Annotated in this window: 104 protein-coding genes, 2 tRNA genes, 1 pseudogene and 1 riboswitch (2 of these 108 cut by a window edge); of the genes and pseudogenes, 78 read left to right on the top strand and 29 right to left on the bottom strand. The window is 70.0% G+C overall.

Features of this window, described 5'->3' with window-relative positions; genetic code table 11:
* Window positions 1-654, top strand: the 3' portion of a protein-coding gene (locus QQX02_RS04730) for a phosphatase PAP2 family protein (protein WP_301141584.1). 54 nt of this gene lie to the left of the window's left edge; only the last 654 of its 708 coding nucleotides appear in the window; its start codon lies off the left edge, out of view; it ends in the stop codon at window positions 652-654.
* 6 nt (window positions 655-660) lie between these two features.
* Here QQX02_RS04730 and QQX02_RS04725 read toward each other — a convergent pair whose 3' ends face one another.
* Window positions 661-1,107, bottom strand: coding sequence for a plastocyanin/azurin family copper-binding protein (locus tag QQX02_RS04725; RefSeq protein WP_301141583.1), 447 nt, complete (start codon window positions 1,105-1,107; stop codon window positions 661-663).
* A gap of 71 nt (window positions 1,108-1,178) precedes the next feature.
* Here QQX02_RS04725 and QQX02_RS04720 point away from each other — a divergent pair, with 71 nt between their 5' ends.
* Window positions 1,179-1,466, top strand: a complete 288-nt coding sequence (locus tag QQX02_RS04720; protein WP_301141582.1) for a hypothetical protein — start codon at window positions 1,179-1,181, stop codon at window positions 1,464-1,466.
* Window positions 1,467-1,479: 13 nt separating this feature from the next.
* Here the strand turns inward: QQX02_RS04720 and QQX02_RS04715 are convergent, their stop codons facing one another.
* A complete protein-coding gene (locus tag QQX02_RS04715) occupies window positions 1,480-2,076 on the bottom strand; it encodes a TetR/AcrR family transcriptional regulator (protein WP_301141581.1) in 597 nt (198 codons plus the stop codon).
* A gap of 138 nt (window positions 2,077-2,214) precedes the next feature.
* Here QQX02_RS04715 and QQX02_RS04710 point away from each other — a divergent pair, with 138 nt between their 5' ends.
* From QQX02_RS04710 to QQX02_RS04700, 3 genes are read left to right on the top strand one after another with little or no spacing between them, the layout of a single operon-like run.
* On the top strand, window positions 2,215-3,240 hold the full coding sequence (locus QQX02_RS04710; protein WP_301141579.1) for an ABC transporter permease: 1,026 nt from the start codon (window positions 2,215-2,217) through the stop codon (window positions 3,238-3,240).
* Window positions 3,237-5,036 carry an ATP-binding cassette domain-containing protein gene (locus QQX02_RS04705; protein WP_301141578.1) on the top strand — a complete coding sequence of 600 codons (1,800 nt, stop codon included), beginning with the start codon at window positions 3,237-3,239 and terminating at the stop codon, window positions 5,034-5,036. The genes QQX02_RS04710 and QQX02_RS04705 overlap by 4 nt, the downstream gene beginning before the upstream one ends.
* A gap of 54 nt (window positions 5,037-5,090) precedes the next feature.
* Window positions 5,091-7,169, top strand: a complete 2,079-nt coding sequence (locus tag QQX02_RS04700) for a S9 family peptidase (RefSeq protein WP_436968500.1) — start codon at window positions 5,091-5,093, stop codon at window positions 7,167-7,169.
* A 40-nt stretch (window positions 7,170-7,209) separates the two neighbouring features.
* Here QQX02_RS04700 and QQX02_RS04695 read toward each other — a convergent pair whose 3' ends face one another.
* From QQX02_RS04695 to QQX02_RS04675, 5 genes are all read right to left on the bottom strand, one after another.
* Complete coding sequence (locus tag QQX02_RS04695; protein WP_301141576.1) at window positions 7,210-8,217, bottom strand: aminoglycoside phosphotransferase family protein; 1,008 nt, start codon at window positions 8,215-8,217, stop codon at window positions 7,210-7,212.
* A 111-nt stretch (window positions 8,218-8,328) separates the two neighbouring features.
* On the bottom strand, window positions 8,329-9,732 hold the full coding sequence (locus QQX02_RS04690; protein ID WP_301141575.1) for a mercuric reductase: 1,404 nt from the start codon (window positions 9,730-9,732) through the stop codon (window positions 8,329-8,331).
* An 84-nt stretch (window positions 9,733-9,816) separates the two neighbouring features.
* Window positions 9,817-11,820 (bottom strand): acetate--CoA ligase, encoded by a 2,004-nt coding sequence (acs, locus tag QQX02_RS04685; protein WP_301141574.1) that lies wholly within the window; start codon window positions 11,818-11,820, stop codon window positions 9,817-9,819.
* 332 nt (window positions 11,821-12,152) lie between these two features.
* Window positions 12,153-12,623, bottom strand: a complete 471-nt coding sequence (locus tag QQX02_RS04680; RefSeq protein ID WP_301141573.1) for an anthrone oxygenase family protein — start codon at window positions 12,621-12,623, stop codon at window positions 12,153-12,155.
* Complete coding sequence (locus tag QQX02_RS04675) at window positions 12,620-13,498, bottom strand: Rossmann-fold NAD(P)-binding domain-containing protein (protein WP_301141572.1); 879 nt, start codon at window positions 13,496-13,498, stop codon at window positions 12,620-12,622. The genes QQX02_RS04680 and QQX02_RS04675 overlap by 4 nt, the downstream gene beginning before the upstream one ends.
* A gap of 128 nt (window positions 13,499-13,626) precedes the next feature.
* On the opposite strand from QQX02_RS04675, the gene QQX02_RS04670 reads away from it, so the two are divergent.
* From QQX02_RS04670 to QQX02_RS04660, 3 genes are all read left to right on the top strand, one after another.
* Window positions 13,627-14,577, top strand: a complete 951-nt coding sequence (locus tag QQX02_RS04670) for an AraC family transcriptional regulator (protein WP_301141571.1) — start codon at window positions 13,627-13,629, stop codon at window positions 14,575-14,577.
* A gap of 38 nt (window positions 14,578-14,615) precedes the next feature.
* Window positions 14,616-14,912 carry a hypothetical protein gene (locus QQX02_RS04665; RefSeq protein WP_301141570.1) on the top strand — a complete coding sequence of 99 codons (297 nt, stop codon included), beginning with the start codon at window positions 14,616-14,618 and terminating at the stop codon, window positions 14,910-14,912.
* Window positions 14,913-14,980: 68 nt separating this feature from the next.
* Complete coding sequence (locus tag QQX02_RS04660) at window positions 14,981-15,259, top strand: hypothetical protein (RefSeq protein WP_301141569.1); 279 nt, start codon at window positions 14,981-14,983, stop codon at window positions 15,257-15,259.
* A 14-nt stretch (window positions 15,260-15,273) separates the two neighbouring features.
* Here the strand turns inward: QQX02_RS04660 and QQX02_RS04655 are convergent, their stop codons facing one another.
* The 4 genes from QQX02_RS04655 to QQX02_RS04640 form a co-directional block, all read right to left on the bottom strand.
* Window positions 15,274-16,215 carry an RNA-binding protein gene (locus QQX02_RS04655; RefSeq protein ID WP_301141568.1) on the bottom strand — a complete coding sequence of 314 codons (942 nt, stop codon included), beginning with the start codon at window positions 16,213-16,215 and terminating at the stop codon, window positions 15,274-15,276.
* A 398-nt stretch (window positions 16,216-16,613) separates the two neighbouring features.
* On the bottom strand, window positions 16,614-18,173 hold the full coding sequence (locus tag QQX02_RS04650) for a hypothetical protein (RefSeq protein ID WP_301141567.1): 1,560 nt from the start codon (window positions 18,171-18,173) through the stop codon (window positions 16,614-16,616).
* A 1-nt stretch (window position 18,174) separates the two neighbouring features.
* Window positions 18,175-18,912: a hypothetical protein gene (locus QQX02_RS04645; RefSeq protein ID WP_301141566.1), complete on the bottom strand. Its 738-nt coding sequence runs from the start codon at window positions 18,910-18,912 to the stop codon at window positions 18,175-18,177.
* A gap of 18 nt (window positions 18,913-18,930) precedes the next feature.
* A complete protein-coding gene (locus QQX02_RS04640) occupies window positions 18,931-19,731 on the bottom strand; it encodes an HAD family hydrolase (RefSeq protein ID WP_301141565.1) in 801 nt (266 codons plus the stop codon).
* A gap of 146 nt (window positions 19,732-19,877) precedes the next feature.
* Here QQX02_RS04640 and QQX02_RS04635 point away from each other — a divergent pair, with 146 nt between their 5' ends.
* From QQX02_RS04635 to QQX02_RS04615, 5 genes are all read left to right on the top strand, one after another.
* Window positions 19,878-20,951, top strand: a complete 1,074-nt coding sequence (locus QQX02_RS04635; RefSeq protein WP_301141564.1) for a TadA family conjugal transfer-associated ATPase — start codon at window positions 19,878-19,880, stop codon at window positions 20,949-20,951.
* Entirely contained in the window at window positions 20,938-21,948 is a 1,011-nt protein-coding gene (locus QQX02_RS04630; RefSeq protein ID WP_301141563.1) for a type II secretion system F family protein, read from the top strand. Before QQX02_RS04635 ends, QQX02_RS04630 begins: the two co-directional genes overlap by 14 nt.
* A 140-nt stretch (window positions 21,949-22,088) precedes the next feature.
* Window positions 22,089-22,277 (top strand): DUF4244 domain-containing protein, encoded by a 189-nt coding sequence (locus QQX02_RS04625; RefSeq protein WP_301141561.1) that lies wholly within the window; start codon window positions 22,089-22,091, stop codon window positions 22,275-22,277.
* A gap of 53 nt (window positions 22,278-22,330) precedes the next feature.
* Window positions 22,331-22,627, top strand: coding sequence for a hypothetical protein (locus QQX02_RS04620; protein ID WP_301141560.1), 297 nt, complete (start codon window positions 22,331-22,333; stop codon window positions 22,625-22,627).
* Window positions 22,579-23,010, top strand: a complete 432-nt coding sequence (locus QQX02_RS04615) for a pilus assembly protein TadG-related protein (RefSeq protein WP_301141559.1) — start codon at window positions 22,579-22,581, stop codon at window positions 23,008-23,010. Before QQX02_RS04620 ends, QQX02_RS04615 begins: the two co-directional genes overlap by 49 nt.
* Before the next feature lie 31 nt (window positions 23,011-23,041).
* Here the strand turns inward: QQX02_RS04615 and QQX02_RS04610 are convergent, their stop codons facing one another.
* Both QQX02_RS04610 and QQX02_RS04605 read right to left on the bottom strand, forming a co-directional pair.
* Window positions 23,042-24,946: a hypothetical protein gene (locus QQX02_RS04610; protein WP_301141558.1), complete on the bottom strand. Its 1,905-nt coding sequence runs from the start codon at window positions 24,944-24,946 to the stop codon at window positions 23,042-23,044.
* Window positions 24,943-25,503 (bottom strand): sigma-70 family RNA polymerase sigma factor, encoded by a 561-nt coding sequence (locus QQX02_RS04605; protein WP_301141557.1) that lies wholly within the window; start codon window positions 25,501-25,503, stop codon window positions 24,943-24,945. The genes QQX02_RS04610 and QQX02_RS04605 overlap by 4 nt, the downstream gene beginning before the upstream one ends.
* Window positions 25,504-25,670: 167 nt before the next feature.
* On the opposite strand from QQX02_RS04605, the gene QQX02_RS04600 reads away from it, so the two are divergent.
* The 5 genes from QQX02_RS04600 to QQX02_RS04580 all read left to right on the top strand — a co-directional run bounded on the left by QQX02_RS04600 (window position 25,671) and on the right by QQX02_RS04580 (window position 33,572).
* A complete protein-coding gene (locus tag QQX02_RS04600; protein ID WP_301141556.1) occupies window positions 25,671-28,022 on the top strand; it encodes a sodium-translocating pyrophosphatase in 2,352 nt (783 codons plus the stop codon).
* Between the two features lie 105 nt (window positions 28,023-28,127).
* Window positions 28,128-29,660, top strand: coding sequence for an MFS transporter (locus tag QQX02_RS04595; RefSeq protein ID WP_301141555.1), 1,533 nt, complete (start codon window positions 28,128-28,130; stop codon window positions 29,658-29,660).
* Window positions 29,657-31,093: a M20/M25/M40 family metallo-hydrolase gene (locus QQX02_RS04590; RefSeq protein WP_301141554.1), complete on the top strand. Its 1,437-nt coding sequence runs from the start codon at window positions 29,657-29,659 to the stop codon at window positions 31,091-31,093. Before QQX02_RS04595 ends, QQX02_RS04590 begins: the two co-directional genes overlap by 4 nt.
* A gap of 21 nt (window positions 31,094-31,114) precedes the next feature.
* The gene (locus tag QQX02_RS04585; protein ID WP_301141552.1) at window positions 31,115-32,683 is read left to right on the top strand and encodes a DUF7059 domain-containing protein; all 1,569 of its coding nucleotides are present in this window, start codon (window positions 31,115-31,117) and stop codon (window positions 32,681-32,683) included.
* A 190-nt stretch (window positions 32,684-32,873) separates the two neighbouring features.
* Window positions 32,874-33,572, top strand: a complete 699-nt coding sequence (locus tag QQX02_RS04580) for a hypothetical protein (RefSeq protein ID WP_301141551.1) — start codon at window positions 32,874-32,876, stop codon at window positions 33,570-33,572.
* A 348-nt stretch (window positions 33,573-33,920) separates the two neighbouring features.
* Here the strand turns inward: QQX02_RS04580 and QQX02_RS04575 are convergent, their stop codons facing one another.
* A complete protein-coding gene (locus tag QQX02_RS04575) occupies window positions 33,921-34,751 on the bottom strand; it encodes an inositol monophosphatase family protein (protein ID WP_301141549.1) in 831 nt (276 codons plus the stop codon).
* A 149-nt stretch (window positions 34,752-34,900) separates the two neighbouring features.
* Between QQX02_RS04575 and topA the strand changes: the two genes are divergently transcribed.
* From topA to QQX02_RS04550, 5 genes are all read left to right on the top strand, one after another.
* Window positions 34,901-37,561 carry a type I DNA topoisomerase gene (topA, locus tag QQX02_RS04570; RefSeq protein ID WP_301141547.1) on the top strand — a complete coding sequence of 887 codons (2,661 nt, stop codon included), beginning with the start codon at window positions 34,901-34,903 and terminating at the stop codon, window positions 37,559-37,561.
* 180 nt (window positions 37,562-37,741) lie between these two features.
* Entirely contained in the window at window positions 37,742-38,278 is a 537-nt protein-coding gene (locus tag QQX02_RS04565; RefSeq protein ID WP_301141545.1) for a sigma-70 family RNA polymerase sigma factor, read from the top strand.
* Window positions 38,275-39,717 (top strand): hypothetical protein, encoded by a 1,443-nt coding sequence (locus tag QQX02_RS04560; RefSeq protein ID WP_301141543.1) that lies wholly within the window; start codon window positions 38,275-38,277, stop codon window positions 39,715-39,717. The genes QQX02_RS04565 and QQX02_RS04560 overlap by 4 nt, the downstream gene beginning before the upstream one ends.
* A gap of 196 nt (window positions 39,718-39,913) precedes the next feature.
* Entirely contained in the window at window positions 39,914-40,450 is a 537-nt protein-coding gene (locus QQX02_RS04555; protein ID WP_301141541.1) for an RNA polymerase sigma factor, read from the top strand.
* Window positions 40,447-41,832 (top strand): hypothetical protein, encoded by a 1,386-nt coding sequence (locus tag QQX02_RS04550; RefSeq protein WP_301141539.1) that lies wholly within the window; start codon window positions 40,447-40,449, stop codon window positions 41,830-41,832. The genes QQX02_RS04555 and QQX02_RS04550 overlap by 4 nt, the downstream gene beginning before the upstream one ends.
* Before the next feature lie 123 nt (window positions 41,833-41,955).
* Here QQX02_RS04550 and QQX02_RS04545 read toward each other — a convergent pair whose 3' ends face one another.
* Both QQX02_RS04545 and QQX02_RS04540 read right to left on the bottom strand, forming a co-directional pair.
* Complete coding sequence (locus QQX02_RS04545) at window positions 41,956-42,648, bottom strand: DUF998 domain-containing protein (protein WP_301141537.1); 693 nt, start codon at window positions 42,646-42,648, stop codon at window positions 41,956-41,958.
* Window positions 42,649-42,689: 41 nt separating this feature from the next.
* Window positions 42,690-43,310, bottom strand: a complete 621-nt coding sequence (locus QQX02_RS04540) for a DUF998 domain-containing protein (protein WP_301141535.1) — start codon at window positions 43,308-43,310, stop codon at window positions 42,690-42,692.
* Between the two features lie 120 nt (window positions 43,311-43,430).
* Between QQX02_RS04540 and QQX02_RS04535 the strand changes: the two genes are divergently transcribed.
* From QQX02_RS04535 to QQX02_RS04510, 6 genes are all read left to right on the top strand, one after another.
* Entirely contained in the window at window positions 43,431-44,459 is a 1,029-nt protein-coding gene (locus QQX02_RS04535) for a Gfo/Idh/MocA family protein (RefSeq protein ID WP_301141533.1), read from the top strand.
* 63 nt (window positions 44,460-44,522) lie between these two features.
* Complete coding sequence (gene tmk / locus QQX02_RS04530; RefSeq protein WP_301141531.1) at window positions 44,523-45,212, top strand: dTMP kinase; 690 nt, start codon at window positions 44,523-44,525, stop codon at window positions 45,210-45,212.
* Window positions 45,209-46,387, top strand: coding sequence for a DNA polymerase III subunit delta' (locus QQX02_RS04525; protein WP_301141529.1), 1,179 nt, complete (start codon window positions 45,209-45,211; stop codon window positions 46,385-46,387). The genes tmk and QQX02_RS04525 overlap by 4 nt, the downstream gene beginning before the upstream one ends.
* A gap of 47 nt (window positions 46,388-46,434) precedes the next feature.
* Entirely contained in the window at window positions 46,435-47,991 is a 1,557-nt protein-coding gene (locus tag QQX02_RS04520) for an alpha/beta hydrolase (RefSeq protein WP_301141527.1), read from the top strand.
* A gap of 35 nt (window positions 47,992-48,026) precedes the next feature.
* Window positions 48,027-48,099, top strand: a tRNA-Thr gene (locus QQX02_RS04515).
* A 780-nt stretch (window positions 48,100-48,879) separates the two neighbouring features.
* Window positions 48,880-48,955: riboswitch (cyclic di-GMP riboswitch) on the top strand.
* Between the two features lie 14 nt (window positions 48,956-48,969).
* Window positions 48,970-49,209, top strand: coding sequence for a hypothetical protein (locus QQX02_RS04510; RefSeq protein WP_301141525.1), 240 nt, complete (start codon window positions 48,970-48,972; stop codon window positions 49,207-49,209).
* A gap of 129 nt (window positions 49,210-49,338) precedes the next feature.
* On the opposite strand, the gene QQX02_RS04505 is transcribed toward QQX02_RS04510, so the two are convergent.
* On the bottom strand, window positions 49,339-50,811 hold the full coding sequence (locus tag QQX02_RS04505) for an NAD-dependent succinate-semialdehyde dehydrogenase (RefSeq protein ID WP_301141523.1): 1,473 nt from the start codon (window positions 50,809-50,811) through the stop codon (window positions 49,339-49,341).
* Between the two features lie 184 nt (window positions 50,812-50,995).
* Here QQX02_RS04505 and QQX02_RS04500 point away from each other — a divergent pair, with 184 nt between their 5' ends.
* The gene (locus tag QQX02_RS04500) at window positions 50,996-51,805 is read left to right on the top strand and encodes a L,D-transpeptidase (RefSeq protein WP_301141522.1); all 810 of its coding nucleotides are present in this window, start codon (window positions 50,996-50,998) and stop codon (window positions 51,803-51,805) included.
* 136 nt (window positions 51,806-51,941) lie between these two features.
* On the opposite strand, the gene QQX02_RS04495 is transcribed toward QQX02_RS04500, so the two are convergent.
* Complete coding sequence (locus QQX02_RS04495; protein WP_301141521.1) at window positions 51,942-54,857, bottom strand: hypothetical protein; 2,916 nt, start codon at window positions 54,855-54,857, stop codon at window positions 51,942-51,944.
* A 335-nt stretch (window positions 54,858-55,192) separates the two neighbouring features.
* Here QQX02_RS04495 and QQX02_RS04490 point away from each other — a divergent pair, with 335 nt between their 5' ends.
* The 4 genes from QQX02_RS04490 (at window position 55,193) to QQX02_RS04475 (ending at window position 60,315) form a co-directional block, all read left to right on the top strand.
* Window positions 55,193-55,897 carry an arsenate reductase/protein-tyrosine-phosphatase family protein gene (locus QQX02_RS04490; RefSeq protein WP_301141520.1) on the top strand — a complete coding sequence of 235 codons (705 nt, stop codon included), beginning with the start codon at window positions 55,193-55,195 and terminating at the stop codon, window positions 55,895-55,897.
* A 3-nt stretch (window positions 55,898-55,900) separates the two neighbouring features.
* Window positions 55,901-56,572, top strand: a complete 672-nt coding sequence (locus QQX02_RS04485) for an arsenate reductase ArsC (protein ID WP_301141519.1) — start codon at window positions 55,901-55,903, stop codon at window positions 56,570-56,572.
* Between the two features lie 99 nt (window positions 56,573-56,671).
* Window positions 56,672-59,809: an FAD-binding and (Fe-S)-binding domain-containing protein gene (locus QQX02_RS04480; protein ID WP_301141517.1), complete on the top strand. Its 3,138-nt coding sequence runs from the start codon at window positions 56,672-56,674 to the stop codon at window positions 59,807-59,809.
* Window positions 59,806-60,315, top strand: coding sequence for a CAP domain-containing protein (locus tag QQX02_RS04475; RefSeq protein WP_301141516.1), 510 nt, complete (start codon window positions 59,806-59,808; stop codon window positions 60,313-60,315). Before QQX02_RS04480 ends, QQX02_RS04475 begins: the two co-directional genes overlap by 4 nt.
* 9 nt (window positions 60,316-60,324) lie before the next feature.
* Here the strand turns inward: QQX02_RS04475 and rfbA are convergent, their stop codons facing one another.
* From rfbA to QQX02_RS04460, 3 genes are read right to left on the bottom strand one after another with little or no spacing between them, the layout of a single operon-like run.
* Complete coding sequence (rfbA, locus tag QQX02_RS04470) at window positions 60,325-61,203, bottom strand: glucose-1-phosphate thymidylyltransferase RfbA (RefSeq protein ID WP_301141514.1); 879 nt, start codon at window positions 61,201-61,203, stop codon at window positions 60,325-60,327.
* An 11-nt stretch (window positions 61,204-61,214) separates the two neighbouring features.
* Window positions 61,215-62,207, bottom strand: coding sequence for a dTDP-glucose 4,6-dehydratase (gene rfbB, locus QQX02_RS04465; protein ID WP_301141513.1), 993 nt, complete (start codon window positions 62,205-62,207; stop codon window positions 61,215-61,217).
* Window positions 62,204-62,815 (bottom strand): dTDP-4-dehydrorhamnose 3,5-epimerase family protein, encoded by a 612-nt coding sequence (locus QQX02_RS04460; protein ID WP_301141511.1) that lies wholly within the window; start codon window positions 62,813-62,815, stop codon window positions 62,204-62,206. Before QQX02_RS04460 ends, rfbB begins: the two co-directional genes overlap by 4 nt.
* Window positions 62,816-62,885: 70 nt before the next feature.
* Between QQX02_RS04460 and rfbD the strand changes: the two genes are divergently transcribed.
* The 3 genes from rfbD to QQX02_RS04445 all read left to right on the top strand — a co-directional run bounded on the left by rfbD (window position 62,886) and on the right by QQX02_RS04445 (window position 66,091).
* Window positions 62,886-63,734, top strand: a complete 849-nt coding sequence (gene rfbD, locus QQX02_RS04455; protein WP_301141509.1) for a dTDP-4-dehydrorhamnose reductase — start codon at window positions 62,886-62,888, stop codon at window positions 63,732-63,734.
* Window positions 63,735-64,142: 408 nt separating this feature from the next.
* Window positions 64,143-64,547, top strand: coding sequence for a hypothetical protein (locus tag QQX02_RS04450; protein WP_301141507.1), 405 nt, complete (start codon window positions 64,143-64,145; stop codon window positions 64,545-64,547).
* On the top strand, window positions 64,544-66,091 hold the full coding sequence (locus tag QQX02_RS04445; protein WP_301141505.1) for a sugar transferase: 1,548 nt from the start codon (window positions 64,544-64,546) through the stop codon (window positions 66,089-66,091). Before QQX02_RS04450 ends, QQX02_RS04445 begins: the two co-directional genes overlap by 4 nt.
* Window positions 66,092-66,142: 51 nt before the next feature.
* Here QQX02_RS04445 and metX (QQX02_RS04440) read toward each other — a convergent pair whose 3' ends face one another.
* From metX (QQX02_RS04440) to metX (QQX02_RS04430), 3 genes are all read right to left on the bottom strand, one after another.
* Window positions 66,143-67,321, bottom strand: a complete 1,179-nt coding sequence (gene metX, locus QQX02_RS04440) for a homoserine O-acetyltransferase MetX (protein WP_301141504.1) — start codon at window positions 67,319-67,321, stop codon at window positions 66,143-66,145.
* Between the two features lie 3 nt (window positions 67,322-67,324).
* Window positions 67,325-68,671: a bifunctional o-acetylhomoserine/o-acetylserine sulfhydrylase gene (locus QQX02_RS04435; RefSeq protein ID WP_301141502.1), complete on the bottom strand. Its 1,347-nt coding sequence runs from the start codon at window positions 68,669-68,671 to the stop codon at window positions 67,325-67,327.
* A gap of 335 nt (window positions 68,672-69,006) precedes the next feature.
* Entirely contained in the window at window positions 69,007-70,203 is a 1,197-nt protein-coding gene (metX, locus tag QQX02_RS04430) for a homoserine O-acetyltransferase MetX (protein WP_301141500.1), read from the bottom strand.
* Between the two features lie 141 nt (window positions 70,204-70,344).
* On the opposite strand from metX (QQX02_RS04430), the gene QQX02_RS04425 reads away from it, so the two are divergent.
* Together QQX02_RS04425 and QQX02_RS04420 are read left to right on the top strand one after the other, a co-directional pair.
* On the top strand, window positions 70,345-71,793 hold the full coding sequence (locus tag QQX02_RS04425; RefSeq protein ID WP_301141499.1) for a C40 family peptidase: 1,449 nt from the start codon (window positions 70,345-70,347) through the stop codon (window positions 71,791-71,793).
* A gap of 223 nt (window positions 71,794-72,016) precedes the next feature.
* Window positions 72,017-72,595 (top strand): hypothetical protein, encoded by a 579-nt coding sequence (locus tag QQX02_RS04420; RefSeq protein WP_301141497.1) that lies wholly within the window; start codon window positions 72,017-72,019, stop codon window positions 72,593-72,595.
* A gap of 27 nt (window positions 72,596-72,622) precedes the next feature.
* Here the strand turns inward: QQX02_RS04420 and QQX02_RS04415 are convergent, their stop codons facing one another.
* Window positions 72,623-73,147, bottom strand: a complete 525-nt coding sequence (locus QQX02_RS04415; protein WP_301141495.1) for an inorganic diphosphatase — start codon at window positions 73,145-73,147, stop codon at window positions 72,623-72,625.
* A 64-nt stretch (window positions 73,148-73,211) separates the two neighbouring features.
* Between QQX02_RS04415 and dacB the strand changes: the two genes are divergently transcribed.
* The 22 genes and pseudogenes from dacB to QQX02_RS04310 all read left to right on the top strand — a co-directional run bounded on the left by dacB (window position 73,212) and on the right by QQX02_RS04310 (window position 94,465).
* Window positions 73,212-74,633, top strand: a complete 1,422-nt coding sequence (dacB, locus tag QQX02_RS04410; protein ID WP_301141494.1) for a D-alanyl-D-alanine carboxypeptidase/D-alanyl-D-alanine endopeptidase — start codon at window positions 73,212-73,214, stop codon at window positions 74,631-74,633.
* Window positions 74,634-74,699: 66 nt separating this feature from the next.
* Window positions 74,700-75,695, top strand: coding sequence for a tRNA lysidine(34) synthetase TilS (tilS, locus tag QQX02_RS04405; protein ID WP_301141492.1), 996 nt, complete (start codon window positions 74,700-74,702; stop codon window positions 75,693-75,695).
* A gap of 47 nt (window positions 75,696-75,742) precedes the next feature.
* Window positions 75,743-76,279 carry a hypoxanthine phosphoribosyltransferase gene (gene hpt / locus QQX02_RS04400; protein WP_301143660.1) on the top strand — a complete coding sequence of 179 codons (537 nt, stop codon included), beginning with the start codon at window positions 75,743-75,745 and terminating at the stop codon, window positions 76,277-76,279.
* Between the two features lie 235 nt (window positions 76,280-76,514).
* A pseudogene (locus QQX02_RS13410) lies at window positions 76,515-76,649 on the top strand (type IV toxin-antitoxin system AbiEi family antitoxin domain-containing protein); the annotation flags it as partial.
* A gap of 204 nt (window positions 76,650-76,853) precedes the next feature.
* The gene (locus QQX02_RS04395; protein WP_301141489.1) at window positions 76,854-77,405 is read left to right on the top strand and encodes a putative endonuclease domain-containing protein; all 552 of its coding nucleotides are present in this window, start codon (window positions 76,854-76,856) and stop codon (window positions 77,403-77,405) included.
* A 108-nt stretch (window positions 77,406-77,513) separates the two neighbouring features.
* Complete coding sequence (ftsH, locus tag QQX02_RS04390; RefSeq protein ID WP_301141486.1) at window positions 77,514-79,532, top strand: ATP-dependent zinc metalloprotease FtsH; 2,019 nt, start codon at window positions 77,514-77,516, stop codon at window positions 79,530-79,532.
* Window positions 79,533-79,542: 10 nt separating this feature from the next.
* Window positions 79,543-80,235: a GTP cyclohydrolase I FolE gene (folE, locus tag QQX02_RS04385; protein WP_301141484.1), complete on the top strand. Its 693-nt coding sequence runs from the start codon at window positions 79,543-79,545 to the stop codon at window positions 80,233-80,235.
* A gap of 6 nt (window positions 80,236-80,241) precedes the next feature.
* The gene (gene folP, locus QQX02_RS04380) at window positions 80,242-81,063 is read left to right on the top strand and encodes a dihydropteroate synthase (RefSeq protein ID WP_301141482.1); all 822 of its coding nucleotides are present in this window, start codon (window positions 80,242-80,244) and stop codon (window positions 81,061-81,063) included.
* A gap of 4 nt (window positions 81,064-81,067) precedes the next feature.
* Complete coding sequence (gene folK / locus QQX02_RS04375; protein ID WP_301141480.1) at window positions 81,068-82,393, top strand: 2-amino-4-hydroxy-6-hydroxymethyldihydropteridine diphosphokinase; 1,326 nt, start codon at window positions 81,068-81,070, stop codon at window positions 82,391-82,393.
* Between the two features lie 8 nt (window positions 82,394-82,401).
* Entirely contained in the window at window positions 82,402-82,875 is a 474-nt protein-coding gene (locus tag QQX02_RS04370; protein WP_301141479.1) for a DUF3180 domain-containing protein, read from the top strand.
* A gap of 48 nt (window positions 82,876-82,923) precedes the next feature.
* The gene (locus QQX02_RS04365; protein ID WP_301141477.1) at window positions 82,924-83,403 is read left to right on the top strand and encodes a PH domain-containing protein; all 480 of its coding nucleotides are present in this window, start codon (window positions 82,924-82,926) and stop codon (window positions 83,401-83,403) included.
* Window positions 83,400-85,034: a PH domain-containing protein gene (locus QQX02_RS04360; protein WP_301141475.1), complete on the top strand. Its 1,635-nt coding sequence runs from the start codon at window positions 83,400-83,402 to the stop codon at window positions 85,032-85,034. The genes QQX02_RS04365 and QQX02_RS04360 overlap by 4 nt, the downstream gene beginning before the upstream one ends.
* Window positions 85,027-85,908, top strand: coding sequence for a Rossmann-like and DUF2520 domain-containing protein (locus QQX02_RS04355; RefSeq protein WP_301141473.1), 882 nt, complete (start codon window positions 85,027-85,029; stop codon window positions 85,906-85,908). Before QQX02_RS04360 ends, QQX02_RS04355 begins: the two co-directional genes overlap by 8 nt.
* A gap of 16 nt (window positions 85,909-85,924) precedes the next feature.
* Window positions 85,925-86,791 carry a pantoate--beta-alanine ligase gene (panC, locus tag QQX02_RS04350; RefSeq protein WP_301141471.1) on the top strand — a complete coding sequence of 289 codons (867 nt, stop codon included), beginning with the start codon at window positions 85,925-85,927 and terminating at the stop codon, window positions 86,789-86,791.
* On the top strand, window positions 86,788-87,249 hold the full coding sequence (panD, locus tag QQX02_RS04345) for an aspartate 1-decarboxylase (protein WP_301141469.1): 462 nt from the start codon (window positions 86,788-86,790) through the stop codon (window positions 87,247-87,249). The genes panC and panD overlap by 4 nt, the downstream gene beginning before the upstream one ends.
* Window positions 87,250-87,393: 144 nt before the next feature.
* Window positions 87,394-89,088 carry an L-aspartate oxidase gene (locus QQX02_RS04340; protein WP_301141467.1) on the top strand — a complete coding sequence of 565 codons (1,695 nt, stop codon included), beginning with the start codon at window positions 87,394-87,396 and terminating at the stop codon, window positions 89,086-89,088.
* 229 nt (window positions 89,089-89,317) lie between these two features.
* Window positions 89,318-90,217: a carboxylating nicotinate-nucleotide diphosphorylase gene (nadC, locus tag QQX02_RS04335; protein ID WP_301143658.1), complete on the top strand. Its 900-nt coding sequence runs from the start codon at window positions 89,318-89,320 to the stop codon at window positions 90,215-90,217.
* A gap of 102 nt (window positions 90,218-90,319) precedes the next feature.
* The gene (lysS, locus tag QQX02_RS04330) at window positions 90,320-91,783 is read left to right on the top strand and encodes a lysine--tRNA ligase (RefSeq protein ID WP_301143656.1); all 1,464 of its coding nucleotides are present in this window, start codon (window positions 90,320-90,322) and stop codon (window positions 91,781-91,783) included.
* Between the two features lie 3 nt (window positions 91,784-91,786).
* Window positions 91,787-91,978, top strand: a complete 192-nt coding sequence (locus QQX02_RS04325) for a hypothetical protein (protein ID WP_301141465.1) — start codon at window positions 91,787-91,789, stop codon at window positions 91,976-91,978.
* A 137-nt stretch (window positions 91,979-92,115) separates the two neighbouring features.
* Entirely contained in the window at window positions 92,116-92,430 is a 315-nt protein-coding gene (locus tag QQX02_RS04320) for a histone-like nucleoid-structuring protein Lsr2 (protein ID WP_301141463.1), read from the top strand.
* A gap of 60 nt (window positions 92,431-92,490) precedes the next feature.
* Entirely contained in the window at window positions 92,491-93,582 is a 1,092-nt protein-coding gene (locus tag QQX02_RS04315) for a lactonase family protein (RefSeq protein WP_301141461.1), read from the top strand.
* A 139-nt stretch (window positions 93,583-93,721) separates the two neighbouring features.
* Window positions 93,722-94,465 (top strand): phosphoglyceromutase, encoded by a 744-nt coding sequence (locus QQX02_RS04310; protein WP_301141458.1) that lies wholly within the window; start codon window positions 93,722-93,724, stop codon window positions 94,463-94,465.
* A 114-nt stretch (window positions 94,466-94,579) separates the two neighbouring features.
* On the opposite strand, the gene phoU is transcribed toward QQX02_RS04310, so the two are convergent.
* The gene (phoU, locus tag QQX02_RS04305; RefSeq protein WP_301141456.1) at window positions 94,580-95,239 is read right to left on the bottom strand and encodes a phosphate signaling complex protein PhoU; all 660 of its coding nucleotides are present in this window, start codon (window positions 95,237-95,239) and stop codon (window positions 94,580-94,582) included.
* Window positions 95,240-95,381: 142 nt separating this feature from the next.
* On the opposite strand from phoU, the gene QQX02_RS04300 reads away from it, so the two are divergent.
* The 6 genes from QQX02_RS04300 to pstB all read left to right on the top strand — a co-directional run bounded on the left by QQX02_RS04300 (window position 95,382) and on the right by pstB (window position 101,369).
* On the top strand, window positions 95,382-96,524 hold the full coding sequence (locus tag QQX02_RS04300) for a sensor histidine kinase (protein WP_301141454.1): 1,143 nt from the start codon (window positions 95,382-95,384) through the stop codon (window positions 96,522-96,524).
* Window positions 96,521-97,216, top strand: coding sequence for a response regulator transcription factor (locus tag QQX02_RS04295; RefSeq protein WP_301141452.1), 696 nt, complete (start codon window positions 96,521-96,523; stop codon window positions 97,214-97,216). Before QQX02_RS04300 ends, QQX02_RS04295 begins: the two co-directional genes overlap by 4 nt.
* A gap of 153 nt (window positions 97,217-97,369) precedes the next feature.
* Window positions 97,370-98,497: a phosphate ABC transporter substrate-binding protein PstS gene (gene pstS / locus QQX02_RS04290; protein ID WP_301141450.1), complete on the top strand. Its 1,128-nt coding sequence runs from the start codon at window positions 97,370-97,372 to the stop codon at window positions 98,495-98,497.
* A 90-nt stretch (window positions 98,498-98,587) separates the two neighbouring features.
* Window positions 98,588-99,592, top strand: a complete 1,005-nt coding sequence (pstC, locus tag QQX02_RS04285; protein ID WP_301141449.1) for a phosphate ABC transporter permease subunit PstC — start codon at window positions 98,588-98,590, stop codon at window positions 99,590-99,592.
* Window positions 99,592-100,566: a phosphate ABC transporter permease PstA gene (pstA, locus tag QQX02_RS04280; protein ID WP_301141448.1), complete on the top strand. Its 975-nt coding sequence runs from the start codon at window positions 99,592-99,594 to the stop codon at window positions 100,564-100,566. Before pstC ends, pstA begins: the two co-directional genes overlap by 1 nt.
* Before the next feature lie 23 nt (window positions 100,567-100,589).
* On the top strand, window positions 100,590-101,369 hold the full coding sequence (gene pstB, locus QQX02_RS04275; protein WP_301141446.1) for a phosphate ABC transporter ATP-binding protein PstB: 780 nt from the start codon (window positions 100,590-100,592) through the stop codon (window positions 101,367-101,369).
* 108 nt (window positions 101,370-101,477) lie between these two features.
* Here pstB and QQX02_RS04270 read toward each other — a convergent pair whose 3' ends face one another.
* Entirely contained in the window at window positions 101,478-101,939 is a 462-nt protein-coding gene (locus QQX02_RS04270; RefSeq protein WP_301141444.1) for a hypothetical protein, read from the bottom strand.
* A gap of 157 nt (window positions 101,940-102,096) precedes the next feature.
* On the opposite strand from QQX02_RS04270, the gene QQX02_RS04265 reads away from it, so the two are divergent.
* The 6 genes from QQX02_RS04265 (at window position 102,097) to QQX02_RS04240 (ending at window position 107,481) form a co-directional block, all read left to right on the top strand.
* Complete coding sequence (locus QQX02_RS04265) at window positions 102,097-102,579, top strand: CarD family transcriptional regulator (protein WP_301141442.1); 483 nt, start codon at window positions 102,097-102,099, stop codon at window positions 102,577-102,579.
* Window positions 102,576-103,304 (top strand): IspD/TarI family cytidylyltransferase, encoded by a 729-nt coding sequence (locus QQX02_RS04260; protein ID WP_301141440.1) that lies wholly within the window; start codon window positions 102,576-102,578, stop codon window positions 103,302-103,304. The genes QQX02_RS04265 and QQX02_RS04260 overlap by 4 nt, the downstream gene beginning before the upstream one ends.
* Window positions 103,301-103,786: a 2-C-methyl-D-erythritol 2,4-cyclodiphosphate synthase gene (gene ispF, locus QQX02_RS04255; RefSeq protein ID WP_301141438.1), complete on the top strand. Its 486-nt coding sequence runs from the start codon at window positions 103,301-103,303 to the stop codon at window positions 103,784-103,786. The genes QQX02_RS04260 and ispF overlap by 4 nt, the downstream gene beginning before the upstream one ends.
* Window positions 103,787-103,796: 10 nt before the next feature.
* Entirely contained in the window at window positions 103,797-105,218 is a 1,422-nt protein-coding gene (gene cysS, locus QQX02_RS04250) for a cysteine--tRNA ligase (RefSeq protein ID WP_301141436.1), read from the top strand.
* Between the two features lie 243 nt (window positions 105,219-105,461).
* Window positions 105,462-106,430: a 23S rRNA (guanosine(2251)-2'-O)-methyltransferase RlmB gene (gene rlmB / locus QQX02_RS04245; RefSeq protein ID WP_301141435.1), complete on the top strand. Its 969-nt coding sequence runs from the start codon at window positions 105,462-105,464 to the stop codon at window positions 106,428-106,430.
* A 7-nt stretch (window positions 106,431-106,437) separates the two neighbouring features.
* Window positions 106,438-107,481: a hypothetical protein gene (locus tag QQX02_RS04240; protein ID WP_301141434.1), complete on the top strand. Its 1,044-nt coding sequence runs from the start codon at window positions 106,438-106,440 to the stop codon at window positions 107,479-107,481.
* Here QQX02_RS04240 and QQX02_RS04235 read toward each other — a convergent pair.
* Window positions 107,478-108,887, bottom strand: a complete 1,410-nt coding sequence (locus QQX02_RS04235; RefSeq protein ID WP_301141433.1) for a DUF4032 domain-containing protein — start codon at window positions 108,885-108,887, stop codon at window positions 107,478-107,480. The two genes, QQX02_RS04240 and QQX02_RS04235, sit on opposite strands and share 4 nt — an antisense overlap.
* An 82-nt stretch (window positions 108,888-108,969) precedes the next feature.
* Window positions 108,970-110,127, bottom strand: coding sequence for an ABC transporter ATP-binding protein (locus QQX02_RS04230; protein ID WP_301141431.1), 1,158 nt, complete (start codon window positions 110,125-110,127; stop codon window positions 108,970-108,972).
* 162 nt (window positions 110,128-110,289) lie between these two features.
* Between QQX02_RS04230 and QQX02_RS04225 the strand changes: the two genes are divergently transcribed.
* From QQX02_RS04225 to QQX02_RS04205, 5 genes are all read left to right on the top strand, one after another.
* Window positions 110,290-111,930 (top strand): serine/threonine-protein kinase, encoded by a 1,641-nt coding sequence (locus tag QQX02_RS04225; protein ID WP_301141429.1) that lies wholly within the window; start codon window positions 110,290-110,292, stop codon window positions 111,928-111,930.
* Between the two features lie 100 nt (window positions 111,931-112,030).
* Entirely contained in the window at window positions 112,031-112,531 is a 501-nt protein-coding gene (locus QQX02_RS04220; protein ID WP_301141427.1) for a MauE/DoxX family redox-associated membrane protein, read from the top strand.
* 34 nt (window positions 112,532-112,565) lie between these two features.
* On the top strand, window positions 112,566-113,354 hold the full coding sequence (locus QQX02_RS04215) for a DsbA family protein (RefSeq protein WP_301141425.1): 789 nt from the start codon (window positions 112,566-112,568) through the stop codon (window positions 113,352-113,354).
* 108 nt (window positions 113,355-113,462) lie between these two features.
* Window positions 113,463-113,538: transfer RNA gene (locus QQX02_RS04210), tRNA-Thr, on the top strand.
* A 514-nt stretch (window positions 113,539-114,052) separates the two neighbouring features.
* Window positions 114,053-114,426, top strand: partial view of a hypothetical protein gene (locus QQX02_RS04205; protein WP_301141423.1) — the 5' portion only. Its footprint extends 31 nt past the window's final position; 374 of the gene's 405 nt are visible here — the first part of the coding sequence; its start codon is at window positions 114,053-114,055; the stop codon falls past the right edge of the window.

Here is a 114,426-nt window from a genome sequence, read left to right as displayed (position 1 = left end):
GGCCTGCTGCTCGTCGCCGTCGGGGCATGGGGCTTCGTCGCAGTGCTCGACGAGGTTCTCGACAACGACATCATCGAGGCAGTCGACCAGCCGCTCATCGAATGGCTCGTCGACAACCGGGTCGAGTGGCTGACCACCGTGATGACGGCGATCACGGAGACGTTCGGTCCGGTGGTGCTGCCCATCCTGATCCTGATCGGCTGCGCGTTCTGGGTGTGGCGCACGCGATCGTGGCGCGACCCCGTGCTGCTGGCGGGTTCGATGGTGCTGGCCACGGGGATCTCGATGCTCGTGAAGATGATCGTGGCGCGTGCGCGACCCGACGCGGGCTTCCAGACGGTCCCTGGCTACGAGACGTCCTTCTCGTTTCCGTCGGGTCACACCACCGGAGCGGCGACGCTGGTGCTCGTGACGGGGTACCTGCTGTGGCACCGCCACGGGGGCGTGCGCGCCGCGCTCTGGTGGGTGCTCGGGTCCGTGCTGCTCATCGCCCTTGTCGGTGGGACTCGGCTCTACCTGGGCTACCACTTCCTCTCGGACGTGCTGGCCGGCGCATGCGTGGGGATCGTGGTGCTCGGCCTCGTGGTCGCCGTCGATCGCTGGCTGGACCTCCGGGACGCAGGCCGCGCATCGGGTGCGCGCGCCGCACCCTGACGAGGGTCAGCCCACCGTGAAGGTGACCTCCATGCCCTGCGAGCGGTGCGTGCCCACCGAGCAATACACGGTGTAGGTGCCCGGCTCGAGCTCGACGGTGAACGAGTCGGACTCGCCGGGGCCGACGATCTCCGTGCCGCCGCTCACGCCCTCGCCCTCGATCACCAGGTCGTGCTCCATGTCGCCGTCGTTCGTGAGCTCGAACGTGTAGGTTCCCGCCGCCGTCGGGGCGATCATCTGGTAGCCGTACTCGAACGCGAAGGTCGGCACGATGATCGCCTGACCCTCGGTGGGCTCACCTGACGCGGGGATGGGCGCGGGCGACCCGGTGCTGCCGGTGCCGAGGTCGACGACCTCGCCGCCGCCGGACGAGCCGCACGCGCTCAATGAGACCGCGAGCAGCGCGGCCAGGGCGCCCCGGAGGATCCGGGGAGAAAGACGCGAATCAGACATATGGCGATGCTAACGCGCCCGGATACGGCGTGTGCGGCAGAGCCGGCCCACCCAGGGTCTAGGTTGGCCGCATGAGGGCAACGGCGTGGACCATCGGCGGTGTGGGCACGGCCGTGGGCCTCCTGCTGATCGTCGCGGTGCTCATGGGAGATGCGACTCTTCCCGGCTTCGGCGGCGAGGACGGGCTCGGCCCCGATCTGCGCGCCTCGCTCATTGGGATCGCGATCATCGCAGTGTCGATCGCCGTCGCCGCCAGCGTCCGCCGTTCCCACCTGTGGGCGAACCACGTGTTCGTGCTGCTGGGGATCCTGGGAGCCGTCGCCGCGGTGTGGTGGGCGGTCGCCGAGCTCCTGGGCTGACGTGAGCCCGGCGCTATAGCCCGGTGCGCTCGCCCAGTGCCCGGAGCGCGCCCGCGGCGTCGACCTCGCCGAAGATCCGCCGCTGGAGCAGCAGGCCTGGCATGACGCCCGCGAGCGCAGTCGTCAGTGCGTCGGTGTCTTCGCTCGCGGGGATGTGGCCGGCCTCCTGCCAGCGGGCCACCAGCGCGCCCAGATCCGCGCGAATGCCTCCGTAGACCTGTTGCAGGGCATCGCGAATCTCCGCATCGCGCTGCGACTCGGCCCACACGTCGAGGGTCAGCGAGGTCATGTCGGTGCTGTCCCGCTGAGCCCTCTCCAGCAGCGCCGCGAACATCGCGCCCATCGCCTCCGTGGGGCGCACCACCCTGCCGGACGCGACGAGCGCGGTGAGCGGGGCGGAGGCGGGCAGGAACACGGCCCGGCCGGCGGCAACCACCAGCGCGGACTTGGATGGGAAGTAGCGGTAGACCGTCCCTGCGGAGACGCCGGCCGCCGCGATCACGTCCGCCATCGATGCTGCATGGAAGCCGTCGCGTGCGAAGCAGCGCAGCGCGGCCGCGAGCACCTGCTCACGGCGCTGCTCGTGGTGCTGGGGTGAGCGACGGGGCATGGGTCCACCATAACGAATGAACATTCGTTCTTGACAGTCCGGTGCGCGCGCGCCACGATGGAGTCTGAAAGCGAATGAACATTCGGTTTAGGCGGGCGACTCCGCCACCGCCATGCGCATGACGCCGAGGAGGCACCGATGAAGGGCATGATTCTCAAGGAGTTCCGCGAACTTCGGCGCGACCGGCGCACCATGGCCATGCTGGTCGCACTGCCGATCGTGCTGCTCATCGTCTTCGGCTACGCCGCCAACTTCACGGTCGACGAGATCCCCACGGCTGTGACCGGCGAGCGAGCAGACCAGATCGAGCGGGCGCTGCCCGAGATCTTCACGGTGGCCGCTGACAACGATCCCGACGCCGACCCCCGGCAGCTGCTGCGCGACAACGTCGTGGACCTGGCGATCGACACCTCGACGCAGCCCCCGACCGCGTACCTCGACGGCTCGAGCCTGTTCGCCGCCCAGTCCGCCGACGCCGCCCTGGCCCGCGCGGGCGACGCCGTCGAGGTCGAGATCCTCTTCAACCCCGACCTCGACACCTCGTGGGTCATGGTGCCCGCGCTGATCGGTCTGATCTTGACCTTCATCGGCACCATCATCACCTCGATCGGCCTGGTGAAGGAGCGCCAGAACGGCACTCTGGAGCAGCTCGCAGTGATGCCCCTGAGGCCCTGGGACGTGATCTTGGGCAAGATCGCGCCCTACTTCATCCTCGCGGCGATTGACATGCTCATCGTCACCCTGGTGGGCGTGTGGCTGTTCGACGTCCCCTTCGCGGGCAATCCCTGGCTGTTCGCTGTGGGGGCTGGCCTGTACCTGTTCGTGGTGCTCGGGCTGGGTGTGCTGATCTCGACCGTGTCGCAGACCCAGGCGCAGGCGATCCAACTCGCCATCATGATGCTGCTCCCGCAGATCCTGCTCTCCGGCTTCATCTTCCCGCTCGACGCCATGCCCACCGTGATCGCCTGGATAGGTCGCTGTCTGCCGCTCACCTACTTCGTGGAGATGAGCCAGGGCATCTTCCTCCGCGGCGCGGGGCTGACCTCGCTGTGGCCGGTCTTCGCCGTGCTGCTGGGCATGGCCGCATTGATCTTCACCGCGGCCGTTCTCCGGTTCCGCCGTGACCTGGCGCCGCGCGTGCACCAGAAGGCGCGGGCCTCATGACGGCCGATGCGCGGACCTGGGGCCTCGACTCCGTCACCGTCCGCTACGGGCGCCACGTGGCACTGGACCAGGTGACGCTCCAGGCGACACGTGGAGAAGTACGTGCCCTGGTGGGCGGCGACGGTGCCGGGAAGACGACGGCGCTGCGCGCTCTGGCTGGCGCACTGCGGCCTGCGGAGGGCGAGGTGCATGCGCCCGGCCTGGCGCGCATCGGCTTCATGCCCACCGCCGCCGGGGTGTGGCGCGACCTGTCCGTCGACGAGAACATCGCGTTCGCGGGCGCGGTATACGGCGTGCGCGGCGCGACGTTGCGCGAGCGTCGCGCGGCCCTGCTCGAGGGCAGCGGACTCGCTGGCGCGACCGCTCGGCTGGCGGGCGCTCTGTCTGGCGGCATGCGTCAGAAGCTCGCGTTCTCCCTTGCGATGCTCCATCGGCCCGAACTGCTGATCCTGGACGAGCCGTCGACCGGCGTGGACCCGGTGAGTCGCATCGACCTGTGGCGGATGATCTCCCAGGCCGCCGCAGACGGCGCGGCCGTGGTGATGGCGACCACGTACCTGGACGAGGCCGAGCGCGCCTCGCACGTGCTCGCCCTCGATGCCGGACGCGTGCTCATCGAGGGCACTCCCGCACAGGTGCGAGCCGCTGTTCCGGGCCACGTGGCCACGACTGACACTCCTACCGAGCTCGCGTACGCGTGGCGGCGCGGCGCGTCATGGCGCCAATGGTCTCCAGATTCCCCAGCATCAGGCGAGGCCCCCGTGGCGGATCTGGAGGACGCGATGGTCGCCGCTGCGTTCGCGAAGCTGGCGGTCGCCGCGGGGGAGAGCGCGCCGGCCGGCGCACCCGTGGCGTCGTCGTCCATCGTCCGGTCGCCCCGCGCCGTGCCATCCTCGGTGCCGGCCGTGCCGCGCAGCCAGACGGGTGACGCGGACGCGGCCCCCCTCATCCGCGCTTCGGCCGTCAGCCGGCGGTTCGGTGACCTCACGGCCGTCGATGACGTGTCGCTGACGGTGCTGCCCGGCGAGATCGTGGGACTGCTCGGCGCCAACGGCGCCGGGAAGACCACGCTGATCCGGATGATCCTGGGCCTGCTGCCTGCCTCGGCGGGCGAGCTGGAGCTGTTCGGACAGGTTCCGTCGCGGCACACCCGCGCGCGCCAGGGATACGTGCCGCAAGGTCTGGGCCTGTGGGCCGCACTCACGGCGCGCGAGAACCTCGACTTCGTGGATGCCGCGTTCGGGTCTCGCGGTACCGCGCTGCCCGAGGCGCTCACGGGCGCGGGCGGCCGCACCGTGGGCCAGATCGGGCTGGGCGGTCAACGGCAACTCGCGTTCGCCGCAGCACTGGGGCATGAGCCCGAGCTGCTGGTGCTTGACGAGCCCACGTCAGGCGTCGACCCGCTCTCGCGCGCGCGCCTGTGGGACGTGATCCACGAGCACGCCGACCGCGGCGTCGGCGTACTCGTCACGACGCACTACATGCAGGAGGCGGAGCAGTGCGACCGACTGGTGCTGATGTCGCGGGGTCGCGACGTCGCCGCCGGGTCGCGAGACGACATCGTGGGTGACGTTCGAGCCCTTGAGGTCGAGGTCGAGCAGTGGCCGGCCGCGTTCCGCGCATTGTCCGAAGCCGGGCTTCTGGTGTCGCTCGCCGGCACGCGGGTGCGGGTGATCGGGGCGTCCACGGAGCAGGTGCGGGACGCACTGGGCATCGCCGGGCTCCGCGGCGGCATCCTCCAGGTGCCCGCCACGCTGGAGGAAGTGATGACCGCGCGCGAGCGCCTGCCGGCCTGACCGGTCCGTGACCGGCGGTCCAAGGCACCCGAGCGCGCCGATTACGGTGGAGTGGTGACTGACTCCTACGATTCCCTGTCCGACTTCATCGCCATTCCTCGCATCGACGGCCTCGCGCTGTCGCCGGATGGCGCCCGCACCGTGCTCACCGTCGCGACCCTCAACAAGGACGCCACCGCGTACGAGCGCGCGCTGTGGGAGGTGCCGGCCACGGCCGGTGCGACTGGCGACCCGGTGCGCCTCACCCGCTCCGCGAAGGGCGAGGCGGGCGCGGCCTTCACCTCGACGGGCGATGTGCTCTTCACGTCGACCCGGCCTGATGCTGATGGCGACGATGAGAAGTCGCAGCTGTGGCTGCTCTCGGCCCACGGCGGCGAAGCCCGCTGCATCTCCCGCCTCGCTGGGGGAGTCTCGGGGATCGAGGCCCTCGCGGCCGATGCGCGCGCAGCCATTCTGGGAGCTCACCTCATGCCCTCGGCGTCTTCGCTCGAGGACGACGCGCGGATTCGGGCGGCCCGCACCAAGGGCAAGGTCAACGCGATCCTGCACAGCACGTATCCGATCCGTGATTGGGATCACGACCTGGGACCGGCCGAGCCGCACCTGCTCGCCCTGGACCTCGACGGCGTGCCCGCCGAGGCCGCGCGCGCTGAGGTCCCGGTCGCGAAGGACGATGGCGACGCACCGACGCCGTACCCCGAGACCCTGCCGCGCCCTCGCGATCTCACGCCCCAGCCGGGGCTCAGCGTCGACCACCGAGGTGTCGCGGTCAGCCCCGATGGCAGCACCGTCATCGCCGCCTTGTCGGTGCCCGTGGGGCGCTCGTCTCGCACGCGCCTGGTGTCGATCGACGTGGCGAGCGGCGCCCACACCGTGCTCGCCGACGAGGAGGGGGTCGACTTCGTGAGCCCCGTCATCAGCCCCGACGGCGCCAGCCTCGCCTACGGGCGTGGCGCCAAGTCGACGCCTGCCGGCCCCGCCGACCAGGAGCTGTGGATCGCGAATCTCGACGGCTCCGGCGCTCGCGAGATCGCCGCCGACTGGGACCGCTGGGCCGCATCGACCGCGTTCTCCGCCGACGGCTCCGCGCTGATCGTCACGGCGGACCACGACGGCCGCTGCCCGGTGTTCTCGATCGACGTCACGACCGGTGAGGTCACCCAGATCACCCACGACGCCGCCGCCTACTCCGCCGTCGCCGTGGATCGCACCGGAGCCGGACTGGTCGCGCTGCGCGCCACGATGCTCGAGCCGGCCCATCCCGTGCGGATCGCCTTCGACGGCACGGTCACCCGTCTTGCCAACCCGGCCCCCGCGCCTGAGGTGAGCGCCACGCTCACCGATGTGGACGCCACCGCCGAGGATGGCACCCGAGTGCGCGGATGGCTGCTCACCCCACCGAGCGCATCGGCCGCATCCCCGGCCCCGCTGCTGCTGTGGATCCACGGCGGGCCGCTCAACTCATGGAACCAGTGGTCGTGGCGGTGGAGCCCCGCGCTCGCGGTGGCACAGGGCTACGCAGTGCTGCTTCCCGACCCGGCGCTGTCCACCGGCTACGGTCTCGAGTTCATCGCGCGCGGCTGGAACAGCTGGGGCCACAAGCCTTACACGGACCTGCTGAGCATCACCGATGCCGTCGAGTCGCGACCCGAGATCGACGAGACCCGCACGGCCGCGATGGGCGGGTCCTTCGGCGGCTACATGGCCAACTGGGTCGCGGGCCACACCGACCGGTTCGACGCGATCGTCACGCATGCGGCGCTGTGGTCGCTCGACCAGTTCGGCCCGACGACCGACCACGCCGACTACTGGCAGTCGATCTTCACGCCCGAGGCGATGGTGGAGCACTCGCCTCATCACTCGGTGGCCGAGATCTCGACTCCCATGCTGGTCATCCATGGCGACAAGGACTACCGCGTGCCGATCGGCGAGGGTCTGCGGCTGTGGGCCGAGCTCGCCGAGCACTTTGCGGCGCCCGACGGGTCGATGGACCACCGGTTCCTGTACTTCCCCGACGAGAACCACTGGATCCTGAAGCCGCAGCACGCGATCGTCTGGTACGAGACCGTGTTCGCCTTCCTCGCGCAGCACGTGCGCGGCGAGGACCGCACGCTGCCGGAGGTATTGGGGTAGCGCAGGTGCCGGGCTGGGCCTCGACGGCCGCCCGCATGGGTCAGGCGATCCGCGCGAGATCCGGGTCGAGTGCTCGCAGCCACTCGACGCTCGGGATCGCCTGACCCCACTGAAATGCGCGCAGTGTGGGAATCCCAGGAGGCGCAGGCTCGACCGCGTTGACCAGGAAGAAGCCTGCGAGCCCAGCGACGCACGCGCGAACCTCCTCGGGCTCCACGTCACGGCTCAGCGGGTGATCAGCGAAGAGCTGATGAGCGTCGCCCCCGCGCTGCATCTGCACGCTCGGAAGCATGAGAGCGAGGTCGACCCAAGGAGCCGCCACAGAGGCATGGGGCCAGTCGACGAGCCAGGCGCGGTCGTCGTCGATGATCATGTTGTCGGCGCGGAGGTCGCCGTGCACCAGACGGTCACCGGTGACCGCTGCGGGGCCATCCGCCTCCCACGCGACCAGAGACTCGAGGTGCCGCTCCACCCACGGTGCCCACTCGCCTAGACGCTCCCGGCGCTGGTCCCGCTCCCTGCCACTGACCTGCGCGTACGTGCGCCAGCGCGTGAAGAGTTCGCTGTCGTGGTGCAGCGGTTCGAGGCCGTGGCCGGCGGCGGGTCGACACTCGGCGAGCTCTTCGAGCGCCCGGAGGGCCGCAGCCAGATCGTCGGGAGCCCATGGCAGCCGCGGTGATGCACCGCCCACCACGTCGAACGCGAGCACCGCCCACTCGTCGAGCGAGGACCAGCGCAGCGCCGGCGCGGGAACGTCGGGCGTGAGGGCGGTGCAGGCATTCGCCTCGGCCGTGGCCAGCTGCCTGGCGCCCTCGTTCTGCGCGGCGCTGACGGCCTTGACGAAGATCGACCTGCCATCGGCCAGCGTCACCACTCCGGCGTAGCCCGGGCTGAAGCCTTGGGTCACGCTGCCCGCGTCGACCACTCGCGAGCGCTCGCGCTCCTCGACGGTGGCGGCGATGTGCGGCGGGAGGTCGCTCCACTGCAGTCGCGAAGGGTTGAACGCGGCGGGGCCGGCATCGGGGCCATGCATGAGCTGCTCGTCCATGCGGGTCACGCTACCGAACCGGGAGGCGAGGGTCGCGGGGGTCGCGGGGGTCGCGGCTCGCGCCACTGCGGGCGTGCTGGCGGAACCGTCGTCAGTTCCGGAGGTGCGGTGCTAGGCCCCGCGCGTCGCCCCGTCGTCGGGCTCCAGCGCGCCGTAGACGGTGGGCAGCAGTTCTGCGACGGTGGGATGGATGGTGAGCCACGTGTGCAGGGCCGATGCGGGCCCGTCCAGGTGCATCAGCATCGACAGTGCGTGGATCACCTCGTCGCCGTGGTGGCCCAGCACGGCCGCGCCCACGAGCCGGTCGCGATCAGCGTCCACCACGAGCCGGATGGTCCCCGCCGTGACGCCGTCGAGTGCGGCACGGGCGACGTTGGCCATGGGGTAGTCCGCGACGGCCACGGTGATTCCGGCCTCTCGCGCCTGCGCGAGCGTCATCCCCACGCGCCCCAGCGGTGGGTCGGTGAACACCGCGTAGGTGGGGATGCGGTCGGCGACCGAGCGGTCCTCGCCTGCGAGGTGCTCCGCGAGAATCTCATGATCCTGGTAGCTGGTGTGAGTAAAGGCGCCACGGCCGTTGACGTCGCCCAGGGCGTAGATGCCTGGCGCAGAGGTCAGGAAGTGCTCGTCGGTGGTGACGTAGCCGCGTTCGTCCGTGTCGACCCCGACGGTGTCGAGGCCCAGGTCGTCGCTGTTCGGGATCCGGCCCGCCGCGATGAGCACACGGTCGCCGGCGACGGTCTCGCCGTCCTCGAGCGTGAGGACCACTCCATCCCCGTCCCGCTCGGCGCGCACGATCCGCACGCCGGTGCGCACCTCCAGGCCCTCCTCGCGCAGGAAGTCCGCCGCCGCATCGGCGATGTCAGGGTCCTCGCGCGGCATCACGTGGTCGCCGGACTGGAGGATCGTGACGTGGGAGCCGAAACGCGACCAGATCTGGCCCATCTCCAGCCCGATGTAGCTGCCGCCGATCACGAGCAGACGGTCGGGCGCCTCGGTGAGGTCGAGCAGGGTGTGGTGGTCGAGGTAGTCGATGCGGGACAGGCCCTCGATGCGCGGGGGCACCGACCGGGCGCCGGGATTGAGCACGATCCGCGGCGCCGTGACGACCTGGCCGTCGAACTCGACCCGATAGTCGTCGCCGTCACGCCCTGCGAGCCGGGCGCGGGCGGTGACGTAGCTGATGGTCTCGTGGTCCTCGAAGTAGCCGCCGCTGCTGTCGCGCCAGCCCTCGATCAGCGCGTCCTTGCGGGCGACCGCTTCGCCGACGTCGACGGTCACGCCTTCGACGTGGACGCCGTACGGCGCGCCGGTGCGTGCCACGTGCGCCGCGTGGGCCGATGCGCGGAGGGCCTTGGTGGGGCGGCAGCCGTCATTGAGGCACGTGCCGCCGAACGGCCCGTCCTGGAAGACCGCGACGCGCTCGCCGCGGGCATCGAGCTTGGCCGCCAAGGACGGTCCGGCCTGGCCGCCGCCGATGACGATGGTGTCGAACTGCGTGTGGTGAAGGGTCATGCCCCATTGTGCGCAGGTCGCCGGCCGATACGCCCGCCGAGCGCCGCGACGCGCGTCAGGAGTTGGCAGGGTGCGAGGACGGAGTCACTCTCCCTTGCCGGAGTCCAAGCCCTCGCGGATCGCGTCCATCACCGACGAGTCCGCCAGAGTCGTCACGTCTCCGACCGGCCGATGCTCGGCGACGTCGCGCAGCAGCCGGCGCATGATCTTGCCCGAGCGGGTCTTGGGGACCTCGGAGACGACGAGGATGGTTCGCGGCTTCGCGAGCGGACCGATCTCCTTGGCGACCTGCTCGCGCAGCGCGACGGAGACGTCGTGGCCAGAGGCGTCGGCGCCTGCCGCGTCGGACCTGACCACCACGAACGCGACCACGGCCTGGCCGGTGGTCTCGTCGCTCGCGCCCACGACGGCCGCCTCCGCCACCCACGGGTGGGACACGAGGGCGTGCTCGAGTTCCGTGGTGGACAGCCGGTGGCCGGAGATGTTCATGACGTCGTCCACGCGTCCCAGGAGCCAGATGTCGCCGTCGGCGTCCCGCTTGGCGCCGTCGCCAGCGAAGTACAGGTGCGGCCATCGGCTCCAGTAGGTGCGCTCGTATCGAGGGCGGTCGTTCCAGATGCCGCGCAGCATCGACGGCCACGGCTCGGTGAGGGCGAGGTAGCCGCCGTGACCGGGACCCACCTCGTCTCCGTGATCGTCGACCACCGCAGCCGAGACGCCCGGCAGCGCCACCTGGGCGGAGCCCGGCTTGGTCGCGGTGACGCCGGGCAGCGGCGAGATCATGATGGACCCGGTCTCCGTCTGCCACCAGGTGTCGACCAGCGGGCAGCGGTCGCCGCCGATGACGCGGCGGTACCACATCCAGGCCTCGGGGTTGATGGGCTCACCCACCGAGCCGAGCACGCGCAGCGAGGTCAGGTCGAACTTCGCGGGGATCGCCTCGCCCCACTTCATGAACGTGCGGATCGCGGTGGGCGCGGTGTAGAAGATCGAGACCTTGTACTTCTCGATGATCTCCCACCAGCGGCCCTGATGAGGGGTGTTGGGGGTGCCCTCGTAGAGCACCTGGGTCGCGCCATTGATCATCGGTCCGTAGACGATGTACGAGTGGCCCGTGATCCACCCCACGTCCGCCGAGCACCAGAACACGTCCGTCTCAGGCTTGAGGTCGAACACCACGCGGTGGGTGTACGAGACGCCCGTGAGATAGCCGCCGGTGGTGTGGAAAAGGCCCTTCGGGGTGCCGGTGGTGCCGGAGGTATAGAGGATGAACAGCGGGTGCTCCGCCTCCACCATCACGGGGACGTGAATCTCCGATGCGGGCTCCACGACGTCGTGCCACCACGTGTCGCGGCCCTCGACCCAGTGGGTGTCCTGGCCGGTGCGCTTGACGACCAGCACTTTCTCGACGGTCGCCGACGGCTCCGGGTGGTGGTCGCCTGCCGCGATCGCGGCGTCCACGAGGGGCTTGAGCGCGAGGTGCGCGCCCCGCCGGTTGCCGCCGTCCGCGGTGATGACCAGCTTGGCCTCCGCATCGTCGATCCGCTGGCGCAGCGACTCGGCGCTGAAGCCGCCGAACACCACGGAGTGGATGGCGCCGATGCGCGCGCAGGCGAGCATGGCGATGACGGCTTCGGGGATCTGCGGCAGGTAGATGGCGACCCGGTCGCCCTTGGTGAGTCCGAGGCTTTCCAGGCCGTTCGCGGCCTTCGACACTTCGCGCTGCATGTCCGCATACGTCAGGGTGCGGGTGTCGCCCGGCTCTCCCTCGAAGTGGAAGGCCACGCGGTCGCCACGGCCCTCGCGCACGTGGCGGTCCACGGCGTTGTCGCACGCGTTGAGCGTCCCGTCGGCGAACCACCGGGCCACGGGGGCGTCGGACCAGTCGAGCACCTCGGTGAACGGCTTCTCCCAGTGCAGGCGCCGCGCCTGCTCTGCCCAGAACTCGGGGCCATCGGTCGCAGCCTGCGCGTAGAGCTCCGCGGTGGCGTTGGCCTGAGCGGCGAATTCGTCACTGGGAGGGAAGGATCGAGTCTCGGTGTGGAGGTTCTCGAGCGTGGGGGACTGGGTCTGGTCATCATTGGCCATGTCGGCCAGCCTAGGAGGACTTTGGTCCTATGCCAACCATTTGTAAGCGTGCCTGGTAGATCGGTGGCGCCCAAATGCTAAATGGTTTCAACAAGCTCCGATGCCGGATCCGTGCGAGGTGGCCACCGATGGGCTTGCCGTCCGCGCGCTCCGCGGTCGCCTCTCGCGACCGACGGACAGGCCCGTTTGGTGCGCGACGGCCGTGGCCCCGCGTGGCGGCGCCGAACTGGCTCAATAGCACCTGTCCGTCGGTCTGGCGGCGAGGCCCACGCGTTCGCGAGACCCCAGCACCGGGTGCGCGAGACCCGAGCGCGCGCATCGGCCGTGGCGTGTCACGCAGTCCCCATGATGAGCGCCACCACGAACAGCGCCGATGCGATCGCGGCCAGTGCGGTGCGGGCGTGATTCCACAGGAGCCACGGGCCCACGAACCGCTGCCAGGCGGCACCGATGTCGCTGGCGCGCGCCAACCTCTCATTGAGCGGCACGTTGCCCGCTGCGGTGATCCCCAGAATGCCGACGGCCGCGACCACGGCACCGGCGATGGCCCACGGCGCGCCCTCGGATCCTTGGTTGCCGCCCACGATCGCCGCGGCGATCGGCAGGCCAAGCGACGCCACCATGAGCAGCATGAGCGGGGCGCGCTGCGCGTCGATGTTGATGCCGCGCATCGCCGCCCCCGCCTGCTCAGGAGGGAGCCTCCGCAGGCCCGCGATGACGAAGGCCGAGAACGCGTAGAGCACCCCTCCTGCGAGAGCCGTCGTGATGGCGGCACCGCCGGTGAGCAGCGCAAAGGCCGTCATGCGGAGACTCCCGGCAGCATCCACGCGGCCGCCTCGCGCGCGGCGTACGCGCGAAAATCGGTCGCCGTCCGGCCCAGCGCACGCATCGTGCCGTCCGCTACTGCCGTGCCACGGCCGTCGAGCACTTCCGTGAAGAGGTACTCCAAGAGGCCGATCTGAGCAGCAGGAACCCGCATGGCCGTGAGCGCCGTCGAGAACTCGGCCATGGTGATGGGGACGTACTGGAGGTCGCGCCCTGAGGCGGCTGAGATCTCCGCTACGGCCTCGGCGAAGGTGAGCGCCCGCGGTCCGGTGAGCTCGTAGACCCGGCCGGCGTGCGCATCGTCCATGAGCGCTGCGACCGCGACCTCGGCGACGTCCTCAAGGTCGACGAAGGGCTCGCGCACGGCGCCCACGGGGAGCGCGAGTGTGCCGTCGAGCAAGGGCCCCAGCAGGAAGCTCTCATCGAAGTTCTGGGCGAAGAAGGCGCACCGCACGACCACCCGCGACGGGAACGCCTCGGCGACCATGGCCTCGGCCCGCTGCGCCTCCGTCTCCCCGCGCCCGGAGAGCAGCACCAGGCGCTGCACGCCGCAGTCACGCGCGGTCGTCGCGAGGCGAGTCACGGCCTGGGGCGCCCCTGCGACGGCGAGGTCCGGGACGTAGGCGACGTAGGCGGCGACGGTGTCGTCCAGCACGGGAGCCCACGTCGATTCGTCCTCCCAGTCGAATGGGTGGGCGGAGCTGCGCGAGGCGCGGCGAACGGGGACACCGAGGGCCTCGAGTCGCTCCGCGACGCGGCGCCCGGTCTTGCCGGTGGCGCCGATCACTGCCACCTCTCCGGTTGCTGGCGGCGTGGTGGCGAGGGTGGGGCTGGTGTGGGACTGCTGGGTCATGGCGACCTCCTGGGTGGGGTGACTGGCAACCCGAGTCAACCGGGGGGATCCGAGACGATCCATAGTCCTCACGCTCCGTTGCATACGCGTCCGTCTCGTTCGGGGCGGCTGCGCCCTACGCTGGCGGCATGGACGTGGTCTCCGGATTGCTGGACGGCCCCCGCGCACGGGGCGCGTTCCTGCTGCGCAGCCATCTCACCGCGCCGTGGGGCATGCGCATCGAGGACGGAGCGCCGCTCACGATCATCCCGGTGCTGCGCGGCTCCGCGTGGGTGGGTCCGGCGACGGCGGGCGGTCACGATGCCGTGGACCACGGCGTCGTCGTCGAGAGTGGGGACGTGGTGCTGCTGCGCGGGCCCGAGCACTACGTGGTGGCCGATTCCGCCGAGACTCGGCCCACGGTCGCGGTCGGTCCCACGGACGAGTGCCGCGCGATCGATGGCGGTCCCTCCCCGATGACGGTCTTCGGCGTGCGGTCGTGGGGCAACGACCTCCAGGGCGAGACCGTGATCATCACCGGCACGTACCCGCTCGGGGGAGCGGTGGGCAGACGGGTGCTCACCGCCCTGCCTCACCGCGTGGTGCTCCGGCGCGGAGACGTCGACTCCACGATCGTGGACCTGCTCGCGCGCGAGGTCGTGCAGGATCTTCCTGGACAGGAGGCGGTTCTCGACCGATTGCTCGACCTGCTGCTCATCACGTGCCTGCGCGCCTGGCTCGACCATCCGCAGGCCCCTGGCTGGTACCGCGCCGATGCCGACCCCGCCATCGGCGCTGCCCTTCGCCTGATCCATCACGACCCCGCGCACCCGTGGTCCGTGGAGTCATTGGCGCACGAGGTGCGGCTGTCGCGTGCCGCATTCGCCCGGCGCTTCCAGGCACTGGTGGGGGAGGCGCCCATGGCGTACCTCACCGGGTGGAGGATCGACGTGGCGGCGGACATGATGCTGGCCGACGATACGGCGACGCTTGCCTCCATTGCTCGCGCGGTGGGGTACTCCTCCCCCTTCGCGCTGAGCGCCGCCTTCACCCGTGTGCGGGGCCTGAGCCCCACCGAGCACCGCCGGCGAGGGGCCTGAGCACGCGCATCGGCCGGGTGCCGTGTCACGATGTCCTCATGACGGAATCACAGAGCTTCACCTACACCACCCGCACCAACGGCGAGGTCGAGATCATGCGTGACGGATCGGTCGCGCTGCTGCTTCGGGGCGACGATGCGGAGGACTTCCTCGCGCAGGTGAAGGACGGCGACGCAGATCAGGTGATGGCGACGTTCGTCGGCGGCCAGTCCGGCGCCGCCCCGACAGCCGGGATGGACACTCACCCCGCGATGGAGAAGCCGCTCGACGGACCTGTCCCTCACGGCGACGGCGAGCCGCGCGAGGCCGACGGCGAAGAGCGCCCCTCGTCTTAGCGAGGTCCGTCGCGGTCCGTGTGCGATTCGCCGCGCGGTCCGGTCGCTTCCCGTGCCACGATGGGCAGATGACTGGAGCAGAAGGATTCGACTACCGCACGCGCAGCAATGGCGAGGCGGTCATCTTCCACCACGGCAAGCTCGCGAAGATGATGCGTGGCGACGAGGCCGCGGCATTCCTCAAGGACGTCGAGGCGGGAGACCCGCAAGAGGTCATGGGGACCTACGTCGGCAACGATGGACAGGCGCAGAAGCCCGGCAGCGCCGGCAAGAGCACCGGACCCGACTCACTCCACGGCAATGGTGAGGCTCACGCGACCAAGGACTTCCGCCGCAAGACCGGCTGAGCCGGTCCGCGTCCTCACTCGACGGTGAAGGTCGCCGGCTCCGAGATCGCGACGGCGGCGGGGGCGTCGACCACGTAGTGCTCCGGCACGTCGCGGGTCAGCACCTCGGCCAGCACGTCCTGCGGCACGTCGCACAGCATCTCGCTCTGTCCGTCGGGAGTCTCGGACTCCTCGCAGTGGTCGTCGATGCGCGGGTCGTCGCGGATGGCCGAGTATCCAGCCGTGTACTGCAGGTAGGCGAGGCCGGTGACGCCCTCCTCAGCCAGCGCCCGCGCGGCGGCGGCCGGCTCGCCGAGAATGACCGGGGTCCACGCGTAGACCTCGTAGTCTCCGGGCGGCAGGTCTGCATTCGCGGCCTCGAAGTCCTCTGCCTCCTGCTGACGCGAGGCGATCTGCTCTTCGGTCGCGCCGGACCATTCGAAGTCGTCCCAGATCGCGGACAGCTCCGCGGCGGTGTCGCACAGCGTCGCGCCGGTGAACTCGATGGAGTCCGAGGACGGTGCGGTCGTGTCCGTCGAGGTCACGAACAGGTCGGGGACGAACTCGCTGCCCCAGTCGGGCGTCACGACGACGCCGTCGCGGGTGATGATCAGCTGGCCCTCCTGAGCGAGGAAGGCGGTGAGCGCCTCGTCCTCGCTGGTGAAGGTGACGGTGGCCGATGCGCTCATCTCGCCCCGGGTCACGTCGACCTCGGGGATCACACCATTGGCGGCGGTGGCCTCGGCGGACCACTCCTCACCGCATGCGGGCGGGGTGAACAGTCCGCTGGCTTCGCTCTCGACCTCCGTGAGGTTGAACGTCAGGGGCACGGTCGGGAGATCCGCGGTGGGGGTGCTCGACGGCTCCGCCACCGGCGTCTCGCCGTCGCCTGTCAGCAACTGGACGCCGTACCACCCCACGGCTGCGGACAGCCCTGCGATCGCGACCGCGCCCACGGCCATGAGCCCCTTGTTCATCCGTTGGTCGTGCCCCCCTGGGCGGGCGCGTTGCCGCCCCGCCGAATCCTTGTGGTGAAGTTCAATCGTACGTCCCAGAAACGGACGAATCGCTACGTCGCGCGGACGATTCTGCGGCGTCCCTGGTCAGGGGCATGCCCCGCGGGAAATCCCTTGCGGTGGGGCGTGTCGCGCCCCTCACTCGGTGGCCTCGACCGCGACAGTCGGGTGTCCTGGGACCGGCTGCCACTGCTGCCACGTCCAGCCGGCGGCGACGCCGAGCAGCAGTGCCATGGTCGCTGCTGCGGTCAACGCGATCCTGCGCATCGTTCCCCCTGAAGGCCGTGCCACCGTCCTGTCACAGTGTCAACGTATGGGGGGTGGTGAAAGGTTGGGGTCAGATATGGCGGATTCGAGTGTCAGGGGTAGATCACCAGCGCGTCGAGCTCTTCGGTGCGGCCGTCGCTGCGCGTCAAGGTGGAGGGCGACGCGATCAAGCCCATGCTGATCTCAATGTCGGCGACATCGGTCCCGTCGCATGTCTGCACGTCAGTGACGGTGAGCGGCCATGTCTCCGGGCCGTCGTAGCGGACGATCTCGAGCGCCGAGCCCTCCACCTCGGACGCGGTGTCCAGCCATGCGACCACCTCCTGCACGCTCTCCCACGTCTCCGTAGTGGGGTCGTCGTCACCGTCGTCGTACTGAACGTCCCGCTGACTCATGACCCACACGCGAGGGTCGGTGGGCACCGTCAGATCTGCGGTGATCCAGCCCTGGTCCATCAGCCAGAACACTGGGGTGACTCGATCGCCCACGCTCACCTCGTCCAGCGTGCGCCACCGGTCCTCCCACCCGTCGGCGTCCCACGCGCTGCTCTGCCACCCGGCGCGAATCGACCCTGAGTGGATGCTCGCGTAGGTGTCGCCGCACGCCGGCACCGCGCCGCGCTCGTAGGAGGGCCCTCGGTCCGGAGGTGGGAGGTATTCGTCATCCTCGCGCTCGCTGAGGGTCACGTCGACAGGTGAGGAGACGAAGGTGAGGTCCACGTCTTCGGCGTAGTACGACGCGTCATAGGGCACGGTGACCATGCCTGCCTGCTCATCGATCTCCACTCCCGGCAGGGCGTTCGGTTCGCACGTGACGGGGATGAGGTCGTTCCACGTGTAGGCGCCGTCGCACTCGTAGGCGCCTTCCCGGAACGCCGGGAGCTCGTTGGCCATCGGCAGCGTGAAGCCGTCCATGCGCAGGCTCTGCATCGCGGCAGCGGTCTCGTCGTTGTGCACCTGGGTGACCAGCACCATCTGGTACTCCCCGGGCTCGAGGGTGCTGAACCCGGCCGACTGGTCACACGTGAGTGAACCGCTCATCGATTCCCACCGGTACGTGGAGGTGCGGCCCTGCTCGAAAGCGGTCACCACCGGGTTCTGGTACCTCAGCGCCATGCCGACCACGATGCCGTCCCGCATGTACAGGGCGAACGGGCCATCGACGAATGCGGGCATGGTCGCGGTGCCGTGGTAGGACACGGTGGCCGACGCCTCTGTGGCGCCGACGCTGGCGCCGGTGACCTGGTCGATCTCCAGGCCCTGGGGGACGGCGAACTCCACCGAGAAGTCGGCGCCCGTCGCGTCCGTCGCCGGCACTGGCTCGCCGCAGAAGCCGGTCATGTGGTCCCACTGCGACTCCATGACGTGCGCGTCCGGGAACGGCACGGTGGCGTAAGCGGTGTCGCCTTGGTCGATGGTGAGGTCGGGCGAGGCGCTGGGGCTCGGCTCGGGCGCGGAGCCAAGTCCGGTGAACCCGACACCTGCGGCACCGATGCCGGTGATGACGACCGCAGCGACGGCGGCCGATCCGCCGACCCGCAGGGCTCGAGCCCGCCTGATCGAGCGGCGCCGTTCCCGACCCGCCCGCGCATCGGGCCATTGCCGCGCCCGTGCATCGGCCGCCGCTCGCACCCGCTCGCTGAACTCGTCCATGTCAGGGCCGCACCGCGTGGTCCGCGACGGTGATCTCCGCGGCCACGTCGCCGTCGTCCCCGAGGTCGTCATGGGCGAGCGCGATTCCCAGTCCCTCCTTGACGACGCCGGTCACCTCCCGCAGCGCGTCGCGCACCGCAAGCGGCGTCAGGGCCAGCTGCTCCGCGATCTGGCCCGGTGTCAGCCCGTCGTGGTGGCGCAGCAGTGCGACCACGCGCGCCTGTGGCGGCAGCGCGAGGAGGGTCTCCTGGAGGCGGTCGTCGTCGCGCTCGTTGCGCTCGCCGCGGGCGACGTCCGACGGCTCGGGGAGTCCGGCCGATGCGCGGGCGGGCTCGGCCTCGCCGTGATCCGCGGGGTGAGGCGGCGGGGAGACGGCGCCTTCGCCGTGTCCCGGGGGCGCGTACGGGTTGGCGGACTCGTGGGTTCCGAGCCCGGCCGCAGAGGGAGCCTCGGTCGGTGGGCCACCACCGTGGTCGACGCTCGCCCGCTCGGTCGAAGGTGGTGGGGGTGCGAACTCGCGCTCACGGGCGAGGAACTGCGCCACGATGGCCCGGCGGACGTGGAGCTCCGCCTGGGCCACGTCATCCATCCGGCGAGGCCGCGCGAAGGTGCGCCGGAGTGCAGAGCCGACGAGCGCATCGGCCGTGCCGCGGTCGCCTGTCAGCAGGCTCGCGTATGCCAGCAGCGCGGGGAAGCGCGGCCCGGCGAGCTCATCGTAGAGCCGAGTCCAACGCGTCATCGTGGCGGTGGGCGATCGTCAGTCGTCGTCCGACCGTGCGGCGCGCACCAACAGCACGACTCCCGTCACCACGGCGGCGGTGGCGAGCAGAGTGAGAATGGTGGACCGCGCCGACGGGCCCGTCCGCAGCCCGACCGGCTTCTTGAACGTCAGCGCGCCCCACCCGTGCAGAGCGGCGGCGCGCCTGAGCGCGCGGTCCGGATTGATCACGAACCCGTAGCCCACCTCGTTCAACAGCGGGGCGTCGGTGATCGAGTCGGAATACGCGTACGAGCGGGACAGGTCGTAGCCCTTGTCCTCGGCCAATCGGCGGACCGCGTCAGCCTTCGCCTCGCCGTAGGCGTAGAACGTGATGTCGCCCGTGTAGAAGCCCTTCTTGACGCCCAGCTGCGACGCGACCACGGCATCGGCGCCCAGAAGCTCGGCGATGGGTTCGACGATGTCGGAGGCGGAGGCGCTGACGACCACGACGTCGCGACCGTTGGCCTGGTGACGGCGGATCAGCTGGAGGGCCTCTTCGTAGACCACGGGGTCGATGTAGTCGTGGATGGTCTCGGCGACGATGCGCTTGACCTTCTCCACTTCCCAGCCCTTGATGAGGTCGCTGAGCGAGTCGCGAAGCCGGTTGGTCTGGCGCTCATCCGCGCCCCCGACCAGGAACAGGAACTGTGCGTAGGCGGTGCGCAGCGCGTGCGTGCGCGTGACGAGACCTCCGTCGTAGAACGGCCTCGAGAATGCCATCGACGAACTGGTCGCGATGATGGTCTTGTCGAGGTCGAAGAACGCCGCTGTGGGCTTCGACACCTTCTGGCCGGCCATGGCACCTCCTCTGACCGCAACCCTAACCAACGTGGCCGACATCCGACACCCGTCGGCCGTCCCCAGAGCGGACGTTCACCTGACCGTTCCCCACGACGGCGGCCTGGCCGATGCGCGGGTGGGGCGCGGCGGCCACGCTGGCTGTCGTGACGGGGAGGGCGGAGGAGGTCGATGCGGGAGAGGGCGAGGCGTCCCGAGCACGGGATGGGGGGTCGAGCGACTGGGCCGGCCCCCTCGCACTGCTGCTGCGCATCCCAGGTGTCACGGACGTGCTGGTGCACCGTCCTGGCGAAGCGTGGGTGGACCGCGGGCTCGGCCTCGAGCGCGTCGACGTGGCGCTGCGAGACGCCGATGCGGTGAGGGCGCTCGCGGTGCGGCTCGCCGCGGCGGGCGGCCAGCGGCTCGACGACGCGAGCCCGGTGGCGGACGCCCGCCTGCCGGACGGCAACCGACTGCACGCCGTGCTGCCGCCGGTATCGCCCGGGTGCGCCGCGATCTCCCTGCGGGTGGTGCGCTCCCAAGCGCTCACCCTCGCGGATCTCGCCGCGTCCGGCGCGATCGATGCGCGCACGGCGGCACTGCTCGCGCGCATCGTCCGGGCACGGCTGTCGGTGCTGGTGTGCGGTGCGACGGGAAGCGGCAAGACCACCCTCATGGCGTCCCTGTTGTCCCTGGCCGCGCCGCATGAGCGCATCGTGGTGATCGAGGAGGCGGGCGAGATCGCCCCCGCGCACCCCCACGTGGTGCGGCTCGTGGAGCGGCGCGCGAACGTCGAGGGCGCGGGTGCGGTGGGCCTGGCCCGATTGGTCCGGGAGGCGCTTCGCATGCGCCCGGATCGCGTGGTGCTGGGGGAGTGTCGTGGAGCCGAGCTGCGGGAGGTGCTGTCCGCATTCAACACGGGCCATCGCGGCGGCATGACCACCATCCACGCGAACTCTCCTCGCGACGTGCCCGTGAGGCTGACGACCCTGGGCGCACTCGCGGGCATGCCCGCCGCCGCAGTCGAGGCGCAGTCCGCCGCGGGTCTGGACGTGGTGCTGCACGTCTCGCGTGCGGGTGGCGTGCGACGGCTCACCCAGGTGTGCGTGCTGCGCTCGCGAGACCCAGGACTCGAGGTCGCTGTGGCGTGGGCCTGGGAGTCGGAGGGCCGCTGGAGTGAAGGCCCGGCATGGGGCGATCTCGCGGCGGCCCTGGGGGATCCGGCCGATGCGGCGGCGTAGCGGGCGAGCACCGGCGCGTGGGGGCCCGGGGGAGTCGGCAGACGTCTCGCTGCTGCTCGCGGACGCCATCGCACTGCTCGAGTCGGGACTGCCGCCCAGCCGTGCGTGGACGCTCGCGGGGGTGCCCGTCGACGTGAGGGGCGTACCTCTCGCTGAGGCACCCGCCTGGAGCGGGGACCCCACGGCAGGGCGGTCGGTGGTGGCCGCGTGCACCCTCGCGCGACACACGGGGATGCCGCTTGCCCGCGTGCTCGCCCGTGTCGACGATGCGGTCGCGCGGGACCGCGATGCGCGTGACGCTGCGGAGGCACAGCTTGCGGGTCCTCGGATGAGCGCCCGGATCCTGCGGTGGCTGCCGCTCGTGGGCGTGGGGCTGGCGGCAGCAGTGGACCCCGGCGCTCTCGGTCTGCTGATCACGTCCCCGCTGGGGTGGGCGATGCTGGGCGGAGCGGGACTGCTCACATGGCTCGGGGCCACGTGGATGGGGCGGCTGGTGCGTGCGGCCACGGCGTCCAGCTCGGAGGGCCTGCCCGTACCAGTGGTGCTGGCCCTGGTGGACGCCGCGCTCGCGGCCGGCCTCGACGTGTCGACGGCCCTGGCGCGGACCGCTGATGCGGTGGATCCCCTCACCGCGGGACCGCTGCGGGCGCTCGCGGCGGCACACGCCTACGGCGGGTCGGCCCCGGGCCTGGAGGGGCCGTTGGTCGACGCGCTGGCGCGTCCGTTGGCGCTCGCGCAGTCGGCGGGAGCCCCCGCCGGGCATGGACTGCGCGCCGCCATGGTGCGCCTGGACCGGGAGGCGCGGCGTGACGCGGCCCGGTCCGCAGGCGAGCTCGGGGTCCGTCTGGCGCTGCCACTCGCACTGTGCCTGCTGCCGGCCTTCGCGCTCGCGGGGGTGCTGCCCCTCATCGTCGCGGTGGTGGTCGGCGCGGACTTGGGTTCGCTTGACGTGCCGACGCTCGATCACGGGGCGCGCACGCCATCGCCCACGCCCTGATGGCGATCGATGGTTCCTTGTCCCCAGGTGCCGCCTCGGGTGGCGGTTCCACCATTCGACGGTGGCGCCGAGGCGCCCTCGTCCGCCTCCCATCACCGTGGTGCCTGGGCGGCGAGGGTCGCGGTCCGGAAGGGATGACGATGGACAAGTGGACCGATGAATGCGGAGGTCGCGTCTGGGACCTGCATGACGACGAGGGCATGGCCACCACCGAGTACGCGCTCGTGACGGTGGCGGCTGCGGCCTTCGCGGGAGTGCTGATCGCGCTGGTGCGGTCGGAGGAGGTGCGGGAGCTGCTGGCCGGGATCCTGCGCTCGGCGTTCGGGTGAGCGCGGTGGCGGCCCGGCGGGTGTGCTCGTCCGTTGATCGTCAGTCCGGGACGGTGACGGTGGAGCTCGCCGCTGCCCTGCCGGCGGTGGTCATCGTGCTGGGACTCGTGCTCGCCGCCGTGGGGTGGGCGCGCATGGGTGTCGTCGCGACGGAGGCGGCGGCCGTGGGTGCACGGATCGCCGTGGTCGAGGGTGCAGACGCGGCGCGCGCCGAGATCGCACGGGCGGTGCCGGAGGCGGTGGTGGGGGTCGATGCCACCCACGAGAGGGTCCAGGTCACGGTGCGAATCGACGGGCCGGGGTGGCTGCCCCCCGCCTCGGCGACCTCGGTGGCACGCGTGTCGCCGTGACGCTCGCCCGGGGCGTCAGGCGGCCGGCGGACCGCGGGAGTGCCAGCATCCTGACGCTCGCCATCGTGATGGTGGTGGTGATGCTGGGCGCGGCCATCGTGGCCGGTGCCGCTGCGTCGGCGGTGAGGGTCGCGGCTCAGCACGCCGCGGATGAGGCAGTTCTCGCAGGCGCGCACGTGGCGCGAGGGGAGCGGGCGCTCGGGCGGGACCCTGCGGCCCGCGCGTGCTCCGCTGCGTCGGCGGCGGCGGGTGACAACGGCGCGCGCTCTCGCCGGTGCGCGGTGGACGGCGCGGTAGTAACCGTGGAGGTCTCGCTCCGGCGTGGGCCCGTCGAGGTGCGTGCGACAGCGGTGGCCGGTCCTGGTCACGCGGCGCCGGGGTGACCGGCGCCGCGTGAGCAGCGACGTGCGGTGGCTACGACGCTGAGACGTTGATCGTGCCGAGCGACGTCCACGCCTGCAGCTCGAGCCACTCGCCCTGGTCGGGGGCCGGGGCGATGGCGATGTTGGGCTCGATCTGCTCGTCGATCGTCAGCTCGGAGAATCCCGCGGCACCCGAGTCTCCACCGCCGAATCCGAGGTCCTCCTTCGGCATGCCGCCGAGTGCGCCGGTGTCCGGATCCACCAGCGCGGAGTCGTTCAGTTCGGGCAGTGGCTGGGGGTCTCCGTAGTACACGGGCGGGTAAGCGCTCGACAGGCTGAGCGACTGCATCGTCAGCACGGTGTAGGTGCCGGGCTCCACCTCGCTGCGGCCTGACTCGGAGTAACACCCGTTGATGTCGCGCCACAGGAAGTCGCCGCTCACGGACTGGCCCGGCTCGAGAGCGCCGCCGTCGATGGGCGCGATCATCATGTCGGTCGTGGCCTCGCGTTCGGCCATGCCGCCCGCGATGGCCATGCCGTCCTGGTCGGTGCTCACCGGGTACCCCTCGGCCACCACGCGCCCATCCTTCACCAGGTACAGCTGAGGCTGGGCGGTCCAGTAGCCGGGCACCGTGTACTCCGAGGTGTTGGTCACTGAGGAGGACACCAGCGGGTTGCCATCCACCACGAAGCCGTAGCTCACGTCGATGCGTGCGGGAATGTCGACGGCGACGTCCAACAGCGTCATCTCAGCCGAGGTGTCGGGGAACGACGCCCCGGCCTGGCCATCCCACGAGCACCCGTAGAAGTGCGTCATCCAGTCGTCGTCGCCTGACGTGGAGTCGCTCACCTTGACCCACCGCTGGGATCCCGGCGCCATGTCCCAGGCACCGTCGACCCGGTTCGCTTCGAACATCTGGCGTGCGACATCCGGCGTGAGGTAGCCGTCGGGAAGAGGCTCAGGATCCACCGGCTCGGGCAGCGGCACCGGCTCCACCGGCGCATCGCCGTCCAGGTACGCCGCGAAGGGGTCCTCCACAGGGTCGCCGTCGATGGTCAGCGCCACCGGCTCGGCAGCCACTCGGAACAGCTCCGGCATCCCTGGCGCGGGAAGCGCCTTGTCGCTGGAGGTCGTGCTGTCTTCCGTTGCGATGCCGTCGCTGCCGATCGACGCGCCCGGTTCGGCCGTCGGCTCCGATGGTTCAGACGGCTCGGTCGGCTCGACGGGCTCAGACGGCTCCACCACATCGGCGGCATATGCCAGGGTCCACGCCTGGTGCACCTGGTAGTCGCCAGCGGGCAGCGGCTCGCCATCCCAGCAGTTCACCGGGTCGAGCAGGGTCGACTGCTCGAGCGTCGAGAACTCGGTCGCCGGGTCGAGCCGTTCGTAGACTTCTCCCTCCGGGAGCGTGGGCTCGTCGGCAGGACCGTACTGGATCGGCGTGTCATTGATGGCCCTCCCCACCACGATGCCGTCCCACGTCACGACGTAGTCCGATCCTGAGATCAGGTCCACCGGACGGCTCGCCTCGAGCGTGCTGGGCAGCCAGATCTCGGAGCCGTCCGCCTCGGGCTCGCCCACCGTGTAGGTCACGCCGGACGAGTCGCCCCATGCCCACGCACCGTCATCGGCGGCGAACTCGGTGCCGCACATCCACTGATCCGCGAGACGCGTGCCGGCGGCGCCACCGGCGGAATCCTCCGCGGCCATCTCCGGAACGCCGCTGCCCTCCATCGCCGCCGCGTCGGAGGCGGACTCGTCGCTCGCCCCCACGCCGAGCGGGCCGATGGCGCCCACGGCGATCACCGCTGCAGCACCGACGCCCACGAGCCCGTTCGCGCCCATGCGCAGCGCGCGTTCGCGCTTGACCCTGCCCGCCGCGTGGGCGGCGGAGACGTGCATCTGCTCCACTGGTGCGCGGTCCGCGGCGCCCCTGAGCGCGTCTGAGAGCTTCATGACTCATTCCTTCCGTGCGTGCGGGGCGAGTCCACCGGGGTCTCGTCCGCGTCAGCCTGTGGTGCGTCCTCGAGCGGGCCAAGGGCGAGCTGCATCTGCGTCATCCCGTCACTGAGGTAGCGCTTGACGGTGCCTTCGGCGATGCCGAGCGCCCGTCCGATCTGCGGAACCGTGAGGTCGTCGAAGAACCTCAGCACCACGCACGCCCGGACTCGTGGAGGAAGGGTCGCGAGCGCATCGGACACCTCCGAGCCCGCCTCCACCTGGCCGAACTCATCAGGTGCGAGCCGTTCCGGGCGGAAGAGGTGCTGCACCCTCTGCCAGCGCTGACCGCGTCGGTACTGATCGACATAGATGGTGGTGATCGCGCGACGCACGTAGCTCTCCGCCTTGACGGCGGTGAGGCCGGCACGCTCTTTGGAGAACGTGCGCACCAGGGCGTCCTGCACCAAGTCCTGGGCGTGCACGGGGTTGCCGCACACCAGGTACGCATAGGACAGCAGGGCGCGCTCTCGGGTGCGCACCAGCTGCTCCATCGTGTCCTGCCACTGAGACATGACCCCTCCGGTCCTCGACTATCGGTTCCGTTGCAGTATCGACGTACAACTGGTCACAACCGTTGGGTGGCACCGCGCCCCGCAGACCATCGTCGCCTAGACTCCCCGAATACTGATCGACCGCGCGACAACGTCGTCGCCGCGGAGCGATTCGTCAAGGAGGACGAATGCATCACGTGGTCAACCCCGCCGTCGAGGTCGGAGGCTCCAGCCTCACCATCGTTGCCATCATCGGCGTGATCGGTGCCGCCGCCCTGATCTTCTCCTACGTGCTGCGACAGCAGGTGCTGAAATCCGCAGACGGCTCGGAGAAGATGCGTGACATCGCGGGCGCGATCCAAGAGGGGGCGTCGGCGTATCTGAGCCGGCAGTTCCGCACGCTGCTGCTGTTCGCTGCCGTCGTGTTCGCGCTGCTGTTCCTCCTCCCGGGAGACGCAGGCGTGCGGATCGGCCGCTCGATCTTCTTCCTGCTCGGAGCCGGGTTCTCGGCGACCATCGGCTACATGGGCATGTGGCTCGCGGTGCGGGCCAACGTGCGGGTGGCCCACGCGGCCACTCAGCCCGGCGGCCGCGTCGAGGGCGCGCGCATCGCGTTCCGCACGGGCGGAGCCGTGGGGATGTCCGTGGTGGGCCTGGGCCTGGTGGGCGCCTCCGCCGTGGTGTTCTTCTACCGCGGCGACGCGGCGGCGGTGCTGGAGGGCTTCGGCTTCGGGGCGGCGCTGCTCGCGATGTTCATGCGCGTGGGCGGTGGCATCTTCACCAAGGCGGCCGATGTGGGGGCGGACCTGGTTGGCAAGGTCGAGCAGCACATTCCGGAGGATGATCCGCGCAACGCCGCGACCATCGCGGACAACGTAGGCGACAACGTGGGCGACTGCGCCGGCATGGCGGCCGACCTCTTCGAGTCCTACGCCGTGATGCTGGTCGCCGCGCTGATCCTCGGCAAGGCCGCGATGGGGGAGCAGGGGCTGGTGTTCCCGCTGATCGTGACCGCCATCGGAGCGTTCGTCGCCGCGATCGGCGTGTTCATCACCAAGATCCGCAAGGACGAGGCCGGCCTCGCCGCGATCAACCGCGGCTTCTACACCTCGGCCGCGATCGGCGCCGTGCTCGCCGCCATCGCAGCGTTCGTCTACCTGCCCGCCTCGTTCGACGAGATCGGCACGGCCGCTCTCGACGGCGTCACGGGGGACCCCCGGATCATGGCAACTGTCGCGGTCTTCGTGGGCATCGGCCTCGCCGGGCTGATCCTGTGGCTCACCGGCTACTTCACCGACACGGGGTCCAAGCCCACCAAGCGGGTGGCCGAGACCTCCCGCACCGGCGCCGCGACCGTGGTGCTCTCCGGCATCGGCCTGGGGCTCGAGTCCGCCGTCTACACCGCGACGGTCATCGCGGGCGCCGTGGTGATCCTGTACTTCGTCGCCGGCGGCGTGATCACGCTGTCGCTGTTCCTCGTCGCGCTCGCCGGCTGCGGGCTGCTCACCACGGTGGGCGTCATCGTCGCGATGGATACGTTCGGTCCGGTGTCCGACAATGCCCAGGGCATCGCCGAGATGTCGGGCGAGGTCGACGCCGAGGGCGCGCAGATCCTCACCGACCTCGACGCCGTCGGCAACACCACCAAGGCCGTCACCAAGGGCATCGCGATCGCGACGGCCGTGCTCGCCGCTACCGCGCTGTTCGGCTCCTACTCCGATGCGGTGAGCCAGGCGATCGCCGACGCCGCCGCATCGGCCACCGACTTCTCCTACGAGGTCATCAACCCGCTCACGCTCGTGGGCGTGATCATCGGCGGCGCGACCGTGTTCCTGTTCTCGGGGCTTGCCATCGACGCGGTCACGAGGGCCGCCGGCGCGATCGTGTTCGAGGTGCGCCGCCAGTTCCGCGAGTACCCCGGAATCATGACCGGCGAGGTGCGGCCGCAGTACGGGCGCGTGGTGGACATCTGCACCCGCGACAGCCTTCGCGAGCTCGCGACACCCGGTCTGCTCGCCGCGATGGCGCCCATCTTCGTGGGCTTCGGTCTGGGGGTGGGCGCGCTCGCCGGATTCCTCGCGGGAGCCATCGGCACCGGCGTGCTGATGGCCGTGTTCCTCGCCAACTCTGGCGGCTCGTGGGACAACGCGAAGAAGATCGTGGAGGACGGCCACCACGGCGGCAAGAACTCGCCCGCTCACGAGGCGACGGTCATCGGCGACACCATCGGCGACCCGTTCAAGGACACCGCTGGCCCTGCGATCAACCCGCTCATCAAGGTGATGAACCTGGTGGCACTCCTGATCGCCCCTGCGGTGGTCATGACGAGCTACGGGGACGACGCGAACCCGTGGCTGCGGTGGGGCATCGCCGGCCTCGCCGCCGCGATCGCGATCGTGGCCGTGGCAGGCGCTTCCCGCCGCTCGCACGCCTCCGACCTCGAGGGCGTCGCGGACCGCGCGGTGGCGTCCGAAGGTCACCACGAGCCATCGCCCGGCGACTCGGCACAGGCCGCCCTCGACGAACCCCGCTCGAAGTAGGAGCGTGAGGACTCATCTCTCGGCTCCCGCGCAACCTGGAGGAACACCAGGACTCATGACGCCCCGGGACACGCTCGCGACACATCTGCGTGGCACGATGCCCTCATGACGAGATCCCGCACCGCGCTGGCCGGAGGGGTGGTGGGCGCGCTCGTAGTGGTCGAGGGTGTCTCCGGCGTGCTCCAGGGCTACTACACGCCGCTGTTCACGGACATCGCCAGGCACCTCGAGATCAACGACGCGGACATCAACTGGTTCGAGGCGGCGCAGCTGCTGCTCAGCTCGATCGCGGTGCCGGTGCTCGCGCGGCTGGGCGACATGGTGGGCCACCGCAAGGTGCTGATCGCGTCCCTGATCCTCACGATGATCGCGAGCTTCGCCATCGCGTTCGCTCCCACCTTCCCGCTGTTCGTGACGGCCTGGGCGCTGCAGGGCTTCTACGTGGTGTGGCTGCCGCTGAACGTCGCGATCATCTTCTCGCGGGCGCGCTCGCGACCCGACGGCGCGGCGCTCACGCGCAAGGGCGCCGGCATCATCGTGGTGGCGCTGCAGGCGGGTGCCATCTTCGGTGCGCTCGCGGGCGGCCAGCTGGGCGGGATCCTGCCGCTGTGGGCCGCGCTGTGCGTGCCTGCGGTGCTGGTGTCCGTCGCGCTCATCGTGGTCATCGCCAAGGTGCCCGACACCGGGCAGCGTGGCGAGGGGACCATCGACACCCGTGGCACCTCGATCCTGACCATCGCCCTGCTCGCCATCATGGGCGGGCTGTCGCTGGTGCGCGTGGACGGCATCACCCTGTGGGTGGTGGCGATGGTGCTCATCGGCATCGCGCTGCTCTGGGTCTTCGTCAAGGTCGAGGCCCGCACCGAGCACCCGCTGGTCGACATCACGATGCTCCGCAGCCCGGCACTGTGGCCCGTGGTCGTGACGGCGGGACTGTTCGGCGTGAGCGTGCTGGGCGCGCAGGGCCCGCTGTCGACCTTCGCCCGCACGGACCCCACCGAGGTGGGCTACGGGCTCGGGCTGAACTCCGCGACCGCCTCGTACCTCATCGGCGCATACGTGCTCTCGCTGCTGATGGGCGCCGCCGTCTTCGCCAAGATCTCGACCATGACCTCGCCACGCCTGGTGCTGATCGGCGCCTCCGGCCTGGTGGGAACCGGCTACCTGGCGCTCATCCCGTTCCATGACACCTTCGCGATGGTGCTGGGCTGCATGGTGATCGCGGGCGTCGGCTCGGGTGCGCTGGTCGCGGCCCTTCCCGCCGCCGCCGCAGCAGCCGCACCCCCGCAGCACACCGGCGTCGCCGCAGGACTGACGAACACCACCAAGACCATCGGCGGCGCCTTTGCGTCGGCCGCCTTTGCGATCGCACTGTCGACGGGGGTGGCCGTCACCGCAACCGGCGCCGCGTCCACCGCCGGGTCGATGTCCGGCTACATCGCCGTGTGGGCGATCTGCGGCGGCACCGCGCTGGTGGCGATGGCGTTCCTGTTCGCGATGCCCAAGGTCGCCTTCAGCTCGAGCGCCGATGCGCTGGTCGCCGAGGCGGGCGTCCCCGCCGCCGGCGTCCCCATCCCGGGCCCTACAAGTGAGGTCGCTGACTATCGCGAGCCGAGATCAGAAGAGGAGCCGCGATGAGATCCCAGCGAGTTTGGGGACTGCGCAGTCGCGCATCGGCCGTCCCGACCGCCGACCACTCGGCCGAGGCGCTGCGCGCCGCGGAGCACCTCGCGCGGCTGGTGCGCATCCCCACGGTCACGCCGCCGCCCGGCCCGCTCTCCGGCGCCGACGCTGCCGTCTTCACCGTGTACCGCGAGGAGCTCGAGGCGATCTACCCGCGCGTCTTCGCCGCGGCCGAGGTCGAGACCGCGGGCCGGGCGGGACTGCTGCTGCGCGTGCCCGGCCAGTTCACGGAACGTCCCGTCCTGCTCATGGCGCATCAGGACGTGGTGCCGGTGCCCACCGACTGGGCCGCGGAGGGATGGGAGCACCCGCCGTTCGACGGCGTGATCGCAGGCGGCCGCGTCCATGGGCGCGGCACGCTCGACGACAAGGGCGCGATGGTGGTGGCCCTCGAAGCCCTCGAGTCGCTGCTGCGTGAGGGCTGGTCGCCGCTGCGAGACCTCTATCTGTTCTTCGGCGGCGACGAGGAGTCGCACGGCGCGTCCGCGGTCGAGGCGGTGCATCTGCTCGAGGAGCGCGGCATCGAGCCGTGGATGGTCCTCGACGAGGGCGGCGCGGTCGCGACCGAGGCCTTCCCGACGCTGCGCAGGCCGATGGCCGTGATCGGCGCCTCGGAGAAGGGCATCATGACGCTGCGGCTCACCGTCGAGAGCCTGGGTGGCCACGCCTCGACGCCGCCGCGCCAGTCGGCGCCGGGAATCCTGGCGCGTGCCCTGGTCGAGATCGAGGAGCATCCCTTCCCGGCGGCAGTGCACGACGTCACCATCGAGATGCTCGAGGGCGTCGCCCCCCACGTCGCCCGGCCGATGCGCGGGCTGCTGCGGCGCGCCGGTCGCCGTCGCGCGGTGCTGGGTCGGGTCATGCCCCGGTTCGGGCCCGAACTCGCGGCCATGGTGCGCACCACCGCGGCGATCACCCAGCTCGAAGGCAGCCCCGCGCAGAATGTGCTGGCGACCCGCGCATCGGCCGTCATCAATGTGCGCGTCGCGGTCGGCTCCAGCTGCGCCGAGGCGAGGGCGCACCTGGTCGACGCCATCGACGACGCCCGGGTGAAGGTCGATGTGGTGGAGGCCAGCGAGCCTTCGCCCGTGTCGCCCACGGGAGACGATGCTCGGTGGCGCGCGCTGGGCGCGGCCGTCGCCGCCTCGTACCCGGACGCCGTGACCGTGCCGTACATCATGCTTGCCGCCTCCGATGCGCGGCATGTGGCCCCGATCTCGCCGGCGGTGTACCGGTTCTCGCCGCTGCGGATGGACAAGGCGCAGCGCGAGGCGATCCACGGACCGAACGAGAACGTCGAGATCGGCGCGCTCGGCGCGGGGGTCGTGTTCTATCGCGCGTTGCTCACCGGTGACGCGCTGGGGCCGTCCGAGCCGGGCCGGCCGTAGCGGCGCGCTAGCCTCGACCCCGTGAGCACCCGTCCCCCCGCGGCCGACGCCCCGACTGCTGCCGCCGTCCGCGCGGACCTCGACGGATGGACGGTCGACGACGTGAGCGATCTGGTCGGTGACCGCGCCTTCCGTGCGCTCGGACGCGAGCACGTGGTGCCCGCGCTCCTGGAGGCGCGTGCCGCAGGCGACGCTCCCCCGGCGATCCTCACGCGGCTGTTCATGCTCGGCGATGCCGTCACTCGCGCGCAGGCCGAGGCCGCACTGGCGCACGTGGGCGTGCACGGTGCCGAGCGCATCGGCCTGGTGCAGGCTGCGGGCGAAGCGGCGGGCGACCCCGTGCGGTCGCTCGTCGACCTGCGTCCCTACGCGGCCGCCACCGAGAATGGCCAGGTCGACTGGTGGATCGCCTCTGATCAGGGTGAGGCGGTGACCGCGCAGGGCGTGGGGCAGGACCACGTCCTGGGGATCGGCGGCGCCGCCACGACCCTCGCGTCGGTGACGATGCGCACGCCGCGTCACCGAGCGCTCGACATCGGCACGGGGTGCGGCATCCAGGCCATGCACGCCTCTCTGCACGCCGATGCGGTGGTCGCGACGGACATCTCGGCGCGGGCACTGGCGTATGCACGGTTCAACGAGACGGTCAACGCGCCTGCGCTCGGCGCCGGTGCGGCCGCACACCGGGCCTGGGACCTGCGCGACGGGTCCATGCTCGAGCCGGTCGTGGGCGAGTCGTTCGATCTGGTGGTGTCGAACCCGCCGTTCGTCATCACGCCCCCAGGTGCCCCCACGTACGAGTACCGCCACGGCGGAGTCGCAGGCGACGGCGTCACCGCGGGACTGGTCTCCGACGTCGGGACGGTGCTGGGGCCGGGAGGCGTGGCGCAGCTGCTCGGCAACTGGGAGATCCGCCGCGGCGAAGACGGCGGCGACTGGCGCGCCCGCATCGAGAGCTGGCTCGACGCCGCGCCGGTGCCGCTCGACGCCTGGATCGTCCAACGCGATGCGCTCGATGCCGCGGAGTACGCGGAGACGTGGCTGCGGGACGCCGGCATCACCGCCGATCGTGACCCGGCCCTGTGGGCGAGTGCCTACGAGGCGTACCTCCGGGCGTTCGACGCAGATGACGTGGAGGCGATCGGCTTCGGTCTGGTGGTCCTGCGGAGGCCGCTGACCGGCGCACCGACGCTGCGGCGGTTCGAGGAGCACGAGGGCACCATGGCGACGCCGCTGGGCCCCACGCTCGCCGCCGCGCTGGAGGCGCACGATTGGCTGGCGTCGGCCTCGGACGGCGAGGTCCTGGACACCGCGTTCGCCGTCGCGCCCGACGTCACGAAGGAGACGCGCGGGCGCCCGCTCGAGGCGCACCCCGAGCACATCCTGCTGCGCCAAGGTGGTGGGTTCGGCCGGGTGATCAAGGCCGACACCGCGCTCGCGGGGCTCGTGGGTGCGAGCGACGGCGAGCTCACGGTGGGCCAGATCGCTCACGCCCTCGCGGCGCTGCTCGACGTGGCGCCGGGAGACGTCATCGGCGGGATCGTGCCTGCCGTGCGGGACCTTGTCCGCGACGGGCTGCTGCTGCGCTGAGCGCGGCCCGTGCGAGGGCGTGCTCACCCCCCTCTTGGAGAACTCCCTGGAAGAGACCTGGAAGTTTTTTCCTCCTGGATTCGTGACAAATCGGTCGCGTTGGGCCCATGGTCCCGTACCGAGGCGTTCTTGGGCCGTCAGTCTTGGGGCACACGCAACACCAACCCCGGATGGGAAAGGACCCCACATCATGACTGCTCGACTCAAGCTCCTCGGCATCATTCTCGCCATCATCGGCATCGGCTTCATCGGCGTCGGCGCATTCGCCGCGCTCCAGGTGAAGGCGGGCAACGACTCCCTGCAGGCCTTCTCCGCAGCGCAGAACGTCACCCTGACCTACAACGAGGACGGCGTGCTCGTCGACCGCGGCGAGGTCGAGGGCGCAGAGGCCATCAAGTCGCTCGTCGAAGACGACTGGGGCTACTCGCTCAAGGGCTACGAGATGGACCCCGACAACCCGCTGGTCAACACCGGCTCCGAGTACATGTACCAGATGGGCCTCGTGGCCTACCACACGCTGTACGGCACCACCGAGGTCGTGCTTGAAGAGGACGTCGAGTACAACGGCGAGACCTTCGCAGCTGGCACCTACGAGGTTCCCACCGACGGTCGCTACTGGGCCGACTTCGACCGCATGCACCCCCTCGAGGGCGCTGCCCGCGAGCAGGTCTGGACCCCGACCGCACACGCCCTGATCGGCGAGCTGGGCGTCGGATCGGTCACCGCCAACGTGCTGGTGCTCGGTCTCGGAACCGCCGCGATCGCGGCCGGACTGGGCCTCACCCTGATCCTGACCGGCCTCGGCCTGGTGTGGGCGACCCGCGCAGACAAGGTCGTCGCCACCGACGCAGCGGACGCCAAGGCGGCCCGCGAGCCCGTCACGGTCTAGTCACGACGCGAAGAGGGCCCCTCCGGGGGCCCTCTTTTCGTGTCCCCGCACCCCGTCTCCGCCTTAGCGCCCCAGTGGTCGCTCAGTGTCGCATCGGGGGTGCTCACGACTCCTGGCGGGCCCTCAGTGTCGTTGAGGACACGCACCCGCCGCGCACCACCCCAGGTGCCTCACGCGAGACGCAGGTCGATGCCGCATCGGCCGGGAGGACGCTGGCGGCTCGTCACACCGCACGATCGACAACGGATGTCCGCCAGAATCGGTGGACCGCTCAGTTCCGACACTCACCGCCCGCCAGCGCGCTAAGGCGGGGAGGGAGGATGCGGGGAGGGAGGATGCGGGGAGCGACTAGAGCTCGCCGGCGCGGGCCCTGATCGCCTCGGCCAGCGCGTCCCATTCGCCCTCGCGTGCCACCAGGAACGGACGCCCCGGGTCGCCGGGTCGGTACTCGGCGCCGTCGAGGTGCCGCACCGCGTAGCCCGCGGCCCGGCAGATCGCGGCACCAGGTGCGTGGTCCCACGGCTTGGCCCGGAAGTACAGCAGGAAGTCGAGCCCGCCATCGATGATGTCCCAGTAGTCCCACCCGGCGCACATGCGCGGCGGCGTGACCTCAGCGACGTCCTCGGCGAGCCCCACGAGTCCGTGAGCCGCGGAGTCCGGCGCGAACTTCAGCACCGCCATGCCCCGCAGGTCCGATACCGGGCGCACCGGCGCGCTCGCGACCGAGTCCACCGTCCGCACCATGCCGGAATCGTCCGTCACGGTGACTGCGGCGTCGACGCCGCCATACAAGAGGTTGCCCGTCTCGGGGTGGAGGATCCAGCCGGAGTGCGCGTCCCCGCCCTCGACGTGCGCGACCATCACCGCGTAGTCGATCGAGCCGTGCGCGAAGTTCCAGGTCCCGTCCACCGGGTCCACCGTCCACGCGGCCGATGCGGTCCCGAGCACGTCCGGAAGCGACGGGTCGGCCTCGGAGGCCTCCTCGCCCACCACGGGCTGGTCGGCGATGGCGGCCAGGAGCGGCGTCAGCGCGCGCTCCGCCTCGACGTCCGCGATCGTCACCAGATCATCCGGCCCTGACTTGGTGTCGACGTCCCCGTCCGCCAGAGTTCGGAACCTCGGTCGAATGAGGTCATCCGCGACGTCTCGCATCGCCTGTCCCACTGCTTCACTATTCACACCCCCATGGTGACAGAGCCGGGTGGCCGCGGGGTGAACACAGGAGGGCCGGGCAGCCGCCGCCGTTCGACACGGCGCGCACCGTATGTATTCTGTGAGCGTCTCTCGCCGGTTGTGCAGGAGTCGCCCCCACCCGAAAGCAGGAGCAGATGACCCACAAGCTCGTGATCGTCGAGTCACCCACCAAGTCGCGCACCATCGGCGGCTACCTGGGTGCCGACTACGAGGTGGTGTCGTCCGTCGGCCACATTCGCGACCTCCCGCAGCCCTCCGAGATGCCCGCCGACAAGAAGACGGGATCGCTCGGCAAGTTCGCGGTCGACGTCGAGAACGGCTTCGCACCGTTCTATGTGGTGAGCCCCGAGAAGAAGAAGCTCGTGGCGGATCTCAAGCGCGCGCTCAAGGGCGCCGACGAGCTCTACCTCGCGACTGATGAGGACCGCGAGGGGGAGGCCATCGCGTGGCACCTGCTCGAAGTGCTCAAGCCCAAGGTCCCCGTGAAGCGCCTGGCATTCCACGAGATCACCCGCGAGGGCATCGAGCGCGCCCTGGCGAACCCGCGCGACATCGACATGGAGCTCGTGGAGGCCCAAGAGGCGCGCCGCGTGCTCGACCGCCTCTACGGCTACGAGGTCTCGCCGGTGCTGTGGCGCAAGATCCAGCAGGGCCTGAGCGCCGGTCGCGTGCAGTCCGTCGCGCTGCGCCTCGTCGTGGACCGCGAGAAGGAGCGCATGGCGTTCCAGTCCGCGGAGTACTGGGACCTGACCGCGACCTTCACGGCCTCCGAAGGCGCCGATGCGGGCAAGGGCTTCACCGCGCGTCTCACCACCGTCGACGGCAAGAGAGTCGCGACCGGCAAGGACTTCGATGACCGCGGCGTGCTGAAGAACGCCAAGGTGCACCACGTGACGGCCGGAGAGGCCGGTGCCCTCGCATCGGGCCTTGCCCACTCCTCCTATTCCGTGTCGAGCGTCGAGTCCAAGCCCTACAAGCGCAGGCCGGCCGCTCCCTTCATCACGTCGTCGCTGATCCAGGAGGCCAGCCGCAAGATGCGCTTGGGCGCCCGGCAGGCGATGGGCGTCGCGCAGGGTCTGTACCAGCGCGGTTACATCACCTATATGAGGTCGGACTCGCCGGCGCTGTCGGGAGAGGCCATCCGCGCCGCCCGCGCGCAGGCCGCCGAGCTCTACGGCTCCGACTCCGTCGCATCGTCCCCGCGCGTCTACGCCAGCCAGGACACGAACGCGCAGGAAGCGCACGAGGCGATCCGCCCCGCCGGCGACAAGTTCCGCACGCCGGCCTCGGTGCGCGGGGAACTGTCGGGCGACGAGTTCCGCATGTACGAGATGATCTGGAAGCGCACGGTCGCCTCGCAGATGGCCGATGCGGTGGGCAGCACCTCGACCGTGCGCATCGGCGCGAAGACGGCGGCCGGCCACGCGGTGGAGTTCTCCGCGTCCGGCACCATCATCACGTCGCCGGGATTCCTGGCGGCGTACGAGGAGTCCAAGGAGCGCTCGCGCTACGAGGACGACAATAAGGAAGCCACGCAGGACAAGGACAAGCGCCTGCCGCAGCTCGCCGAGGGACAGAAGGTCGAAGCCGAGGACCTCGAGCCGATCACCCACGCGACCACGCCGCCGCCGCGCTTCACGCAGGGCGGCATGATCCAGGAGCTCGAGGACCGCAAGCTGGGCCGACCCTCCACGTATGCCTCGACCGTGGATGTGCTGGTCGCACGGGAGTACGTGCGGATCGACAAGCAGACGCTCGTGCCCACGTGGATCGCCTTCGCGATCGTGCGCCTGCTCGAGCAGCACTTCCCCACGCTGGTGGACTACGCGTTCACCGCCGAGATGGAGGCGGGCCTGGACCGCATCGCCACGGGCGAGCGCGACCAGCGGGCGTGGCTCCACGAGTTCTACTTCGGAGCCGATGGCGACGGCCCCGAGGGCCTGAAGAACTTGGTCGAGTCGCTGGGGGACATCGACGCCAAGGCCATCAACACGTTTGAGATCGGCGAGGGCATCGCCGCCCGTCCCGGTCGCTACGGCCCGTACGTCGAGCGCATGGTGGACGGTGAGCGGCAGACTGCCTCGATCCCCGATGACCTCGCTCCCGACGAGCTCACGGTCGCCAAGGCGCTCGAGCTCTTCGAGAACCAGGGCGGCGACGAGCGCTCGCTCGGCAAGCACCCCGAGAGCGGCCACGAGATCGTGGCCAAGGGCGGGCGCTACGGCCCTTACGTCACCGAGGTGCTGCCCGAGGACGCCAAGGGCAAGCCCGCGACGGCGAGCCTGCTCAAGTCGATGTCGCTCGAGACCGTGAGCCTCGAGGACGCACTCAAGCTGATGAGCCTGCCGCGCGAGGTGGGCAAGGACCCCGAGTCGGGCGACGTCATCACGGCGCAGAACGGCCGCTATGGCCCGTACCTCAAGAAAGGCACGGACTCCCGCTCGCTCGAGACCGAGGACCAGATGTTCACCGTCACCCTCGAGGAGGCGCTGAAGATCTATTCCGAGCCCAAGCGCGGCCGCGGCCGTCCCGCCGCCAAGCCGCCGCTCAAGGAGCTGGGTGAGGATCCGGTCAGCAAGAAGGCCATCGTCATCAAGGAAGGCCGGTTCGGCGAGTACATCACCGATGGTGAGACCAATGTGACGATCCCGCGCGGCGACACCGTTGAGGGCATGACGTCCGAGCGTGCCATCGAGCTCCTGCAGGAGAAGCGCGCCAAGGGTCCGGGCAAGAAGAAGCGCGCCCCGGCGAAGAAGAAGCCCGCCGCGAAGAAGGCCGCTCCCAAGAAGAAGTAGCCCCCTCCTCCTTAACTGCGAACCACTTTGGGGGACGACACCCCGTGCTGAGCCCGCGCATCGGCCGGGTTGACGGGGTGTCGCGTCAGGATGTGGTTCGTAGTTAAGGGCGCGCGAGGCGGGACGGCCACAACCCTTTCCGCGCATCGGCCGTTGGTATGCCGACGAGAGGGGCCATAAGTGACCGACGACGAGCTGCTGGGCGAGATGCTCGACCGCGCGTCCCGGCGTCTCGCGGCCTACGGCTACCTGCTGACGGGCTCGCAGCACACGGGCGAGGACTTGGTCCAGGACGCGATCGTCAAGGTGTTCGTGCGCCGCCGCCGCATCCCGAACGCCGCCGCGGCCGAGGGCTACGTGCGCGCCGCGATGCGCACCCTGCACCTCGACGGACTGCGCCGCGACAAGGTGTGGCGTCGCCTCATGCCCGGGCAGGCCGTTCGCGACGAGCAGCCCGATGCCACGGAACGGATCCATGCGGCCGATGCGGTGGGCAGAGCGCTCGGCGCGCTCAGTCCGCGCCAGCGCACCGCTGTCGTTTTGCGCTTCTACGACGACCTCACGGTCGCGGACGTGGCCCACGAGATGGGCCTGGCCGTCGGGACGGTCAAGCGGTACCTCTCGGATGCCCTCGACCGTTTGGCGCTCGAGGTGGGTGACGACGCGACGTTCGATGTCGAACGCGTCGCGGTGGTGGACACGGAGGGTCGGTCATGAATCTTCACGATGAGCTGGGACGGCACGGGGCCGATGCGGCCGACGAGTCCGCGCAGCGCCTGAGTTCTCGCGACGTGCGTTCTGCGTTGAATTCTCGCGTGCGCCAGGGGCGTCGCCGGCGCGCGGTCGGTGTGGGTGTGGGTGCCGTGGCTGGGATCGCGCTCGTGGCGGTGGGTGCGTGGAGCGTGCTGCCAGGGTTGGGCTTCGATGCTGAACCTGCGGCGACTCCCTCGGCCACGACGCCTATCCCGATGTCGGACAACACCGGAGAAACCTACCGGGTGGACGCCGACGCGCGGGTGGACCCCGATGTGCCCGTCGATTTGAGCGAGACTCTGCAGTGCGGAAACGGATTGGGCCTCGATCCGGGCGTCACCGTGCACGACGAGTCGGTGCTCGGCGCGGGTGCTGTGCTCGACACTTCGTGGTGGGTGGGGCCCGCACAAGAAGAAGTGGCGGGATACGACCAGGCCATCACTGATGAGTTCTGGAGGAACCTGACCATGGAGACTTTGGTGGACCCTATCGACGTCGCGGCCGATGTCGAATGGGCGCTGTCGTCGCACATATGGACGTCATCGTTGGCGGCGAGTAACTCGGATGATCTCTTGGTGTTCGAGCAGGCGCTGGTGCTGAGCGACGGAGTCGTCGTGGGCACCGAGCCGGGCACTCTGACGACGAGCATGGGTGAGGCGGGCGCGTCCGACGGCTTCTCGTGGACCCCAGCGCCGGGAGAAGGATGCTCCGACAGCTCACCCAGCGACGGCACTTACGAGCCGGTGCTCGTGACGCAGCTGTGGCTGTCCACCCACGACGGCCCGCTTGCCACCATCGTGGCCAGCGCGGGCGAGATTGAGTACACCGGCCTGGGGGAGCCCGAGGTCGATGACCCCGACTCGCTCGGAAACACCTGGGGCGACGACGCGCTCGCGTCCGTCATCGACGTGCGGGAGTGGACGGGCGGGCTCGAGTGCGCCGCGCTGCTGGACGATCCGGACTTCGTGACAGGCACGGGCGACGCTGGGGACGTCGTCGGCAGCCTCCCGGTGCCCAACACCATCGAGACAGGCCGCCTGTATGGCTACGGAGACGACGCTCTCGTCGGCGGGTACCCGATTCCGGTCGGCCGTGCCGATGGAGATCCCGACTCGGTCGAGCGCATGACAGGCGTCGGGGACATGCGACTCCTGCTGCGCGGCGTGGAAGGGACGTGGGTGTTCAACGCCCGCTGGTCCGAGCGAGACGACCTCCCGCACGACGAGCCCGGCTGGTTCGTCGAACTGAACCAGGTGTGGGACTGCGGCAGCCCAGACCTCGTCCCAGAGGGGGAGTACTCCGCCAGTCTCGTTGTGCCTGAGATGGGGGATGTGTACGACCTCACGGCCATCACCGTGGTCTCCGGCGTTCCCTCTATCCCCGAGATCGACGCGCAGGGCTGAGCGGGACCCAGCCCGCGCATCGGCCGCCCCTCACCTCCTCAACTGCGAACCACTTCTGGGCGCGACACCCCGAATGCGCAACTGCTTCGGCCCGATGCTGCGGCGTGTCGCCAGAGGAGGGGTTCGTAGTGAAAGCGGGCGTGAAGTCGCACCCCACCCCCGAGCACCCCTCAACCGTCCCTATGGTGTGAGGGACATGAGCAGGCCGGATATCGCTGAGGTGGTCGCGGACGTGTACCGCGAGGGCGGATCGCGCCTGGCCGCCTACGGCTACGTGCTGACCGGCTCGCATCACGATGCGGAGGAGCTGGTGCAGGCGGCGGTCGTGAAGACCCTCGTCAAGCGCCGGCGGCTCGACGACCACCGCGCGATCGAGGGCTACGTCCGCGCGACCATGCGCACGCTCCACATCGACGGGATCCGCCGGGACACTACGTGGCGCCGGCTGGTCCCCAAGGTCGCGTCGCGCGATCCGCACGACCATGCCGCCGACGTCGAGGAGCACGACGAGATCAGCCGGGCGCTGGCCGAGCTGCCTCCGCGCGTGCGCACCGCCGTCGCGCTGCGCTTCTACGACGACCTCACGGTGGCGGACATCGCGGTGGCGATGCGCCTGAGCGATGGCACCGTCAAGAAGTACCTGGCAGAGGGCCGGCAACGGCTCGCGCCGGTGCTGGGAGTGAGCGCCGACGAACCCGAAAGGCTGCCCGTGGTTGAGAGGAGCAAGCCATGAGCGACTTTCACGATGCGTTGAGGCGCGCGGCCCAGCAGCACGGCGAGGCGGTCGCGCCCTCGCTGACGGCCGATGCGGTCGTTGCCTCGAGCGTCCACGGCATCTCTCGGGGTTGGCGGCGGAGGGCGACGGCTCAGGCGGGAGTCGCCGTCCTGGGTGTCACCGCGATCGGGATGGCGGCATGGCTTGTTCCCTCTCTCGGCGGTGTGTGGGATGCAGAGCCGGCCGGCGCCGACGCGGGCCCGTTCCGCTACTCGGTCGAATCGGGCGGGGACGTGCGCGACAGCGAGCCCGAGGTGATGCTGCGGGGAGCCGATGCGGTGATGTGCGGCGACGAGCTCGACCTCACGCCCGGGCTCACGGTGCACGATGCGCAGGCGCTCGACCGCGATCTGTTCCTTGAGGCGGAGCTGACCACATTGGGGGACACGCTCGGTACCCCCACCGCGGAGCCGAGGCCCTTGGATCCTGACGATCCGGACGGGATCATGACCGGCTGGGACCCGGACTCGCCCTCGTGGAGGATCGCGGGGGGTGGCGAGGTGCGGTCCTACCGTGTCGCCACGCTGCTGATGGATGACGACATCGTCGCTGGTGTCGTGGCGTCGAGCGCATACGGCGCGGGAGGCGATGAGGACGCCATGCTGATGGGGGAGTCGGGCGCAGGCATCCCGCGCATCGGCCAGTGCGACGACTCGCTCGACTCGTGGTCCAACGATCCGGGCGACCCCATGGACACACGGCTCGTCGCTCAGTACTGGTCGACCAGCGAAACCGGGGAGAGCACCTTGCTCGCGACGGTCGTCGTGGACCCCAACGAGCCCGCCAACTCCTCCGAGGCGCCGGGCATCGATGGGGATTCGCCGGACGTCGTGGACTCGGCTGAGCTGAGCCGGACCCGGCCGACCCACCAGGCGTTCGCGGTGCCGCGGCCCGAGCCAGGATGCTCGCCTCTGACCGACCTGCGGGATGCGGGTCACCCCAGCACTGATGCGCCCGAGTACACGGTCAGACTGCCGTTCCTGACCGAGGAGCTCACGGGAGAACTGTGGGGCGACGAGTGGGTGGTGAGCGTCACGGGAGGGGACACGCCCTGGTACCTCGAGCACCACGCGTGGCTGGTGGCGGACGAGGTCAGCGCCGGGATCCCGGACCCGCACCTCCAGTGGCATCCGGGCCTCCAGTTCATTCTCCGCAGCGGCGGCACGGATCCGCTCCGGGGCGACGACTGCGCCTACGACGCGCCCATTCCCGAGATCGACGGCGCGGTGTTCCTGGTGATCGACGGTGTGGATTGGGACGCGGTCGACGAGGCAGGCACCGATCCCGGCGGTGACCGCGACGGCTACCAGACGTGGGTCTACCTGGGCGAGGCCGACTGACCGCCTCCCACCGACTCAACTGCGAACCCCTGTGGGGATCGACACCCCGAGTGCGCGCCCGCATCGGCCCCTCATGGCGGCGTGTCGCGCGAAAAGTGGTTCGCAGTGAACGGGCGAGGCGCGTCAGGCGCGGCGGGCGGCGGCTCGGGCCGTCAGCACCAGGCGCCAGCCGAGCCACATGAGCCAGCCGGGCATCACGACCATGGTCAGCGCCCGCTGCCACCACCCGAACCCGTCGGCGCCGGCATCGGCCATGATGCTGAACGTCAGGAACAAGGCGAGGGTGACGAGGCCGAGCACCAGCTGCACCACCGCGAGCCCGCTCAGCCTGGTGCCCCGCAGCAGCCACGCGGAGAGCAGCCCGAACACGATCAGTCCACCGAAGGCGGCGAGGCTGCCGACCGTGTGGAACACGTCTTCCGGGGAGGGGTCGCCTGCGGCACCCAGGTCGTCCGCCCGCCACATCCCGGCGACGAGCAGACCGAATCCCACGATGAAGAGCAGCGTCCGCAACACGGCGGCGGCGCGGGTCTCACGCAGTGCACGTCGCAGCGAGATGCCGGCGGCCATCCAGCCGAAGCCGAACACCACGAACGCTGCCTGCATCAGCCACTCGTAGTCGCCGCGACCGTAGTTGCTGACATAGCTGCAGCACGGGTCGAGCTCGGGCCGGATCCAGTGGAAGGCCAGCGTCACGGCGAGCCAGAACATCGCGGCATAGATCGCGCCCAGACCGAGGGCCGATGCGGACAGCGGCACGCGCGTGGATCGGGTGGGCGTCGTCGTCGTGCCTGGACCTGCGTCGTTGCCGGTCATCTCAGCCCCCTCTCACGAGGTCGTGCCTGATACCTCTGACGCTACTCCTCGCGGAGGCCGGTGGCGACCGTCCGATGCGCGGGTCGGGTCAGTCTCCATCCGATCGCTGCCAGCGCCCCCGGGATCACGACGGCGGCGAGCAGGCGCTGCCACCACCCGAAGCCGCCACCGGCCACGGACGGCCAGGCGTTGAAGGTGACGAACAGGGTGAGGGTCACGAACCCGAAGGCGAGAGAGGGCAGCTCCCAGCCGGCCCACGCATCGGCCCGGCGCAGGGCCCACCACCCCACGAAGCCGAGTGCGATGAAGCACAGGAACGCGAGCCCGGCGGTCCGCGAGTGGACGAGCCCCTCGAGCGACGATGACGTGGTGCCGAGCGGGTCTGCCCGGAAGACTCCGGCCATCACCATTCCGGTGGCCGCGAGCACGGCGAGCGCCGCCAGGGCCGTGGCCCCAGGAGCACCATCGAGTGCGCGGCGCAGCCCGAGACCCGCCGCCGCCCAGCCCGCCCCGTTGACCAGGAACGCGGTCTGCATCACCCACGCCCAGTCGCCGCGCGCGTAATTGCTGATGTAGGCGTCGCCGGGCGAGAGATCGGGACGGATCAGGTGGAACGCCGCGACCGTGCCGATCCAGGCCACAGCGCCGACGATCGCGATCACGCCGAGCATTCGGGTTCGAGGCGCGCGCGTGGACGGGGAGGTCAGAGAACTCATGCGACAGGTTCGCACGCCGATGCGTCGCGGGTGGGTCGGGCGTCGCGGCCTCGCTAGGCTGGCAACATGAGCCACGAATACACCGCCTCGCAGACCGCCATCGCACCGAACCCCATGGATGCCCCCGCCTTCCGCTGGGGAATCATGGGAGCAGGCGGCATCGCCCGCAAGCTCGCGGACGCCGTCACCCGGTACACGCAGTCGGAGGTCGTGGGCGTCGCCTCCGCCTCGGGTGTGGAGCGCGCGCAGCAGTTCGCCGACGAGAAGGGCATCCCTGCCGCATACGGCTCGTACGAGGAGCTGCTCGCAGATGACAGCATCGACATCGTCTACGTCGCGACCACTCACAACAACCACCACGAGCCCGCGCTGCTCGCGATCGAGGCCGGCAAGCACGTGCTCGTCGAGAAGGCCTTCACGCAGAACGCCGCTCAGGCCCAGCTGATCGTGGACGCCGCGCGCGCCAAGGGCGTGTTCGTCATGGAGGCGATGTGGGCCCGCCACCTGCCGCACATGTACGCGATCCGTGCCGCCATCGCCCGCGGCGAGATCGGCGACGTGGTCTCGGTTCAGGCCGACCACGGCCAGATGCTGACCCACGTGGAGCGCATGGTGCGCCCCGAGCTCGCGGGCGGTGCGCTGCTGGACCTCGGCGTCTACCCGATCGCGTTCGCGCACGACATGCTCGGAGTGCCCACGGCCATCACCGCCAAGGGACGCCTGCGCGACACCGGCGTCGACGGCCAGGTGTCCATGATCTTCGAGTACGACGGCGCGCAGGCCAGCCTCACCACCACGATGGAGGCCCGCACGCCGTGCACCGGCCACATCGGCGGCACGGAGGGTGCGATCGAGATCGAGGGCACCTTCTACCAGCCCACCAACTTCACGCTGTTCCGTCTCGACGGCACCTCGTGGACCTACGAGGGCGTCTTCGACAACGGCTTCCAGTGGCAGGCCGCCGAGGTCGCGCGCCTGGTGGCCGCAGGCAAGACGGAGAGCCCGCTGCACACGCTGGACAACTCGCTCGAGATCATGCGCATCATGGACGAGGTCCGCGCGCAGGTCGGCGTCGTCTACCCGAACGAGAAGTAGCCGGACGTCCGTGCGGGCACGCCCCGCGCATCGGCCGTCGGAGTGCGCCGGTAGGTTGGTCGCATGACCGGATTCTTCGTGGTGTTCGAGGGCGGCGACGGCGTGGGCAAGTCCACGCAGATCGACCTGTTGGCCGGGCATCTGCGCGCTCCCGCGGGGGGCGGCTTCGAGGTCGTCACCACGCGTGAGCCGGGCGGCACGCAGCTGGGGCAGGAGCTTCGGCAGGCCGTCATGCATGGCGATCATGTGGCCCCCCGTGCCGAGGCGCTGCTTTATGCCGCCGACCGTGCGCACCACATCGCCACCAAGGTCCGTCCCGCTCTCGAGCGCGGCGCCGTGGTGGTGCAGGACCGCTACGTCGACTCGTCGATCGTCTACCAGGGCGGCGCGCGCGGCCTGGGCGACGAGGTCGAGCGCATCTCGCGCTGGGCCACCGAGGACCTGCTGCCGGACTTGACGGTCGTGCTCGACATGGAGCCGGCCGCGGGGCGGATGGAGCGCGAGCTGGACCGAGTCGAGCGGGAGACCGGGGAGCACGCCGCCCTGATCCGCGAGGCGTTTCTGGGCTTGGCGGCGCGCGAGCCCTCGCGGTATGCGGTGATCGATGCCGCGCGCTCGATCGAGGACGTCGCCGGAGATGTCACGCGAGCCGTGGCCGATGCGATGGCCCGCTCGGGCGTCTGGACGGCCGATGTGCGGGCGGGGTCCGCGGCCGCCTCGCCCGAGGGGCTCGAACCATGGGGCACTCCGTGACCGCCGTCCCTCTCGCGGGCGCCGCGCGTGCGACGAGCGTGTGGGATGAGGTGGTCGGCCAAGAGGTGGCCGTCGCGCCGTTGAAGGCCGCAGTCGCCGACCCGTCCGCCATGACTCACGCGTGGATCATCACTGGTCCGCCGGGATCGGGGCGCTCCTACGCTGCGCGCGCGTTCGCGGCTGCGCTGCAGTGCCTCGAGGGCGGGTGCGGTCAGTGCCGGGCGTGCACCACATCGCTCAGTGGTGCGCACGCTGACGTGACGCTGCTCGCCACCGAGAAGGTCACCATCAGCATCGACGAGGTGCGTGACCTCATCGCGACCGCGCAGTCCTCGCCCAGCGAGGGCAGGTGGCGCGTGATGGTGGTCGAGGACGCGGACCGCATGACGGAGCGCACCTCGAACGTGCTGCTCAAGTCCATCGAGGAGCCGCCGCAGCGCACCGTCTGGGTGATGTGCGCGCCGTCTGCGGAAGACGTCGCGGTGACCATCCGCTCCCGCTCCCGGCACGTGAGTATGCGGGTGCCGGACCCGGAGGTGGTCGCGCAGCTCCTCGTCGACCGCGACGGCGTGGAACCCGAGCTCGCGCGTCAGTGCGCGTATGCCGCCCAGAGCCACATCGGCATCGCCCGGCGCCTTGCTCGCGACCCTGCAGCACGCGGACGTCGCGACCAGGTGCTGGCGCTCGCCACGGAGATCCGCGGAGTCGGGGACGCCGTGCTCGCCGCGGCCGATCTCGCGGCCGTCGCTGAGGCCGACGCGAAGGCCTCGACCGAGGAACGCGACGTCGAGGAGCGCAACGAGCTGCTGCGCACCCTGGGCGCCGATGACGGCGGTCGGCTCCCGCCCGCGCTGCGCTCGCAGGTCAAGCAGCTCGAAGAGGACCAGAAGCGACGCGCGACGCGACTCAAGCGGGACGTGCTCGACCGGGCCATCGTGGACCTCATGTCGCTCTACCGGGATGTGGCGTGCCTGCAGGTGGGGGCGACCGTTCCCCTCGTGAACGAGTCCCATCGCGGCCACGTCGAGGGTCTCGCGGGACGCACCACGCTCACCGAGACGATGCGGTGCCTCGACGCGCTCACCCAGACGCGCACGCGCTTGGCCGGCAACGTCGCCCCCGTGCTCGCGCTCGAGGCCATGGCGCTTGCGCTCCGGCCACGCACTATTTCCTAGAGGAAGCGTCGCTAGGGAGAGTCGGTGCCGCCGCTTAGGCTAGGCGCATGAATCGACGCGTGCCCGCCCTTGCCCGCCTGGTTGCCGCATCGGCCGTCGCCGTCCTCGTCCTGGCGGCCTGCTCGCCGGACAAGACGCAGGTGTCCCCGAGCGATGAGGCCGACCCCGCCCCCACGGCATCGGGCACCGCCGCTCCGCCCGCGACGGGCGCATCGGACGTGTACGACCAGGAGCTCCAGTGGAGCGAATGCGGCGAGCTCGAATGCGCGACCATCCAGGTGCCACTCGACTGGTCCGAGCCCGACGGCGACACGATCGAGGTCGCGCTCAACCGCCACCCCGCCCGCAGCGCCGATGCCCGGCTCGGGTCGCTTCTCATCAACCCGGGCGGCCCTGGCGGCTCCGGTCTGGACCTCACCGAGTACTTCGCGACCACCGCTGGCGACGATCTGCTCGACGCCTATGACGTGGTGGGCTTCGACCCTCGTGGCGTCGGCGCCTCGACTCCGGTGCAGTGCGGGACGGACGAGGAGATCGATGCCTTCTACCTCCCCGACACCCTGATCGAGACGCAGGATGACCTCGACGCCGCGAACGCGCGCGCGGCTGACTTCGCCGCCAACTGCCGGGTCGAGTCCGGCGCGGTGATCGAGAACGTCGACACCGTGAGCGCCGCTCGGGACATGGACGTGATCCGAGCCGCCGTGGGCGACGAGCAGCTGAACTTCCTGGGCTTCTCCTACGGCACCCAGCTGGGCGCCACCTACGCGGAGCTGTACCCCGAGAACGTGGGCCGGCTCGTGCTCGACGGCGCTGTCGACTTCCTGCTGCCGAGCATCGACCAGGCCCGCGGTCAGGCGGAGGGCTTTGAGAATGCGCTCACTAACTTCCTCCGCTGGTGCGGAGAGCGGGACACGTGCCCGCTCGACGGCGGACTCGATGCTCAGAAGAGCCAACTCAGCGCCATGATGGAGCGGGCGCTCGACGAGCCCTACGACTCCGGCACCGAATGGGGCGTCAACGGCAACCTGTTCGTCTACGGCGTGGTCGTCACGCTGTACGACGAGGCATCGTGGCCGTTCCTGGAGATCGCCCTCGAGGAGGTCGCAGGCACGGGTGAGGCCGCCGTCATGTACGAGCTGGCGAACTTCTACCTCGACCGGGACACCGCGACGGGCGAGTATCAGACCAACTCGACGTGGGCGTTCACCGCGATCGGCTGCCTCGACGAGGTGCCGGGCGACACGTGGACCATCGATGATGTCGACGAGTTCCGGGACGCCATGGTCGAGGCTTCTCCGACGTTCGGATGGTGGTTCGCGAGTGGCGCCGGGTGCGACGAATGGCCGTGGACTGCGAACGAGCACGTCACGTCGCTGGAGGCTGCCGCGACCGCCGAGCAGATGCTCGTGATCGGCACCACCAACGACCCCGCGACGCCGTACTGGTGGTCCGAGTCGCTCGCCGAGCGTCTCGACGCGTCCCTGCTGACGTATGACGGTGAGGGCCACACCGCCTACGGCCGGTCGAACCAGTGCATCATCGACGCCGTCGACGGCTTCCTCGTGGACGGTCGGATGCCGGATTCGGGAACTCAGTGCTGAGCCGCTAAGATGACTAACCGCGCCCCTTGGCGCACGCCGCCTTAGCTCAGTCGGCAGAGCGATTCACTCGTAATGAATAGGTCAAGGGTTCGATTCCCTTAGGCGGCTCGTCTGGCCCCGGTCCTGCGACCGGGGCCTTTCGCTTTCCCCGGGGCCGATGCGGGGGCGATGCGACACTCACCGTCCGCCAGGATGCGCGCGCGCCGGGCGCGCGGCCGGGTGAGAGCCCGTTCTGCGGTGCCGACTTTCTCACATCGTGGGCGCGCAGGCCGGGCCGTGCCTACGGCTCCGTCTGATGCCCGTGGCGCATGCCGGTGGGCTCGCCAGCACCGTCGTCATGGGTCGGCTGGGAAGGGCCCGGGCCCGCGATGTGGGCGGCGTGGGGCTCGGGTCGACATCGGGCGGTGCGCACTTCCACGCCGAGCGACGCGACAGCGACGATGTGGTGCGGGTTGATTCGTGGTGAGCGGAGATCCCGGCAGCTCTCGCGTCTACGTGGCCGGGGCATGTCGAGGAAGTGCCTGGTAGAAACTCGCCGCTGGCCGTGTGGTGGGGTTGATCCCCTCGGGCATCGACGTGGCGGCGAGGAGCAGCCGGACCGCGGCCGCGCGCCATCGAGAACAGTGACGGCGTGCCGGTCTCTGTCTGCGCCTCGCGGTGCTCGAGGTGGCGTCGGCGTGGGGCGCGGTGCGCGGTGCCCCGTGCCAGCGGCCTGCCGTGGCGCTCGACGCGGTGGGGGAGCGAGGCGCTGGCACACCGGAGCGAAGCCTCGGGGAGTGTGACACGGATAACAGCGTCGACGGGGCACAGACGTGCACCGAGGGCGTGGGGTCACGTACGGTCGGACTATGGCCATCGCGGCCTACCTCTCCGGCCAACCGGCCGGGGCAGTGACAAAGGCAAACCCGTCGCAAGGCGGGGACGCAAAGCCCACGGGACCCCAGTGGTCGGCCGGGTTACCACAGAGGGAGTATGACCATGCGCAGCAGTACCCGCGCCATTGGGTTTGGCATTCTCGTCACCGCGCTGTTCGGAACCTCCACCATCGCCACGTCGGTTGACGGCACCGCCCTGACGCTCGACGCCGCGAGCGGCCCTCCTGCCGACGCCCCAGTAGCGAGCTCGGTGATGGTGGCGGGCCTCATGGGTGCCCCGGTAGCCAAGGATTCGCTCGGCGACCTCGCCGTCGTGGAGAGCCGCGGTGGCGCGACGGAGTAGCTCATCGCTGCAGTGTTGATCCTCTCGGAGCACGCGAGGCGTCGCCGAGGCGATCGATGATGTGGGGCCTCGCCAGACCGGTTCGCGCCGCGTGCACGACCATGCGCGACCATTGCGCTCCGCGTGGGGTCAGAGGAAGGGGTCCGGCGTGAGGGTGTACTTGGTCTCCAGGTACTCGTGGATGCCCTCGGCGCCGCCCTCGCGGCCCAGCCCCGAGGACTTCCAGCCGCCGAACGGGGCTGCGGCATTCGACACCACGCCCATGTTGAGGCCCATCGTTCCGGTCTCGAGCGAATCGATCATGCGTTGTCCACGGCGGAGGGATTCTGTGAACACGTAGGAGACCAGCCCGTACTCCGTGTCGTTGGCGAGCGACACCGCCTCCTCCTCCGAGTCGAAGGGCGCGATTGCGAGCACGGGTCCAAAGATCTCTTCGTGCAGGATGTCGGAGCCTGGTCGAACCCCGGACACCACCGTCGGGGCGAGGAACGTTCCCGGCCGATCCAGGGGTGACCCTCCTGCGAGCACCGAGGCCCCGCGTTCGACGGCGTCGGTGACGAGAGCGTGCGCCTTCTGCACGGCCTCCTCATTGATGAGCGGGCCGATCTCCACGCCGTCGTCAGTCCCGCGACCGACGCGCATCGCCACCACCCGTGCGGTCACGCGGCGCGCGAACTCGTCAACCACGTCACGGTGCACGAGGAATCTGTTCGCAGCGGTGCATGCCTGACCCACATTGCGGAACTTCGCGCTGATGGCTCCATCGACGGCCTTGTCGAGGTCCGCGTCCTCGAAGACCACGAACGGCGCGTTGCCGCCGAGCTCCATCGACGTGCGGAGCACGCCGTCGGCCGCCTGCCTGAGGAGCTCCCTTCCGACGTGGGTGGAGCCCGTGAACGACAGCTTGCGCAGTCGTGGGTCGCGAATGATCGGCTCGGAGACGGCGCTTGACTGGGACGTGGTGACGACGTTTAGCACCCCGGCGGGGAGGCCGGCCTCGTCGAGGAGCGCGGCCAACGCCACGGTGGTGAGCGGCGTGAGCGACGCGGGCTTGATGACCGCAGTGCAGCCCGCCGCCAGCGCGGGCGCGATCTTGCGGGTGGCCATCGCGAGCGGGAAGTTCCACGGCGTGATCAGGTAGCACGGGCCCACGGGGTGCTGCGTGACGATGGTGCGCCCCGTGCCTTCGGGGTTCGTGCCATAACGACCCTGGATGCGCACGGCCTCTTCGGAGAACCACCGCAGGAACTCGGCGCCGTAGGTCACCTCTGCGCGCGACTCGGCGAGTGGCTTGCCCATCTCGAGGGTCATGAGCAGCGCGAAGTCCTCGGATCGCGCCGTCAGCAGATCGAACGCCCGGCGCAGGATCTCCGCGCGCTCGCGAGCTGGCGTGGCCGCCCAGGAAGGGAACGCGTCGCACGCGGCGTCCAGTGCGTCGTGCCCGTCGGCGGCGGTGGCCGATGCCACGGTGCGGATCACGTCTCCGGTCGCCGGGTCATGGACGTCAAGGGTGGACCCGTCGGACGCGGGTCGCCGCGTGCCGCCGATGAACAGCCCTGCGGGGACCCGGCTCAGCAGCGCCGCCTCGTCGTCTCTGATCATGACCACCCCTTCGTCAGTGCCTTCCGCCCATCATTCAACAACTCGGGTGGTGAGGGCGCTCCCGACGTGGTGCGCGCGGGTCGGGGGTCTTCGCCCTGGGCGGGACGCTGGCTGTCGCAGGGCCCTCAGCGATAGTCTCGGGACGAAAGTCGGCGCTGCCGACCCATGAGACTGAGGATGCGTGATGACGCAATCGACGCGCTGGTTCGCGCTCGTCGGCACTGCCGCGCTCGCCCTTGGGGCCTGCAGTGCCGAGCCCGAGCCCGTCGTCACTCCGTCACCGAGCATCACCCCCGCGATCACGGCCCCCGAGGTGACCGAGGCCCCGTTCGAGGGCCCGGAGGTTCGCGGAGTGTCGAGCATCGCCACCGCACTCGGCTCGTCGATCGATGTCTATGACGCGCCTGACGGACAGGTGCAGCAGACGGTCGCGGCCGAGGACGTGCTCACTGCACCCGAGGCGACGCCCCTCGTCTTCCTCGTGAAGGACGACGCCGACGGCTGGCTGGAGGTCTACCTCCCCGTGCGGCCCAACGGGTCGACGGGGTGGGTGCGGACCGGCGACGTGACGCTCGCCACCACTGACTTCTCCGTCGAGGTCTCGTTGGTCGACTTCGAGCTCACGGTGTTCGACGGCCAGGATGCAGTCCTGACCACGCCCATCTCCGTGGGACGCGAGGATCGCCCGACCCCTGGCGGCGTCTACTACATTCGCGAGCTGCTGCAGCCCCCGGACCCCAGCGGCGTCTACGGGCCCTACGCCTACGGATTGTCGGGCTACTCACCGGTGTTGGATGAGTTCAACGGTGGCCAGGCGGTCATCGGTCTGCACGGCACCGATGAACCGGAGTCGATCGGTCAGTACGTCTCGAGCGGCTGCATCCGCCTCCCCAACGACACCATCACGCAGATCGTGAACGAGGTCGGCCTGCCGCTCGGAACGCCGGTGCTGATCAGCGCCGACGCCGAGCCGCTCGCGAGCGAGAACGCTTAGCGCCTCCACAGGAGCTCTCCGGCGCTGGCCGTCGGTGCCGCGTCGCACGCCGCGCGCGGTCCAGCAGACGGCACGACGCCCGCCACCGCGCCGCTGAGGAGCGCGATGACGGGCGTCGCCGCCGGCTGAGGGGGGATCAGCCGGTGTAGGTGGCCTCGGCGACGACCGGCGTTGCAGCCGGGGCGTCGAGTGGCAGGGCGCCGAGGACTGACGTGAACTCCTCCGGGGGACGCGCCGCGCACGTGGGCGTGGGCGGCGGGTAGTTGATGGTGAAGGTGTCGACCGGGTTCACCTCGACGGTGACCTGGACCCCGTTGCGAGTCCATGCGAAGAGGTCCTGGGGGTCAGTCACCTCGACCCAGTCGCCCGCGTCATCCTGGAACCATCCAGGCCAGTTCGTGGCGACGAAGGTCTCGGGACGTGACGGGTCGATGTCCGCCACGGTGAAGCCCTCAGCCGGCTCGATCTCGGCGCCCGGCCACAGGAAGCTGCCGGATCCGAGTGGCAGGTTGTCGATGACATGGTCCTCACCATTCGGGTTGATGAACGTCATCGTCGCGACCGGCTCCTCGCCTGCGGGCACGCCCTCAAGCGGGAGGTTGTCGGGATTGAAGACCCTCACGTCGTACGAGATCCACGGCGAGTCCGCGATGCACATCTCGCTGATCAGCGAACCGTCGAGCGTGGGCTGCTGCGGCTCGCCGCATCCGCCTCCGGCGAGCTCCGAGTCCCACAGGCGCATGTCGCCCTTGAACTCGTTCACCGGGATCGTGCTCGACGTCCACGAGTTGGACGCATCGCCCTCGACGCAGATGTCGACGGTCGGGGTGCACGCGGCGCCGGTGCCGTCCCACAGGACCGCACCTTCAGGGGCGGAACCGTAGAGCGTCACCTGCTGTGCGGAACTGCCGTCCCACACGCAGATGTCCACCGGCGGAGGCGTATCGCACACAGGGCTGGCGTCCGGGTAGAGGACTCCCTCGAGCGTGATCTCCGGGTTGATCTCGATCCGGATGTCGACGCCGCCTCGGGTCCAGCCGAAGTTGTCCTCGCCCACCGGCACGTAGGTGCCGTTGTCGAGCTGCTCCCAACCCGGCCATGCGGCGGGGTCGAGAGATGCTCCTGGCCACAGCAGCGACCCGCTCCACTCCGTGGTGCCCGGGGCGAGGTCCACCTCGACCGCGTGGTCGAGCGCCGAGTCCGTGGGGTGCACGAACGTCAGCGTCGCCGACTCCAGTGCGGAGCCCGCCACTTGGGCGTCCGGGTCCGTCAGCCGGATCGTGTAGTCGAGGTACGGCGCACCGTCGATGCACACCCCCACGGTGGTGGATCCATCGAGGCTGGGCTCCGTCGTGAAGCAGTCCTCGGGGTCGCCGGTCCACACGATGTACTCGGCGGGCAGCTGGTCCTCAGGCACGGTCAGTCCGTACCACGTGTCGCCGTCCTGTGCGCAGATCGTGACCTCTGGTGGCGCACACTCATCGCCGACGGCGGAACGGAACTGGTAGCCGCGCTGGATGGGTGCGTCCTCGGGCCCGACGGCCACGGGGATGCCCTGACTGCTGATGCGGTACTCCTGCCCCAGCCCGTCGACCTTGAGCCGTTCGAGCAACGAGTTGCCCGAGTAGTTGTGCACGATGTACCGGTCGAGCTGATACCAGGTGGTGGTGCCGCACTCGGCCACGTAGTCCCAGCAGTCCTGGAGCTCGGCGAAGGACGCCGCCTCCATGACGAACTCCTGCTTGGGCGTGAAGAGCTTCTCGTTCGCGACGGGAAGGCCGCCGGCCATCTGGAAGTCGGTCGCCGTCACCTCCCAGCACACGAACGTCTCGTACCAGCAGCCGTTGTTCGGAAGCTCCGGGTTCCAGTCGAAGTACGGCCAGTTCGCGGCCTCGGCGGGAGTCTTGTCCGCCCGCTCCCATCCGACGATGGTGCCGTTGACCTTGATCGCGTCGCACACGGCGACGGTCTGGGGCTCCTCGGGCTCGTCAGGTGCGCACTCGGTGCCGTCGACCCAGGCGACATCACCGTTGCCCATCGACGCGACTTCCTGCTTGTCAGGGCTGTCCGTCTGGGCGTTCCATACGCAGATGAAGATCGGGTCCGGGTCGTCTTGCGGCGTGCACTCGGTGCCGTCGCTCCACAGGATGTCGTCGTCGCCGGCGGTCTCGACCGCGGTCTTCTCGGAGACGCCCTTGTCGGCGTTCCACACGCAGATGTCCACCAGCTCGGGCTCGTCCTGGGGGGTGCACTCGGTGCCGTCGCTCCACAGGATGTCGTCGCCGGCGGTCTCGACCGCGGTCTTCTCTGCCACGCCCTTGTCGGCGTTCCACACGCAGATGTCCACCAGCTCGGGCTCAGGTGCGGGCTCGCCGCATGACAGGTTGTCGTCCCAGTGGTAGTTGGTGCCATCCACCTGGACCCAGTCGACGGCCCACTCGGCCCAGCCAGGCCAGTTCGCGTGCTCGGTGAACGCGAAGGTGGTGGGGCTCGGCCATGGGTTCGCGGAGTGGAAGTTCAGCGTGACCTCGGCGCCGGCATCGGCGCCCTGCCCCTTGATGCGCACGTTCACGTCGTCGCCAGTGACGCCCTCGGGATAGTCGACCGTGAGGCTCGTGCAGGTGGGATCGTCATAGCGCCAGTCGTCGCCGTCGGCGCCCCCGCAGACAATCCAGTGGGACACGTCAGCGACGTTGTCGCCCCCGTTCAGGGGGGCGTGGTACACCTCACCGGCGTTGGGGCGTTCGTAGACGTTCCGCTCGTCGCCACCCTTGACGATGAGCACCTCCCACCGGTCTCCCGGCAGGTTCGTGTCGAACTGGGCGAGCTTGACGCCCTCGGTGCCTTCCGCGTCGTCAGCGATCGCGCCGTATGACGAGGTCTCGGCGCGCTCGAACTTCCAACACTTCACGGCGTCGGGGTACTGCTTCTCCCAGTACCCTGCGGTGTTCGGGCTGTCCGTGCTGTCCGCGTACGCGGATGGCACCGCCCAACCGACGATCGCGAGAGCGGCAGCCGCCAGCGTCGCGAGAATTTTGGTCCCCAGCTTCATTGCATCCTCCCCAGCACGGAGGATGGATCGCGTTGTCCGCAGTCCCCTCAGCTCCCCCGCTGGTACAGACGCTAGTGACATTTCTCACACTGTCAACGGGGAGGTGTGACGCAAGTGACGCATGTCAACTGGTGGGGCAGAAGTGAACAATCTTCGACCCGGACTGCACGCGTACCAACGCTTGTGCAGGGGTCCTAGGGGACGTCGAGCCCCATGTTACGTGCGTCACACCGTCCATCACCGGGACCTTGCGCCCCCGGCGCGTCGCCCCACGCCTCCTGCTCGATCGGCTCGTGCGGTTGGTATCTCAACATGCGTTGAGGTAATATCGCCCCATGGAGACGACCCCGCAGCCCGACGATCGGAAGGCCATCCTGTCCGCGCTCGCCGATCCCCAGCGGCTGCGGATCGTCGATGCCCTCGCGTTGTCAGACCGGTCTCCTTCCGAGTTGTCGCACGCACTCGACCTCCCCAGCAACCTGCTCGCGCACCACGTGGGCGTCCTGGTGGAGGCGGGCGCCGTCGTTCGCCGGCGGTCAGAAGGCGACGGTCGCCGCTCGTACCTCGCGCTCGCCTGGGACCAGCCGCTCGTGGCGGCCACGGTGGCTCACGGCGACGCGATCGGCGCGTGCCGCGTGGTGTTCGTCTGCACCGCCAACTCCGCGCGCTCGCAGTTCGCCGCGAGCCTGTTCGCACGCCAGTCCGACCTTCCTGTCGCATCGGCCGGCACCGCCCCCGCGCCAGTGATCAACCCGCACGCCATCGCAGAGCTTGCGCGTCATGGTCTGGCCCCGCTGTCGCCCGTGCCGACCGCGCTCGCCAGCGAGCTTCGCACTGGCGACCTCGTGGTCACCGTGTGCGACAACGCTCGCGAAGCGATCGACGGCCACACCCGGCTCCACTGGTCCGTGCCTGACCCCGCCCGCGCATCGGCCGGTGGCAGTCAGGACGACGACTCCACCACGGCCTTCGCCGAAGCCTTCGCCCAGATCGAACCACGCGTGCAGCGCCTTGCTGCCGCCCTCACGAATGGAAGCTAAGCCATGAGTCACCTCCAGCGCATCGAGACACTGTCGCTCGACCAGACCTACGCTCTCGAGGTGGCCGCCCGCCAGCTCGAATCCGAGTTCGTTGGCGTCTTCAACCGCGAGACCATCGAGAAGTTCCTCGCCAGCTCGTACGACCAGTTCGCAGGTCACGCGAAGGTGATCAACTACCTGCCGCTGCTCGCGGAGCGCTTCGCCCGCCAGCGCCTCCACGCCCTCAGCCGCGTCGAGAACGAGCCCCACGACGGCAAGCCGGTGGTGCTGTTCCTATGCGTCCACAACGCCGGCAAGTCGCAGATGGCGCTCGGCTTCATGAAGCAGCTGGCGGGTGACCGCGCGATCGGCTGGTCGGGCGGCTCCGAGCCAGGCACGAGTCTCAACGAGCACTCGGTGGCCGCGATGCGTGAGGTCGACATCGACATCTCGGGCGAGTTCCCCAAGCCGTGGACAGAGGAGATCCTCAAGGCGGCCGATGTCGTGGTGACCATGGGCTGCGGCGACGCCTGCCCCATCTACCCGGGCAAGCGCTACCTGGACTGGGAGATCGACGCGCTGCCGGGCACGAGCATCGAGAACGTGCGACCGGTGCGCGACGAGATCGAGTCCCGCGTGCGCGGGCTGCTGACGGAGCTGGGCGTCGAGATCGAGGACCGAGTCTCCACCTCCTGACCGCGTCTCCTCCTGCGTTGTCGTGACGACCACTTCTCGAGGGCGTGCGCGCCTGGCGTAGCCGTCAGGACCGTTCGGCGCGCGTGGAACAATGACGGCGTGACTGCAGCCGCGACTGAAACGACGCAACTCGCGGCTCACCTGCGCGCACACATCGACGGCGAGGTGGATGACTCCACGCGCCGCCGCGCCGAGTTCTCTTCCGACGCCTCCAACTATCGCGTGCCGCCCGCCGTGGTGGTCTTCCCCCGGGACGACGCCGACCTCGCCGCGACCTTGGATGCCGCCCGTTCGGCCGATGCGCCCGTCACGATGCGCGGCGGCGGCACCTCGGTCGCCGGCAACAGCATCGGGCCCGGCGTGATCGTCGACGTCAGCCGCCACCTGAACAGGATTCTCGAGGTCGACGCCGAGGATGGCTCGGCCCGGGTCCAGCCCGGCGTGGTGCTCTCCGAGCTGCAGAAGGTCGCGGCGCCCCACGGCCTGCGGTTCGGCCCCGACCCGTCGACCACCAACCGCGCGACGCTCGGCGGGATGATCGGCAACAACGCGTGCGGCCCCCACGCGGTCGCGCACGGCAAGACGGCGCAGAACGTCCTCGGCCTGCAAGCGATCACCGGGGACGGGCGCCGGATCACGGCGGGCCCCAAGACGGCCGATGCGATCCCCGGCTTGAGCGACCTCGTGCGCGCGAACATGGCGCTGGTCCGCACGGAGTTCGGACGGTTCGACCGCCAGGTGAGCGGCTACAGCCTGGAGCACCTGCTCCCCGAGAGCGGCGCCGACCTGGCCCGATTCCTGGTGGGCACCGAGGGCACGCTGGCGACCACGGTCGAGGCGACGGTGCGGCTGGTCCCGATCGCGCCCGTCCGGCTGACGGCGGCGCTGGGATACGCGGACATGCCGGCAGCCGCCGACGCGGTGGTGCCGATCATGAAGCACCGGCCCCACGCCGTCGAGGGCCTCGACGCGCGCCTCGTGGACCGGATCCGGCTCGCCAAGGGCGCCGCGGCGATCCCCGACCTGCCGCCGGGAGCGGGCTGGCTGTTCATCGAGGTGGGCGCCGACACCGAGGACGAGGCGCGCGCGATCCTGGCCGGATTGACGGCCGATGCGGGCACGGATTCGGTGCGCGTGCTCGAGGACCCGCGTGAGGCGGCACGGCTCTGGGCCATTCGCGCCGACGGCGCCGGGCTCGCGGGGCGAAGCGCCGACAACAAGGAGTGCTGGCCGGGCTGGGAGGACGCCGCGGTGCCGCCCGAGCGTCTGGGAACGTACCTGCGCGAGTTCGATGCGCTGATGGAGAGCCACGGCGTGACGGGCCAGCCCTTCGGCCACTTCGGTGACGGCTGCATTCACGTGCGGCTCGACATCCCGCTGCAGCACGACGGTCGCCCGCTGCGTGCCTTCATGGAGGACGCCGCGTCACTGGTCGCGAGCCACGGCGGGTCGCTGTCGGGGGAGCACGGGGATGGGCGGGCGCGCGGTGAGCTGCTCAAGGCCATGTATTCGCCCGAGGCGATCGCACTGTTCGGTCAGGTCAAGGCGCTGTTCGACCCCCGCGGTCATCTGAACCCGGGCATCATCGTCGACCCTGCGCCGCTGGACCAGGACCTGCGCCGACCGGCCGCTCCCCGCACCACGCCCAGCAGCGGGGGACTGGCATTCGCGCACGACCACGGCGACCTGACCGAGGCTGTCCACCGCTGCACCGGCGTGGGCAAGTGCCGCGCCGATGCGATCGGTTCGGGTTCTGGCTTCATGTGCCCCAGCTATGCGGCGACGGGCGACGAGAAGGACGTGACGCGAGGCCGTGCGCGCGTGCTGCAGGACGCGATCAACGGCACGCTCATCGGCGGCCTCACCGCTCCGGAAGTGCGCGAGAGTCTGGACCTGTGCCTCAGCTGCAAGGCCTGCAGCTCGGACTGCCCCTCTGGTGTGGACATGGCGGCGTACAAGGCGGAAGTGCTGCATCGCAGCTACAAGAACAAAGTGAGGCCCCTGACTCACTACAGCATCGGCTGGCTGCCGCGCTGGCTCAGGGTGGTGGGAGTCGCTCCCAGGTTCGTGAACGCGATCCTGCGGCCGGCCTGGGTCCAGAAGTTCGCGGTCGGCGCGGCAGGCATGGATACGCGCCGCAACCTGCCGGTGTTCGCGACGACCCCCTTCCGGCGAAGCGACGTGGCCAAGTCCAGGCGCCCCTCGGCGGATGATATTCCGAACGACGTGGGACCCGGCTGGAGCGACATGGCGGTTCGGGAAGGCACGGACGCGGTTCGGGTCGGCCCGATGTCGAGTCTGGACGGCGGGCGTGGGGTTGAGCCCGGTGCGGAGGGATCCGCCTCGTCGGCGACCGACGTTCCCACGGACTTGGCGGGCACCACGGCCGATGCGCTCAGCCACGTGAGGACGGGCTCGCCCGCTTTCGATGTCGCACAGACAGGCGGCAGGGCCGCGTCCGACGCGCCCACGGCCCCTACCCGCACGCTCGTGGTCCTGTGGGCCGACAGCTTCACCGACGGCCTTGACCCCGAGGTCCCCACGGCAATAGTGAAGGTGCTCGAGGCCGCGGGCCTCGATGTCATCATCCCCGGTCAGCAGGCCTGCTGCGGCGTCACCTGGATCAGCACCGGCCAGCTCGACGGCGCGCGGCGCCGTATGCGCGACCTTCTCACGGTGCTCGGTCCCTTCGCGATCAACGGCATCCCGATCATCGGGGTCGAGCCCAGCTGCATCGCCACGCTCCGCTCGGACCTGCTCGAGCTGCTACCCGATGACCCGCGTGCCTACGCGGTCGCCAAGCAGACCTTCACCCTCGCTGAGGTCCTGACCGGCCGGGCCCCCGTGAAGCCCGCGGACGGCTGGACGCCCCCGAGCCTCGCGGACGTCACCGCGGTGGTCCAGCCTCATTGCCATCAGTACTCGGTGGTCGGGTTCGGCGCGGACCGGGAGCTCATGCGCGACCTCGGAGCCACGATCACGGAGGCCTCGGGCTGCTGCGGACTCGCGGGCAACTGGGGCACCGAGAAGGGCCACTATGAGACGTCCGTCAAGGTCGCCGAGAACTCCCTGCTGCCCGCGCTGCGCGATGCCCCCGAGGGCAGCATCTACCTCGCCGACGGCGTCAGCTGCCGCACCCAGGCCGATGACCTCGCGGGAGTCCGGGGCCGTCACCTCGCGCAACTGCTCGCGGAACGCCTCGAGTCCGGCGCCGCGGTGACGAGCGTGGACCGATGAGACGCACCGCCGCCGTGCTGGGCGCCCTCGTGATTGCATCGGCCCTCGCCGGGTGCGCGATGCGCGAGCCCGTCGACCTGCCCGCGCCGGACGTGTTCGAGGCGCAGCTGCTCGACGAGATCAACGCGCTGCGGATCGGCGTGGGCGCGCCGCGGCTGCAGGACGATTCCTGCATGGCGGGCCACGCGCGCGATCGTGCCGCTGCGCTGCCCGGCGCCGACGCCGCTCCCCGCGAGGACCTGCCCGCCGACTGTGGCGACTTCGACTACGCGGGTGAGAACGTGTCGCGTTCCGAGCTGACCGCCGGCCAGGTGGTGTCGACATGGGCGGAGGACGACCTCCAATACCCCAACCTGGTGGACGAGGGCTTCACGCATGCGGGCGTGGGCTGTGTGGGCGTCTCGTTCGAGGACTCGAACCGCGCGGCCGAGCAGGGCGAGGCGCTCGCCGGGATGGCGTGCTCCGTCGTGTTCCAGGGACCTGGACAGTCCGAGACGCTCGGCTGACTGAAGCGGCTACCGCTCGTCGCGCTCCGCCTCGAGCAGCCCCAGCAGGTACGCGCCGTAGCCCGACTTGCCGAACTGCTCGGCGCGCGCCGCGAGCTGGGCATCGGTGAGCAGACCCTGGCGCCAGGCGACCTCCTCGGGTGCGCCGATCGACAGCCCCTGGCGATTCTGGACCGTGCGCACGAACTCGGCGGCCTCGACCAGCGACTCGAACGTGCCGGTGTCGAGCCATGCGGTGCCGCGGGGGAGCACCTCGACCGTGAGGCGCCCCTGCTCCAGGTAGTGCCGGTTGATGTCCGTGATCTCGTACTCGCCCCGCGCTGACGGGGCGAGGCCGGCGGCGACCTCGGTGACGTCGGACTCGTAGAAGTACAGGCCGGGGACGGCGTACGTGGATCGCGGGTGAGCGGGCTTCTCCTCGAGCGAGATCGCGCGGCCCGCAGCGTCGAACTCGACCACGCCATATGCGGTCGGGTCCGTGACCCGGTACGCGAAGATCGCCCCGCCGTCGATGTCGGAGAAGCGCGTCAGGGTCTGGCCCATGCCGGGTCCGTAGAAGATGTTGTCGCCGAGGACCAGCGCCACCGGCTCGTCGCCGATGAAGTCCTTGCCGATCACGAAGGCCTGCGCGAGCCCGTTGGGGGCGTCCTGCGTCGCGAACGTGAGGGAGATCCCGAACTGCGAGCCGTCGCCCAGCAGGCGTCGGAACTGCTCGGCGTCATGCGGAGTGGTGATCACCAGCACGTCCGTGATCCCCGCGAGCATCAGCGTCGAGAGGGGGTAGTAGATCATCGGCTTGTCGTACACGGGCGTCAGCTGCTTCGAGACGCCGAGCGTGATCGGGTGCAGACGGGTGCCGGAGCCGCCCGCCAGGATGATGCCCTTCATGGATCTCCTCGTCACCGGCCCGAACGGGCGTAGCGCTGTTCGGCGGCGGCCTTGAGGGGCCGCCACCACGACTCGTGCTCCTGATACCACTGGACGGTGGCCTCGAGGCCAGCTCTGAAGTCTCGGTAGCGCGGCTCCCAGCCCAGCTCCTCGCGCAGGGCCGATGCGTCGATCGCGTAGCGCATGTCGTGGCCTGGGCGGTCGGGGACATGGTCGTACGCCCCTGCGGGCTGCCCCATGATCTCGAGAAGGGTCTCCACGACGGTGCGGTTGTCCACCTCGCCGTCGGCGCCGATGAGATAGGTCCTTCCAGCGACCCCGCGCTCGAGGATGGTCCACACCGCGCGGTTGTGGTCATCGACGTGGATCCAGTCGCGCACATTGAGTCCTGCTCCGTAGAGCCGTGGGCGCGCGCCGTCGATGACCTGGGTGATCTGGCGTGGGATGAACTTCTCCACGTGCTGGTAGGGCCCGTAGTTGTTGGAGCAGTTCGACAGGGTGGCCTCGACTCCGAACGACCTCGCCCACGCGCGCACGAGCATGTCCGAGGATGCCTTGGTCGCCGAGTAGGGGCTCGAGGGGCGGTAGGGGGTGTCGGCGGTGAACTTCGCGGTGTCGTCGAGCTCGAGGTCTCCGTAGACCTCGTCGGTGGAGATGTGGTGCAGTCGGGTGCCGTGACGCCGGCACGCCTCGAGCAGCGTGAAGGTGCCCACGACGTTGGTGTGGACGAAGGGCATGGGATCGTCCAGCGAGTTGTCGTTGTGGGACTCGGCCGCGAAGTGCACCACCACGTCCGCGTCCGCGACCAGGGGGTCCACGGTGTCAGCATCTGCGACGTCGCCGACCACGAGGGTGAGCCGGGCGTCCTCGGGCAGCGAGTCGCGGTTCGCCGCGTAGGTGAGCGCGTCGAGCACGGTGACGACCGCATCGGCCCGCTCCGCGAGGGTGAGTCTGACGAAGTTGGCGCCGATGAACCCGGCGCCGCCGGTGACGAGAATCCTCACGATGCCGCTCCCATCTGCTGGCACTGCTCCCATGTGGGCAGCGCTCCGGCCGCGCGCGCATCGCTGAGGCTCGGTGCGTCCCTGTCCTTGTCCGAGAGTTCGAGGCTGAGGGGGGAGCCGTCGCGCCCGGACGTCGGCCAGTCGATCGCCACGTCCGGGTCGAGGGGATTCACGCCGTGCTCGCGATCCGGGGTGAACGGCGTCGAGCAGAGGTACATCACGGTGGAGTGGTCCTCCAGCGCGACGAACGCGTGACCGAGCCCCTCGCTGATCAGGACCGCCCCGCGCTCCACGTCGTCCAGCGTGACCGCATCCCATTGGCCGAACGTGGGGGAGCCCACGCGCAGATCGACCACCACGTCGAGCACGGCGCCGCGCACGCAGGTCACATACTTGGCCTGGCCAGGAGGGACGTCGGCGTAGTGGATGCCGCGCAGCACCCCCGCGCTCGACACCGAGCAGTTGCCCTGCGCGACCGAGAAGGGCCGGCCCAGCACCTCCTCGATGGCGGCGCTCTTGTGCCACTCGAGGAAGGTGCCGCGGGCGTCATCGAAGTGCCGGGTGCGCACGTGCCACGCTCCTGGCACATCCATCGCCGTCACGTCCATGCTGCCCCCCGGTCGCCTGCGGCCCCTCGGCCTCGGGGTCAGCGTAGCCGGTGGCGCTACTCTCGCCAGTGTGAGTGCGAAGACGTGGGGCGTGGTCGGCGCCGCAGGCATGCTGGGCCGCGATGTGGTCCGGGAACTCGAGCGCCGCGGGGAGTCGGTGCGGGCATGGGGGCGCGCGGATCTCGACATCGTCGACGGCGACATCGGCCCTGCGATCCGTGGGTGCGACGTCGTGGTGAACTGCGCCGCGTACACCGCCGTGGATGATGCCGAAGCGGACGAGCCCGCTGCGCGTGCGGTCAACGCGACGGCCGCGGGCCGGTTGGCACGGGCGTGCCGCGACGAGGGCGTCCGTCTGGTGCACGTGTCCACCGACTATGTGTTCGACGGCCGCGCCCGCGCCCCCTACCCGGAGTCCGCGCCCACGGCGCCGACCTCCGCCTATGGCAGGACCAAGGCGGAGGGCGAAGCGCTGGTGCGGCAGACGGGCGCCGATGCGCTGATCGTGCGGACCGCGTGGCTCTACGGTGCGCATGGGCGAAGCTTCCCGCGCACCATCGTGGGGCTGGCGCGCGACCGCGGCGCGGTGAGCGTGGTCGACGACCAGCACGGCCAGCCGACGTGGACCGCCGATGTCGCGCGAGTCATCGTCGACCTGGTGAGCGCCGATGCGCCCGCGGGCATCTATCACGCCACCTCCAGCGGCCAGGCGACGTGGTGCGATTTCGCGCGTGCTGCGCTCGATTCGGCCGGCCTCGATGCGGTGCTCACGCCGGTAGGATCGGACGCCTTCCCGCGCCCGGCGACGCGGCCCGCGTGGTCCGTCTTGGCGCACGACGCGCTCGTTTACGCGGGCGTCGCGCCCATCGGGCCGTGGCGCGAACGCTGGCAGACGGCGAGCGCCGAGATTCTCGTCTGACCCCTTCCGCGCCCTGGTTCCGCGTGCTAGCGTCACGGTCATGTGATGAATGTCACATGAGATTCCGGAGGCGTTGAGCCTCGCGGGATCGGTCAGGGGAGGACGTTGCGATCGCGCCATGCGGTCGCGCCCCCTCCCATGTTCGGCGCAGTTGATGGCGCTTCGCCGAATCATCCCGAGCACTCGCTAGCGAGAGCTCTCGGTGGTAGCGTCTGTGACATACATCACAGTTGAGGGAGTGCGTGAGGGTCCACCGCTTGGCGGCGGGACTCACGTCGGTGATGAGGGGTAAACATGTGGTACCGAGCGCGCATTCTGATCGGATCGATCGGCCTGGGGCTTGCGGCGGGCGTCGCACTCTCCACAGGAGCAGCAGGGGCGGAGACCGATTCGTTGGTCTGTGGATCCGTGAGCGGCGGTACCCCGGCGCAGGTCTCCTGCACCGTCACTGGGCCCGAGGGTGCTGAGGCGACACTGGTCCTGGCCATCGAAGACACCGCCGGCGCCGAAGAGGCCGTCGCCTCCTCCAAGCAGATCTCTGGCGCCACCGCCACGTTCACCGAGCCGGTGCCCGATGGCGCAGCTCGTGTGATCGCGCTCGCCCTCGTGGATGGCACCGAGGTCGCCTCCGCCGTGGTCTCCGTGCCTGCGGCAGGGGTGGTCGATCCTGTGGTGCTCGGCGTGCCGAACATCACCGTCGCAGGCACCGCATTCGGGGCGCTCGCCGTCGGCGCCATCGTCGTCTATGCCAGCGCGCGCAAGCGCGGCGTGGAGAACCGCCGTGTCGATCTGTATCGAGGCGCATTGACATGACCGACCTCGACGACCGCGTCACCTCGGTGCGGTCCGAACCGAGGGCGGCCGCGCCTGAGCAGGCGGGACCGATCACTGCGGAGCTGGCGCTGAAGCCTGCCTCGACCGAGCCGATGCTCGGCCGCCACGGCTGGTCCGCCAAGTACGGGCGCCGGCTCGCGGGGAGCGACGCCTTCGTCGTGTCGTTCGTTCTGATCGGCGCACACGCCGTGCGGTTCGGACCGGACCTGCTCGAGCCCGTGGCTGGACCATCCGCGCCCACGTACTGGTTCGTGACGCTCGCGATCGGCGTGCTGTGGATCGTCGCCCTGCACTGGACGCACTCCCGTGAGGCCCGCATCCTCGGGCACGGACCTCAGGAGTTCATCCGGGTGGTGCGCGCGGGGTGGCTCGTGTTCGCCTCGATCGCGATTTTCGGGTTCCTGACCCAATGGCAGCTGTCCCGTGGGTACCTGCTCATGGCCGTCCCGCTCGGCACCTTGGTGCTGCTCGGGTACCGGTATCTCTGGCGGCTGTGGATCCACGCGCAGCGCGACGGCGGTCTGCTCCAGGCGCAGGTGCTGGTGGTCGGCAATGAGGAGACCGCGTCCGAGATGGTGCGGCGCCTGCAGCGCGCGCGCCGCGCTGGCTACAACGTCGTGGGCGCGTGCCTGCCGTCGCATGCCGCTCCCACCGACCGCGCCGAGATTCGCGGCGTGCCGCTGCTCGGGCCGCTGCGCGATCCCGTCGCTCAGGCCCGCAGCGTCGGCGCGGAGTTCGTGGTGCTGTGTGGCAACGACGACATGTCGCTCGCCGAGTCGCGCCGGCTGGGCTGGTCTCTCGAGGGTCAGGACATCGGACTCATCGTGGCGCCCGCGATCGTCGATGTCGCCGGACCACGGATGGTGATGAGCCCGGTCGAGGGACTGCCGCTCCTGCACGTGGACGCGCCGGAGTTCTCGGGCCGCAAGTACTTCGTCAAGACGGTCTTCGACATGATCGTCTCGGTGGCTCTGCTCCTCGTGGCGGCCGTGCCGATGGCGATCATCGCGCTGGCGGTCAGGCTCGACAGCCCGGGCCCGGTGCTGTTCCGTCAGCAGCGGCTGGGGCTCGACCACGCGCCGTTCGAGATGCTCAAGTTCCGCACCATGTATGCGGACGCCGAGCAGCGCTTCGCCGACATCGCCCACCTTAATGAGGGGGACGGTGCCACGTTCAAGATGAAGGACGACCCCCGCATCACCCGCGTGGGCGCGATGCTGCGACGCCTGTCGCTCGACGAGCTCCCGCAGCTCATCAACGTGATTCGTGGCGACATGTCGCTGGTGGGGCCTCGCCCGCCGCTGTCCCGTGAGGCCGATGCGTGGGACGCGGACGTCGCGCGCCGTCAACTCGTGAAGCCCGGCATCACCGGGCTGTGGCAGGTCTCGGGTCGCAGCGATCTGTCGTGGGAGGAAAGCGTCAGGCTCGACCTCTATTACACGGAGAACTGGTCGCTCGCGGGAGACCTGGTGATCCTGTTCCGCACGGCGTTCGCCGTCGTCGCCCGCCGCGGGGCCTACTGAGCGGTGGGCTGCCGGGCGCTGGCCCGCTGAACTGCCGGGTGCGGAACCCGCTCACAGCCCGCGTTCGAACGCGGCGACCTCCTGCGCCAGCTCCGGCCAGTCGGCCAAGAAGCTGTCGTGGCCGCTGGCGGCCTCGAGCACGGTGACCGCGGTGTCCCTGCCGAGCGCCGCCGCGGTGCGGCGCGCATCGTCGACGGGGTAGAGGCGGTCGGAGTCCACCGCGACCACCAGCGCCTGGCCCGCGAAGGCCGACAGCGCATGGGCGGCGCCGCCCCGACCGCGCCCCACGTCGTGGGTGTCCACGGCGTGGATCATGCGCAGGTACGAGTTCGCGTCGAACCTGCCGACCAGCTTGGTGCCGTGGTGGGCCAGGTAGCTCTGCACCGCGAACTGGCCATCGGGCGTCAAGGGATCGCCGTGCTGGACGGTGCGACCGAACCGCGCGTCGAGCTCGGCGGACGTTCGGTAGGTGGTGTGCGCGATCTCGCGCGCCAGGGCGAGACCGCGGTGGGGCCCCGCGCCGTCGTCGACGTCGTAGTAGTCGCCGCCGCGAAAGCCGGGGTCCAGCCGGATGGCGTGCGCCTGAGCGGAGCCCCACGCGATCTGATCCGCGGTGGTCGCGGCGGTGGCGCCGATGACGCCGATTCCCTGAACGCGGTCCGGAAACGAGGCCGCCCACTCGAGCGCCCGCAGCCCGCCGAGCGACGGCCCGATCACCAGACGCCAGCGGTCGATGCCCAGCGCATCGGCAAGCCGTGCCTCCGCGCCGACCATGTCGCGCACCGTGACCCACGGAAAGCGCGAGCCCCACGCGTGGCCGTCGTCGGGGTGTGGGTGTGCGGGTCCCGTGGTGCCCTGGCACCCGCCCACCACATTGGCGGAGACGATGAAGTGCCGGTCAGGGTCGATGGCCCGTCCCGGGCCCACGAGCCCTGGCCACCAGCCGGGGCCGGCGTGTCCCGGCCCGGCAGGGCCGAGCACGTGGCTGTCGCCCGTGAAGGCATGCGCGACGTAGACCGCGTTGTCGCGCGCGGCGTTGAGCTCGCCCCAGGTCTCGTAGGCCAGCGTCACGTCGAGCGCCCCCCGCGCATCGGCCTCGAGAGGAAGCGAGGCGATGTCCAGGAACTGGCGGCGGCCCACCGGGTCGCCGGGGCGCCAGGCAGCGGTCGCGCGCGGCAGCTCGCCGCTCGCGATGTCTGCTGGCGCCCACGGCGCCCCGGTTGCGGCCATGGATCAGACCCCGGCGGTCTCTCCGGCGCCTTCGCGGACGACTGCAGCCGCCGCGAAGCCCAGCTCGAGGTCGGCCAGGATGTCGCCGATGTGCTCGATGCCGACCGCCAGGCGCACCAGCCCGGGCGTCACGCCTGCGGCTGCCTGCTCCTCCGGAGTCAGCTGCGAGTGGGTGGTGGTCGCGGGGTGGATCACGAGCGAGCGCACGTCGCCGATGTTGGCCACCAGCGAGTGCAGTTCGAGGGCGTCGACGAAGGCCTGACCGGCCTCCTTGCCGCCGGCGATCTCGAATGCGAGCACGGAGCCGCCGCCGCGCGGGGCGTACTTCTGCTGCAGCGCGTGCCACGGCGACGAGGCGAGCCCCGAGTAGGCGACGGACAGCACGTCGTCCCGGCTCTCGAGGTAGTCCGCCACGGTCACGGCGTTCTCGACGTGACGCTCGATGCGCAGCGACAGCGTCTCGAGGCCCTGGGCGATGAGGAACGCGTTGAACGGCGAGATCGCGGGCCCGGTGTCGCGCAGGAGCTGCACGCGTGCCTTGAGGATGAAGGAGAGGTTGGCGCCGAAGGCCGAGCCCACGCCCAGGTCCCGTGCGTAGACGAGGCCGTGGTAGCTCGGGTCGGGGGTGTTGTACTGCGGGAAGCGGTCGGGGTGCTGCGCGTAGTCGAACGATCCGCCGTCGACGATGACGCCGCCGATGGCCGTGCCGTGACCGCCCAGGTACTTGGTCGCCGAGTGCGTGACGATGTCCGCGCCCCACTTGAGGGGCTCGACGAGGTAGGGCGAGGCCACGGTGTTGTCGATGATGAGCGGCACGCCGATCTCGTGCGCGACCGTCGCGACGGCCTCGATGTCCAGGACGTCCTGCTTGGGGTTGGAGATCGACTCGCCGAAGAACGCCTTGGTGTTCGGCCGGGCCGCGGCGCGCCACGACTCGGGGTCGTCCGGGTTCTCCACGAACGAGACCTCGATGCCGAACTTAGGAAGCGTGTAGTGGAACAGGTTGTACGTGCCGCCGTAGAGCGACGGAGACGACACGATGTGGTCGCCGGCCTCGGCCAGGTTCTGGATCGCGATCGTGTTGGCCGCGGAGCCCGACGCGAGCAGCAGTGCGCCCACGCCGCCCTCGAGCGCCGCGACGCGGTCCTCGACGGCCTGCTGCGTCGGGTTGCCGATGCGCGTGTAGATGGGGCCCAGCTCCGCCAGAGCGAAGCGTGCGGCGGCCTGGTTCGTGTCCTCGAAGACGAACGAGGTGGTCTGGTGGATCGGCAGCGCGCGAGCGCCGGTGGCCGGGTCAGGATTCTGGCCGGCGTGGATCTGCTTGGTCTCGAAGGCCCATTCGGTGGACATGCGGTGCTCCTTGGGTGGTGGGTGCCGGGAGTGGCGATGGAGTGGGAGTGGTGCCCGTCATCACCCGTCGGCCGCCACGGGATCGCCGCTGGCCCACGGCCCATGCTCGGGCCTGGTGTCACGAAGGGTGTGCCCGCGGGGCAGCTGCCGGCTCGATGCCGGGAGCGGTTCGCCTATGGTGAGGCGCGCCCGTGTGGGCGCACGCCGAACGTGCGCTGGTCAGCGACACATTCGACGGAACATGCTGGCGAGTGTAGGACACGGGGTCGGAAGCTGCCAAACCTGGTCGCGCCCCGGCGCACCGAGCGGCTCGCTCCGCCCCCGCATCGGCCGTCCTACAACGACCGCTCGAACTCCTGCATGAAGGCGTTGAGCTGGCCGGACTCGACCAGGAAGCCGTCGTGGCCCACCGGGGAGTGCACCACCTTGACGCCGTCGGAGCCGGACAGCGCCGAGTCGAGGCGCTGAGAGTTCTTCAGCGGGTAGAGACGGTCCGAGTCGACGGCGATCACGAGAGCGGGGTCGGTGTAGCGGGCCAAGGCCGTCTCGACCCCACCGCGGTCGCGCCCCACGTCGTGGCTCTGGATCGCCTGCGCCAGACGTACATAGGTATTCGCGTCGAACCTGCGCGCGAGCTTGCGCGCGTGATGCTGCAGATAGCTCTGCACCGCGAAGAGCCCGCCCTTGCCGAGCGGGTCCGAGTCGCCCTGATACGAGCGGCCGAACCGGTCCGCGAGCTCGCGCTCGGATCGATACGTGGTGTGGGCGATCATGCGCGCGATCCCCAGGCCGACATGCGGCCCATCCCCATCGGCGGCGTCGTAGTAGTCGCCGTCGCGGTACTTGGGGTCCGCGGCGATGGCCGCGAGTTGAGTGGTGGACCACGCGATCTGGTCCGCGGTCACGGCGGCGGTGGAGCCCACAGGAGCGATCGCGCCCACGCGCCCGGGCGCCATGACGGTCCACTCGATCGCGCGCATGCCGCCCATGGACGGCCCGGTGATGAGGCGCCAGCGGTCGACCCCGAGGTGATCGGCGAGCGCGATCTCGGCGTTCACCATGTCGCGCATGGTGACGTAGGGGAAGCGCGAGCCCCACGGCCGGCCGTCGCCCGGGTGTGCGCTCGCCGGGCCGGTGGTGCCCTGGCACCCGCCGACGACGTTCGCACACACGATGAAGTGGCGCTCGGGGTCGATGGGCCGGCCCGGCCCCACCATCGCGTTCCACCAGCCGCCGGTGATGTGGCCGTCCTCTGCAGGGCCCCAGACGTGACTGTCGCCGGTCAGAGCGTGGGCGATGTAGACCGCGTTGTCCTTCGCCGGGTTCAGGTCGCCCCAGGTCTCGTACGCGAGCGTGACGTCCGGCAGCACGCCCATGGGGTCGGCCTCGAGCGCTAGGTCTCCCAGGGCGAAGAATCGGCGGCGACCAGGGTGGTCTCCCTCGCGCCACGCGGCCGATGCGGGGATGGGGGCGCCGATGGCCGGGCCTTCGTCGGCGGCCCAGGCCTCGGTCTCGATGCCGTCGTCATCCATGCGGCCACACTAGGGGATCGCGCGAGGCCGATGCGGTGGCGCAGTCTGTCCGCTTTCTCACAGGGGGTAGCCAGATGTGAGAACGGCGTTTACTCTTTGACAGGTGAGTCTCATGTGATGCATGTGACACATGTGACAACGATGGATCTTCAGAAGGCAGGCGACATGTCGCGATGGCACACGCTCCGCCGTGCACCCCAGTCGGTGGGCACGATGGGGCTCGTGATCGCGCTCGCGTTCACCGCGCTCGTGGCCTTCCCCATCGCGCCTGCCCGCGCCGCTGACTACCCGGGCGAGGACGAGATCGCTGCCGCTCAGGCCGCCGCCTCGGACGCCGCCACCGGAGTCGCCCAGCTCGATGCCGCGATCGCCCAGCTCGAAGACGCCTTGCACCAGGCCGATGTCGCCGCGCGCCTCGCCGACGAGGACTATCACCTCGCCCAGGATGCCGCGGTGGCCGCCGAGCGCCAGCTCTACGCCGCCAACAACCGCGCCGATGAAGCCGACGCCGCACTGGCAGAGGCCAAGACCGGGCTCGCCGCCGTCGCGATGGCGTCCTACCGCAACGCCGGTTCGATGGGAAACATCGAGGCGATCGTGAAGTCCGACGGGTTCGACGAGGTCATGACCCGTACCGAGGGGCTCGCCCGCGCATCGGCCGATGCCGACTCGACCGTGCAGCAGGTCCAGGCCGCCGAAATCGTCGCCGCGACCACGCGCGAGTACGCCGAGCAGGCCGCGGTGACCGCCGAGAAGGCAGCCGGGGACGCCGCCACCGCGCTCGAGACCGCCAAGGGCGCTCGCGAGTCCGCCGAACGTGCGGTCGGAGACGCCGCGACGGCACGTGCCGCGGCGGTCACGCGACTGGCAGAGATGCGCGGGGTCACCGCGGAGCTCGAGCAGGAGCGACAGAACGGACTCGCCTCGGAGCGCGCGGCGCGACAGCAGGCCCAGTTCCAGGAGGAGCAGGAGCGCGCCGAGCAGTCGACGCCGCCCCCCGCGTCGGACAGCGGTGGCTCGAACAACAGTGGCTCGAACGGGGGCGGCTCATCGCCGATCGACAACCCCGTGACGCCTGCGCCGAACCCCCGCCCCACCGAGACTGCGGACCCCGAGCCGCAGCAGCCGTCGAACCCTGACCCGGCTCCTGAGCCCGAGCCGGAGCCGGAGCCGGAGCCTGAGCCCGAACCGGAGCCCACGAACTCGTGGCGCTCGAGCGCATCGCAGGGCTCTCGAGCCGCCTCGCACTCGCTGACGCTCAAGGGCGCCCCGTACGCATGGGGCGGCAATGGCCCGGCCTACGACTGCTCCGGGCTGACCTCCGCCTCATGGCGCACAGCCGGGATCTCGATCCCGCGCTCGTCGGGCACTCAGTACGCCGGAGTCTCGAAGCTGCCGTACTCGCAGCTGCGCAAGGGCGACTTGGTGTTCTGGGGATCGAACCGCAGCGCATCGGCGATCTATCACGTCGCGATCTACATCGGCAACGGCCAGATCATGGAGGCCCAGACCCACGGCAAGCCTGCGCAGCAGCGCAGCCTGTACTCGTGGGCCGTCGGCGACATGATGCCGTACATCGGCCGCCCGTAGTCCGTTCGCGCCACCAGGCCGGGCCGCGCATCGGCCCTGTGCTCGTGCACCGCTGCACCGCCGGGCGGCGCGTGTTCGACTCCCGGGCCGACACGCCCGGCTCTCCGCGACACGCCGAGACGTTTCGACATGAGATGTCTCACTTCGTGGGGGTTTCCTCGTCATCACCTGCGGCGCCGACCGTCCCACGTGGTGAATCTGATCCCCGCGAGAAAAGGTCCCCATGATCGAGTCACGAATCCCGCATCCTGTCGCTGCCGATGGGCTGACGGGCGGAGCGCTGTGGCGTCGCCAGGCGTTGAGAGTCGTGCACTCCGCGCCGGTGGGTGCCGGTCACTCCGCGGTGCCGGGCGTCAGCCCCGCGACGGGGCACGTGCGCATTCGGCCGGACCGCACCTTCGCTCAGCACGGACTGCTCGGCAGGCCTCACACGCTCGTGGTGACCGTCGGAGTCGAGCACTGGGACGTGGAGCACGGAGGCGCATCCGGCATCGACGTCACGTTCGACGTGCCGGCGGCGTGCCTCGCCCACGACAGCGCGTCAGCCGCGGGCTGGTGCGAGCCCGCCGAAGGATGGAGCTTCACCATCATGGCGCTGGACGATCGCGCCACCGTCGCACTCACGCATCACGGACGCGTGCCGGCCGGGGGGCTCGCCGAGGCGACCTTCCAGCTCACCCTGGCGGAGCGCGCCGAGCTGACGGATGGCCTCACGCTGCGAATGTGGAGCCGCACTCCAGGCGCGGGTCAACCGTCGCAGTCGAGCGCTGTCACCATCCCGGTGGACCGTCTGGCGCTGTGAGCGCCGAGCCCACGGACCCGGCTCGGGTCAGTGCCCGGCTGGCGGGTTGAGCGGGTTCATGTGCTCGAAGGCAGTGCCCTGGGCGCGCTCGAAGGAGCGCTGGATCTCGGCCTCTGCTTCGATGCGGCCCTCCCAGGTCGCGCCCTCGACGGACTTGCCAGGCTCGAGGTCCTTGTAGACCTCGAAGAAGTGCTGCACCTCGAGGCGGTGGAAGTCGGAGATGTCCGTGAGCTCCTGACGCCACGCCTGACGCTGGTCGCCCATGGGCACGCACAGCACCTTGTCGTCCACGCCGGCTTCGTCGCTCATGCGGAACATGCCGAGCGCGCGGCAACGGATCATGCAGCCGGGGAACGTGGGCTCCTCCAGCAGGACGAGCGCGTCGAGGGGATCGCCATCCTGGCCGAGAGTGCCGTCGATGAACCCGTAGTCGTCGGGATACCGAGTGGAGGTGAACAACATGCGATCGAGGATGATGCGGCCCGTCTCGTGGTCCACCTCGTACTTGTTTCGTGATCCCTTAGGGATCTCGATCGTCACATTGAATTCCATGTTCTACCTCGCGTCGGGGAGTGTGCTGCTGGGTACTAGTGTGTCGTAAGTCCGGAGGTGACGCGTGCGCAGGAAGGTGCTGGCGGGGATTCTTGTCCCCGCCGTCGTGATGGGTGGGGCTGGTGCCTACGCCGTCGCGGATGCCTACGACGTCGTCCCCGGGTGGATCACGGCGGAGCCCGTCCCGGTGGCGCCCGCCCCGTTCCTCTCGCCGCTGCCCGTCTCCGCGGCCTCGGCCCCCGCATCGGCCGTCTCCGTGGTGAGCGCCGATGCGCCACGTCCGTCCGCGGACTACGTCCAGTCGCTCGCGGAGGCGGTCCGCGCTGACGAGCGCACGGGCACGTCCACGAACGTGTCGGTCGTGGACGTGGTGACCGGCGACGTGCTGGCGGACCTCGACGCCGATGACGTGCAGGTGCCCGCCTCGTCGACGAAGCTGCTGACCGCCGTGAGCGCCATCGCCGATCTCGGTCCCGACCACCGCATGACGACCACCGTGACGTGGGAGCCGGCCGGACGCGTCGTGACGCTCGTCGCGGGCGGCGACATGATGCTGGCGGCAGGGGAAGGGCACGGCGGGGACGGCGTCGACGCGAACGGATACGCCGGCATCGCCGATCTGGCCGATGCCGTGGTCCTGGCGGCACCCGACGTGCTGTCCGGCGGTGCCGTGACGATCGCCGTGGACGACACGGCCTTCGAGGGTCCCGCGGTGAACCCCGACTGGCCCCAGTACGCACTCGACAACGGATACGTCGTGGGCGCCACCGGTCTCGCCGTGGACGTCGCGCGCACCGGCGACGAGCAGTACTCGCAGCGCTATCCGGACCCGTCGATCGCTGCGGGCGATCACCTCGCGGCGGCCCTGTCCGAGCGGGGCGCGACCATCGCCGAGGGCGTGACGCGCGCCGCCAGCCCCGGCACCGCATCGGCCGTCGCATCGGTGCAGAGCGCGCCGCTGAGCGACGTCGCCCATCTGCTGCTGCGGGATTCCGACAACACGATCGCCGAGGTCGTCTCCCGCGTGCACGCGCTCGAGACCGACCGCCCCACGACGCCGGCGGGCGCGGCGCAGGCCACCATCGCGGGTCTGGACGGCATCGGTGCGCCGGTGCGCGGACTCGTGCTGCACGACGGTGCGGGCTTCTCCGAGCGCAACCGGGTGTCCCCGGAGCACCTGACGGGCGCCATCACCGCCGCGCTCGCCGCGGAGCCCACCCAGGATCTCCTCGACTGGCTGCCCGTCGGAGGCCTCGAGGGCACCGTCGGTTCTCGGTACGCCGACACGTCGGCGGCTGGCGCATTGCGGGCCAAGACCGGCTCGCTCACCGGAGTGACGGCGCTGGCGGGAACCGTGCAGACGGCCGATGGTCGGCTGCTCGCCTTCGCGATCCTCGCCGACGGGATGCCCTACGGCCCCGTCGCGCCCCGCGTCGCCTTCGACGAGATGGTCACGGCTTTGGCAGACTGTGGCTGTGAGCCCTAGCGGAGAGCACGGCCGCGCGCGGCACGGGAAGCCGGCCCGCGCATCGGCCGTGCCGGGGAGGCGTCGATGACCGGCCCCCACCCCTCGGTCGCCGCGCTGCGCACGGCGGTGCGCGCCGCCCTCGACCAGTCCGAGATCGGCACCCGCGTCTGGGTCGCGTGCTCGGGCGGGCCCGACTCGCTGGCGCTCGCCGCGGCGACGGCGTTCGTGGGCCGCAAGGAGGGCTACCTCACCGGCGCGATCATCGTGGACCACGGCCTGCAGAGCGACTCCGCGGCGGTGGCCGAGCGTGCGGCGGCAGAGGTTCGCAGGGCCGGACTCCATCATGTGTTCATCGAGACGGTGAAGGTGGGGCGCGAGGGGGGACTCGAATCGGCGGCCCGCAACGCCCGATACGCCGCGCTCAACAACCGCATGGACGCCGAGGGCGGGCTGTCGCCGGTGCTGCTCACGGGGCACACCATGGACGACCAGGCGGAGACCGTCCTGCTCGCACTCGCTCGCGGCTCGGGGGCACGGGCCCTGTCGGGGATCCCGGCGCGGCGCGGTCGCATCATCCGTCCGCTGCTGTCGCTGCGCCGCAAGGACACGATCGCCGCGTGTCAGGCGCTGGGGCTCGACCCGTGGCACGACCCGTCCAACTATGTGTCCGACGGGCCCAAGCGGTCGGCGCTGCGCACCAAGGTGATGCCCGCGCTCGTCGACGTCCTGGGCCCTGGCGTCGTCTCGGGCCTGGCGCGGTCGGCGGCGCTGCTGCAGGCCGATGCGGACGAGCTCGACCGGCAGGCGCGCTCCGCGATGGGGGCGAGCGTCTCCGAGGTGCGGGGCGAGGAGTGGCGGTGCGACATGCTCGCCGCCCTGCCGGACGCGATCCGTTCTCGCATGATCAAGATGCTCGCCGAGAACCGTGGCGCGGGCCCGTTGACGGCGGCCCACGTCGTCGCGATCGATCAGCTCGTCACCGGCTTCCGCGGACAGGGCGGCGTGGCCCTTCCCGGGGGCTACGAGGCGCGCCGTGAATATGGCAGGCTGGTCATCGCCCGCCCGAGTCCCCGCACCTGAGCACGCTCAGGACGCCCTGAGGAGCAGCCGTGGAACCCCAGTACGACATGGACGACTTCACCAAGGTGATCGTCAGCGAGAACGACATCTCTCGCAAGCTCGACGCTCTCTCGGCTCAGATCCGCGAGGACTACGAGGGCAAGGACCTGCTGCTCGTCGGCGTTCTCAAGGGGGCTGTCATGGTGATGGCAGACCTCGCGCGGCGCATGCCGCCCACGGTGCAGATGGACTGGATGGCCGTGTCGTCCTACGGCTCGGGCACCAAGTCCTCCGGCGTGGTGCGGATCCTCAAGGACCTCGACGCCGATCTGAGCGGGCGCCACGTGCTCATCGTGGAGGACATCATCGACACCGGCATCACGCTGCACTGGCTGCTGGGAAACCTGCGCTCGCGCGGCGCCGCCTCGGTCGAGGTGATGACGCTGCTGCGCAAGCCCGACGCCGTCCAGGTCGAGGTCCCGGTCAAGTACCTGGGCTTCGAGATCCCCAACGAGTTCGTCGTCGGCTACGGCCTCGACTACGCGGAGCGGTATCGGACGCTGCCGTTCGTGGCGATCCTCAACCCGGCGGTCTACGGAGACTGACCCCTCGGCCGCCGACCGAGCCCGCCCCGCCACGACAGTTTGAACCAAGACCCGTCCGAAGCCCTGCGGGTCGCGTGGATCTGACGCAGGTTACTCGGTGTGTCGGCCCGCGATTGGTGCAGACTGTCGGGGAGGGGCCCCGCGCGACGTCCACTGGCGGCGCTGACGGTGTTCTATCCACGGCCCGACGGGCAGCATCGCGCAGGCGTGATCCCCTGCGCGACAGGCTCGCGCGGTGGACCCCGTGCGAGCGCTGCAACGACGACGAGGCGTCGCGAGGTGGACTGAGCTCCAGCGAGCGGGCGTCGCTCGCAGCACGCTGCTGGATGCTTGCCGCGACGGCACCGTCCTCCGACCCCATCGCGGTGTGTTCGCACTCCCGTTGACACCTCGGCCGACCGTGCTTGCGAGTATCTTCCGCGGTGAGGTGTGCTGTCTGTCGTGGTGCACTGATGCCTCCCTGCCTGTCTACCCGAGTCCTGGGTCCGTCCATCTCGCGGTACCCCAACCGCGCGGGATGGGCCATGTCCGGCAGCGACCCGTGCGGGAGGTCGTCGTCCATCGTGTGCCAGCGATGCCGCGGACGGCCGCGGACCACATCGACCTCGCCGCGCTCTGCTGCGGACCGCGCGAACAACTCGCACTCATCGATGCCGCACTCCGGGTCGGGGCGCTCGACCTGCGTGCGATCCAGGGGTTCGTCTACGGTTCCTCCGACCGTCGTCGCTGGCTCGCTCGGATGGCCGATGCGCGGGCTGAGTCGCTCTCAGAGACGTGCGCACGGGTCGAGATGGTGGAGGCGGGCCTCACCGTGGTGCCTCAGTTCCGACTCAGCGGCGTGGGCCGAGTCGACTTCCTCGTGGAGGGCGTGGTGGTGGTCGAGATCGACTCGCAGGCGTTCCATTCGGGGGAGGAAGCGCGCGCCCGCGACGGCGACCGAGACCGAGCCGCGACGACTCAGGGGTATCCCACTTTGCGCTACATGTTCCATGACGCCGCGGAAAGGCCCCACGAGATCGTGGCGGACGTTGTTGCGACACTCCTGCGCATCGGCCGTCTATCCCCGACAGTTCGAACCAAGATCGCGGCAGCTGCGCGCGTGTCGGGTTGGCGGTCGCTCTTGTAGTCGGCGTGTCGCGCTTCGTTTGGTTCAAACTGTCGGACGGGAGCGTCCCCACGCCGTCAGCGAAACCTTGAAATCGGCCCTGCGCACTCGCGTAGGCTCTGTACCACCATGAAAAAGGCACTCACCCTGCGCCGCATCATCCCCCTCGTCCTGATCGCCGTCCTGGCGGGCTGGCTGGTGTCCTCGCTATTCGCGCCCGAAGTCAAGCGCATCGACACGTCGACAGGCCTCGAGATCCTCGATGCCGGGCTGGTCGAGCAGGCGAAGATCATCGACGGGGATCAGCGCGTGCAGCTGACGCTCGTCGAGAACTGGGCCGCGGAGCTCCCGGAGGACGCCCCCGAGGGCTGGGCCGACTACCCCGCCCAGATCGAGTTCTTCTGGACCGCGCCGCAGGGCGAGGAGATCGTCGATGCTGTCCGGACCGCGGCCCCGGAGGGCGGCTACGACTCCGAGGTGCCTCAGACCAGCATCTGGACGACGCTGCTGTTCACGTTCCTCCCGATCCTGCTGATCCTCGGCGTGATCCTGTACCTGATGTCGAGCATGCAGGGCGGCGGCGGCCGGCTCATGCAGTTCGGCAAGTCCAAGGCCTCACTGGTCACGCCCGACACCCCGACCGTGAAGTTCGACGACGTCGCCGGTGTCGAAGAGGCGGTCGACGAGCTGCGCGAGATCGAGGAGTTCCTCGAGAACCCGGCCAAGTTCCAGGCCGTGGGCGCCAAGATCCCCAAGGGCGTGCTGCTCTACGGCCCCCCGGGAACCGGAAAGACGCTGCTCGCGCGCGCCGTCGCGGGCGAGGCCGGCGTGCCGTTCTTCCACATCTCCGGCTCCGACTTCGTCGAGATGTTCGTGGGTGTGGGCGCCAGCCGCGTGCGCGACCTGTTCGAGCAGGCCAAGAAGAACGCCCCGGCGATCATCTTCGTCGACGAGATCGATGCGGTGGGTCGCCACCGTGGCGCCGGCATGGGCGGCGGCCACGACGAGCGCGAGCAGACCCTCAACCAGATGCTGGTCGAGATGGACGGCTTCGACGCCAACACGAACGTCATCATGATCGCGGCGACCAACCGCCCCGACATCCTCGACCCGGCGCTTCTGCGTCCGGGCCGCTTCGACCGCCAGGTGGGCGTGGACGCGCCCGACCTCAAGGGTCGTCAGAAGGTCCTCGAGGTCCACGCCAAGGGCAAGCCCATCGCCCCCGAGGTCGATCTGACCCTGATGGCGAGGCGCACCCCGGGCTTCACCGGTGCTGACCTCGCGAACGTGCTGAACGAGGCGGCGCTGCTGACGGCGCGCCGCGATCTCACCCTCATCGGCCCCTCCGAGCTCGACGAGGCGATCGATCGCGTCATCGCCGGCCCGCAGAAGCGCACCCGGATCATGAACGACCACGACAAGGCCGTGACGGCGTACCACGAGGGCGGGCATGCGCTGGTGGCTGCCGCCATGAACCACACGGACCCGGTCACCAAGGTCACGATCCTGCCCCGCGGCCGCGCTCTCGGCTACACGATGGTGATGCCGCAGGAGGACCGATACTCGAAGACCCGCAACCAGCTGCTCGACAACCTCGCCTACGCGATGGGTGGACGCGTGGCGGAGGAGCTGGTGTTCGGCGATCCCTCGACCGGCGCGAGCAACGACATCTCGCAGGCCACCGAGATCGCCAAGCAGATGGTCACGGAGTACGGCATGTCGCCCGAGGTCGGGTCCGTGCGCCTGGCCGGCAGCTCCGGCGAGGTGTTCCTGGGCCGCGACATGGGCCATGGGCGCGACTACTCGGAGACGCTGGCCGCGAAAGTCGACTCCGAGGTTCGCCAACTCATGGACAACGCCATGGAGGAGGCCACCAAGGCCCTCCAGGCGAACCGCGGAGTGCTGGACCAGCTCGCGACGGAGCTCCTCGAGAAGGAGACTCTCAACGAGAAGGAACTCGCGGAGATCTTCACCAAGGTCAAGCAGGTCGCCCGGCGCAAGCACTGGGTGAGCGGCGACTGGGCGCCCAAGACCGCGCCCCGCAAGAAGCCCGTGACCGCGCCGCCGCCACCCAAGGAGGAGCCGAAGGATGCGCTCCCGACCGAGTCCGTGGACGCCCCCATCGAGACTCAGGACGGCGCCGAGTAGCGTGGCGACCATGAGCGAGCAGTCACGCAGCGACCGGTCGGCCGATGCGGGGGTCGCCCAGCCTTCCCCGTGCGCCCCGAGCGGTACGCGCCACTCCCCGGTCGACGAGGAGCCCCAGCGTCCCGCATCGGCCGGGCGCGGCGTCGACACCGAGCGAGCCGAGGCCGCCGTCCGTGAGCTCCTGATCGCCATCGGCGAGGACCCGGACCGTGACGGGCTGAAGGACACCCCCGCCCGGGTCGCGCGCGCCTACGACGAGTTCTTCGCGGGTCTGACCCAGAACCCCGAGGACGTGCTGAGCGCGGTCTTCGAGCTGGGCCACGAAGAGATGATCCTCGTCAAGGACATCGAGCTGTACTCGATGTGCGAGCACCACCTGGTGCCGTTCCACGGGGTCGCCCACGTCGCGTACATCCCGGGCGAGGACGGCCGCATCACAGGACTGAGCAAGTTGGCTCGCTTGGTTGAGATGTACGCGCGCCGCCCTCAGGTCCAGGAGCGTCTCACGACCCAGGTCGCCGATGCGCTGGTGGAGCACCTCGGGGCCCGCGGCGTCATCGTCGTCGTCGAGGCGGAGCACCTGTGCATGTCGATGCGGGGGATCCGCAAGCCGGGCTCGCGCACGGTCACGAGTGCGGTGCGAGGCGTGATGCGCGACGTGGCGACGCGCGCCGAGGCGATGAGCCTCATCGTCGGGAAGTAGGCCGCCGTGACGCTCGTCATGGGCATCCTCAACGTCACTCCGGACAGCTTCAGCGACGGCGGTCGCTGGCACACGGCCGATGCGGCCATCGCCAGGGGGATGGCGCTCGCTGCGGAGGGCGCGGACATCGTCGACGTGGGCGGCGAGTCCACCCGTCCGGGCGCGACGAGGGTCGACCCTGGCGAGGAGGTCACTCGGGTGCTGCCAGTCGTGGAGGCGCTGGCGGGCGAGGGAATCACCGTGTCGATCGACACCATGCGCGCGCGCACCGCGCGGGCTGCGGTGGACGCCGGCGCGCGGTACGTCAACGACGTCTCGGGCGGGCTCGCGGACCCCGAGATGACGCGCATCGTGGCAGAGCTCGAGTGCGAGTACATCGCCGGGCATTGGCGTGCCTTCGATGACCAGATCGATGCTCCCGACGCGTTCGGGGACGTGGTCGCAGAGGTGCGCCACGAACTGCTCCAGCGCGTGCGCGCGTTCCAGGACGCAGGTGTCGACTCGAACCGCATCGTCATCGATCCGGGCCTGGGCTTCGGCAAGGGAACGGACGAGAACTGGGGTCTGCTCGCGCACCTCGACGTGCTCCGAGCGATGGGCCCGCGGATCCTGGTGGGCGCGTCGCGCAAGCGGTTCGTCGGCGCCGCGATCGCACGCGACGGCGTCCCCGACGCGGACCCCGCGGCGCGCGACCACGCCACCACCGCGATCACCACGCTGTGCGCCCAGCAGGACGTGTGGGGCGTGCGCGTGCACGATGCGAGAGCGGCGCGAGACGCCATCCAGGTCGTGTCCGCTTGGCAGAACGCGCTCGAACGGCAACGATGAGGCTATGACCACAGCAGCGAGGCCCTACGTCAGAGACGGCATCGAGTTCGACCAGATCGCGGTGCGCGGCATCCGGGTCTCCGGATATCACGGCGTCAACGCGAACGAGCGCGAGGACGGCCAGCTGTTCCTGGCCGACGTGGTCGTTCACGTGAACACCAGGACTGCCGCCGTCGGCGACGATCTGTCGCGCTCGGTCAACTACTCCGAGGTCGCGGACCGCACCGCGGAGATCCTCGCGGGCTCTCCGTTCAAGCTCATCGAGGCGGTGGCCGAGCACATCGCTCGCGAACTGCTCGAGATCGAGGGCGCCGAATGCGTGGATGTCACGGTCCACAAGCCGCAGGCGCCGCTGCACGTGGAGTTCAAGGACGTGACGATCACCATTCGCCGCGACCTGCGCGACGGCTCGCTCTCCGCGGACAAGCGCATCGGCTCCTCCGCGGGGTTCTCCGACGACCCGCTGGACCCGGGCGCCGGGCCGGCGCGCGACATCATGGACGAGCGCCCCGCACAGCCGGTGCCCGCCGTCATCGCGCTGGGCGGCAATCTGGGCGATGTCGAGCCGACCTTCCGCGAAGCGCTCGCCGCGCTGCATCGCGTCCCCGGGGTCGAGGTGCGCGCCGCCTCGCCGCTGGTGAGGTCCGTGCCCGAAGGCGGCGCCGATCAGCCCGACTATCTCAACGCGGTGGCCCGCATTCACACGTCGCTCGCGCCTCGCCAGCTGCTCGCCGCGTGCAATGGGATCGAGATGCTCTACGGCCGCGACCGCACGGTGCCGGGCTCGGCGCGCACGCTCGACCTCGACCTCATCACCTACGACGGCGTGACGGGGGAGAGCCCCGATCTCACGCTGCCGCACCCGCGTGCTCATCTCCGTGGGTTCGTCCTGCTGCCGTGGGCCCACATGGAGCCCGACGCGACGCTCGAGCCGTACGGGCGTGTCGCTGACCTGGCCCGCCAGGCTGCGTTCGACGGCGTGACGGTCGTCGGGCCCCAGTGGCCGCACGTCCCTGCGCCCGATGCGCTCTCACCCGCGTCCGCGCCGTCCGTCCCGTCCGCGCCGGCCCAGCGGTCCGCTGAGGCGACGCCCACGCCGCGCCTCGAGCCCGAGGTCGCCGACTGGCAGCCCGAGCAGCCTTCGGCCGCGTCGCCTGCGCCCGGCGCACCCGAGCCGAGCCAGGGCGAACACGCCCCCGAGCCCGGGCCCGAGCATCGGCCGAGCGCACCGTCCGCACCCTCGCAGCCCGGCGTGCCGCGCCGCGCCTCGTTCGGCGTGGCACGGCAGACTCCTCCCGCCGACGAGTCCGGCCACTCCGGGCACCAGTAGCCAGACTCTTGTCGTACCTCACGTGGCAGCGGCTCACGCTCGTGGCGCTGTGCTCTCTGGTGCTCACGTGGCTGGTGACGCTCGTGATGGAGCGCGGCGGCGCGACGCCTGAGCGCGTGCCGTGGACCGTGCTCGTCGTCTGTGCGGCGGCCGGCACCTCCGCGCTGTGGCTCGGCTGGCAGGTACGTCGCTACGTCAAGGGCGACAAGCCCGGTCTCGATCCCATTCGCGCGGCGCGCACCGCCGTGTTCGCGCAGGCGTGCGCGTACACCGGCGCGATCCTGGTGGGCGCCTTCGCCGGGTACGGGGTCGGGCTGCTCGACGAGTGGTCTCACGGACCGCGCCGCGAGGTCGTCATCTCGGCGCTGCTCGGGGCGGTCGCGGGTGGGGCACTGCTGGCGGCGGGCGCCATCGCAGAGCGGTGGTGTCGCCACCACGGCGACGATGATCGCGGCGACCGCACGGAACCCTCCACCGCCTGATCACGGGTCGGCGCGCGGCACGGTGCCGGCGGCTGGCAGACTGAGCCCATGACCTGGTTCGAGCCCGACGACGCCCCGTGGCAGTACGTCTCCCGCACTCTCATCTACGCACGCCTGATCACGATGGCCCTGTGGCTGGGCATTCCGCTGATCGGCCTGATCGTGCTCGGCGCGCTCACGAGTCCGTGGGTGTGGACGGGAGCAGGGGCGCTGCTGATCGCGATGATCTGGAGCGCCTGGGTGATCGTGCGTCAGGTGACGGCGCATGCGTGGGCGGAGCGTGAGGACGACCTGGTGGTGAAGCGTGGTCGCATCCTGCGCACCGTCACCGTGGTGCCGTACGGCCGCATGCAGTACGTCGAGGTCGAGTCGGGGCCGCTCGCGCGTGCCTTCGGCATCGCCCGCGTCCAGCTCCACACGGCCTCGCCCGGCACTGACGCGAACATCGCGGGCGTGCCCGAGGCCGAGGCCGCGCGTCTGCGCGACCGTCTCACCTCGCGGGGCGAAGCGCAGCTGGCGGGACTGTGACCGGCGAGCCCGAGGCCGCGACCCCTGGGGCGCCGGAGCACGCTGCCCCTGCCTCGCGGCGCACGGTGTATCGCGCACCCCGCGAATGGCACCGGCTGCACCCGATCTCTCCGCTCCTGGGCGGATGGGCCGTCCTCGGCGTCGTCGGATCGGTCATGCTCTACAACTACGCTCCGAGCTGGTCCGGTCCGGATGAGTACGCGGTCGAGATCGCGCACGCCCTCACGAGCTCGATCGGCTGGTTCGCGCTCGGAGCGTTCGTGATCCTGGGCGTGACCATCGGCTTCGGGTATCTCCAGTGGCGCGTCAATCAGTACCGGCTCGGCGACGAGGCCGTCCACCAGCGCAAGGGCATCGTGTTCCGTCAGCAGCGCCAGGCCCGCCTGGACCGCCTGCAGGCCGTCGACGTGGTGCAGCCGCTGCTCGCACGGATCTTCGGCTTCGCCGTGTTGCGGATCGAGGTGGCCGGCGGGGAGAACTCCGGCATCGCGCTCGAGTACCTGCGGCTCGGCGACGCCGAGGCGATGCGCAACGAGCTGCTCGCCCTCGCCGCCGGCGTGAAGCGCGCCAAGGCGGCAGGCAAGGAGGCGACGGTCGATGCCATCGCCGCCCAGTCCGAGACGGGACACGCGGCCGATGCGGGCGTCGCCTACGCGGGCGAGGCCTCCCTGCGCGACATCGCCGGGATGCCGCAGGGCGAGGCGGAGACGCCGGCCGCGCCTGAGCGCGAGGTCTACGCGGTGCCGCTCAGCCGGCTGGCGCTGTCCATCGTGCTGTCGGGTCCGTTCATCTTCATCGTCACCGTCCCGGCGCTGGTCGGCATTGCGGTCCTCGCACTGCCGATCGACCTCGGCGACATCCTCGCTGTGACGGTGGGCGCGAGCCTGTTCACCGTGCTGCCCGCTGCGTTTGCGCTCCTCGGGTACTTCTGGTCGCGCTTCAACTCCGGCTTCGGCTTCAAGGCCGCGCTGTCACCCGACGGGATCCGGCTGCGGCACGGAGCGCTCGAGACGCGACGCCAGACGGTGCCCCCGGGACGTGTGCAGGCGGTGCGCTTCCATCAGACGCTGCTGTGGCGCCACAAGGACTGGTGGCGCGTCACCATCAACGTCGCGGGCTACCAGGACGATCAGGAGAACGTGTCGACTCTGCTGCCCGTCGGCTCGCGCCAGGATGCGCTCACAGCGTTGTGGCTCGTGCTGCCGGACCTGGGCGACCCCGACCCGGCCGGCACCGTGTCGACGGCGCTCTCGGGCTCGGGAGACGAGCACGGATTCATCCCGTCTCCGCGACGGGCGCGGCTGTTCGACCCGATCCAGTGGCGTCAGCGCGGCGTCCGCGCGACGGACCGGGCGCTGCTGATCCGGCGCGGCCGGCTGTCGCGAGAGATGTTCGTGGTGCCGCACGAGCGCACTCAATCCCTGCAGCTGCAGCAGGGTGCGCTGCAGCGACGGCGCGGGCTCGCGACCTTCGTGGTGCACTCCACCAACGGACCGGTCAAGCCCGTCGCCGAGCACCTGGACGTCGACGATGCGCTTGCGCTGCTCGACTCGCAGGCGCAGCGGGCCGCCGAGGGGCGCCGCCGCCAGACCCCTGAGCAGTGGATGTCGGCGGTGGGCATACGTGAGTAGGCCCGGACGGCTCGCGATCGGCGTCCTCGGCGCCGGCCGCGTGGGCGCGGTGCTGGGCGCGGCGCTCCGACGTGCGGGTCACGACATCGTGGGAGCGACGGGGGTCTCCGAGGAGTCACGGGACCGGATCGATGCGCTGCTGTCGGGCGTGCCGGTGGTCGAGCCCGACGTCCTGGTCGGGCAGGCCGACCTGGTGCTGCTGACCGTGCCTGACGACCAGATCCGTCCCGTCGCTGCCGGGTTGGCATCGCTGGGCGCGTGGCGCGCGGGGCAGATCGTGGTGCACACCTCGGGGCGCTACGGGACGGAAGCGCTGGCCGATGCGATCGCGGCGGGAGCGCTCCCTCTCGCGATTCACCCCGCCATGACGTTCACCGGGACCTCGCTGGACCTGGAGCGGCTGTCGGATGCGGTGTTCGCCGTGTCCGCGCCCGCCCCGCTGTTGCCGATCGCCCAGGCGCTCGTGGTGGAGATGGGCGGCGAGCCGCTGGTGATCGACGACGCCTCGCGGCCCGCGTATCACGCGGCGCTGGTGCACGGCGCGAACCACGTCGTCACTGCGGTGACCCAGGCCAGTGCCCAGCTCGCGCGCATCGGCGTGGAGGAGCCCGGGCGCGTGCTGGGGCCGCTGGTGCACGCCTCGGTCGAGGGTGCGCTCACCGACGCGCCTGGCGCCGTCGCGTCGCTGACCGGCCCCGTCGTGCGCGGCGACGCCGGCACCATCGCGGCGCACCTGGCTGCGCTCGCGGACCAGCCGGAGACTCTGCATGCCTACCGGGCCATGGCTCGGGCGACAGCGGACCTCGCGCTCTCGGGCGGGCGCATCGGACCGGCCGCGTACGCGGACATCATCGCCACGCTCGGAGTCGACTGATGACAGGAGCCACGCCATGATCCTGGCACCGACCGCCGCCGAGCTCCCCGAGCGGCCGAGCGAGGGTACTCGCGCCGTCGTCATGACCATGGGGGCGCTGCACGAGGGCCACCTGACTCTGGTGCGTCGCGCGCGTCAGATCGCGGACCAGGTCGTGGTGACGATCTTCGTCAACCCCCTGCAGTTCAACGACCCCGGCGACCTCGATCGCTACCCGCGCACGCTCGAAGCCGACTGCGCGCTCCTGGCGGCCGAGGGCGTGGACGCGGTCTTCGCGCCGTCCGTCGACGAGATGTATCCGGGTGGTGATCCGGTCGTGACCGTCAGCGCCGGAGTCATCGGCGACGTGTTCGAAGGAGAGCACCGTCCGGGCCACTTCGACGGAGTGCTCACGGTGGTGCTCAAGCTGCTGCACCTCACCTCGCCGGACGTCGCGCTGTTCGGCGCCAAGGACGCGCAGCAGGTGATCGCCGTGCGCACCATGGTCCGCGACCTCGCCGTCCCCGTGCGGATCGAGGCGGTGCCGACGGTGCGCGACCCGGACGGGCTGGCACTCAGCTCCCGCAACGCGCACCTGAGCTCCGACGACCGCGACAGCGCTCTCGCCCTGTCCCGCGCGCTCGCCGCCGCGGAGGCGGCCGCCCGGAATGGCGCATCGGCCGCCGACGTTGTCCGCTCAGGAATGGACGTGCTGGCAGGCGCAGCCCGCGCATCGGCCGGGATCACCGTGGACTATGTCGCGGCGTTGGACCCCCGGACGGCGCACGAGGTGCCCGCGGATCACCGTGGAGAAGCCGTGATCGCGGTCGCGGCCACCGTGAGAGGAACGCGGCTCATCGACAACACGTCCGTCCTCATCGAACCGGAAGGATCGCCCTCATGACCAGCCTCGTCAGGCCCATGATGATCGCGAAGATCCATCGCGCCACCGTCACCCAGGCAGACCTGCACTACGTGGGATCGATCACGATCGACGCCACGCTGATGGAGCGCGCGGATCTGCTCCCGGGCCAGCAGGTGGACGTGGTGGATGTGACCAACGGAGCGCGGCTCACGACGTACGCGATCCCCGGCGAGCCCGACACCGGGCAGATCTGCATCAACGGCGCAGCAGCCCACCTCGTGAACCCGGGCGACACCATCATCGTGATCGCGTACGGGATGCTCGCGGACGACGAGGCGCGCACGTTCGAGCCCCACGTGGTGTTCGTGGACGGCGACAACCGGATCGTGTCCGAATGCGACGACCCCGGCACGGTGCCCGACGGGTATGGCCTCGAGCGGTCGGGCGTGCCCGTGCACGAGTTCCACGAGAAGGGCTGGGAGGCCTTCCGCTCCTGAGCCCGCTCGAGGCCCTTCAACTGCGAACCCCATTTCCCCCTGACACGCCGTCCATACCGGCCGATGCGGGGGCTGAGTTCGGAGTGTCGGCGCCGCAGCGGTTCGTAGTGAAGGGCGTGGAGGGGTCGCCGGTAGGTTGACCCCATGAGTTCGTTCGTTCGCCGACTCGCCGCGCCGCAGCCCGGCTGGACCATCAACGCCGACGTGATCGTGGTGGGCTCCGGCATCGCAGGCCTCACCGCCGCGCTGGAGCTGCGCGCCAAGGTCGATCGCGTGCTGGTGGTGACCAAAGGGGAGCTGAGCTCCGGCTCGACCGTGTGGGCCCAGGGCGGCATCGCCGCGGCGCTCGACCCCGAGGACACCCCCGACGAGCACCTGCAGGACACCCTCGTCGCCGGTGCCGGGCTGTGCTCGGAGCAGGCCGTGCGGGCGCTCGTCACCGAGGGCCCTGACCGCGTGCGGGAGCTCGTCACGCGCGGCGCCAACTTCGACACCGGCCCCGACGGCGATATCACCCTGACGCGGGAGGGCGGCCACATGCGCGACCGGATCGCGCACGCGGGCGGCGACGCGACGGGAGCCGAGATCTCTCGGGCGCTCATCGCCCAGCTCGCGGCGGTGGAGAACGACCCCGGGATCGAGGTGATCGAGCACGCCATGGTGGTGGACCTGCTCACCTCAGCCCCGGATGGCGACGGCAGGCCCGGGCCCGTGTGCGGCGTCACCCTGCACATCATCGGCGAGGGTTCTCGCGACGGCGTGGGCGCCGCGCTCGCCAAGTCCGTGATCCTTGCGACGGGTGGCATCGGCCAGGTCTTTCTGTCCTCCACCAATCCCGCTTCTGCCACCGGCGACGGGCTCGCGGCGGCGCTGCGCGCAGGCGCCGCGATCGCGGACCTCGAATTCGTGCAGTTCCACCCGACCGTGCTGTGGCAGGGCTCCGCGGCTCGCGGTCAGCAGCCGCTGATCTCCGAGGCCGTGCGGGGAGAGGGCGCACACCTGCTCAACGCCACCGGCGAGCGGTTCATGGTCGACCGTCACCCCATGGCCGAGCTCGCTCCCCGCGACGTGGTGAGCAAGGGCATCGTCGCGATGATGGAGGACGAGGGCTCCGAGAACGTCTTCCTTGACTGCCGCCACCTCGGCAAAGGGTTCCTCAAGGACCGGTTCCCCACCATCTGGGAGCGACTCGAAGAGCGGAACATCGACATGGCGCGGGACCTCATCCCGGTGGCTCCCGCCCAGCACTATCACTCAGGAGGCATCCTCACCGATCTGCGCGGCCGCTCCACCCAGGCCGGCCTCTATGCGATCGGCGAGGCCGCGTGCACCGGCGTGCACGGCGCGAACCGGCTCGCGTCGAACTCGCTGCTCGAAGGCCTGGTCTTCGCCACCCGCGCGGCGGCCGATGCGGCGAGCGCCGTGGCGGACGGGGTGGTGAGCCAGCGTGAGCCCGTGGAGCGCTCCGGCCCGGCCGCGCTGGTGCCGGCGACGGCTCGGCCGCAGATCCAATCGGCCGCGCACCGAGGCGCGGGCCCCGTGCGGGTGGCCGCCAAGCTCGAGCGCGCGGCGGAGCGACTGGCCTCCCTGAGGGCCAAGTTCCGCGCCGATGCGCTGCGCACCCCGACGCCGCAGACCGCGGAGTGGGAGACGAGCAACATCCTGGCCGTCGCATCGGTGCTGACCGCGGTGGCCCTCGAGCGCGAGGAGACACGTGGTGGACACCTGCGCGAGGACTTCCCCGAGGCGGACGATGCGCACTGGCGAGTGCGGCTGGCCGCCACCCTGGACTCCGATGGAGAACTGGCGCTGATGCGCGCGCCGCTCGAACTCGGCTAGCGGCGCCCGCGGCAGGGTCGGCTCGGCCCACTCGCCTGCACGCGGCGGCGCGCCGACCGCAGCCGACGCGCGCCACCGCGTGCAGTCCCTCAGCGCCGTCGTCGATCGACCACGCCCCACCGTCAGACGGTACCTCTCTCGTGTGACATCGGCCACTCTTGGCGTGTCGAAGCCGCAGTGGGCATGGTCCGTGAGCGCGCCGAACGGTCGTACTCTGGTGGGCGTGATCATGCCTGAAGACCTTCCGCAGGACCGCCGGCTGCGCGCCTCATGGCTCGCCTCATCGGTGGGTGAGGCGCTGGATGAGGACCTCGGCGCTGAGCCCGGCCGCGACGTCACGACGCTGGCGACCATTCCTGCGTCCACGGTGGTGACGGGTCAGATCGTGGTGCGAGAGGCCGGCGTGGTCGCGGGCATCCCCGTGATCGCCGAGACGCTCCACCAGGTCGCCGAGCGCCTCAACCTTCCCGTTCCCACCGTGCACCTGCGCGCCTCCGACGGCGACCGTCTCGACGCAGGCGCCCCCGTCGCCGACGTCTCGGGTGCAGGGCAGGTGGTGCTCATCGCCGAACGCACCATGCTGAACTTCCTGTCGCGTGCCTCGGGCATCGCGACCCACACTCGTCGCTGGGCCGATGCGCTCGACGGGACGGGAGCGCGCGTGCTCGACACCCGCAAGACCACGCCGGGCCTGCGCGAGCTGGAGAAGTACGCGGTGCGGGCGGGCGGCGGCACGAACAAGCGGTTCGGCCTGTTCGACTGCGCCATGGTCAAGGACAACCACATCGTCGCGGCCGGGTCCGTGGCGGGAGCGATCCACGCGATCCGCGCCTACTCCCCGGACGTGCCCATCCAGGTCGAGGTGGAGAGCGCCGTTCAGGCGCACGAGGCCATCGATGCAGGCGCACGATTCCTCATGCTGGACAACATGTCCCTCGAGCAGATGCGCGACCTGGTCCGGGGCGTGCGCGAGCGGGAGCCCGAGGTGGGCCGAGTGCGACTCGAGGCCACCGGCGGACTCAGCCTGAGCGGCGCGCGCGACGTGGCCGAGACCGGAGTCGACTTCATGTCGGTGGGCGCGCTCACGCACTCGAGTCCCATCCTGGATCTTGCTCTCGACCTGAGCTGACGCGTCGACCGGTGCCCGCGCATCGGCCGCAGCGGGCGCGCCGGTACCCTAGAGGGCGTGACTGACGCGCCTAACACCACTCCTGACGACGTACCCGAGCAGATGCGAGTGCGCCGCGCCAAGCGCGACCGCATCATCGCGGAGGGCCGACAGGCCTACCCGGTCTCGGTGCCTCGCACCCACGAGATCGCGGACGTCAAGCGCGAGTACGACCGCCTCGAGACCGGTGAGGAGACCGCCGACGTCGTGGGCGTGGCCGGCCGCGTCGTGTTCGTGCGCAACACCGGCAAGCTGTGCTTCGCGTCGATCCAGGACGGTGCGGGGGAGCGCCTGCAGATCATGCTGAGCCTGGCCGAGGTGGGCGAGGAGTCGCTGGCGGCCTTCAAGGCGGACGTCGATCTGGGCGATCACCTGTTCGCCCACGGGCGCGTCATCAAGTCGCGCCGGGGCGAGGTGTCCGTCTTCGCGGACCGCTGGGAGATCGCCGCCAAGGCGTTGCGTCCCCTGCCCGTGCTGCACAAGGACCTCGCTGAGGACACGCGCGTGCGCCAACGCTATGTCGACCTCATTGCGCGGCCGATCGCGCGCGACATGGTGCGCAATCGCGCCTCGGTGATGCGGAGCCTCCGTGAGTCGCTTCATTCGCGAGGATTCATCGAGATCGAGACGCCGATGCTGCAGACCCAGCACGGCGGTGCGGCGGCGCGCCCGTTCACCACGCACATGAACGCGTTCGACATCGACCTGTTCCTTCGCATCGCCCCCGAGCTATTCCTCAAGCGCGCGGTGGTCGGTGGAATCGAGAAGGTTTTCGAGATCAATCGCAATTTCCGCAACGAAGGCGCGGATTCGTCGCACTCGCCGGAATTCTCGATGCTGGAGGCGTACGAAGCCTACGGCGACTACGACACCATGGCGACGCTGACGCGCGATCTCATTCAAGGCGCGGCGCGAGACGTGTATGGCAGTGAGATCGTCACGCTCGCGAGCGGCGAGGAATACGACCTGTCGGGGGAGTGGGCGGAGCTCACCATGTACGGGTCGCTGTCCGCGGCACTCGGCGAAGAGGTGACGCCACGGACGTCGATCGATCAGCTGCAGCGGTGGTGCGACGCGGCCGACGTGTCCGTGGACCCCAAGCGCGTGAACCACGGCAAGCTCGTCGAGGAACTGTGGGAGCACTACGTGGGCGACGCGCTGACTGCCCCCACGTTCGTGCGCGACTTCCCTGTGGAGACCAGCCCCCTCACCCGTGACCATCGGGTCCATGAGGGAATCGTGGAGAAGTGGGACCTCTACGTGCGCGGCTTCGAGCTCGCGACCGCCTACTCCGAGCTGGTGGACCCGGTGGTGCAGCGCGAACGATTCGAGCAGCAGGCGCGCATGGCCGCGCAGGGCGACGACGAGGCGATGGGACTGGACGAGGACTTCCTCACCGCTATGGAGCACGCGATGCCGCCCGCGGGTGGCATGGGCATGGGCATGGACCGGCTGCTCATGGCGCTCACCGGCCTCGGCATTCGCGAGACCATCACCTTTCCACTCGTGAAGCCCACGGAGGACTGACGCATGGACTGGGGTGCCATTCTTGCCGGGTTGATTCCGAGCATCGGCGTCGGTCTGCTGTTCTGGTTCGCGATGCGCGCGGTGGTGCGTGCCGATCGTCACGAGCGCGCGGCGCTCGCGCGCAACGACGATGCCGCTGGTCACCCTTCCGACGAGGCGCCCGACGAAGCGGAGAACGCCCCGCAGCAGGGTTGACCACAATAGCGGCGGTGCATTCTCGAAACGTTCGACAAATCCCTCGGGAATATTCTCATAGGCGCGAATGCTGCACTGTTTGACGGATTCCCATGGCGCGTGTAATTCTGAGCGCACCGCTTCAGAAAGGGTGGAAGATGGCACAGAGAGTGCAGGTTGTCCTCGTCGATGATGTTGATGGAGGCGAGGCCACCGAGACCTTGAGCTTCTCGCTCGAGAATGTCTCCTACGAGATCGACCTCTCCGCAGAGAATGCGGCACAGATGCGTGCGGACTTCCAGACCTGGACCGATCGCGCGCGCCGCGTGACGTCCAAGCGCGGCGGGGCGACGCGGTCACGCCGCTCGGACTCCGCGAAGGTGCGGGCGTGGGCCAAGGACAACGGCTTCGAGGTGTCGGAACGTGGTCGAATCTCGTCTGAGATTCGAGAGGCCTACACCAAGGCCAACTGAGCACGTGTCGCGCGGCCCCGCCCACTTCGGGCGGGGCCGCGCGCGTGTGAGAGGAGCATGATGACCGACGCAATCCCTCAGGTGTCCGAGCACGGCGCCGTCTGGTGGGGCACCTACCCCGAGGCCGGCCTGGGCACCCCGTCCGGACTGGGCGAGGGCCTGTGGCGACAGACTGCAGCCGACGCTCACCTCGCTCTCGAGCTCCCCACCCCGTCGTTCGTCGTCGCGCACCCGGATCGTGCGCTGCTCTATGCGATCAGCGAGACCGACGACACGGAGGTGCACGCGATCGACGTGAGCGATCCCGAGCAGCCGCGCGTGGTCTCCACGGTGCTCACCGGCGGCGCCTCGGGCTGTCACCTCCTTCTCAGCGGCGACGCCCGCACCCTGTACGTGAGCCACTACATGAGCGGGGATCTCGCGGTCGTGCAGCTCGACGAGCAGGGGATGCCGCTCGCCGACGTCCCGGCGCAGGTGTTCGGTCACGAGGGCTCCGGCCCGCGCGAGGACCGCCAGGAGGCGTCCCACGCGCACTCGGCCGGCTTCGGGCCCGGCGGGCACCACGTGCTGGTGGCCGATCTCGGCACCGACGAGCTGCGCCGGTACGCGATCCAGCAGGACGGACTGCTCGAGGATCACGGCATCGCCGCCACCCTGCCGCCCGGCGCGGGCCCGCGCCACTTCGCGGTGCGAGGCGAGTGGATCTATGTCCTGTCCGAGCTCGACCACCGGCTGCGCGCGCTCCGCTGGGACGCCGCATCGGGCACCGCCGCCGTGGTGTTCGACATCGCGAGCACCACCGCACCGCAGCGCACCGGCGACGAGATCAACGACTCCCACGTGCTGCTCGCGACGGACGATGTGCTCCTGCTGGGAGTGCGGGGCTGCGACGTGATCTCGGTGGTGGACCTGTCGCCGGAGGGCGAGCCCCGCTACCGCGGGTGCTTCGACGCGGGGCACTGGCCGCGCCACTTCGCCGTGGTGGGCGACCGCCTGCATGTGGGCGCCGAGCGGGGGCACGAGGTCCGGACGTTCGCGCTGGCCGATGTGCTCGCCCTGCCGCCCGAGCCTGAGGTGGGCCACATCGCCACGCTGCCGTTCTCGACCGCCCCCTTGCCGAGTCCCGCCTGCGTCGTCGCCCACCCGGCCTGACCCGCCTCGCCCCCTCCCTGGAGGAAGGTTCTGTACCCAGTTCGCGCTCATGGGGCGCCGGGGAGGAAGGATCTGTACCCGGGCGGGACGGGACCGTGGGCCCACAGCCCCGCCCGCGCATCGGCGCTAGGCTGTTTTCATGACCTACACACTGATCCTGCTCCGCCACGGCGAGAGCGAATGGAACGCCAAGAACCTGTTCACCGGCTGGGTCGACGTGCCCCTCAACGAGAAGGGCTGGGGCGAGGCCGTCCGCGGTGGCGAGCTGTTGAAGGCCGAGGGCGTGCTGCCCGACGTGGTGCACACCTCGTTGCTGCGCCGCGCGATCATGACCGCCAACCTGGCGCTCGACTCGGCGGACCGTCATTGGATCCCCGTCAAGCGCGACTGGCGCCTCAACGAGCGCCACTACGGTGACCTGCAGGGCAAGAACAAGGCCGAGACCCTCGAGCAGTTCGGCGAGGAGAAGTTCATGACCTGGCGCCGCTCGTACGACGTGCCGCCGCCGGAGATCTCCGCCGACAACGAGTACTCGCAGGAGGGCGACCCCCGCTACGCCGGCGAGCCGACCCCGAAGACGGAGTGCCTCAAGGACGTGCTCGAGCGCGCCCTGCCCTACTGGGACAACGCGATCGTGCCCGACCTCAAGGACGGCAAGACCGTCATGGTGGCGGCGCACGGCAACTCGCTGCGCGCGATCATCAAGTACCTCGACGGCATCGGCGACGACGAGATCGTGGGCGTGAACGTGCCCACCGGCATCCCGCTCGTCTACGAGCTCGATGAGGAGACCCTCAAGCCGGTCAAGGCCGGCGGCACCTACCTGGATGCGGACGCTGCCGCGGCGGCCATTCAGGCGGTCGCCAACCAGGGCAAGAAGTAAGGACTCTCGGTCACCCTCTCATCGCGTGGCCGAACAGGACGGGCCCCCTGCCAGTGGCAGGGGGCCCGTTCTTGTCCCGACGGCCGATGCGGGGGCCGGCGAGGGCGGTGCGCGCTAGATGCGGCCGCGCTCGCCCGTCACGTCGCCGGTCACCAAGTACACGATGCGGCGGGACACGCCCACGGCGTGGTCGCCAAACCGCTCGAAGTAGCGCGCGAGCAGGCTGATGTCCAGCGTCTCCTGCGTGGAGCCGGAGTACTCGTCGGAGAGCATCGTCTTGTACGCCAGCGAGTGGAGCTGGTCGAGGGCGTCGTCATCCGAGACGATCCCCGCCGCGACGTTGAGGTCGCGGGTCTCGAGCAGCTCGATGACCTCCGTCGCGGCCTTCTTGGCCGCCTCCGCCATGCCGGCGAAGATCTCCTCGTGGCCCGCGGGAATCGCGGAGCCGGGGTAAGCGCGGCGCGCGGATTCGGCGATGTGCTGGGCGAGGTCGCCCATGCGCTCGAGCGCCGCCGAGATCCTCAGCGACGCGACGATGCTCCGCAGGTCGAGGCCCACGGGCTGCTGCTGAGCGATGAGCAGCACGCATCGCTCGTCGACGGTCTCCTCGAGACCATCCAGCTTGGCGTCGTCGGCGATGACCTGCTGGGCGAGCTCGACGTTCTGAGTGAGCAGCGCCTCGGATGCGCGCGTGATGGCGGACTCCACGTGGCGGGCCATCGTCGTCAGGTCGTCGGCAAGCTCCGACATCTCTGCGGTGAACAGGGTGCGCATGGTTCTCCTCGGGGTGTGACGTTGCCCCTAGTGTGTCATCCGCCCCCGGCGGCGCGGAAGGAACCCACTGGTGCATGGGTGAACTTTCGGTGACGCCCCTGAACATTGGGTGAACCGTGGTGCGTGTGGTTACTGTGACCCCATGCCCCCCGAAATGTGGCTGGTCGCTGCCGTCGCGCTCGCTGTGGGAGCCGCCATCGGCGCCGTCGTCCACCGTCGCCAGGTGCGCAGCCAGGGCGTCTCCTCGACCTTGGTGCCGCACCGCACCCGAGAGGTGCTCGCCGTGCTGCAGTCAGGCGCGGCCGTGGTGCGACGCGACCGCCGCAGCGCCTTCTCCAACACCGTGGCCGCCGCGCTGGGCGTCGCGCGTCCGGACGGCGCGCTCCACCCCGGCGTCGCCGACCTCGCGGAGCGGGCATGGCGGGCCGATGCGCCGGTCGAGGACGAGGTGGAGATCAAGCGGGGTGTGCTGGGGTCGTCGAGCATCGTTCACGTGCGCGTCACTCCGCTGAACCAGGAGCTCGCGCTCGCGGTGGCCAACGACAACACGGAGCAGCGTGCCGCGGAGCAGACGCGGCGGGAGTTCGCCGTCAACGTCTCGCACGAGCTCAAGACGCCCGTCGGCGCGCTGTCGCTGCTCGCGGAGACCATCGAGGAGAACGCCGAGGACACGGAGATGGTGCGGGACTTCGCCAAGAAGATCCGCAAGGAGACCCGGCGGCTGACCAAGCTGATCCAGGAGATCGTCGAGATCTCGCGCCTGCAGGGCGGAGAGTCGGTGATGGAGTACGAGGCCGTGGATCTCGCCGGCGTGATCGCCGAGGTGCAGGAGGGCGTGCGTCTCACCGCCGACCACAAGCGCATCGCCCTGGTCACCGAGGTGTCCGCGCGACCCACCGTGATGGGCGACCGCGATCTGCTCTCGATGGCCGTGCGCAACCTCGTCGAGAACGCGGTGAACTACTCGGACGCCGGGTCCAAGGTCGCCACCACCCTGAGCGTGGAGGGAGAGGTGGCGAGCATCTCCGTCATCGACCAGGGCATCGGCATCGCTCCCGAGGATCAGGACCGCATCTTCCAACGGTTCTACCGCACGGACCCGGCACGGTCGCGTGAGACCGGCGGCACCGGGCTCGGCCTGTCGATCGTCAAGCACGTCGCCCTGCAGCATTCGGGCGCCGTAGAGCTGTGGTCGCAGCCCGCCGTGGGCTCGACCTTCACCATTCGTCTCGCCGTGCACGAGCAATCGGCCGATGCGGCGGACGCTATCCAGGAGGACACATGAGTGAGGCACGCGTACTGGTGGTCGAGGACGAGGAGTCCTATCGGGACTCCCTCAAGTACCTGCTGGCGCGCGAGGGCTTCGACGTGCTGCTGGCGGAGACCGGGCCCAAGGGCGTCGAGATGTTCCTGCGTGACGGAGCCGATGTGGTGCTGCTCGACCTGATGCTGCCCGGCATGTCGGGGGCCGACGTCTTCCGCACCATCAGGGAACGGTCCGACGTGCCCGTGATCATGGTCACCGCCAAGGATGACCAGGTCGACAGGATCATCGGCCTCGAGCTCGGCGCGGACGACTACGTCACCAAGCCGTACTCGGGCCGCGAACTGGTGGCGCGCATCAGAGCGGTCCTGCGACGTCAGCACCTGGGCGCGGCGGGCATTCCGGACGAGCCAGAGCGCCTGACCGTGGGCGGGCTCACCCTCGATCCCGAGCGGCTGAGCGTGACGAGGGACGGCGAGGCGCAGTCGCTTCCCCCCAAGGAGTTCGCGCTCCTGCACTTGCTCGCACAGAACGCGGGCCGGGTGCTCCCGCGCCAGGTCATCATTGACCGTGTATGGGGCGCCGACTACTTCGGCGACACCAAGACCCTCGACGTCCACATCAAGCGACTGCGCGGCCGGATCGAGGTTGATCCTTCCGAGCCGATGCTCATTCAGACGGTGCGCGGGGTCGGCTACACCTTCGAGGGGTAACATTTTGGTCACGGCAGGCTCGACGCGCTGGGGCGTTCACGGAACGTTCATCCAGCGTTCAGTTTCGCCATGGGAAGCCGTTACCTGCCGTCCCTACCTTGGAGAGCGTCCGGCATCAAGCCGGGTCCACCAAGCAAGTGAGGAAACTCGACTGTGAAGATTGCCACTCGTACCGGCGCCATCGCTTCGGCGGCCGTGCTGACGTTTGCGCTGGCGGCGTGCTCGCCGACCAACGAAGAGACCGACACCACCGACTCGGCCGCCCCCGGCGGTTCCGAGAGCGAAGCACCTGTCGCGCTGTCCGGCTCGATCAGCGGTGCAGGCGCGTCCTCGCAGGAAGCCGCTGTCGCCTCGTGGCGCGCAGGCTTCCAGGAGCTCAACCCTGAGGCCACCGTCAACTACGACCCGATCGGCTCGGGCGGCGGGCGCACGCAGTTCGGCGAGGGCGCAGTGTCGTTCGCCGGATCCGACGCGCTCATGGACTCCGACGAGTACGCCGCTGCTGTCGAGGCCTGCGACGGCGACTCGGGTGCCGTGCACCTGCCGCTGTACATCTCGCCCATCGCCGTGGTGTTCAACCTCGAGGGCGTCGAGCAGCTCAACATGACCCCCGCCCTGATCGCTCAGATCTTCAAGGGCGACGTCACGTCGTGGGACGACCCGGCCATCGCCGAGCTGAACCCCGACGCCGAGCTCCCCGGCGACGCCATCACTCCCGTGTACCGCGCGGACGAGTCCGGCACCACCGAGAACTTCGTCGACTACCTCGCGGCCGCAGCGCCCGAGGAGTGGGACTACGAGGTCACGGGCAACTGGCCCGTGAACGTCGGCGAGTCGGGCCCCGCGACGTCTGGCCAGATGCAGATCGTCCAGGACACGCCCGGATCCTTCGCCTACGTCGACGCCTCGCGCGCCGGCTCGCTCGGCACCGTCGCGGTGGACGTGAACGGCGAGTTCGTGCCGTACTCGCCTGAGGCTGCGGCCGCCGTCGTGACCGCATCGCCCCTGTCCGAGGGTGCGAACGGCGAGAACGACCTGGCCTACGAGCTCGACCGCACTCCTGACGCGGCCGGTGCCTACCCGATCGTTCTGGTGTCGTACCACATCGTCTGCCAGCAGTACGACGACGAGAACGAGCGCGCGCTCGTGACCGAGTACCTCAAGTACATCGCGTCCGCTGAGGGACAGGAGCAGTCCGCCGCCGCGGCCGGCTCGTCGCCCATCGGCGATGAGCTCGGAGCACGCGTGACCGAGATCCTCGACACGATCGCAGCGGGCTAAGTACCTGCTGGACTGGACCGATGGTGGGCTCGTCCGCAAGGATGGGCCCACCATCGCCTTCCCCCTCTCACACCCATGGAAAGAGCGCGCGTGACGACTTCGCAGGAGCAGGACTCCCCCGCCACCGAAGCCGACTACTCCGCCCATCCCGGCGCCTTCGCGAACCGTGCGTTCGGGGGACTCTCGGCTGGAGCCGCGAGCCTCATTCTGGTCACTCTGGCCGCCGTGGCGACCTTCCTCCTCATCGAGGCGTGGCCCGCGATGACCGCGTCGGCAGCTGAGCTCGACGAGCAGGTCGGCTGGCTCGGGACCGAATCGACCGAGACGCTGATCGCGACCATCGGCTACCTGGTCTACGGCACGATCCTGATCTCCGCGATCGCGCTGCTGATCGCTACGCCGCTGTCGTTCGGCATCGCGGTGTTCATCTCGCACTACGCGCCGCGCAGGCTGGCGCAGGGCCTCGGCTACCTGATCGACCTGCTCGCCGCCATCCCCTCAGTGGTCTATGGCCTGTGGGGAGCGATCGTTGTGGTGCCGGTGCTGCAGCCCTTCTACCAGTGGCTCGGCTCGACTCTCGGGTGGATCCCGCTGTTCGCCCCCGACCCCGCCACAGGCGAGGTGTCGACGACGGGCCGTGTCGCGCTGTCGGCGGGCATCGTTCTCGCGATCATGATCATCCCCATCATCACCGCCGTGACGCGCGAGGTGTTCCTGCAGACGCCCGTGCTGCACGAAGAGGCCGCGCTTGCGATGGGCGCCACGCGCTGGGAGATGATTCGCATGGCGGTCATCCCCTTCGGCCGCTCCGGCATGATCGGCGCGACGATGCTGGGCCTGGGCCGCGCACTCGGCGAGACCATGGCCGTCTACATGATCCTGTCGCCCGGACTCAGTTACGTCGCGTCGCTTCTCCAGGCAGGCCAGCACAACACGATCGCGGCGTACATCGCCCTGCAGTTCCCCGAGGCGAACGGCGCGGGCGTGTCCGCGCTCATCACGATGGGTCTCGCCCTGTTCGTGATCACCCTCCTCGTCAACATGCTCGCCCGTTGGGTCGTGTCCCGCCGGTCCGAATTCTCAGGAGCGAACTGATGGCTGAGACCACCATGACCCCCACTTCCACGACCTCTCCGCTCGGTCAGCTCAGCGGCAGGCGCAAGTTCACCGACAAGGGGATGACGGTCGTCGTCTACACGGCGTTCGCCATCGCGCTGGTTCCGCTCGTGTGGCTCTCGATCACTGTGGTGACGCGGGGTCTCGACCGGTTCTTCATCGACGGCAACGGCGAGGCGAACTTCAACCTCGACTTCCTGAACCAGACCATGCAGAACATCTTCGGCGGCATGCCGGAGGGCGGCATCCTGCACGCGATGTGGGGCACCATCCTCATGACCCTGGCGGCGACCGTGATCTCGGTGCCGATCGGACTGCTCACGTCGATCTACCTCGTCGAGTACGGTTCGGGCGGGCTCAAGCGGGCCGTGACGTTCTTCGTGGACGTGATGACGGGCATCCCGTCGATCGTCGCCGGTCTGTTCGCCTACGCGGTCTTCGCACTGATCGTCGGGCCAGGCACCAAGCTGGGCATCGTCGGTGCAGTGGCGCTCTCGGTGCTGATGATCCCGGTGGTGGTCCGCTCCTCGGAGGAGATGCTCCGCCTGGTGCCGAACGAGCTGCGCGAGGCGGCGTACGCGCTGGGTGTCCCCAAGTGGCTCACCATCATCAAGGTCGTGCTGCGCACGGCGATCGCCGGCATCACCACGGGCGTCACGCTCGCGATCGCCCGCGTGATCGGCGAGACCGCACCACTGCTGATCGCCGTGGGCGTCGCGGACTCCATGAACTTCAACCTGTTCGACGGCCGCATGATGAGCCTGCCCGTCTATATCGTCGCCGAGTGGCGCAAGGGCGATGCTCCCTGCAACGACGACACGATTGCGTGCGTGGCCAACATCGCGGAGACCCGTGCGTGGGCCGCAGCCTTCGTCCTCATCCTCATCGTCATGGCGCTCAACCTCATCGCTCGCCTGATCGCCAAGTACTTCTCGCCCAAGACCGGCCGCTGAGCCGAAGGAACCGGAGCCCACCTGTGTCCAAGCGCATCGACATCAACAACCTGAACGTCTACTACAGCAGCTTCCTCGCTGTCGAGGACGTGTCCCTGTCGATCGAGCCCAATTCGGTCACCGCATTCATCGGTCCCTCGGGCTGTGGCAAGTCGACGTTCCTCCGCACTCTCAACCGCATGCACGAGGTCATCCCCGGTGCGCGGACCGAGGGCGAGGTGCTGATGGACGGCATCGACCTCTACGGCGAGGACGTCGACCCGGTGACGGTGCGCCGTCACGTGGGCATGGTGTTCCAGCGGCCCAACCCGTTCCCCACGATGTCGATCTCGGAGAACGTGCTCGCGGGCATGAAGCTCAACAACAAGCGCATGTCGAGGTCCGAGGCCGATGAGGTGGTCGAGACTTCGCTCAAGGGCGCCAACCTGTGGGAAGAGGTCAAGGACCGCCTGGACAAGCCCGGATCATCGCTCTCCGGCGGTCAGCAACAGCGCCTGTGCATCGCGCGGGCGATCGCGATCAAGCCCGACGTGCTGCTCATGGACGAGCCGTGCTCCGCGCTCGACCCCATCTCGACGCTCGCGATCGAGGACCTCATCGCGGACCTCAAGAACGACTACACGATCGTGATCGTCACGCACAACATGCAGCAGGCCGCGCGCGTGTCCGACCGCACCGCCTTCTTCAACATCGCGGGCACCGGCAAGCCGGGCAAGCTCATCGAGATGAACGACACCCCGACGATGTTCTCGACGCCGTCCGAGAAGGCGACTGAGGACTACATCTCGGGCCGCTTCGGCTGAGCCGACCCCCTCAACGCCAAGAAGCGCCGGCCCCGTCAGGGACCGGCGCTTCTTGCGTGTCTGGACCCGGCCCTCGCATCGGCCGCAGGTCGGGCCCGGAAGTCTGACTCAGCCCAGTGCGTCGACGACCGGCTGATACTCCGCGAGCGTGCCGTCCATCACCGGCACCAGCACCGTGTGGAAGCCGTTCGCCCCGGTGGCGAAGCCCACCTCGGCGAGCAGTCCGGCCATCACGGGCGAGGTGCCCGGCACCTCGACGCCGTCGAGCGGGGTGAGCTGGACGGAGGAGCGCGCCGGCACGGGAACGGTGGTCGCGGTTTCGGCGTCGAAGGAGATCTCGAACTCGATCTCCTCGTCGGTGTCGTTGTAGACGCGTCCGATGAGCGCGCCGGGCTCGCCCTCCCCGGCGGACACGACGATGAGGTTGAGCGCCTCGAAGTCCTCGGTCAGCAGTTGAGTGCCGTCGGAGGCGGCGTAGTTGTCCTGAGTGGTGATCGGGTTCACGTAGCTGCAGCCGGCGAGCGCCAGCGCGGCGGCGACGACGGCACCGGCGGAGACGAGGGACTTCACGGCGATTCCTTTCGAGGCGGGGCTGTGACAAGGATACTGGTGCCTCACGCGGACCGTCACCGGCGCGTCGGTGCTGGACAACACGCAGAGCGCCTGTTAAGGCAGCGTGTCGCGGTGGTAGAATGGGTCTTCCGCGAAGAAGGGGCTCACCTCCATCATGAATTTCGTCGTCGGCGAGACCGTCGTCTACCCGCACCACGGTGCGGCGAAGATCCAGGACATCAAGAAGCGCACCGTCAAGGGCGAAGAGAAGATCTATCTCAAGCTCAAGGTCGCGCAGGGAGACCTCACCATTGAGGTTCCCGCCGAGAACGTGGACCTCGTGGGCGTCCGCGACGTCGTCGACCAGGCCGGCCTCGAGAAGGTCTTCGGAGTGCTGCGCGAGCCGTACATCGAAGAGCCCACCAACTGGTCGCGTCGCTACAAGGCGAACGTGGAGAAGCTCGCCTCCGGCGATGTGATCCGTGTCGCCGAGGTCGTGCGCGACCTGTCGCGCCGCGACACCGACAAGGGTCTGTCAGCGGGGGAGAAGCGCATGCTTCACAAGGCCCGCCAGATCCTCGTGTCGGAGCTCGCGCTCGCTGAGAAGTGCACGGAAGACACCGCCGAGGAGCGCTTGGACAAGGTCCTCGCCTCGTGACCGTCGCGGCCGTGATCACGGCCGCGGGTTCGGGCACCAGGCTCGGGGCCCACTCGCCTGACGGCACGGCGCCCAAAGTTCCGGTGCCCAAGGCCTTGGTGCCCCTCGAGGGGCGTGCGCTCGTCGCATGGGCGGCGTCGCGCATCGCTGACGTCGCCGAACGGATCGTCGTCACGGCGCCTCCGCTCGCCGTCGACGCGGTGCGGTCGGCTCTTGTCGAGGCAGGCGTCGACGCTCTCGTCGTCCCTGGCGGCGACACCCGGCAGGCATCCGTCGCCGCGGGACTGAGGGCGCTCATGCTCGACCCCGACGACATCGTGCTGATCCACGACGCCGCTCGAGCGTTCCAGCCGACCGAGGTGATGGCCGCGACCATCGACGCGGTGCACGCGGGCGCCGACGGGGCGATCCCGGTGCTGCCGGTCGTGGACACCCTGATCGGCGCTCCCGGCCCGGACGGCGTGATCGGGGATCCGGTGGACCGCGAGGGCCTCCGCGCCGTGCAGACCCCTCAGACCTTTCGCGCCCGCGTCGCGCTCGACGCCCACCGGGTGGCGGAAGCGCACGGCACCCCGCCTGCGACCGACGACGCGACGCTCGCGCGCGCCCTCGGCCACCGCATCGTCGCCGTGGACGGCCACGAGTGGGGCTTCAAGGTGACGCGGCCGAGCGATCTGCCGCTCGCGCGTCACATCGCCCAGTCGCTCTCAGGGGGACGCGCATGATCCCTCGGACCGGCATCGGCGTCGACGTGCACGCGTTCGGTGAGGCCGGGAGCGGCGAGCTCGCGCTCGCGGGCCTGTCGTGGCCGGGCGAGACGCCGCTCAGCGGCCACTCCGACGGCGACGTGGCGGCGCACGCCGCCTGCGACGCGCTGCTCAGCGCATCGGCGCTGGGGGACCTCGGGTCGAACTTCGGCACGGACCGGCCCGAGTGGGCCGGAGCGAGTGGAGCGGCGCTGCTCGCGGAGACGGCCGCGCGAGTGCGCGCCGCCGGATTCGAGATCGGCAACGTCGCGGTCCAGGTGCTCGGCAACAGGCCCAAGCTTGCCCCTCGGCGCGCTGCGGCCGAGGAGGCGCTGACGGCGGCCGCGGGAGCGCCGGTGACGGTGACCGCCACCACGACGGACGGACTCGGCCTCACGGGCCGCGGCGAAGGGGTCGCGGCGATCGCCACCGCGCTCGTGTTCACGCGTGACCCCCGGTAGCCTGGCACGCGTGACCCTCCGCCTGTTCGATACCGCCACCCGCACCGAGCGCGACTTCGTGCCGCTCGAGACCGGCAAGGTCGGCATCTACCTGTGTGGTCCCACGGTCCAGAGCAGCCCCCACGTGGGCCACCTGCGCAGCGCCGTCGCGTTCGACGTGCTGCAGCGCTGGCTGGAACGCAACGGACAGGACGTCACGATGGTCCGCAACGTCACCGACATCGACGACAAGACGCTCGCCAAGGCGGCCGATGCGGGCGTCGAGTGGTGGGCGTGGGCGCTGCGGTATGAGCGCGAGTTCCAGGCGGCATACGCCGCCGTCGGCGTGCGCGCCCCCGCCGCTGAGCCTCGCGCCACCGGCCACATCCCCGAGATCATCGCCTTGGTTCAGACCCTGGTCGACAACGGCCATGCGTACGAGTTGGATGGCTCGGTGTACTTCGACGTGCACTCGTTCCCGGAGTACGGCGCGCTCACCCGCCAGGCGCTCGAGGACCTCACCCCCGCGCCCGATGCGCCGGCGGACGCCAAGCGTGACCCGCGGGACTTCGCGCTGTGGAAGGCGCACAAGGCCGGCGAGCCCGAGACGGCAGGGTGGGACTCTCCATGGGGCCGCGGCCGGCCGGGCTGGCACATCGAGTGCTCGGCCATGGCCCGGCGCTATCTGGGACGAGAGTTCGACATTCACGGCGGCGGGCTCGACCTGCGCTTTCCGCACCATGAGAACGAGCAGGCGCAGTCGCGAGCCGCAGGCGATCCGTTCGCACGGATGTGGATGCACTCCGCGTGGGTGACGCAGTCGGGCGCCAAGATGTCCAAGTCGCTGGGCAACGGCCTGCTGGTCACCGAGGTGCTCGCGCACTATCCGGCGCCCGCGCTCCGTCTCGCTCTCGCACAGGTGCACTACCGCTCCATGCTCGAGTACTCCGAGCAGACCATGGACGACGCCGCGGCCACGTGGGCCCGGCTGTCCGGCTTCATCGTGCGCGCGTCGGACAAGGTGGGTGCGGTGACGACCGAGCAGGTGGCGGCCGCGCCGCTGCCCGAGCCCTTCGTGACGGCCATGGACGACGATCTCGGCGTCCCACGCGCTCTGGCTCACGTGCATGAGACGGTGCGGGCGGGCAACGCGGCGCTCACGGCCGGGGACGACACGGCGCTTGCCACGGCTCTGCTGTCGGTGCGCGCGATGCTCGACGTGCTGGGGCTCGACCCGGGGGCCCCCGAGTGGTCGGGCGCTGGCGCTGGCTCCTCCGCCGCGATGGCTGCCCTGGACTCGATGGTGCGTGCCGACATCGACGCGCGTGCCGAGGCGCGCGCCGCCAAGGACTGGGCCACCGCTGACGCGATCCGCGACCGCCTCGCGGCCGCCGGCATCGTGGTCGAGGACGGCGCCGACGGCGTGCGCTGGTCGCTCTCCGCCGACGACTGACGCCGCGCCGGTCCCACCCGCCCCCGCATCGGCCGCCCTGACGAAGTCCCGTACGCCCCGAAGGCCCCGGACGCCGGCCCTCTCCACCGACACTGCGAACCCGAATCGGCGCGACACGCCGCGTTGATGACCTCACCGGCGCCGTGCCACGGGGTGTCGGGCTCGGCGATGGTTCGCACGGTCGGCGGGACGGGACAGACGGCCGATGCGCGCCTCGGCCCGCAGCCCGACTACCCTGAGCGCATGGCTGGTAACTCGAAGCGACGCGGCGCGACCCGCAATTCAGGAACGAAGAAGGGCGCCTCGGTCGGCACCGGTGGCAAGGGGCGCAGGGCGCTCGAGGGCAAGGGCCCCACTCCGCGAGCCGAAGAGCGGCCCTATCACAAGGCCTACAAGCTCAAGAAGAAGGCGGAGTCCGAGGCCGCGAAGCGCCCTCAGCGCGCGGGCAAGACGACGCCTCGCGACAGGACGTCGAGCTCTCACGAGCTCGTGATCGGTCGCAACAGCGTTCTCGAGGCACTGCGCACCAAACTCCCCGCGCTGTCGCTCTCCGTGTTCAACCGCATCGACGCCGACGACCGCATCACCGAGATCGTGTCACTCGCCGTCGAGGCCGGAGTGGAGGTCCGCGAGGTCACCAAGGGGACCCTCGACGGCCTCGCCGGAGGCAGCCCCCACCAGGGCGTCGCGCTCGAGGTCCCGCCGTACGACTACGCGGCGCCAGAGGACCTCCTCGAGATCGAGGGCCAGGCGCGCATCATCGCGCTCGACAGCATCCAGGATCCGCGCAATCTTGGCGCGATCATGCGATCCGCAGCGGCGTTCGGGGCGACCGGAGTGGTGGTGCCCGAGCGGCGCGCCGCCGGCGTCACCGTGGCCGCGTGGAAGGTGTCCGCGGGCGCCGCCGCGCGCCTGCCGGTGGCGCGCGCGACCAACCTCACGCGCACCCTCGAGGCCTACAAGGCCGCAGGCCTCTTCGTGATCGGCCTCGACGGTGGTGGAGAGGTCGAGATCGCCGACTCGCAGCTGCTCGACGGGCCGCTGGTGATCGTGGTCGGGTCCGAGGGATCGGGGCTGTCGCGCCTGGTGCGCGAGGCGTGCGACCAGATTGCATCCATCCCGATCAGCAGCGACACCGAGAGCCTGAATGCATCCGTCGCCGCGTCCATCGCACTCTACGAGGCGCGCAAGGCCGTGGTCGAAAGGCAGTAGTAGGGCGATGAAGTCGGAATGGTCCATCCATCCAGAACTCCAGATCGGCGTGCGCGCGGATCGCAAGCGGTACCACGACTACTTCGCGAACGAGTATGACCGGGTATCGACATCGACGGGCGATAGCCCCCTCAAGATCAGCGCCAACATCGTCTCCCAGCTGCCGACCGCCCAGCCGGGCGACATCGTGCGCGAGCTCGAGTTCAAGAAGTTCTTCCACTATGAGTACCTGATCCGTGGCCTGCACTCTGATCACGTAGAGATCTTCTTTCGCGACCACCCGGCGGCGCGCGTGTACACCAACGTCGTCACACTGTTCCTCCAGGCCCAGGTCATCGAGCCCATCGCGTACTACAAGCTCCTTGAGCAAGGCGTGCTGTTCATGCACGCTGCCGGGGTGACCAAGGGTCGTTCCGCCTACGTGTTTCCTGCCTTCGGTGGCACGGGCAAGACCACCCTCACCCTGGGACTGCTGGGGGAGGGCATGCGCGTCCTCGGCGACGATCTGCTGCTGGTCGACACCGCGACCGGCATGGTCCGCCCCTATCTGCGCCCGCTGCACCTCTTCGCATACAACGTGACATCGTTGCGAGGCGCGCGGCTGCCGTGGGCGATCCGCGCTCAGGTACGCATGAAGGACTTCATGCGCGCGGTGCTCGAGAGAACCACGAAGCAGGAGTTCCTGATCTCGACCCGGGTTCACGCCGAGGAGCTGTACCCCGACTTCCGTGTGGGCAAGAAGCGCGCGATGGCGCGGATCGTGTTCCTCATCAAGGAAGGCGAGGACTTCGAGCTGTCGACGGAGACTGACGCCGACGAGATCGTGGACCGAATTCTCCAGTCCGAGGACCTCAACGACAGCCTCTACCAGAACATCCTCGAGCCCGGCGAGATCGACCGCTGCGTGGCATTGGAGAGGGACGTCATCGGCCGCGCGATCCGCCTGGTGGACACCGTCAGTTTCGTGAACACGCGCCGCCTGGACTTCTCGGACCTCAGCGACTTCCGCGACTGGCTGGTGTCCGACGGAGAGTCGGCAACCACTCGCTAGTTTGCGGTCGGCGCCGTCGGCAACGTGGGCGCTGTCACGGGCCGGAGGGACCGCCGCTCCACCGTAGGCGGCTCCTCGTCCTCGGGCTCCGGCACCCCGCCCCAGGCGTGGGTGTTGTCGTTCGCATAGGGGTCGGGCAGCTCGAACGTGTCGCCGTGCTCCTCGGTGAGCGCCGGCAGTTCGGCCGTCATCTCCGCGAGCGAGCGCCCCAGCACCGCCTTCTCGTCGGCCTTCTTGGGCAGCACGTGCTTGACGTAAGACGCGGTGGCCACCGGCATCGGCACATCGTGGCCCGCCGACTCGGCGAGATACCAGCGGTGCTCGAGCACCTCGTGGAACACCTGCGCCGGCTCGAGCTTGCCCCGCAGGCCACGCGGCACGGCCCGCACGGTCGGCTCGAACATGCGCGTCAACCAGTCGTGCGCGGCGTGAGCCTCATCCATGCCGGGGTCGTCGTTCCACGCCCGGAACTCATCCAGGTCATTGAGCAGTCGGCGCGCCTGGTTCTCCTGCACATCGAGCCCCGTGAGCCGCATCAGCCGGCGCTGGTGGAAGCCCGCGTCCACGACCTTCGGACGGATCGCGATCGCGGTGCCGTCCTCGGTCTGCTCCATGTCGATCTCGCCCAGGTCGAACCCGAGCTCGTTCAGCTGTCGCACCCGCTCGGCCACGCGCATGCGCACGTTCGACGTCGCTGTCGACACCTCCGTGAGCGCTGACCAGAGCTCGCGATAGCGCTTCTCGAGGCGCTCGCCGATCTCCAGCGGGTCCACGCTCTCGTCCAGATCCTCCGACCCCTGGAGATCCAGGAGCTCGCCGGTGATGTTCGTGGTCGCGATCTCGAGGTCGTATGCCCGCTGCCCGTCCGTGAGACGCGTCTGCAGGTCTCCCGTCTCCGCGTCCACCAGATACGCCGAGAACTCGGAGGCGTCTCGGCGGAACAGCGCGTTCGACAGCGACACGTCTCCCCAGTAGAAACCGAGCAGGTGCAGCCTCACGAGCAGCACCGACAGCGCGCCGACGAGTCGCTTGAGAGTGCGGGGCCTCATGGCCGAGGCGAAGAGTGCCCGATACGGCAGCGAGTAGGCGAGGTGCTCGGTGACGAGCGCCGCCGACAGCTCCTCGCCGGAGGGGGTTCGTCTGCCCGTCACGACGGCGACCGGGTGCACCGTGGGGGCATCGAGCCTCTGGAGCTCGCGAAGGATGCTGAACTCCTTGTACGCGATCTCGGGGTTGGTCTCCTTGATCGCCAGCACGCCGTCTCCATGGCGCACGAACCGCACGACGTGGCGCGAGAGCCCTCGCGGCAGTGCGGCGATGTGCTCCTCCGGCCATGCGCTCAGCGGGATCTCCCACGGCAGCTCGATGAGGGCGGCGTCTGCGGCTCCGGTGATGTGCAGTGGCATGCCGCCAGACTAACGGGCGGGGGTGCAGAAAAGGGGCGGCCCCTCGCGGGACCGCCCCTTCTCTGTACTGCCGATGCGGGTGTTACACCTTGCGTGCGGCGTCCGTCTTGACCTCGGCGGAGATGCGCTCGCCGGTCGCGGCGGAGAACACGTGCTGCTCGCCCTCACGGATCTTGACCCACACGGTGTCGCCCTTCTTGGGGACGTCGCGGGGGTCGATGCGCAGGATCATCTGCGAGTCGCCGGCGTTGAAGTGGATGTCCTTCGCGTCGGCGGTGTCCTGAGGCACCTCGCCGTACACGAAGGCGTCGGAGCCGAGCTCCTCCACCACGTCGACCTGGACCGGAATGGCGCCCTCGGAGTTGGGTGCCACGCGGTCGAGCGACTCGGGACGGAAGCCCAGCACGACGCTGTTCTTGTCCTCGGCCTTGAGGTGCGACAGCGCCTCACGCTGCAGTGCGATCTTGCCGCTGCCGATCTGAGCCTTGTCGCCCTCGACGCGGAAGGTGCCGATGTTCATCGCAGGCGAGCCGATGAACCCCGCCACGAACACGTTCGCGGGAGCGTCATACATGTCACGGGGAGTGCCGACCTGCTGGAGCACGCCGTCCTTGAGGACCGCGATGCGGTCGCCCATGGTGAGCGCCTCGACCTGGTCGTGGGTCACGTACACGGTGGTGGTGCCCAGGCGGCGCTGAAGAGCGGCGATCTGGGTACGGGTCTGCACGCGCAGCTTGGCGTCGAGGTTCGACAGCGGCTCGTCCATGAGGAACACCTGCGGCTGGCGCACGATCGCGCGGCCCATGGCCACACGCTGACGCTGACCACCGGAGAGGGCCTTGGGCTTGCGGTCGAGGTACTCCGTCAGGTCGAGGATCTTGGCTGCCGCCTCGACGCGCTGACGGATCTCGGCCTTGTCGACCTTGGCGATCTTGAGCGCGAAGCCCATGTTGTCCGCGACGGTCATGTGCGGGTAGAGCGCGTAGGACTGGAACACCATGGCGATGTCGCGGTCCTTGGGCTGAACGTGGGTGACCTCGCGGTCGCCGACCCAGATGCTGCCGGCGTCGATGTCCTCGAGACCTGCGAGCATGCGCAGGGAGGTGGACTTTCCGCAACCGGAGGGGCCGACGAGAACGAGGAACTCGCCGTCAGCGATCTGGAGGTCGAGCTTGTCGACCGCGGGCCGCTCGGTGCCCGGATAGATCCGCGACGCCTTGTCGTAAGTAACAGTGGCCATGGTGATGGTCCCTTCACTGGCAGGTACGTGCCAGACGATCCGTGGTGAAGAGTGCCGATGTGGTGTCCACAGTGACACTGCCCGCTGCAACGATGCGGCGGGTGCCTCCATCCTGCCACAGGGGTCGCGCCGCTCCAACCCTGGGGAAGGTAAGTTGAGTCCATGGCGGGGGTGAAACGCGACACTGGCGAAGAGATCGGCGGCTACACCGTCCTGGATACGCTCGGGCGGGGTGGCTCAGGCGCGGTCTACCGTGTGCGCGACGGCGCGGGCAACGATGCTGCGCTCAAGCTCGTCGACGCGCGGCACGACGAGGTGGCCGCACGCCGGCTCGAGCGCGAGGTGCATGCGCTGCAGTCCCTTCGGCACCCCGCCGTCCCACGCATCCTCGACGCCGAGCTGGAGGGCGACGAGACCTTCGTGGTCTTCGAGTACATCCCCGGCGTGAGTCTGTGGCAGCACGTCCAGGATCACGGCCCGATCGTGGGCGAGGCGCTCGCCGACTTCGCCGATCGCACCGCATCCGCGCTCGAGGCCGTGCACGCGGCGGGGGTCGTGCACCGCGACGTCACGCCGTCGAACATCATGATCAGCCCCGAGGGCCCTGTCCTCATCGACTTCGGCCTGTCCCATCAGGAGCACGACGAGCGGCTCACGCGCGACGGGCTGGTCTCCGGCACCGCTGGATACGTCGCCCCCGAGGTCATCGACGGCGCGGAGCCGGGCCCGATCGCGGACCGGTGGTCGTGGGCGGCGTCGGTGGCGTACGCGTTGACCGGGGCCGCGCCCTTCGGCTCCGGCACCGGCGCCATCTCGCGGACCCTCTCGGCCGACGTCAGCATCCCCGACGCACCAGGCGCCGATGCGCTGAGGGCCGCGCTGGGCCGCGACATCGGGGCGCGTCCCAGTCCGCGTGAGGTCGTCTCCGCGCTGCGTGGCGCCACGACGGTGCTGCCTCGCTCCAGCGAGCAGCTCGCTCCGACGGCGGTCGCGCCAGGATTGGCGGCGACGTCGGTGATGCCCGCCGACGGCTCATGGAATCTGGCGAGCGCGGACCCGTCCGCGACCCTGACGGCGACTCCCGGCAGCCCCGTCAGCAGCGAGGACCTGCGCCTGAGCGGCGACTCGGCCGACTGGGACGTGCGCGACGCCGGCGATGGCGAGGACGACCACGAGGGGGACACCGCGCCGGCCACGGGCGAGGTGCCGCTGGAGCGTGCCCCGCGGCACCCGATCATGACCCTTGCGTGGATGCTCGCGATCGCCGCATCGGCCGCCTTGGCGCCGTTCGTGGCCGCCGCCGCGCTGGTGCTGGTGGCCGTCGTGGTGCGCGCTGTGCAGCGGCGGGCGTTCGGCCTGCACGTGGCGCGGCAGCGCCGCGGCGAACGACGCGGTGACGCGGCCCTGTACACGCTGGGCCTCCCGTGGCACCTGCTGCGCTCCCTGGGCGAGACCCTTCCGGCCGCGGCGGTCGCGATCGCCGCCGGCGGCGGGGTGACCGCGCTGTGCTGGTGGATCGTCGGCGAGGAGTGGCTGGCGCCCGCATCGGCCGAGACCGAGACGTGGGGGCATGCCGGGGCGCTCGCGGTCGGAGCCGTGGTCATGGCGGGGGTGCTGTGGTGGGGTCCGTGGATGGAGATGACGCGTGAGGGCGGCCGGCGCGTGGCGTCGGCGCTCGCGCCCACCCGCGGCGTCGCCGTCGCCTGGACGCTCGTCGGACTCGCGGCACTGGGAGTGGTGGTGCTCGCGGTGTACCTGGATGCGCCACCGTGGTGGTGGCCCGCTCCTGAACTGCTCGTCTAGCAGGAGGCAGGCGGGGAACAGAGGGCTCGTGCGGTACGTTGGCGAGTCGATGCGACCGCGAGCTCACGAGGCCGTGGCGCGTCCATCTCCGGAGGGTGCGATGGCAGCGAGGGAACGGTTCGGCGCGGTGCAGCCGTGGCTCAGCCTGGTGGTGCGGCTCGGCATGGCAGGGATTCTCATCGCCGCCGCGCTCCCCAAACTCGTCGACATTCCCCAATCCATCCGGGCGGTGCGCGCCTACCGGCTGCTACCCGAGGCCGTGGTTCCCTTCACGGGGACCATGCTGCCGTTCGTCGAGCTGGCACTCGCGCTGCTGCTGCTGGTGGGGGCCTTCACTCGGCTCGCGTCCATCGTGTGGCTGGTGATGATGGCCGCCTTCCTCACCGGCGTGATCTGGGCCTGGGCGACCGGGCTGACGATCGACTGCGGCTGCTTCGGTGGTGGCGGCGAGGTCGCGGAGGGGGAGACCAACTACCCCGTCCACCTGCTTGAACGGCTGGGGTTCATCGCGTTGGGCACCTACCTCGCGATCTGGCCGCGGAGCCGCTTCTCCGTGGACGGCTGGCTCGCGCCTCAACCTCTGCCTCAGCCCGCACCTTAGAATTCTCACTCAACCGAGACCAGGAAGAAGACTCATGGCCAAGAACAAAGAGACCGGCACGAACGACAAGGTGGCCGCAGCGCGCAAGCAGGCGCAGCAGCAGGTCAAGGCGCAGGAGCGTCGCACCGTGGCGCTGATCGTGGCCGGCGTCGCAGTCGTCGCCCTGATCTTCGGCGGCATCGTGTGGTACATCATTCAGCAGGCATCGGTGCCTGACCTGGAGTCCGGCGACGCGGTCGCACCCGTGGGCGCCGACGAGACCGGCGGCATCCTCATCGGGATGGATGGTGCAGCGGGCGGCGAGGCGCCTGAGGACGCGCCCCGCCTCGACATCTACGAGGACTTCATGTGCCCCGTGTGCGGTCAGTTCGAGGAGATCAACAAGGACGACATCGACGCGATGCGCGAGGCCGGCGACATCCAGCTGTACGTCCACCCGATCTCGATCCTCGACCACTATTCGCAGGGCAGCAACTTTTCGACCCGCGCCGCCAACGCCGCCGCGACGGTCGCCGACGCCGCTCCCGAGCAGATCGTGCCGTTCATGAGCGCGATGTACCAAAACCAGCCCGCCGAGGGCACCACGGGCCTCAGCGACGAGCAGATCGAGCAGATCGCGATCGATGCCGGCGTGCCCGAGGACGTGGCGGGGACGCTTGCCGACGGCCGCTTCACGAAGTGGGTCATCGCGGCCACCGACCGCTCGTCCCAGGACGGCGTGCCCGGCACGCCCGCGGTGATGGTCGATCGCGTGATGCTCGACCAGGCTGAGGTCCCGTACTTCCAGCCCGGCGCTCTCCGGTCGCACATCGAGGGCCTGTAGCACCACCCGCATTCGAAGCCCCGCCAGCATCGCTGGCGGGGCTTCGTTGCGTCTGAGCGCAGAGAGGTCACCGGTATCCTGCTGTGACGGCGTGCAGGCACGCCGCAGGCTGGCATGGCGCAATTGGTAGCGCACCTGTCTTGTAAACAGGGGGTTGCGGGTTCGAGTCCCGCTGCCAGCTCCACCGCGACTCCGTCCGAGACGCGCTCCGCGTCCCGGTGCCCTCGATCCTCACCGTGCTCTCGCCACCGTGCTCGATCCCTCCAGCACCGGACTGAAATCGATACCTCAGCCCTACTGAAACCGATGCCTCAGCACGAAAGTGTGAGGTCTCCGACATTCACGCGCCGGACATGGCCGAAACGGACATATGAGAGGGATCCGACACCGAGAGCAGAATCCGACACGTGTCGGACTTAATCGTTATCGAAGCCGCGCGTGGACTCCGCGGTGGCGTTCGACACGCAGCTGAGGCGAGAGTCCGTCCTGCTAACGTGCTCTTCGACAACAATTGTGGCGGAAGTTTCGTCGATCCGACAGAAACCCGCGTCATAATCATTCCGCGCTCCCCTCTCACGAAGTGCCGTGCGTCACACAGAACGTTTCGTGCGACGCAAGATCACAGTCAGTCGCTGGGGGGAGCCCCGGGGGATCCACCCCCGGGGCGGCCAGCATGGTTCACGAATGGGGATTAGAAGATGGCAACCAAGAAGCACAACAAGCGCAAGTTCGCCGCACTGGCACTGGCCCTGGTCGGCGTCGCCGGCCTGTCGGTGGCCTCCGCTGCGACGCTGACCGTCGACGCTGCCAATGAGGTCGCGATCGGCACCGACACGTTCGCCGCCTGCGACACCGACGGCGTCACCGTCGACTACACCTACGCACAGGTCGGCACCGACTTCGAGATCGCGGACCTCACCGTCGGCGCGATCGACACCGGCTGCAACGGCGAGCCCATCTCGGTGGTTCTCGAGAACACGGCGGGCACCGAGCTCGCCTCCGTCTCGGGCTCCGTGGCCGCGGGCGCCTACACCGCAGATGTCTCCGCGGACGCGATCGACATCGCGACCGA

The organism is Demequina muriae, assembly GCF_030418295.1.
In the GTDB taxonomy this organism is placed as follows: domain Bacteria; phylum Actinomycetota; class Actinomycetes; order Actinomycetales; family Demequinaceae; genus Demequina; species Demequina muriae.
Note: the sequence above shows the minus strand (reverse complement) of the source record. Positions and strands in the feature narration are given on the sequence as shown.

Coding starts and splice junctions, on each gene's coding strand:
- metX (WP_301141500.1), bottom strand. CDS start 70,203: ATGGATGACGACGGCATCGAGACCGAGGCCTGGGCCGCCGACGAAGGC.
- QQX02_RS04660 (WP_301141569.1), top strand. CDS start 14,981: ATGACTGGAGCAGAAGGATTCGACTACCGCACGCGCAGCAATGGCGAG.
- panC (WP_301141471.1), top strand. CDS start 85,925: ATGATCCTGGCACCGACCGCCGCCGAGCTCCCCGAGCGGCCGAGCGAG.
- QQX02_RS04240 (WP_301141434.1), top strand. CDS start 106,438: ATGAAGTCGGAATGGTCCATCCATCCAGAACTCCAGATCGGCGTGCGC.
- QQX02_RS04300 (WP_301141454.1), top strand. CDS start 95,382: ATGCCCCCCGAAATGTGGCTGGTCGCTGCCGTCGCGCTCGCTGTGGGA.
- folE (WP_301141484.1), top strand. CDS start 79,543: ATGAGCGAGCAGTCACGCAGCGACCGGTCGGCCGATGCGGGGGTCGCC.
- rlmB (WP_301141435.1), top strand. CDS start 105,462: ATGGCTGGTAACTCGAAGCGACGCGGCGCGACCCGCAATTCAGGAACG.
- QQX02_RS04265 (WP_301141442.1), top strand. CDS start 102,097: ATGAATTTCGTCGTCGGCGAGACCGTCGTCTACCCGCACCACGGTGCG.
- QQX02_RS04655 (WP_301141568.1), bottom strand. CDS start 16,215: ATGAACAAGGGGCTCATGGCCGTGGGCGCGGTCGCGATCGCAGGGCTG.
- QQX02_RS04725 (WP_301141583.1), bottom strand. CDS start 1,107: ATGTCTGATTCGCGTCTTTCTCCCCGGATCCTCCGGGGCGCCCTGGCC.
- tmk (WP_301141531.1), top strand. CDS start 44,523: ATGACCGGATTCTTCGTGGTGTTCGAGGGCGGCGACGGCGTGGGCAAG.
- folK (WP_301141480.1), top strand. CDS start 81,068: ATGACCACAGCAGCGAGGCCCTACGTCAGAGACGGCATCGAGTTCGAC.
- QQX02_RS04215 (WP_301141425.1), top strand. CDS start 112,566: ATGGCCAAGAACAAAGAGACCGGCACGAACGACAAGGTGGCCGCAGCG.
- QQX02_RS04220 (WP_301141427.1), top strand. CDS start 112,031: ATGGCAGCGAGGGAACGGTTCGGCGCGGTGCAGCCGTGGCTCAGCCTG.
- QQX02_RS04690 (WP_301141575.1), bottom strand. CDS start 9,732: ATGACCCTTCACCACACGCAGTTCGACACCATCGTCATCGGCGGCGGC.
- QQX02_RS04695 (WP_301141576.1), bottom strand. CDS start 8,217: ATGGACGAGCAGCTCATGCATGGCCCCGATGCCGGCCCCGCCGCGTTC.
- QQX02_RS04595 (WP_301141555.1), top strand. CDS start 28,128: ATGACGAGATCCCGCACCGCGCTGGCCGGAGGGGTGGTGGGCGCGCTC.
- QQX02_RS04535 (WP_301141533.1), top strand. CDS start 43,431: ATGAGCCACGAATACACCGCCTCGCAGACCGCCATCGCACCGAACCCC.
- QQX02_RS04415 (WP_301141495.1), bottom strand. CDS start 73,147: ATGGAATTCAATGTGACGATCGAGATCCCTAAGGGATCACGAAACAAG.
- QQX02_RS04325 (WP_301141465.1), top strand. CDS start 91,787: ATGGACTGGGGTGCCATTCTTGCCGGGTTGATTCCGAGCATCGGCGTC.
- QQX02_RS04555 (WP_301141541.1), top strand. CDS start 39,914: ATGAGCAGGCCGGATATCGCTGAGGTGGTCGCGGACGTGTACCGCGAG.
- QQX02_RS04365 (WP_301141477.1), top strand. CDS start 82,924: ATGACCTGGTTCGAGCCCGACGACGCCCCGTGGCAGTACGTCTCCCGC.
- QQX02_RS04680 (WP_301141573.1), bottom strand. CDS start 12,623: ATGACGGCCTTTGCGCTGCTCACCGGCGGTGCCGCCATCACGACGGCT.
- QQX02_RS04560 (WP_301141543.1), top strand. CDS start 38,275: ATGAATCTTCACGATGAGCTGGGACGGCACGGGGCCGATGCGGCCGAC.
- QQX02_RS04625 (WP_301141561.1), top strand. CDS start 22,089: ATGGACAAGTGGACCGATGAATGCGGAGGTCGCGTCTGGGACCTGCAT.
- QQX02_RS04420 (WP_301141497.1), top strand. CDS start 72,017: ATGATCGAGTCACGAATCCCGCATCCTGTCGCTGCCGATGGGCTGACG.
- QQX02_RS04485 (WP_301141519.1), top strand. CDS start 55,901: ATGAGTCACCTCCAGCGCATCGAGACACTGTCGCTCGACCAGACCTAC.
- QQX02_RS04605 (WP_301141557.1), bottom strand. CDS start 25,503: ATGTCTCAGTGGCAGGACACGATGGAGCAGCTGGTGCGCACCCGAGAG.
- QQX02_RS04230 (WP_301141431.1), bottom strand. CDS start 110,127: ATGGCCACTGTTACTTACGACAAGGCGTCGCGGATCTATCCGGGCACC.
- QQX02_RS04710 (WP_301141579.1), top strand. CDS start 2,215: ATGAAGGGCATGATTCTCAAGGAGTTCCGCGAACTTCGGCGCGACCGG.
- QQX02_RS04295 (WP_301141452.1), top strand. CDS start 96,521: ATGAGTGAGGCACGCGTACTGGTGGTCGAGGACGAGGAGTCCTATCGG.
- panD (WP_301141469.1), top strand. CDS start 86,788: ATGACCAGCCTCGTCAGGCCCATGATGATCGCGAAGATCCATCGCGCC.
- QQX02_RS04545 (WP_301141537.1), bottom strand. CDS start 42,648: ATGACCGGCAACGACGCAGGTCCAGGCACGACGACGACGCCCACCCGA.
- QQX02_RS04490 (WP_301141520.1), top strand. CDS start 55,193: ATGGAGACGACCCCGCAGCCCGACGATCGGAAGGCCATCCTGTCCGCG.
- QQX02_RS04705 (WP_301141578.1), top strand. CDS start 3,237: ATGACGGCCGATGCGCGGACCTGGGGCCTCGACTCCGTCACCGTCCGC.
- QQX02_RS04670 (WP_301141571.1), top strand. CDS start 13,627: ATGGACGTGGTCTCCGGATTGCTGGACGGCCCCCGCGCACGGGGCGCG.
- ispF (WP_301141438.1), top strand. CDS start 103,301: ATGATCCCTCGGACCGGCATCGGCGTCGACGTGCACGCGTTCGGTGAG.
- QQX02_RS04640 (WP_301141565.1), bottom strand. CDS start 19,731: ATGGCCGGCCAGAAGGTGTCGAAGCCCACAGCGGCGTTCTTCGACCTC.
- QQX02_RS04340 (WP_301141467.1), top strand. CDS start 87,394: ATGAGTTCGTTCGTTCGCCGACTCGCCGCGCCGCAGCCCGGCTGGACC.
- rfbA (WP_301141514.1), bottom strand. CDS start 61,203: ATGAAGGGCATCATCCTGGCGGGCGGCTCCGGCACCCGTCTGCACCCG.
- QQX02_RS04460 (WP_301141511.1), bottom strand. CDS start 62,815: ATGGACGTGACGGCGATGGATGTGCCAGGAGCGTGGCACGTGCGCACC.
- QQX02_RS04425 (WP_301141499.1), top strand. CDS start 70,345: ATGGATCTTCAGAAGGCAGGCGACATGTCGCGATGGCACACGCTCCGC.
- QQX02_RS04445 (WP_301141505.1), top strand. CDS start 64,544: ATGACCGACCTCGACGACCGCGTCACCTCGGTGCGGTCCGAACCGAGG.
- ftsH (WP_301141486.1), top strand. CDS start 77,514: ATGAAAAAGGCACTCACCCTGCGCCGCATCATCCCCCTCGTCCTGATC.
- metX (WP_301141504.1), bottom strand. CDS start 67,321: ATGGCCGCAACCGGGGCGCCGTGGGCGCCAGCAGACATCGCGAGCGGC.
- nadC (WP_301143658.1), top strand. CDS start 89,318: ATGCCTGAAGACCTTCCGCAGGACCGCCGGCTGCGCGCCTCATGGCTC.
- QQX02_RS04550 (WP_301141539.1), top strand. CDS start 40,447: ATGAGCGACTTTCACGATGCGTTGAGGCGCGCGGCCCAGCAGCACGGC.
- QQX02_RS04610 (WP_301141558.1), bottom strand. CDS start 24,946: ATGAAGCTCTCAGACGCGCTCAGGGGCGCCGCGGACCGCGCACCAGTG.
- tilS (WP_301141492.1), top strand. CDS start 74,700: ATGACCGGCCCCCACCCCTCGGTCGCCGCGCTGCGCACGGCGGTGCGC.
- QQX02_RS04310 (WP_301141458.1), top strand. CDS start 93,722: ATGACCTACACACTGATCCTGCTCCGCCACGGCGAGAGCGAATGGAAC.
- QQX02_RS04600 (WP_301141556.1), top strand. CDS start 25,671: ATGCATCACGTGGTCAACCCCGCCGTCGAGGTCGGAGGCTCCAGCCTC.
- QQX02_RS04505 (WP_301141523.1), bottom strand. CDS start 50,811: ATGATCAGAGACGACGAGGCGGCGCTGCTGAGCCGGGTCCCCGCAGGG.
- phoU (WP_301141456.1), bottom strand. CDS start 95,239: ATGCGCACCCTGTTCACCGCAGAGATGTCGGAGCTTGCCGACGACCTG.
- QQX02_RS04510 (WP_301141525.1), top strand. CDS start 48,970: ATGCGCAGCAGTACCCGCGCCATTGGGTTTGGCATTCTCGTCACCGCG.
- lysS (WP_301143656.1), top strand. CDS start 90,320: ATGCGAGTGCGCCGCGCCAAGCGCGACCGCATCATCGCGGAGGGCCGA.
- QQX02_RS04630 (WP_301141563.1), top strand. CDS start 20,938: ATGCGGCGGCGTAGCGGGCGAGCACCGGCGCGTGGGGGCCCGGGGGAG.
- QQX02_RS04320 (WP_301141463.1), top strand. CDS start 92,116: ATGGCACAGAGAGTGCAGGTTGTCCTCGTCGATGATGTTGATGGAGGC.
- acs (WP_301141574.1), bottom strand. CDS start 11,820: ATGGCCAATGATGACCAGACCCAGTCCCCCACGCTCGAGAACCTCCAC.
- QQX02_RS04720 (WP_301141582.1), top strand. CDS start 1,179: ATGAGGGCAACGGCGTGGACCATCGGCGGTGTGGGCACGGCCGTGGGC.
- QQX02_RS04500 (WP_301141522.1), top strand. CDS start 50,996: ATGACGCAATCGACGCGCTGGTTCGCGCTCGTCGGCACTGCCGCGCTC.
- QQX02_RS04395 (WP_301141489.1), top strand. CDS start 76,854: ATGCCGCGGACGGCCGCGGACCACATCGACCTCGCCGCGCTCTGCTGC.
- QQX02_RS04665 (WP_301141570.1), top strand. CDS start 14,616: ATGACGGAATCACAGAGCTTCACCTACACCACCCGCACCAACGGCGAG.
- QQX02_RS04235 (WP_301141433.1), bottom strand. CDS start 108,887: ATGCCACTGCACATCACCGGAGCCGCAGACGCCGCCCTCATCGAGCTG.
- QQX02_RS04225 (WP_301141429.1), top strand. CDS start 110,290: ATGGCGGGGGTGAAACGCGACACTGGCGAAGAGATCGGCGGCTACACC.
- QQX02_RS04580 (WP_301141551.1), top strand. CDS start 32,874: ATGACTGCTCGACTCAAGCTCCTCGGCATCATTCTCGCCATCATCGGC.
- QQX02_RS04675 (WP_301141572.1), bottom strand. CDS start 13,498: ATGACCCAGCAGTCCCACACCAGCCCCACCCTCGCCACCACGCCGCCA.
- QQX02_RS04475 (WP_301141516.1), top strand. CDS start 59,806: ATGAGACGCACCGCCGCCGTGCTGGGCGCCCTCGTGATTGCATCGGCC.
- QQX02_RS04645 (WP_301141566.1), bottom strand. CDS start 18,912: ATGACGCGTTGGACTCGGCTCTACGATGAGCTCGCCGGGCCGCGCTTC.
- hpt (WP_301143660.1), top strand. CDS start 75,743: ATGGACGACTTCACCAAGGTGATCGTCAGCGAGAACGACATCTCTCGC.
- QQX02_RS04435 (WP_301141502.1), bottom strand. CDS start 68,671: ATGTCCACCGAATGGGCCTTCGAGACCAAGCAGATCCACGCCGGCCAG.
- QQX02_RS04315 (WP_301141461.1), top strand. CDS start 92,491: ATGACCGACGCAATCCCTCAGGTGTCCGAGCACGGCGCCGTCTGGTGG.
- pstA (WP_301141448.1), top strand. CDS start 99,592: ATGGCTGAGACCACCATGACCCCCACTTCCACGACCTCTCCGCTCGGT.
- QQX02_RS04520 (WP_301141527.1), top strand. CDS start 46,435: ATGAATCGACGCGTGCCCGCCCTTGCCCGCCTGGTTGCCGCATCGGCC.
- QQX02_RS04715 (WP_301141581.1), bottom strand. CDS start 2,076: ATGCCCCGTCGCTCACCCCAGCACCACGAGCAGCGCCGTGAGCAGGTG.
- QQX02_RS04650 (WP_301141567.1), bottom strand. CDS start 18,173: ATGGACGAGTTCAGCGAGCGGGTGCGAGCGGCGGCCGATGCACGGGCG.
- QQX02_RS04495 (WP_301141521.1), bottom strand. CDS start 54,857: ATGAAGCTGGGGACCAAAATTCTCGCGACGCTGGCGGCTGCCGCTCTC.
- topA (WP_301141547.1), top strand. CDS start 34,901: ATGACCCACAAGCTCGTGATCGTCGAGTCACCCACCAAGTCGCGCACC.
- QQX02_RS04590 (WP_301141554.1), top strand. CDS start 29,657: ATGAGATCCCAGCGAGTTTGGGGACTGCGCAGTCGCGCATCGGCCGTC.